Source organism: Pseudoalteromonas sp. ASV78 (assembly GCF_047806705.1).
Taxonomy (GTDB): Bacteria; Pseudomonadota; Gammaproteobacteria; order Enterobacterales; family Alteromonadaceae; genus Pseudoalteromonas; species Pseudoalteromonas prydzensis_A.
In genome coordinates this window covers 3047501-3162843 of sequence record NZ_JBLOPA010000001.1, presented here as the reverse complement: position 1 = coordinate 3162843, position 115343 = coordinate 3047501, and the positions used below count along the sequence as shown (strand labels likewise).

At 41.9% G+C, this 115343-nt stretch carries 96 protein-coding genes, 3 rRNA genes and 1 pseudogene (2 of these 100 running past the window's edge); 49 read left to right on the top strand and 51 right to left on the bottom strand.

The genetic code is table 11. The annotated features are described in order from the left end of the window. Both gspD and gspC read right to left on the bottom strand, forming a co-directional pair. On the bottom strand, nucleotides 1–1686 hold the 5' portion of the coding sequence (gspD, locus tag ACMVDV_RS14245) for a type II secretion system secretin GspD (RefSeq protein ID WP_416158573.1). 378 nt of this gene lie to the left of the window's left edge; the window shows 1686 of its 2064 coding nt (coding positions 1–1686); its start codon is at nucleotides 1684–1686; its stop codon lies beyond the left edge, outside the window. A 23-nt stretch (nucleotides 1687–1709) separates the two neighbouring features. Then, on the bottom strand, nucleotides 1710–2657 hold the full coding sequence (gspC, locus tag ACMVDV_RS14240; RefSeq protein ID WP_416158572.1) for a type II secretion system protein GspC: 948 nt from the start codon (nucleotides 2655–2657) through the stop codon (nucleotides 1710–1712). A gap of 206 nt (nucleotides 2658–2863) precedes the next feature. Between gspC and hslR the strand changes: the two genes are divergently transcribed. The 4 genes from hslR to ACMVDV_RS14220 all read left to right on the top strand — a co-directional run bounded on the left by hslR (nucleotide 2864) and on the right by ACMVDV_RS14220 (nucleotide 9594). Further along, nucleotides 2864–3283, top strand: coding sequence for a ribosome-associated heat shock protein Hsp15 (gene hslR, locus ACMVDV_RS14235; RefSeq protein ID WP_414704834.1), 420 nt, complete (start codon nucleotides 2864–2866; stop codon nucleotides 3281–3283). Nucleotides 3284–3295: 12 nt separating this feature from the next. After that, on the top strand, nucleotides 3296–4141 hold the full coding sequence (gene hslO, locus ACMVDV_RS14230) for an Hsp33 family molecular chaperone HslO (protein WP_416158571.1): 846 nt from the start codon (nucleotides 3296–3298) through the stop codon (nucleotides 4139–4141). A gap of 265 nt (nucleotides 4142–4406) precedes the next feature. Then, nucleotides 4407–5945, top strand: a complete 1539-nt coding sequence (locus tag ACMVDV_RS14225) for a phosphoenolpyruvate carboxykinase (RefSeq protein WP_416158570.1) — start codon at nucleotides 4407–4409, stop codon at nucleotides 5943–5945. A gap of 424 nt (nucleotides 5946–6369) precedes the next feature. Next, nucleotides 6370–9594 (top strand): TonB-dependent receptor, encoded by a 3225-nt coding sequence (locus ACMVDV_RS14220; RefSeq protein WP_416158569.1) that lies wholly within the window; start codon nucleotides 6370–6372, stop codon nucleotides 9592–9594. Nucleotides 9595–9852: 258 nt separating this feature from the next. Here ACMVDV_RS14220 and rrf read toward each other — a convergent pair. From rrf to ACMVDV_RS14205, 3 genes are all read right to left on the bottom strand, one after another. After that, a 5S ribosomal RNA gene (gene rrf, locus ACMVDV_RS14215) occupies nucleotides 9853–9967 on the bottom strand. 136 nt (nucleotides 9968–10103) lie between these two features. After that, nucleotides 10104–12988 (bottom strand): 23S ribosomal RNA (locus tag ACMVDV_RS14210). 440 nt (nucleotides 12989–13428) lie between these two features. After that, a 16S ribosomal RNA gene (locus ACMVDV_RS14205) occupies nucleotides 13429–14970 on the bottom strand. The 16S, 23S and 5S rRNA genes sit together here, the layout of an rRNA operon. 588 nt (nucleotides 14971–15558) lie before the next feature. Here ACMVDV_RS14205 and ACMVDV_RS14200 point away from each other — a divergent pair. Further along, nucleotides 15559–16092 carry a gamma carbonic anhydrase family protein gene (locus tag ACMVDV_RS14200; protein ID WP_416158568.1) on the top strand — a complete coding sequence of 178 codons (534 nt, stop codon included), beginning with the start codon at nucleotides 15559–15561 and terminating at the stop codon, nucleotides 16090–16092. Here ACMVDV_RS14200 and ACMVDV_RS14195 read toward each other — a convergent pair. Together ACMVDV_RS14195 and aroE are read right to left on the bottom strand one after the other, a co-directional pair. Continuing rightward, a complete protein-coding gene (locus ACMVDV_RS14195; protein ID WP_304178281.1) occupies nucleotides 16089–16343 on the bottom strand; it encodes a DUF1488 domain-containing protein in 255 nt (84 codons plus the stop codon). The two genes, ACMVDV_RS14200 and ACMVDV_RS14195, sit on opposite strands and share 4 nt — an antisense overlap. Beyond that, complete coding sequence (gene aroE, locus ACMVDV_RS14190; protein WP_416158567.1) at nucleotides 16340–17164, bottom strand: shikimate dehydrogenase; 825 nt, start codon at nucleotides 17162–17164, stop codon at nucleotides 16340–16342. The genes ACMVDV_RS14195 and aroE overlap by 4 nt, the downstream gene beginning before the upstream one ends. Nucleotides 17165–17230: 66 nt before the next feature. Here aroE and ACMVDV_RS14185 point away from each other — a divergent pair, with 66 nt between their 5' ends. Together ACMVDV_RS14185 and ACMVDV_RS14180 are read left to right on the top strand one after the other, a co-directional pair. Beyond that, on the top strand, nucleotides 17231–17659 hold the full coding sequence (locus tag ACMVDV_RS14185) for a group II truncated hemoglobin (RefSeq protein WP_416158566.1): 429 nt from the start codon (nucleotides 17231–17233) through the stop codon (nucleotides 17657–17659). Between the two features lie 99 nt (nucleotides 17660–17758). Then, a complete protein-coding gene (locus ACMVDV_RS14180) occupies nucleotides 17759–19360 on the top strand; it encodes a methyl-accepting chemotaxis protein (RefSeq protein WP_416158565.1) in 1602 nt (533 codons plus the stop codon). A 50-nt stretch (nucleotides 19361–19410) separates the two neighbouring features. Here ACMVDV_RS14180 and hemF read toward each other — a convergent pair whose 3' ends face one another. The 6 genes from hemF to ACMVDV_RS14150 all read right to left on the bottom strand — a co-directional run bounded on the left by hemF (nucleotide 19411) and on the right by ACMVDV_RS14150 (nucleotide 24315). Continuing rightward, nucleotides 19411–20328, bottom strand: coding sequence for an oxygen-dependent coproporphyrinogen oxidase (gene hemF, locus ACMVDV_RS14175; RefSeq protein ID WP_304178274.1), 918 nt, complete (start codon nucleotides 20326–20328; stop codon nucleotides 19411–19413). Between the two features lie 2 nt (nucleotides 20329–20330). Then, entirely contained in the window at nucleotides 20331–20897 is a 567-nt protein-coding gene (locus ACMVDV_RS14170) for an L-threonylcarbamoyladenylate synthase (RefSeq protein WP_304178272.1), read from the bottom strand. 33 nt (nucleotides 20898–20930) lie between these two features. After that, nucleotides 20931–21503 (bottom strand): type I DNA topoisomerase, encoded by a 573-nt coding sequence (locus tag ACMVDV_RS14165; RefSeq protein WP_304178270.1) that lies wholly within the window; start codon nucleotides 21501–21503, stop codon nucleotides 20931–20933. A 73-nt stretch (nucleotides 21504–21576) separates the two neighbouring features. Beyond that, the gene (locus ACMVDV_RS14160; protein ID WP_304178268.1) at nucleotides 21577–22050 is read right to left on the bottom strand and encodes a DUF494 family protein; all 474 of its coding nucleotides are present in this window, start codon (nucleotides 22048–22050) and stop codon (nucleotides 21577–21579) included. A 31-nt stretch (nucleotides 22051–22081) separates the two neighbouring features. Next, nucleotides 22082–23164, bottom strand: a complete 1083-nt coding sequence (gene dprA, locus ACMVDV_RS14155; protein WP_416158564.1) for a DNA-processing protein DprA — start codon at nucleotides 23162–23164, stop codon at nucleotides 22082–22084. Between the two features lie 29 nt (nucleotides 23165–23193). Then, nucleotides 23194–24315: a LysM peptidoglycan-binding domain-containing protein gene (locus ACMVDV_RS14150; RefSeq protein ID WP_416158563.1), complete on the bottom strand. Its 1122-nt coding sequence runs from the start codon at nucleotides 24313–24315 to the stop codon at nucleotides 23194–23196. 118 nt (nucleotides 24316–24433) lie between these two features. Here ACMVDV_RS14150 and def point away from each other — a divergent pair, with 118 nt between their 5' ends. The 5 genes from def (at nucleotide 24434) to ACMVDV_RS14125 (ending at nucleotide 30947) form a co-directional block, all read left to right on the top strand. Continuing rightward, complete coding sequence (def, locus tag ACMVDV_RS14145) at nucleotides 24434–24940, top strand: peptide deformylase (RefSeq protein ID WP_304178264.1); 507 nt, start codon at nucleotides 24434–24436, stop codon at nucleotides 24938–24940. Nucleotides 24941–24966: 26 nt separating this feature from the next. Continuing rightward, nucleotides 24967–25920 (top strand): methionyl-tRNA formyltransferase, encoded by a 954-nt coding sequence (gene fmt, locus ACMVDV_RS14140; RefSeq protein WP_416158562.1) that lies wholly within the window; start codon nucleotides 24967–24969, stop codon nucleotides 25918–25920. Continuing rightward, entirely contained in the window at nucleotides 25913–27202 is a 1290-nt protein-coding gene (rsmB, locus tag ACMVDV_RS14135; RefSeq protein WP_304178261.1) for a 16S rRNA (cytosine(967)-C(5))-methyltransferase RsmB, read from the top strand. The genes fmt and rsmB overlap by 8 nt, the downstream gene beginning before the upstream one ends. A gap of 17 nt (nucleotides 27203–27219) precedes the next feature. After that, nucleotides 27220–28596 (top strand): Trk system potassium transporter TrkA, encoded by a 1377-nt coding sequence (gene trkA / locus ACMVDV_RS14130; protein ID WP_304178259.1) that lies wholly within the window; start codon nucleotides 27220–27222, stop codon nucleotides 28594–28596. 200 nt (nucleotides 28597–28796) lie between these two features. Continuing rightward, nucleotides 28797–30947: a TonB-dependent siderophore receptor gene (locus tag ACMVDV_RS14125; RefSeq protein ID WP_416158561.1), complete on the top strand. Its 2151-nt coding sequence runs from the start codon at nucleotides 28797–28799 to the stop codon at nucleotides 30945–30947. Nucleotides 30948–31024: 77 nt separating this feature from the next. On the opposite strand, the gene ACMVDV_RS14120 is transcribed toward ACMVDV_RS14125, so the two are convergent. The 14 genes from ACMVDV_RS14120 to ACMVDV_RS14055 all read right to left on the bottom strand — a co-directional run bounded on the left by ACMVDV_RS14120 (nucleotide 31025) and on the right by ACMVDV_RS14055 (nucleotide 41617). Continuing rightward, on the bottom strand, nucleotides 31025–31240 hold the full coding sequence (locus ACMVDV_RS14120) for an EF-hand domain-containing protein (RefSeq protein WP_416158560.1): 216 nt from the start codon (nucleotides 31238–31240) through the stop codon (nucleotides 31025–31027). Between the two features lie 68 nt (nucleotides 31241–31308). Continuing rightward, on the bottom strand, nucleotides 31309–31521 hold the full coding sequence (locus ACMVDV_RS14115) for a calmodulin (protein WP_016710402.1): 213 nt from the start codon (nucleotides 31519–31521) through the stop codon (nucleotides 31309–31311). Nucleotides 31522–32026: 505 nt separating this feature from the next. Further along, complete coding sequence (locus tag ACMVDV_RS14110; RefSeq protein ID WP_416158559.1) at nucleotides 32027–32497, bottom strand: OsmC family protein; 471 nt, start codon at nucleotides 32495–32497, stop codon at nucleotides 32027–32029. 14 nt (nucleotides 32498–32511) lie between these two features. After that, complete coding sequence (locus ACMVDV_RS14105) at nucleotides 32512–32931, bottom strand: GNAT family N-acetyltransferase (RefSeq protein WP_304178251.1); 420 nt, start codon at nucleotides 32929–32931, stop codon at nucleotides 32512–32514. An 88-nt stretch (nucleotides 32932–33019) separates the two neighbouring features. After that, nucleotides 33020–33613: a DUF998 domain-containing protein gene (locus tag ACMVDV_RS14100; RefSeq protein ID WP_416158558.1), complete on the bottom strand. Its 594-nt coding sequence runs from the start codon at nucleotides 33611–33613 to the stop codon at nucleotides 33020–33022. Between the two features lie 176 nt (nucleotides 33614–33789). After that, a complete protein-coding gene (locus tag ACMVDV_RS14095) occupies nucleotides 33790–34002 on the bottom strand; it encodes a calmodulin (RefSeq protein WP_304178247.1) in 213 nt (70 codons plus the stop codon). Between the two features lie 148 nt (nucleotides 34003–34150). Continuing rightward, nucleotides 34151–34369, bottom strand: a complete 219-nt coding sequence (locus tag ACMVDV_RS14090; RefSeq protein ID WP_304178246.1) for a calmodulin — start codon at nucleotides 34367–34369, stop codon at nucleotides 34151–34153. 77 nt (nucleotides 34370–34446) lie between these two features. Then, nucleotides 34447–34659 carry a calmodulin gene (locus ACMVDV_RS14085; protein ID WP_192541292.1) on the bottom strand — a complete coding sequence of 71 codons (213 nt, stop codon included), beginning with the start codon at nucleotides 34657–34659 and terminating at the stop codon, nucleotides 34447–34449. 74 nt (nucleotides 34660–34733) lie between these two features. After that, nucleotides 34734–34946, bottom strand: a complete 213-nt coding sequence (locus tag ACMVDV_RS14080; RefSeq protein WP_416158557.1) for a calmodulin — start codon at nucleotides 34944–34946, stop codon at nucleotides 34734–34736. Nucleotides 34947–35388: 442 nt separating this feature from the next. After that, on the bottom strand, nucleotides 35389–36069 hold the full coding sequence (locus ACMVDV_RS14075) for a flagellar brake protein (RefSeq protein ID WP_304178241.1): 681 nt from the start codon (nucleotides 36067–36069) through the stop codon (nucleotides 35389–35391). 71 nt (nucleotides 36070–36140) lie between these two features. Next, a complete protein-coding gene (locus ACMVDV_RS14070) occupies nucleotides 36141–37592 on the bottom strand; it encodes a TrkH family potassium uptake protein (protein WP_304178240.1) in 1452 nt (483 codons plus the stop codon). Between the two features lie 51 nt (nucleotides 37593–37643). Further along, a complete protein-coding gene (locus tag ACMVDV_RS14065) occupies nucleotides 37644–38258 on the bottom strand; it encodes a YigZ family protein (RefSeq protein WP_416158556.1) in 615 nt (204 codons plus the stop codon). A gap of 61 nt (nucleotides 38259–38319) precedes the next feature. After that, nucleotides 38320–39642, bottom strand: coding sequence for a Xaa-Pro dipeptidase (pepQ, locus tag ACMVDV_RS14060; RefSeq protein WP_416158555.1), 1323 nt, complete (start codon nucleotides 39640–39642; stop codon nucleotides 38320–38322). 88 nt (nucleotides 39643–39730) lie between these two features. After that, complete coding sequence (locus ACMVDV_RS14055; RefSeq protein WP_416158554.1) at nucleotides 39731–41617, bottom strand: transglycosylase SLT domain-containing protein; 1887 nt, start codon at nucleotides 41615–41617, stop codon at nucleotides 39731–39733. A 194-nt stretch (nucleotides 41618–41811) separates the two neighbouring features. On the opposite strand from ACMVDV_RS14055, the gene fadB reads away from it, so the two are divergent. From fadB to tusA, 3 genes are all read left to right on the top strand, one after another. After that, a complete protein-coding gene (gene fadB / locus ACMVDV_RS14050) occupies nucleotides 41812–43971 on the top strand; it encodes a fatty acid oxidation complex subunit alpha FadB (protein WP_416158553.1) in 2160 nt (719 codons plus the stop codon). 4 nt (nucleotides 43972–43975) lie between these two features. Then, nucleotides 43976–45145, top strand: a complete 1170-nt coding sequence (fadA, locus tag ACMVDV_RS14045) for an acetyl-CoA C-acyltransferase FadA (protein WP_149983177.1) — start codon at nucleotides 43976–43978, stop codon at nucleotides 45143–45145. 194 nt (nucleotides 45146–45339) lie between these two features. After that, nucleotides 45340–45579 (top strand): sulfurtransferase TusA, encoded by a 240-nt coding sequence (gene tusA / locus ACMVDV_RS14040; protein ID WP_304178230.1) that lies wholly within the window; start codon nucleotides 45340–45342, stop codon nucleotides 45577–45579. Between the two features lie 9 nt (nucleotides 45580–45588). Here the strand turns inward: tusA and ACMVDV_RS14035 are convergent, their stop codons facing one another. From ACMVDV_RS14035 to dnaA, 8 genes are all read right to left on the bottom strand, one after another. Further along, a complete protein-coding gene (locus ACMVDV_RS14035) occupies nucleotides 45589–46380 on the bottom strand; it encodes a DUF5677 domain-containing protein (protein ID WP_416158552.1) in 792 nt (263 codons plus the stop codon). A gap of 127 nt (nucleotides 46381–46507) precedes the next feature. Then, nucleotides 46508–46957, bottom strand: a complete 450-nt coding sequence (locus tag ACMVDV_RS14030) for a hypothetical protein (RefSeq protein WP_416158551.1) — start codon at nucleotides 46955–46957, stop codon at nucleotides 46508–46510. A 64-nt stretch (nucleotides 46958–47021) separates the two neighbouring features. Then, nucleotides 47022–49091: a glycine--tRNA ligase subunit beta gene (gene glyS, locus ACMVDV_RS14025; protein ID WP_416158550.1), complete on the bottom strand. Its 2070-nt coding sequence runs from the start codon at nucleotides 49089–49091 to the stop codon at nucleotides 47022–47024. 2 nt (nucleotides 49092–49093) lie between these two features. Next, a complete protein-coding gene (glyQ, locus tag ACMVDV_RS14020) occupies nucleotides 49094–49996 on the bottom strand; it encodes a glycine--tRNA ligase subunit alpha (protein WP_416158549.1) in 903 nt (300 codons plus the stop codon). A 142-nt stretch (nucleotides 49997–50138) separates the two neighbouring features. Next, nucleotides 50139–52565, bottom strand: coding sequence for a DNA topoisomerase (ATP-hydrolyzing) subunit B (gene gyrB / locus ACMVDV_RS14015; RefSeq protein ID WP_416158548.1), 2427 nt, complete (start codon nucleotides 52563–52565; stop codon nucleotides 50139–50141). Nucleotides 52566–52577: 12 nt separating this feature from the next. After that, nucleotides 52578–53672, bottom strand: a complete 1095-nt coding sequence (recF, locus tag ACMVDV_RS14010; RefSeq protein WP_416158547.1) for a DNA replication/repair protein RecF — start codon at nucleotides 53670–53672, stop codon at nucleotides 52578–52580. Between the two features lie 6 nt (nucleotides 53673–53678). Next, complete coding sequence (dnaN, locus tag ACMVDV_RS14005; protein ID WP_416158546.1) at nucleotides 53679–54782, bottom strand: DNA polymerase III subunit beta; 1104 nt, start codon at nucleotides 54780–54782, stop codon at nucleotides 53679–53681. Nucleotides 54783–54795: 13 nt separating this feature from the next. Further along, nucleotides 54796–56190 (bottom strand): chromosomal replication initiator protein DnaA, encoded by a 1395-nt coding sequence (dnaA, locus tag ACMVDV_RS14000; RefSeq protein WP_416158545.1) that lies wholly within the window; start codon nucleotides 56188–56190, stop codon nucleotides 54796–54798. Nucleotides 56191–56697: 507 nt separating this feature from the next. On the opposite strand from dnaA, the gene rpmH reads away from it, so the two are divergent. The 6 genes from rpmH to ACMVDV_RS13970 all read left to right on the top strand — a co-directional run bounded on the left by rpmH (nucleotide 56698) and on the right by ACMVDV_RS13970 (nucleotide 62168). Beyond that, nucleotides 56698–56832: a 50S ribosomal protein L34 gene (gene rpmH, locus ACMVDV_RS13995; protein WP_004335215.1), complete on the top strand. Its 135-nt coding sequence runs from the start codon at nucleotides 56698–56700 to the stop codon at nucleotides 56830–56832. A 7-nt stretch (nucleotides 56833–56839) separates the two neighbouring features. Further along, a complete protein-coding gene (gene rnpA, locus ACMVDV_RS13990) occupies nucleotides 56840–57265 on the top strand; it encodes a ribonuclease P protein component (RefSeq protein WP_016710423.1) in 426 nt (141 codons plus the stop codon). Between the two features lie 126 nt (nucleotides 57266–57391). Beyond that, the gene (gene yidD, locus ACMVDV_RS13985; RefSeq protein WP_304184959.1) at nucleotides 57392–57667 is read left to right on the top strand and encodes a membrane protein insertion efficiency factor YidD; all 276 of its coding nucleotides are present in this window, start codon (nucleotides 57392–57394) and stop codon (nucleotides 57665–57667) included. Nucleotides 57668–57675: 8 nt separating this feature from the next. Then, nucleotides 57676–59310: a membrane protein insertase YidC gene (gene yidC / locus ACMVDV_RS13980; RefSeq protein WP_416158544.1), complete on the top strand. Its 1635-nt coding sequence runs from the start codon at nucleotides 57676–57678 to the stop codon at nucleotides 59308–59310. A 138-nt stretch (nucleotides 59311–59448) separates the two neighbouring features. Continuing rightward, complete coding sequence (gene mnmE / locus ACMVDV_RS13975; RefSeq protein WP_416158543.1) at nucleotides 59449–60813, top strand: tRNA uridine-5-carboxymethylaminomethyl(34) synthesis GTPase MnmE; 1365 nt, start codon at nucleotides 59449–59451, stop codon at nucleotides 60811–60813. A 197-nt stretch (nucleotides 60814–61010) separates the two neighbouring features. Next, on the top strand, nucleotides 61011–62168 hold the full coding sequence (locus tag ACMVDV_RS13970) for a site-specific integrase (protein WP_416158542.1): 1158 nt from the start codon (nucleotides 61011–61013) through the stop codon (nucleotides 62166–62168). Between the two features lie 30 nt (nucleotides 62169–62198). Here the strand turns inward: ACMVDV_RS13970 and ACMVDV_RS13965 are convergent, their stop codons facing one another. From ACMVDV_RS13965 to ACMVDV_RS13940, 6 genes and pseudogenes are all read right to left on the bottom strand, one after another. After that, entirely contained in the window at nucleotides 62199–62525 is a 327-nt protein-coding gene (locus tag ACMVDV_RS13965; RefSeq protein WP_416158541.1) for a helix-turn-helix domain-containing protein, read from the bottom strand. Between the two features lie 361 nt (nucleotides 62526–62886). Further along, nucleotides 62887–63840, bottom strand: a complete 954-nt coding sequence (locus ACMVDV_RS13960; RefSeq protein WP_416158540.1) for a replication protein RepA — start codon at nucleotides 63838–63840, stop codon at nucleotides 62887–62889. A gap of 361 nt (nucleotides 63841–64201) precedes the next feature. Next, nucleotides 64202–66900 (bottom strand): annotated as a pseudogene (gene traN, locus ACMVDV_RS13955) (conjugal transfer mating pair stabilization protein TraN). A gap of 96 nt (nucleotides 66901–66996) precedes the next feature. Beyond that, complete coding sequence (locus ACMVDV_RS13950; protein WP_416158539.1) at nucleotides 66997–67530, bottom strand: FlhC family transcriptional regulator; 534 nt, start codon at nucleotides 67528–67530, stop codon at nucleotides 66997–66999. 2 nt (nucleotides 67531–67532) lie between these two features. Then, nucleotides 67533–68144 (bottom strand): hypothetical protein, encoded by a 612-nt coding sequence (locus ACMVDV_RS13945; protein ID WP_416158538.1) that lies wholly within the window; start codon nucleotides 68142–68144, stop codon nucleotides 67533–67535. Next, entirely contained in the window at nucleotides 68144–68353 is a 210-nt protein-coding gene (locus ACMVDV_RS13940; protein ID WP_416158537.1) for a hypothetical protein, read from the bottom strand. The genes ACMVDV_RS13945 and ACMVDV_RS13940 overlap by 1 nt, the downstream gene beginning before the upstream one ends. Nucleotides 68354–68539: 186 nt before the next feature. On the opposite strand from ACMVDV_RS13940, the gene ACMVDV_RS13935 reads away from it, so the two are divergent. The 3 genes from ACMVDV_RS13935 (at nucleotide 68540) to ACMVDV_RS13925 (ending at nucleotide 70360) form a co-directional block, all read left to right on the top strand. Further along, nucleotides 68540–68830, top strand: a complete 291-nt coding sequence (locus ACMVDV_RS13935) for a hypothetical protein (protein WP_416158536.1) — start codon at nucleotides 68540–68542, stop codon at nucleotides 68828–68830. Nucleotides 68831–69065: 235 nt separating this feature from the next. Next, a complete protein-coding gene (locus ACMVDV_RS13930; RefSeq protein ID WP_416158535.1) occupies nucleotides 69066–69770 on the top strand; it encodes an AHH domain-containing protein in 705 nt (234 codons plus the stop codon). Further along, complete coding sequence (locus ACMVDV_RS13925) at nucleotides 69767–70360, top strand: hypothetical protein (protein ID WP_416158534.1); 594 nt, start codon at nucleotides 69767–69769, stop codon at nucleotides 70358–70360. The genes ACMVDV_RS13930 and ACMVDV_RS13925 overlap by 4 nt, the downstream gene beginning before the upstream one ends. Nucleotides 70361–70825: 465 nt before the next feature. Here ACMVDV_RS13925 and ACMVDV_RS13920 read toward each other — a convergent pair whose 3' ends face one another. The 3 genes from ACMVDV_RS13920 to ACMVDV_RS13910 form a co-directional block, all read right to left on the bottom strand. Next, nucleotides 70826–73270, bottom strand: coding sequence for an ATP-binding protein (locus ACMVDV_RS13920; RefSeq protein ID WP_416158533.1), 2445 nt, complete (start codon nucleotides 73268–73270; stop codon nucleotides 70826–70828). Nucleotides 73271–73575: 305 nt separating this feature from the next. Beyond that, complete coding sequence (locus ACMVDV_RS13915) at nucleotides 73576–74163, bottom strand: GNAT family N-acetyltransferase (RefSeq protein WP_416158532.1); 588 nt, start codon at nucleotides 74161–74163, stop codon at nucleotides 73576–73578. Between the two features lie 510 nt (nucleotides 74164–74673). Further along, complete coding sequence (locus ACMVDV_RS13910; RefSeq protein WP_416158531.1) at nucleotides 74674–78078, bottom strand: conjugal transfer protein TraG N-terminal domain-containing protein; 3405 nt, start codon at nucleotides 78076–78078, stop codon at nucleotides 74674–74676. Between the two features lie 318 nt (nucleotides 78079–78396). On the opposite strand from ACMVDV_RS13910, the gene ACMVDV_RS13905 reads away from it, so the two are divergent. The 3 genes from ACMVDV_RS13905 to ACMVDV_RS13895 all read left to right on the top strand — a co-directional run bounded on the left by ACMVDV_RS13905 (nucleotide 78397) and on the right by ACMVDV_RS13895 (nucleotide 80026). Continuing rightward, a complete protein-coding gene (locus ACMVDV_RS13905) occupies nucleotides 78397–79257 on the top strand; it encodes a hypothetical protein (RefSeq protein ID WP_416159099.1) in 861 nt (286 codons plus the stop codon). Next, on the top strand, nucleotides 79254–79649 hold the full coding sequence (locus ACMVDV_RS13900; RefSeq protein WP_416158530.1) for a hypothetical protein: 396 nt from the start codon (nucleotides 79254–79256) through the stop codon (nucleotides 79647–79649). Before ACMVDV_RS13905 ends, ACMVDV_RS13900 begins: the two co-directional genes overlap by 4 nt. 218 nt (nucleotides 79650–79867) lie before the next feature. Next, nucleotides 79868–80026 (top strand): hypothetical protein, encoded by a 159-nt coding sequence (locus ACMVDV_RS13895; RefSeq protein ID WP_416158529.1) that lies wholly within the window; start codon nucleotides 79868–79870, stop codon nucleotides 80024–80026. A 40-nt stretch (nucleotides 80027–80066) separates the two neighbouring features. Here ACMVDV_RS13895 and ACMVDV_RS13890 read toward each other — a convergent pair whose 3' ends face one another. After that, the gene (locus ACMVDV_RS13890) at nucleotides 80067–80336 is read right to left on the bottom strand and encodes a hypothetical protein (RefSeq protein WP_416158528.1); all 270 of its coding nucleotides are present in this window, start codon (nucleotides 80334–80336) and stop codon (nucleotides 80067–80069) included. Between the two features lie 832 nt (nucleotides 80337–81168). Here ACMVDV_RS13890 and ACMVDV_RS13885 point away from each other — a divergent pair. Continuing rightward, nucleotides 81169–81525, top strand: coding sequence for a hypothetical protein (locus ACMVDV_RS13885; RefSeq protein WP_416158527.1), 357 nt, complete (start codon nucleotides 81169–81171; stop codon nucleotides 81523–81525). Between the two features lie 286 nt (nucleotides 81526–81811). On the opposite strand, the gene ACMVDV_RS13880 is transcribed toward ACMVDV_RS13885, so the two are convergent. Beyond that, nucleotides 81812–82777: an integrase domain-containing protein gene (locus tag ACMVDV_RS13880; RefSeq protein ID WP_416158526.1), complete on the bottom strand. Its 966-nt coding sequence runs from the start codon at nucleotides 82775–82777 to the stop codon at nucleotides 81812–81814. Nucleotides 82778–83825: 1048 nt separating this feature from the next. Here ACMVDV_RS13880 and ACMVDV_RS13875 point away from each other — a divergent pair. From ACMVDV_RS13875 to glmU, 17 genes are all read left to right on the top strand, one after another. Further along, nucleotides 83826–87137 (top strand): DEAD/DEAH box helicase, encoded by a 3312-nt coding sequence (locus ACMVDV_RS13875; protein ID WP_416158525.1) that lies wholly within the window; start codon nucleotides 83826–83828, stop codon nucleotides 87135–87137. Between the two features lie 593 nt (nucleotides 87138–87730). Further along, nucleotides 87731–88492 (top strand): isocitrate lyase/PEP mutase family protein, encoded by a 762-nt coding sequence (locus ACMVDV_RS13870; protein WP_416158524.1) that lies wholly within the window; start codon nucleotides 87731–87733, stop codon nucleotides 88490–88492. Between the two features lie 637 nt (nucleotides 88493–89129). Then, nucleotides 89130–89579 (top strand): flavodoxin domain-containing protein, encoded by a 450-nt coding sequence (locus ACMVDV_RS13865; RefSeq protein WP_304184966.1) that lies wholly within the window; start codon nucleotides 89130–89132, stop codon nucleotides 89577–89579. Nucleotides 89580–90008: 429 nt separating this feature from the next. Then, entirely contained in the window at nucleotides 90009–91898 is a 1890-nt protein-coding gene (gene mnmG / locus ACMVDV_RS13860) for a tRNA uridine-5-carboxymethylaminomethyl(34) synthesis enzyme MnmG (RefSeq protein ID WP_416158523.1), read from the top strand. Between the two features lie 15 nt (nucleotides 91899–91913). Beyond that, on the top strand, nucleotides 91914–92534 hold the full coding sequence (gene rsmG / locus ACMVDV_RS13855; protein WP_416158522.1) for a 16S rRNA (guanine(527)-N(7))-methyltransferase RsmG: 621 nt from the start codon (nucleotides 91914–91916) through the stop codon (nucleotides 92532–92534). Between the two features lie 14 nt (nucleotides 92535–92548). Continuing rightward, complete coding sequence (locus ACMVDV_RS13850) at nucleotides 92549–93334, top strand: ParA family protein (RefSeq protein WP_064668243.1); 786 nt, start codon at nucleotides 92549–92551, stop codon at nucleotides 93332–93334. A gap of 17 nt (nucleotides 93335–93351) precedes the next feature. Next, nucleotides 93352–94269 (top strand): ParB/RepB/Spo0J family partition protein, encoded by a 918-nt coding sequence (locus ACMVDV_RS13845; protein WP_416158521.1) that lies wholly within the window; start codon nucleotides 93352–93354, stop codon nucleotides 94267–94269. 142 nt (nucleotides 94270–94411) lie between these two features. After that, complete coding sequence (locus tag ACMVDV_RS13840; protein ID WP_416158520.1) at nucleotides 94412–94792, top strand: ATP synthase subunit I; 381 nt, start codon at nucleotides 94412–94414, stop codon at nucleotides 94790–94792. Between the two features lie 15 nt (nucleotides 94793–94807). Beyond that, nucleotides 94808–95662 carry a F0F1 ATP synthase subunit A gene (gene atpB / locus ACMVDV_RS13835; protein ID WP_416158519.1) on the top strand — a complete coding sequence of 285 codons (855 nt, stop codon included), beginning with the start codon at nucleotides 94808–94810 and terminating at the stop codon, nucleotides 95660–95662. 60 nt (nucleotides 95663–95722) lie between these two features. Beyond that, nucleotides 95723–95956, top strand: a complete 234-nt coding sequence (atpE, locus tag ACMVDV_RS13830; RefSeq protein ID WP_004588071.1) for a F0F1 ATP synthase subunit C — start codon at nucleotides 95723–95725, stop codon at nucleotides 95954–95956. Nucleotides 95957–95997: 41 nt separating this feature from the next. Beyond that, nucleotides 95998–96468, top strand: a complete 471-nt coding sequence (gene atpF / locus ACMVDV_RS13825) for a F0F1 ATP synthase subunit B (RefSeq protein WP_416158518.1) — start codon at nucleotides 95998–96000, stop codon at nucleotides 96466–96468. A gap of 16 nt (nucleotides 96469–96484) precedes the next feature. Continuing rightward, nucleotides 96485–97018, top strand: coding sequence for a F0F1 ATP synthase subunit delta (gene atpH / locus ACMVDV_RS13820; RefSeq protein ID WP_416158517.1), 534 nt, complete (start codon nucleotides 96485–96487; stop codon nucleotides 97016–97018). A gap of 14 nt (nucleotides 97019–97032) precedes the next feature. Next, nucleotides 97033–98574, top strand: coding sequence for a F0F1 ATP synthase subunit alpha (gene atpA / locus ACMVDV_RS13815; RefSeq protein WP_416158516.1), 1542 nt, complete (start codon nucleotides 97033–97035; stop codon nucleotides 98572–98574). Nucleotides 98575–98633: 59 nt separating this feature from the next. Then, a complete protein-coding gene (atpG, locus tag ACMVDV_RS13810) occupies nucleotides 98634–99494 on the top strand; it encodes a F0F1 ATP synthase subunit gamma (RefSeq protein WP_416158515.1) in 861 nt (286 codons plus the stop codon). A 33-nt stretch (nucleotides 99495–99527) separates the two neighbouring features. Beyond that, a complete protein-coding gene (gene atpD, locus ACMVDV_RS13805; RefSeq protein WP_416158514.1) occupies nucleotides 99528–100913 on the top strand; it encodes a F0F1 ATP synthase subunit beta in 1386 nt (461 codons plus the stop codon). A gap of 13 nt (nucleotides 100914–100926) precedes the next feature. Beyond that, on the top strand, nucleotides 100927–101349 hold the full coding sequence (locus tag ACMVDV_RS13800) for a F0F1 ATP synthase subunit epsilon (protein ID WP_283709751.1): 423 nt from the start codon (nucleotides 100927–100929) through the stop codon (nucleotides 101347–101349). A gap of 271 nt (nucleotides 101350–101620) precedes the next feature. After that, nucleotides 101621–102979 (top strand): bifunctional UDP-N-acetylglucosamine diphosphorylase/glucosamine-1-phosphate N-acetyltransferase GlmU, encoded by a 1359-nt coding sequence (gene glmU, locus ACMVDV_RS13795; RefSeq protein ID WP_416158513.1) that lies wholly within the window; start codon nucleotides 101621–101623, stop codon nucleotides 102977–102979. A gap of 60 nt (nucleotides 102980–103039) precedes the next feature. On the opposite strand, the gene fhuB is transcribed toward glmU, so the two are convergent. Genes fhuB through ACMVDV_RS13770 form a run of 5 tightly spaced genes read right to left on the bottom strand, consistent with a single transcriptional unit; the run spans nucleotide 103040 to nucleotide 109530 of the window. Then, nucleotides 103040–105010: a Fe(3+)-hydroxamate ABC transporter permease FhuB gene (gene fhuB / locus ACMVDV_RS13790; protein WP_416158512.1), complete on the bottom strand. Its 1971-nt coding sequence runs from the start codon at nucleotides 105008–105010 to the stop codon at nucleotides 103040–103042. Further along, nucleotides 105007–105912, bottom strand: a complete 906-nt coding sequence (locus ACMVDV_RS13785) for an iron-siderophore ABC transporter substrate-binding protein (protein ID WP_416158511.1) — start codon at nucleotides 105910–105912, stop codon at nucleotides 105007–105009. The genes fhuB and ACMVDV_RS13785 overlap by 4 nt, the downstream gene beginning before the upstream one ends. A 10-nt stretch (nucleotides 105913–105922) precedes the next feature. Then, complete coding sequence (locus ACMVDV_RS13780; protein ID WP_416158510.1) at nucleotides 105923–106690, bottom strand: ABC transporter ATP-binding protein; 768 nt, start codon at nucleotides 106688–106690, stop codon at nucleotides 105923–105925. Next, the gene (locus ACMVDV_RS13775; protein WP_416158509.1) at nucleotides 106678–107427 is read right to left on the bottom strand and encodes a siderophore ferric iron reductase; all 750 of its coding nucleotides are present in this window, start codon (nucleotides 107425–107427) and stop codon (nucleotides 106678–106680) included. Before ACMVDV_RS13775 ends, ACMVDV_RS13780 begins: the two co-directional genes overlap by 13 nt. Nucleotides 107428–107442: 15 nt before the next feature. Continuing rightward, nucleotides 107443–109530 carry a TonB-dependent siderophore receptor gene (locus ACMVDV_RS13770; RefSeq protein ID WP_416159098.1) on the bottom strand — a complete coding sequence of 696 codons (2088 nt, stop codon included), beginning with the start codon at nucleotides 109528–109530 and terminating at the stop codon, nucleotides 107443–107445. A gap of 128 nt (nucleotides 109531–109658) precedes the next feature. On the opposite strand from ACMVDV_RS13770, the gene ACMVDV_RS13765 reads away from it, so the two are divergent. The 4 genes in view from ACMVDV_RS13765 to ACMVDV_RS13750 are tightly spaced (each overlapping or abutting the next) and all read left to right on the top strand, a layout consistent with a single transcriptional unit that may run on beyond the window. Beyond that, nucleotides 109659–111245, top strand: a complete 1587-nt coding sequence (locus tag ACMVDV_RS13765; protein WP_416158508.1) for a pyridoxal phosphate-dependent decarboxylase family protein — start codon at nucleotides 109659–109661, stop codon at nucleotides 111243–111245. Beyond that, nucleotides 111238–112554, top strand: coding sequence for a lysine N(6)-hydroxylase/L-ornithine N(5)-oxygenase family protein (locus ACMVDV_RS13760; RefSeq protein ID WP_416158507.1), 1317 nt, complete (start codon nucleotides 111238–111240; stop codon nucleotides 112552–112554). The genes ACMVDV_RS13765 and ACMVDV_RS13760 overlap by 8 nt, the downstream gene beginning before the upstream one ends. Then, on the top strand, nucleotides 112551–113744 hold the full coding sequence (locus ACMVDV_RS13755; protein ID WP_416158506.1) for an MFS transporter: 1194 nt from the start codon (nucleotides 112551–112553) through the stop codon (nucleotides 113742–113744). Before ACMVDV_RS13760 ends, ACMVDV_RS13755 begins: the two co-directional genes overlap by 4 nt. Beyond that, nucleotides 113744–115343: the 5' portion of a GNAT family N-acetyltransferase gene (locus tag ACMVDV_RS13750; RefSeq protein WP_416158505.1), read on the top strand. Its footprint extends 806 nt past the window's final position; 1600 of the gene's 2406 nt are visible here — the first part of the coding sequence; its start codon is at nucleotides 113744–113746; the stop codon falls past the right edge of the window. The genes ACMVDV_RS13755 and ACMVDV_RS13750 overlap by 1 nt, the downstream gene beginning before the upstream one ends.

Here is a 115343-nt window from a genome sequence, read left to right as displayed (position 1 = left end):
AGCCATAACCGTAGTTTTAATTGCACGTTTATTAATTGAAATATCAACAGAGGTCGCGCCACTAACACCTGACACTTCTTGCTCGATAGTCAACTGCACAGCAGTACCATCATTAATCTGCGGGGTTACTTTCAGTTTGACACCCACTTCTTGGCGTTCAACTGTTTGGAATGGATTTGAATTGTTAGAACCGGTTTGTGAACCGGTGATAATGGGTACTTCTTGACCAACAATTATTGACGCTTCTTCGTTATCCATCGTAGTAACAGAAGGCGTGGCAAGAATATTAGAGTTAGTATCGGTAGAGACCGCTTGGATAATCGCGCCCCAGTCATTTTTGATAACCCCCATGGCTAAACCATTGATGCCGCCAAGGAGTGTAGCAAGAGGTCCTAAGTCTCCTTGGACAGTCTCTTTAGTGGGTGAAGTTACTCCAGTCTCAGTACCTGTAACAGTACCTTCTATTACTTTATCACGGGCTTGCTCAGCAGCCACAGCCAAAGAACCAACCGGCACGGTACTACCGTTGTTAAACTGCATCATACCGCCTTGCTCTGAAATCCACTGCAGACCAAAGTTAATTCCATCGGCTTCCATTACTTCAACAATGATTGCTTCAACAAGTACTTGGGCGCGGCGGATATCCAAACGCTCAATAACAGATTCAAGTGAACGCATAGTGTCAGGCTGGGCAGTAATGACTAATGAGTTAGAATCAGGGTGGGCTTCGATACTGGTTTCATTTTGGCTGCGACTACGAGTTTTAGTCGCTGCACCTTGACCTTCTTCCGCAAGCGTTTTACTAACCCCTTGCAATACTTTAACTAAATCTTCCGAGTTAGCATAGTTTAAGTAGATAACCTTGGTATTACCTTGGCTTTGTAATTCACCATCAAGGCGTTTGATCAATTCGATGGCGCGGGTTCTGGCTTGACCTTCACCACTGACAATCACGCTATTGGTACGGCCATCCGCGACTACTTTAGGGATCAAAAATTCTGGAATGCTGCCTTTACCGCTATCTTTGTAAATATTATCAACCACAGATACCACATCGTCAGCGGTAGCAAACTTTAGCTTTACAATATCAACGCGTTTATCACCCGCTTGGTCTACCGAGCGAATAATTTCTACCAACCGATTTACTGATGCTGCGTGACCGGTCAACATCATTACGTTAGCAGCGTTGAAGTTAGCCACATGGCCACCATCTTTTTGATCGCTAAACTGACGCACTAATGGGCCGAGCTCTTGCACACTGACGTTTTTAACGCGTACCACACGGGTGATCATCATATCACCACGCGCTTGGTCATCTTCAGTGACTAACGGCACGTTTGATTTTTTAGCATCAGAGCTTTTTTCAATCTTTAAAATGCCATTATCCATTTCAACCACTGAATAGCCGTAAACTTCTAAAACATTTAAAAAGAATTGATAATAAAGTGCTTCATCCATCAATTCATAACTGCGCACATTTACTTTGCCACGCACGTTAGGGTCGATAATGACGGTTTTATTCAGATTCTTACCAACGATATTTATAAACTCGTTAATATCGGTCCCTTTAAAGTTTGCAGCATACTCCACGGCAGACACCGATAGAGATAAACTAGCCGCAAAAAAAAGTGTTGCGTACTTAGCTAACCCTTTTCTGATTTTTTTGAGGTGTAGCGCGTGAACCATTATATTAGAACTCCAAAGCTAGGTTATTGCAGGCTAAATTGTACATCGATTTGCTCGCCTTCACGTTCAATCGTGATGTTTGCATCGGTGCTATTACGCAGCTCATTAATAGCTGACATGGCCTGTTGTAAATCAGTTAGTTGATAGCCGTTAATCGAAACAGCTAAATCATTATTTTGTAATCCCATCTTCGTAAATAAAGCAGGGTCTTTGCCTGGGCTTAAGCGGTAACCAATTAGTTCACCGTCCTTCATGGCCTGAGATACTCGAATATAGTCAAATAGTTTACCGGGATCTTTTAATAGCTCTTCGCGGGTTTCTATAATCTCTTCTTTTACATCTTGGTTCGCTGTTACATCAATTTGGCGGTCACTTTCCATTTGCGGGCCCGCGCCAAGTTCTGGCTCATCACTATCGCGTTCAGCGAGCACAGGCATTGATACTTTTTTAGTAAAGTCCATACCATCTAGCATTAATGTTTCAAAACGACCGCTGACATCTAAGATCACCCGATCTGGTAATACTTGCGCAAGTTTTGCGCGAGTCCCCTGCACAACGTCATCAACTAGATAGGTTGTTTGTTGCCCTTGAGATTCAATAATTGCCAAGCCAGTCAGGTCGTTGCCACTGACCGCGACAATACCGGTTAAATTAATACTTAATCGCGTTTCTGGTGCATTGTTAATGACTTGTGCTTGTTTATTTGCTGGTTTTTTAGGCGCAGCATCGGCCTTACCAAACAAGTTTTGCTCTAAAATTGATCGCGTGTTAACACGCTCAGGTTTACCTGTAGCAGTATTAATATAGCTAGGAGAAAGGCTTGAATTTGCAGGCATTGGCCAGAGTAGCCAAAATAATTTCGCAGCTAAAAAGGCAATATAAACAACGGCTAAAAGCGTTACCACCCAACTCAATTTAGCATGGGGTAATTTACTGACTAAGTGTTTTAGCTGTTGTAATTGTTGTTCCATAAATGATGTTCTTATTTTAATTTACTGCTTTATCGCTGGCCTATAGTACCTTTTCATTTTTCATTCAACAAGCACACTAATATTAAACTTTGTAAACAGGGTAAATTAACGCTTACGATGAGTGTGAAAAGCTTCGACTATTTCTTTGTTAGTAAGTTTCATGCTAAATTTTGCCTTACAGAGCCGCGCTTTTAAAGAGTACAATTGTGTCAAAAAGTAACACCCGTAATGCTATGTCAAAAGATGAAACAATGAGTATCCGTTTAGACAAATGGTTGTGGGCTGCACGCTTTTATAAAACCCGCGCCATCGCACGGGACATGGTGCAAGGTGGTAAAGTACATTATAATGGTCAACGCACTAAACCTAGCAAAATAGTCGAACTAGATGCCGTGATTAAACTTGCTCAAGGAGTTGATGAAAAAGTTATCACTGTGCTTAAATTACTTGATAAACGCTTAAGTGCCCCCATTGCTCAAACCTTGTATCAAGAATCCGATGCAAGTATCGAAAAACGCGAAGCCAATAGCATCGCGCGTAAAAACAATAGCTTTTTTGCACCGCATCCGGATCGTAAACCAGATAAAAAGCAAAGACGCGAACTTTTAAAAATGAAATCAAGTTAGGTAAAGCCACTCATGCAACAAGATCTACTTCATCGTTATACATTTGATCAACTAGACGTCCGAGGCGAACTCGTGCAAATAGAGCAAGCTTATAATGAAATGATTGCTAATCATAATTACCCAGCCCCCGTGCAAGCTTTGTTGGGTGAATTACTGGTGGCAACTTGCCTACTTACCGCCACCTTAAAATTTGAAGGTGATATAGCCGTACAACTACAAGGCGATGGCCCTGTGAAGTACGCAGTGATTAATGGTGATCATCAACAAAATATGCGCGGTATTGCCCGCTTGCAAAGTGAAGTAACAGGCTCAACCATTCAAGACTTAATTGGCAATGGCGTTATGGTATTAACCATCACTCCAACAAAGGGAGAGCGCTACCAAGGTATCGTGCCACTTGAGCACAACACCCTAGCTGCATGCCTAGAAGCTTATTTCACCCAATCAGAGCAATTACAAACTCGCTTATGGTTTGCCACAGATACCACCGCAGGCCATGCAAAAGCTGCGGGGCTACTATTGCAGGTGCTTCCAGTTAATAAAGAAAAGTCTGTAGAAGACTTTACCCACTTAGAAGCACTTAGCAATACTATTAAAGATGAAGAGTTATTAGGGCTTGATGCTGCCACTGTGCTAACACGGCTATATCATGAAGATAATCCTCGAGTGTACGAGCCGCAAGCAATCCAGTTTAAATGTGGTTGTAGTAGAGAAAAAACCATCACTGCGCTCGTTAATATAGGTCAACAAGCTTTATTAGATGACGTTATTGAAAATGGTGAAGTAAAAATCAGCTGTCACTATTGCTTAAAAGATTACATTTTTAACGAACAAGATGTGAAGAGTATTTTCAACTAATAGCATCGTTCAAAAAAAACACAAAACTCAAGCCGTATTTATTGCGGCTTTTTTGTGCGCAGAGATGATACCGGTGTCATGAATTTAATGATTTTTATGACACCGGTATCATTGAAATTATTCATGTTTTTTGCCAAATATATGTGTTTTTAGGCCTTTCATAGACTCGAATATCCCTAATCCATCTGTTACTATAATTACAGCTTAAAGGGAAACAAGAACCCCAGAGCTATCCCGTTCAATCTCACACAATTTAGGTATAAACATGACTTCAAGCGCTACTCGTTTTGTCGATCTAACTGCAGCTGAACTTGTCGAACACGCGATCCGTCGTGGCGAAGGGACTTTAGCCGCCAATGGAGCTTTTGTTGCGAACACTGGTCGCCGTACTGGCCGTTCTCCAAAAGACCGTTTTATTGTTCAAGAATCAAGTACTGAAAATGAAATTCAATGGGGTAATGTAAACCGCCCTTTCGATGCAGATAAATTTGACGCTTTATGGGCACGTGTAGAAGCACATGTGCAAAGCAATGACCACTTCATCTCTCACCTTGAAGTTGGCGCTGATCCTGAGCACTATTTACCAGTTGTTGTTACAACTGAAACTGCATGGCACCATATTTTTGCCAAAAACATGTTTATCGAGCCTAAATCTTATAATGCATCTGATTTACCCCAGTGGCAGGTAATGAATGTACCTTCTTTTGTCTGTGATCCAGAACGTGATGGCACAAACAGCGATGGCACAGTAATTATCAACTTTGCACAGCGCAAAGTACTGCTTGCAGGTATGCGTTATGCCGGTGAAATGAAAAAATCGATGTTCTCTGTACAGAACTTCCTCCTTCCAGCTAAAGGTGTATTACCAATGCACTGCTCAGCTAACGTAGGCGAAGCTGGCGATACAGCATTGTTCTTTGGTTTATCGGGCACAGGTAAAACAACTTTATCAGCCGATCCAACTCGCTTTTTAATTGGTGATGATGAGCACGGCTGGGCACCTGGCAGTGTTTTCAACATTGAAGGTGGCTGTTACGCTAAGTGTATCGACCTTTCACAAAAGAATGAGCCTGTTATTTGGAATGCAATCCGCTTTGGTACTATCTTAGAGAATGTCGTACTTGATGAAAAAGGTATCCCTGATTTTCATGATACTAGCCTAACGCAAAATAGCCGCGCAGCTTATCCGCTTGAGCACGTTGAAAAGCGTAAAGTAGAAAACCGCGCAGGCGAGCCAAAAGCAGTGGTATTCTTAACCTGTGATGTAAGTGGCGTATTACCACCAGTATCAATCCTTAGCGAAGAAGCGGCAGCGTTTCATTTCCTAAGCGGTTACACTGCAAAAGTGGGTTCAACTGAAATTGGTTCTACCAGCGATATTGAATCAACATTCTCAACCTGTTTTGGCGCACCTTTCTTCCCACGTCCAGCAGGTGTATACGCAGAGCTTCTTATGAAGCGTGTACGTGAGTTTGGCGCTAAGGTATACCTAGTTAACACTGGTTGGACTGGTGGCCCTTACGGCACTGGTAAACGTTTTGATATTCCAACTACCCGCGCTGTTGTTGATGCAATCGTATCGGGTAAACTTGTCGAGGTAGAAACTCAACATATCGACGTACTTAACCTTGACGTACCAGTTGCAGTGCCTGGCGTTGACAGCGAACTACTTAACCCAATCAACACTTGGGAAGATAAAGCTAAATACGCTGAATATGCAGCTAAGTTAGCCGCTGATTTCACAGAAAACTTCGCAAAATACGATGTTTCAGATGAAATCAAAAATGCCGGACCAAAAGCGTAATAACTCGCTTTAAAACCGAATTTAAACGCCGGCTGCGGCTGCATGCTGGCGTTTTTTTATCTAATTTTATTCATGGACAGAACGACTTAATCAACGCTCTTCTCTATTAACTGCTCTTTTATATCTAAACTTTAGTGCTACTGAAAAGCTCTTTTACCCTGTCAAGCAGCTGCCTTTGCAAAATTGCATTATTAGAAATATTTTAATTGAAACGTTTACTTTATCTTTTTTTGTGTTAAAAAGTAACGGTACATTATTAATAAAATGTTACTTTGTACCGTTTTATGACCACATACTGCATAGCGTATAATTTATTTAATACTTGGCATATTGGGTCGTAATGTCGGTTAAAGGGAATAGCTTTTCTGGCTATTAGTCAGTCAAACTAACACTGGTTATAATAAGAAACAAAAGAGATTAAACCATGTCAAAACTAGCCATCGATAGCAATTATAACAATATAAAACGCACTAAAACTCGGCTTAGCGTAGCGATTTCTTATGCGTTATTGGGTTTATGCCCACTGTTGCTCTCAGCTCAAACTTCGCAACAAAATGACAGCGATGTCATCAATACTAATAAAGATGAAGCAATTGAAGTAATCGAAGTAACAGGGATCCGAGGCAGTATTAATAGCGCGCAAAATCTTAAGCGTTATGCCGACACCGTAAAAGACGTAATTACCGCTTCTGATATTGGCGCCTTGCCCGACAAGTCTGTAACCGAAGCCTTGCAGCGTGTGCCAGGCGTCACCATTGAACGCTTTGCATCATCGAGTGATCCAAAGCATTATGCTGACGAAGGTACTGGCGTTTTAGTACGCGGTTTGGACCGAGTCCGTTCTGAAGTAAATGGGCGTGATGCATTCAGTGCGAATCCATCTGGCGGCTTAAGCTATGAAGATTTTCCTGCCGAATTACTCAGTGCTGTAGAAGTAGTGAAAAATCAAACTGCCGACCTTATTTCAGGTGGTGTTGCCGGTACCGTTAATTTAATTACCCGTAAGCCCTTTGATTCTACAGATCAAATAATTTCTTTTAACGCCAAAGCAAACTACAATGATTTCCGCGATGAAACCACTCCCTCTTTCTCAGCGCTTTTCTCTGATAACTGGGATACGAGTGCTGGTAAGTTTGGCTTTTTAATTGCGGCATCTCAATCTGAATATAAGACCCGTGGCGACGGCGTGGGTTTAGGTAACTTTCATGCTCGTGGCGATTCCTTCATACCTACGCTTGATCAATGGGGTGGTATCACCGGCGTTGATCCAAGCTCACCTGTAGACGGTGCAGCACTTCCAGGTCAACCAGCAAATAGTGTGTGGTATGTACCAGCAGCGATTCATATGAGTACAGCAACTAACGACCGTAAACGAACAGGCTTCACCAGCTCATTACAATGGGCGAGTGACGATGACAAAATAGTCGCGACAGTAGAGCATATCAACTCAAAAGCATCATTAGAGTGGCATGAGCGCCAAATCGGCCAAGCAGCACAAGGCTTTAGAGGCTTTATGGGGTCATCCCAAAATTGGCAAGATGATTCAGCAAATGGTTACCCACTAACTACAGAGAATGGCTTTGTAACATCTGGTATTGCGCTAGGTGTCAGCCCAGAAACGCCTTTTTTCTATCGCAGCCGTTGGAACTATAATGAGAGCACCGTAGAGGACACCTCATTTAACCTTGTTTTAAAACCAGTCGATAGGCTCACGCTAGAGTTTGATTACCAATATGTAGACTCAGAGAAAGTCGTTAATAATTACAGCATGTCAGGTCAAACTCGAGGTAATCATGTTCATGCTGTATCACCGTATTTTCTGGATATGCGAGGCGATAGACCAACTGTTGAGTTTATCAGTGACAACATAATGACCGCGGGCTGGTCACCAAATGAAGACTGGGATGGCCCCGTGCCTAATTTATTTCTAGGTAGTGGCATGGAACAAGAAGAGCATAATACCGCAACCGCAAACAGTTTTAAGTTTGATATAAATTATGAACTTGATGGTAATTTCACAAACATTAAAGCGGGTTTTTATGTCTCAGATAAAGACCTAACCGTGCGCGATACAGCCTATGAAGGCTGGTCTGCAATTGGCACCCCTTGGATACAAGCAGATCGTAATGCTGCAGCAGCGGTCAATCGCCCAGAACTATTTGAACGCGTAGACTTTTCAGACTATTACCATGGTCAAGTGCTACAGGGAAACGTGGATAATTTCCTATTCCCAAGTATGGAGCTAGTTAAAAACTACGCAGACTCATTGCGTCAAGGCTGTCAGGATGGTTGGCATAATGCCACAAATAGCGCAGCAAACAATGGTGCGTGCTCCGGCACTTATGTACCTTATGCAGATAAAGATAATCGTATCGAAGGGCCCTTTGCAGCCCATAACATTAGCTCAACAAATGAAAAGCGTAGTGAATTTTACATTCGCAGCGATTTTGATTTTATAGATTTAGCAATTCCAGTTACAGGTAATATTGGTTTGCGCTATGTTAATTATCAATTGCAATCAACTGGCGCCTTTGTGCAACCACAAGTAATTAAACGCGGTGAACCTGGCACATCATTAAATGAAGTAATGCAACAGGCTGAGTATAAGCGTTACTATGATATTGCCAATGGTGAATCTCAGTTAAGTACTGTTGACGGCACCGACTACAACACTATCTTACCAAGCCTAAATTTAAGCTTTGCCATAAGCGAAGATGTTGTTGTTCGGTTTGGAGCATCAAAAGCATTGTATTACCCAAGCCTAGTTGATGCCCGTAATATCAGTATTCTTAATTTAGATTACACTCGCCGACTCCAAACCCCTGGTGCCGACTATGATGAAGCAAATAACCCGGTTGTTGCACTTGATGATATAGAGCTGACAGCATTATCAGGCAATCCAAACCTGAAACCTGAAGAGTCAATTAATATCGATTTATCAACTGAATGGTACTTCGCCCCCGCAGGCTATGTCACGGTAGGGTTATTTAATAAAGAGTTAAGTAACATAATCCGTAATAGAGCATTTGATTTAGATGTTACCTTCAATGACGAAATTTACGATGTATCTGCTTATGGGCCTGCAAATACGGGTTCAGGCACCATCCGTGGAGCTGAGTTTTCCTACTCTCAATTCTATGACATGTTGCCTGGTGCATTAAGTGGTTTAGGATTACAATTTAACTACACCTATATAGACCAAGACGGTTTAGAGGATCCAAACGAAGTATCTGCAGGTACCCTTGGCTTTGATGAAAACGGTAACCCTATTGCGGATAATCGTAACACCTTCCGCGTATTTAGTGATTTACCACTACAAGGCTATTCAGACCAAAATTTGAATGTGATTGGCATGTATGAGTACGAAAACATTTCATTTCGTCTAGCTTATACTTGGCGCTCTGAATACCTGTTGACCCTACGAGAATCTGAAGAGTACGTACCGGCTTATGCTGAAGCTTCAGGCATGATGGACGCCAGTCTGTACTACACAATCAATGATCATTGGAAAATAGGTTTTGAAGCGAGCAACTTGCTTGATACCGAAACAAAAACCCAGTATCAATTGGACCAAGATGGAACCAAAACTGAAGCACTTAGCTTTACCACTGACCGACGTTACGCCCTCAGCGTTCGCGCAATATTCTAAACATAAAAGCCCGACTATTGCTAGTCGGGCTTTCTCAATTTGGAGCCTGGCGATGACGTAGTGCCCACAGCGGTAGAGAGCCACATAACAAATGCGGCACTCTCATCACGCTGTTTCGTTTCACTACTGAGCTCGATATGCTAGGTGTGTTTTGTCGGACACTTACGTAATGACCGCCTAGCAAACTAGGACCTAGCATCTTTCTTTTAAACAACAAAAAACCCGTTACATCGCTGTAACGGGTTTCTTTAATTTGGAGCCTGGCAATGTCCTACTTTCACATAACAAATGCTACACTATCATCGGCGCTGTTTCGTTTCACTACTGAGTTCGGCATGGGGTCAGGTGGGTCCAAAACGCTATTGTCACCAAGCAAATTTGGTTGTCAGTCCGTATTACTACGCACTAACTAAAATTTGGAATTTCTGATAATAAAGTTTTCAGTAAATCTACTTTAGTTATATTAACTTCTTCGCTTAAACTGTCGCATAAAACGCGTTTGGCGTTGTATGGTTAAGCCTCACGGGTAATTAGTACAAGTTAGCTTAACATATCACTATGCTTCCACATCTTGCCTATCAACGTTGTAGTCTTCAACGGCCCTTCAGAGACTTTAAAAGTCTAGTGAGAACTCATCTCGAGGCCTGCTTCGCGCTTAGATGCTTTCAGCGCTTATCAGTTCCGAACGTAGCTACCGGGCAATGCCATTGGCATGACAACCCGAACACCAGCGGTTCGTTCACTCCGGTCCTCTCGTACTAGGAGCAACCCCTCTCAATTCTCAAACGCCCACGGCAGATAGGGACCGAACTGTCTCACGACGTTCTAAACCCAGCTCGCGTACCACTTTAAATGGCGAACAGCCATACCCTTGGGACCGACTTCAGCCCCAGGATGTGATGAGCCGACATCGAGGTGCCAAACACCGCCGTCGATATGAACTCTTGGGCGGTATCAGCCTGTTATCCCCGGAGTACCTTTTATCCGTTGAGCGATGGCCCTTCCATTCAGAACCACCGGATCACTATGACCTACTTTCGTACCTGCTCGACGTGTCTGTCTCGCAGTTAAGCTGGCTTCTACCATTACACTAACCGTACGATGTCCGACCGTACTTAGCCAACCTTCGTGCTCCTCCGTTACTCTTTGGGAGGAGACCGCCCCAGTCAAACTACCCACCAGGCACTGTCCGTAACCCCGATCCAGGGGCCAACGTTAGAACATCAAAACTACAAGGGTGGTATTTCAAGGACGACTCCAACAAAACTAGCGTCTCATCTTCTAAGTCTCCCACCTATCCTACACATGTAGGTTCAATGTTCAGTGCCAAGCTGTAGTAAAGGTTCACGGGGTCTTTCCGTCTAGCCGCGGGTACACAGCATCTTCACTGCGATTTCAATTTCACTGAGTCTCGGGTGGAGACAGCGTGGCCATGGTTACACCATTCGTGCAGGTCGGAACTTACCCGACAAGGAATTTCGCTACCTTAGGACCGTTATAGTTACGGCCGCCGTTTACCGGGGCTTCGATCAAGAGCTTCTCCGAAGATAACCCCATCAATTAACCTTCCGGCACCGGGCAGGTGTCACACCGTATACGTCATCTTGCGATTTTGCACAGTGCTGTGTTTTTAATAAACAGTCCCAGCCACCTGGTCACTGCGGCTCCAATCAGCTTAGAGAGCAAGTCTCATCACCAATCGGAGCGTACCTTCTCCCGAAGTTACGGTACGATTTTGCCTAGTTCCTTCACCCGAGTTCTCTCAAGCGCCTTAGTATTCTCTACCTGACCACCTGTGTCGGTTTGGGGTACGATTCGGTATAATCTGAAGCTTAGAGGCTTTTCCTGGAAGTATGGCATCAGCAACTTCATCACCTTAGTGACTCGTCTCGTGTCTCAGCCTAACAGCAACCCGGATTTACCTAAGTCACTAGCCTACTCACTTTCACATGGACTACCAACGCCATGCTTGCTTAGCCTGCTCCGTCCCCCCATCGCAATTATACCAAGTACGGAAATATTAATCCGTTTCCCATCGACTACGCCTTTCGGCCTCGCCTTAGGGGTCGACTTACCCTACCCTGATTAACATGGGATAGGAACCCTTGGTCTTCCGGCGTGCGGGTTTTTCACCCGCATTATCGTTACTCATGTCAGCATTCGCACTTCTGATACGTCCAGCATACCTCCCGGTACACCTTCAACCGCTTACAGAACGCTCCCCTACCACTCATCCTAAGATGAATCCGCAGCTTCGGTGCATAGTTTAGCCCCGTTACATCTTCCGCGCAGACCGACTCGACCAGTGAGCTATTACGCTTTCTTTAAAGGATGGCTGCTTCTAAGCCAACCTCCTGGCTGTCTGGGCCTTTCCACATCGTTTCCCACTTAACTATGACTTTGGGACCTTAGCTGGCGGTCTGGGTTGTTTCCCTCTTCACGACGGACGTTAGCACCCGCCGTGTGTCTCCCGGATAGTACTTTACGGTATTCGGAGTTTGCAAAGGGTTGGTAAGTCGGGATGACCCCCTAGCCTTAACAGTGCTCTACCCCCGTAAGTATTCGTCCGAGGCTCTACCTAAATAGATTTCGGGGAGAACCAGCTATCTCCCGGTTTGATTAGCCTTTCACTCCTAGCCACAGGTCATCCCCTAACTTTTCAACGTTAGTGGGTTCGGTCCTCCAGTTGATGTTACTCAACCTTCAACCTGCCCATGGCTAGATCACCGGGTTTCGGGTCTATACCTTGCAACTATTCGCCCAGTTAAGACTCGGTTTCCCTACGGCTACCCTAATCGGTTAACCTCGCTACAAAATATAAGTCGCTGACCCATTATACAAAAGGTACGCAGTCACAGAACAAGTCTGCTCCTACTGCTTGTACGTACACGGTTTCAGGTTCTATTTCACTCCCCTCACAGGGGTTCTTTTCGCCTTTCCCTCACGGTACTGGTTCACTATCGGTCAGTTGGGAGTATTTAGCCTTAGATGATGGTCCACCTATATTCAGTCAAAGTTTCACGTGCTCCGACCTACTCGATTTCACTTAAAATGCCTTTTCATGTACGGGACTATCACCCTGTATCGTGGCGCTTTCCAGCGCCTTCCATTAACACATAATAAGCTTAAGGGCTGTTCCGGTTTCGCTCGCCGCTACTTCCGGAATCTCGGTTGATTTCTTTTCCTACGGGTACTTAGATGTTTCAGTTCTCCGCGTTCGCCTCGTTAACCTATGTATTCAGTTAACGATACCTGCAAGCAGGTGGGTTTCCCCATTCGGAAATCCTAGTCTCAAGTGCTTTTTACTAGCTTGACTAGGCTTATCGCAAGTTAATACGTCCTTCATCGCCTCCAACTGCCAAGGCATCCACCGTGTACGCTTAGTCACTTAACCATACAACCCAAACGGGTCTTGCTTGGTCTTTGTTACTTATGCTGCCTTGCTTTCTATTTTTGCTTGGTTACATAACACGTTATGCGCCCAGCGACAAAAATATCAGCGGCGTTGCCTAAGCATCAAATCCACGTCGCAATACTAAACCCTAAAGTTTAGTTATACGTTAGTGACAGTTTAACTTCGCCAGAAGTTAATATTGAATACTAAAGTAGATACCAATCAACAAACGTAAAACGTTCATTAAATGGCACTGAATGATACTGCTATCATTCTTTTTTACTTTTGAAAACTCTGTATAAATACAAATGTATTCATACGAATTTTATTATCAGCTTTTCCAAATTTTTAAAGAGCATATTAATTAGTTAAACCCACTGGGCAAAACTAATTAACAATCATCTGTGTGGACACTACGAACAAATAAGTTCTAAATCGTATAAGGAGGTGATCCAGCCCCAGGTTCCCCTAGGGCTACCTTGTTACGACTTCACCCCAGTCATGAATCACTCCGTGGTAAACGTCCTCCCTAAGGTTAGACTATCTACTTCTGGAGCAACCCACTCCCATGGTGTGACGGGCGGTGTGTACAAGGCCCGGGAACGTATTCACCGCGTCATTCTGATACGCGATTACTAGCGATTCCGACTTCATGGAGTCGAGTTGCAGACTCCAATCCGGACTACGACGCACTTTAAGTGATTCGCTTACTCTCGCGAGTTCGCAGCACTCTGTATGCGCCATTGTAGCACGTGTGTAGCCCTACACGTAAGGGCCATGATGACTTGACGTCGTCCCCACCTTCCTCCGGTTTATCACCGGCAGTCTCCTTAGAGTTCTCAGCATTACCTGCTAGCAACTAAGGATAGGGGTTGCGCTCGTTGCGGGACTTAACCCAACATCTCACAACACGAGCTGACGACAGCCATGCAGCACCTGTATCTGAGTTCCCGAAGGCACCAAACTATCTCTAGTAAGTTCTCAGTATGTCAAGTGTAGGTAAGGTTCTTCGCGTTGCATCGAATTAAACCACATGCTCCACCGCTTGTGCGGGCCCCCGTCAATTCATTTGAGTTTTAACCTTGCGGCCGTACTCCCCAGGCGGTCTACTTAATGCGTTAGCTTTGAAAAACAAGTCCGAGGACCCGAGCTTCTAGTAGACATCGTTTACGGCGTGGACTACCAGGGTATCTAATCCTGTTTGCTCCCCACGCTTTCGTACATGAGCGTCAGTGTTGACCCAGGTGGCTGCCTTCGCCATCGGTATTCCTTCAGATCTCTACGCATTTCACCGCTACACCTGAAATTCTACCACCCTCTATCACACTCTAGTTTGCCAGTTCGAAATGCAGTTCCCAGGTTGAGCCCAGGGCTTTCACATCTCGCTTAACAAACCGCCTGCGTACGCTTTACGCCCAGTAATTCCGATTAACGCTCGCACCCTCCGTATTACCGCGGCTGCTGGCACGGAGTTAGCCGGTGCTTCTTCTGTAAGTAACGTCACAGATGTGCTCTATTAAAACACACCCTTTCCTCCTTACTGAAAGTGCTTTACAACCCGAAGGCCTTCTTCACACACGCGGCATGGCTGCATCAGGCTTGCGCCCATTGTGCAATATTCCCCACTGCTGCCTCCCGTAGGAGTCTGGGCCGTGTCTCAGTCCCAGTGTGGCTGATCATCCTCTCAAACCAGCTAGGGATCGTCGCCTTGGTAAGCCATTACCTTACCAACTAGCTAATCCCACTTGGGCTAATCTCTTGGCGTGAGGCCCGAAGGTCCCCCACTTTGGTCCGTAGACATCATGCGGTATTAGCAGTCGTTTCCAACTGTTGTCCCCCACCAAAAGGCATATTCCCAAGCATTACTCACCCGTCCGCCGCTCGTCAGCAAAGGTGCAAGCACCTCTCTGTTACCGCTCGACTTGCATGTGTTAGGCCTGCCGCCAGCGTTCAATCTGAGCCATGATCAAACTCTTCAATTAAAAGTTTTTTCTGTCCCGAAGGACATGCTCAATGAATTCTGAATTATTTGTTTTTGTTGCCAAAAACGAATTGACTGTGCTGCAATAAATAAATTTATTGCTGTTGGTCACTCAGTTTCAATTGAGACTCTAAATTTGTTTGCATCCCTACCTAAGTAGTTTTGCTGTTAGAACTCAATCTGTACGAGTGCCCACACAGATGATTGCTTTATATTGTTAAAGAACGTTGCGGTTAAAGTTAAACTTTATCTCGCTAGGGCTGCGCATAATACGCTTTCCTATTTTTTTGTCAACACTTAAATTTAAACTTTCTAAAAATCTGAACTCAAGTTTTACTCGACTTACTAAGTAGCTCATGCCCCGCTATGCGTTGCGCTCTGCCGTCTCAGTGGGGTCGCATTATAGGGCGCGGCGGATTTTACGCAAGCGTTTTTTGAAGAAAACTTCAAATAAAGTGCTGTTCGTCTGTTTTACGAGCTAAAGGCATCAAAAGCGATAGTTTTCTGAACAAAGCAGCTCCCCTCTGGCCATTTTATAGGCTCTGCTGGTACACTCGTATTACTTACTCCAATATTTTTAGGTGCTCGAATGACAATCCGCTCTTATAAAGGAATGACTCCTACCTTTAATCAATCAGTCTATGTTGATGAGTCTGCCGTTTTAGTCGGTAATATTACTTTGGGAGACAACAGTAGTATATGGCCTCTAGTTGCTGCCCGTGGTGATGTTAACTATATACGAATTGGAGAGCGTACAAATATACAAGATGGCAGCGTATTGCATCTAACTCGTGCCAGTAAAAGTAATCCCGATGGCTATCCATTAATTATTGGTGACGATGTAACCGTAGGGCATAAAGTGATGCTACATGGTTGTCGCTTAGGGAACCGTATATTAGTAGGTATGGGTGCCATAGTGATGGATAACGCTATTGTAGAAGATGATGTGATCATCGGTGGAGGTTCTCTTGTGCCACCTAATAAACGTTTAGAATCTGGTTTTTTATACGTTGGCAGCCCAGTAAAACAAGCTAGACCCTTAACAGAGCAAGAGCTTAGCTTTTTAAAAATATCAGCAACTAATTATGTTGAGCTTAAAGATGAATATTTAGCTGAGGATTAACTCAGCACTGAAACAATGATTTGTCCTGCCGAGTTATACGCTTCATCTTCGATTTGTTGCTCGGCAAGTTCTTCATAATCAAAGCGCAGCATGTCAAAATGCTGCTTTGCTGATTCAATATCTGAAATAGCTAAGCTTTGCGTATCAATAATGCATTCCACCATTAAACCGTTCACTTGCGCGTAAAAGGTTAAAAGCTGAGCTTGCGCATTAAACTCCATGCGATCTATAAATTGAATCGCTTGGTTCATTTCAGCTCTCCTGATTTTAATGCTTTAACCACGGGCAGAATTTCAGGCATTTTGTTGCGCCATACAAAATAGGCTTGTGCTGCTTGGCCAACTAGCATACCGCTACCATCTAATACTTTAATATCCGCTTTATAATCCTGCGCCCATTGCATAAACAGTGTGTTTTGCTGTGAGTAAAACATATCATAAACGTAATTACAGCTATCTAAGTGCTGTTGTTTTAATGCCGGTAACTCTCCGAGCATGCTGCTAGATGTTGAATTAACAATCAGTGAGTAATCACTTACGGGTAAATCATCAAATCCGAAGCCTGTCACTTCGCCATATTGTGCAAACAGCTGAGCTAATGCTTTTGCTTTTGCCGCTGTGCGGTTAACTATAATTATTTCAAGGGGTTGTTGCGCCAACAAAGGGAGTACAACACCACGCGCAGCACCACCAGCACCGATAAGTAAAATTCGCTTATCTTTTATAGTCACGTTATTTGCAAGTAAATCATTCACAAAGCCAATACCATCGGTGTTATCACCCAATAAACGGCCATCGTCTAATAACTTTATTGTATTCACAGCCCCTGCAATGGTTGCCAATTCGGTGCGCTCAGCAACGAGATCAAATGCTTGCTCTTTAAATGGCACAGTAACATTAGCCCCTTTCCCGCCGTTGGCAAAAAACTCAGTCAGCGCTTTTTTAAAGTCATCAATCGGTGCTAATATTGCGCTGTATTCAATTTGTTCACCTAGTGAGGTTGCAAATTGCGTATGTATCGCGGGTGATTTTGAGTGTTTGATGGGATTTCCAAAAACCGCATATTTGTCCATATTCGAGCAACCTCTTTGTGCAGTAATCTACCTCGTACATTACTGCTTATTAACGATGATAACTTTATGATTAAACGACTTTTCTCAAAATCGAAGCAACCAGAAGCACCAACACCAGAAAAAACCCCATACCAAATTATGGGTGGCGAACAAGGCGCGCGCGCCCTAGCCAATAGATTCTACGACATAATGGCAAGCGATGAATACGCCAAACCGTTATATGATATGCATCCTCAACCATTGGATCGTATTCGCCAAGTGTTTTTTGAGTTTTTATCTGGCTGGTTAGGTGGTCCAGACTTGTTTGTTGAAAAACATGGTCACCCTATGCTGCGTAAACGCCATATGCCATTTCCGATCGATCAGGACTTACGTGATCAATGGATGTACTGCATGAATAAAGCGTTAGACGCGGAAATTGATAATCCCTTATTACGAGAAGGGTTACGTAAATCTTTGGCGCAACTTGCCAGTCATATGATCAATCAGTCCTAGCACGGCTCTTTAACTGCACGCTATTTGCGCTAAGTCAAAACGACCTTTTTTTAAATATAGATAATACGTGATCAAATATTTAGAAAAAGCGTCGTGCGTGTGAAATCAATCCAACATAAAATTTATGCCCTATTAGCCCTAACAGGCATTATTGTGTTAATTGCCAGTATCCTTAGTAGCTCAAGCCAACAACGAACGCTTGCGCAAGACACAGTTGCAGAAAATATTAAGCTTCTTGCTGATAACTACTTTGACTCTATTAACACTTTAATGCTCACAGGCACCATGGCAAATAGAGAGCTATTAAGCCAAAAGCTACGCAAACACCCAAATATTGAAGATGCGCATATTATTCGCTCCCCACTTGTTAATAAACTTTATGGGCCTGGCAATAAAAATCAAGCACCCAACAACGATATCGAACGCGAGGCCTTAAAAGGCAAGGAAACATTGCTAATTGATCAGCAAAATAACAGCCGCAGCATGACTTACCTACGCCCGATGTTTGCCAGTAGCGATTATAAAGGCACTAATTGCCTTGGCTGTCATCAAGTACAAGAAGGTGATGTACTCGGCGTAGTTAAAATTAGTTACTCATTAGCTGATATTGATAACACTGTGACTTACAACACCCTAGTAAATACCGCATTACTCTCTATTATTTTTATTATTGCTTTTGTATTACTGGGCATTATGTTTAGACAAATTTTTATTGTCCGCCTTAAAAAGCTTGGTCATGCTATGCATTTAGCTACAACCAACAAAGATTTGAGCCTGCGAATTGACGATAGCGCGGAAGATGAACTGGGTTGGCTCGCCACCAGCTTTAATAAGATGATCGCCACCTTTAAAGATAATATTGCTCAAGTATCCCATTCATCAAAAGTATTGATCCACTCCGCAGAAAAAATTTATACCTCAGCGGATACTACTGAGCGCGCTATTTTAGAGCAAAAGAAAAATACAGACTCCGTAGCTGCAGCTATAAATGAACTAGAGAGCTCCTCTAATGAAGTAAAAAACACCACCCACTTTGCCTCTGAAAAATCAGAAAACAGTAATGAACTGGCACAACAAAGTATGCATGTTGCTGAACAAACCGAACTCAGTATTAATCAATTGGCAGACGATGTTCGCCAAGCTGCAGCGCAAGTAAGTCAACTACAAGTACAAACACTTGAGGTAGGAAAAGTACTCGAAGTGATTAGCAGTATTGCTGAACAGACCAATTTGTTAGCTCTTAATGCTGCGATTGAAGCCGCACGCGCAGGTGAAGCTGGGCGGGGCTTTGCTGTGGTGGCTGATGAAGTACGTACGTTGGCAACTCGTACCCATGCATCCACTGATGAAATTCGTCGCACAATCGACAAGCTACAATCCGAAGCAGCGCAAACGGTTAAAACCATGGGTGAATCGTGTGAGGAAGCTGATGCTAGAGCGCAACAAGTAAAAAATGTTGCTCAAGCTTTAAAAGATATTTCTATGCAGATGAATGAAATAAATCAACTTAATATTCAAATAGCCGACGCAACAGAACAGCAAAACTTAGCCGCAGAGGAAATAAATAGGAGTGTTATTGGTATTAGTGATAACGCTGAGCGGTCATTAGTGGATGCTAACGATAACCAAAAAGTAAGTGAGGAGCTGTTAAATCTAGCGCGTTCACTGGATGAGCAAGTAAGAAGCTTTAAATTGATGTAATACTTAAAGTTGCCAGTCAATAAAGCAGATATTGACTGGCACACTGCTTTCTATGCTAGCCCTAACCAGTCTCTTGGTTTTAAAAAGTCAGCGTATAGCTTATTTTCAGCACTGCCTTCTTCGGGTGTATAGTTATATTCCCAACGCGCTAGCGGCGGCATCGACATTAATATTGATTCTGTACGTCCGCCACTTTGCAAGCCAAATAAAGTGCCACGATCCCACACTAAGTTAAACTCAACATAACGGCCACGACGATAAAGTTGGAAGTCTCGTTGCTGCTCAGTAAATGGGGTTGCTTTTCTACGTTCAATAATAGGTAAATAAGCACCTAAAAAGCCATTACCTACTGCTTGCATAAAGGCAAAGCTTTGCTCAAACCCGGCTTCATTCAAATCATCAAAGAACAAACCGCCGACACCGCGCGTTTCATCGCGATGTTTAAGGTAAAAATACTCGTCACACCATTTTTTATATTTAGGGTAAACCTCGTCGCCAAACGGCGCGCATAGCTCATGTGCGACTTGATGCCAATGTTGAACATCTTCAAGCACTGGATAAAATGGCGTTAAGTCAAAACCACCACCAAACCACCAAATCGGTTCTTCGCCTGCTTTTTCTGCAATGAAGAAGCGTACATTGGCATGGCTGGTCGGAATATGTGGGTTTTTTGGATGGATCACCAAAGATACGCCGCAAGCATGAAAACTACGACCGGCAAGTTCAGGACGATGCGCTGTTGCCGACGCTGGCATTGAGGCACCAAAGACATGAGAATAATTTACCCCACCTTGCTCTATTACATTGCCATCACGGATCACTCGAGTACGACCGCCACCGCCCTCTGCACGTTGCCAATTGTCTTCTACAAATTGCGCTTGACCGTCGGCTTGTTCTAAACCTTGGCAAATTGTATCTTGCAGGGCCATAAGGTAGGTTTTTACTTGCTCTAGTAAATTACTGTGCATGTTTATCCTCTAAATACTTTGCCTGTCATGGCATCTTTAATGGTGCTTGGCTGAGTGTTACCACCGAGTGCTGCATCAACATAAAACGCCACTTGTTGGCCAAACTCTGTTTTCGCCATTGTAATACTGGTCACGGTGTCTTGCCCTGATAAATTCGCACTGGTAGATACTAGCGGTTTACCAAACTGTTGGCATAACTGCTTTACCGTTGGATGGTTTGTGACTCGTACGGCAATTGTATCAAACTGGCCTGTTAGCCATTTTGGCGTGTTTTTAGCGGCAGGCATCACCCATGTTATAGCGCCAGGCCACTGCGAAAAAATATCGGCACGCTTATCCATGGGAATTTTTGCGTCATCAACGTACTTTAATAATTGCCCGTAGTTATCAGCAATTAAAATCAGGCCTTTTTCTACTGGGCGCTGTTTTATTGCCAACAAGCGCTCGACCGCGTGTTGATTATCAGGGTCGCAACCTAAACCATAAACGGCTTCTGTAGGATAAACAATAACGCCACCTTGCTCTAACGCAGCAACGGCAGTCACAGGAACTGAGGTTGAATCAGTCACAAAAAATCTCCAATACTAATAATAAGCGGGTAATTATTGATCGACAGTGAGTTTATGCGAACAACTTTTCTGCGGGCATTGTAACACAACACGATTGGTCATTTGCTTTTGCATCATCACCGGCCACTGACATGCTGGGCAAGTATGTGCAATGGGTTTAAAGTTCAACGTATATTTGCAACTTGGGTAGCTGTTGCATGAATAAAAGGTTTTACCAAATTTATTACTACGCGCGACCAACTGGCCTTTTTTACATTTAGGGCAAGCAGGCAGGACTTCTTCATTAGGCTCGGGCTCATCATGCGCAATATAGTGACAATTGGGATAATCCGTACAGCCGATAAACATGCCATAACGACCACTTTTAACCACTAATGGATTGCCGCACTCTGGGCATGGGCTATCCTCTAGCACTTTAATTTGGTGATTATCATGCTGGGCAAGCGAGCGAATAAAGTCACATTTAGGGTAACTTGCACAACCAAGGAAAGGACCTGACTTACTATTACGAATTACAAGCTCTGATCCACATTGCGGGCAGACTTCGTATTCTTTTTCTAAGGCATGTTGGTTTGCAGAGAAAAGCGATTGGTCGATTTTACTCATGTGTTTCCTAAGCAGCTGGCTAATTTTCGCCTAATATACCCAAACTAATTAAAGATACAAGCGCAGCAGAGGCTTAATGTAGCACCTCTGCTGGCTCATCAAAAATAAGCTCTTCCATTTGCGCGTAAGCCTGCTCCGATCCTGGCACATTAAACAATACCATTAGCACGACCCATTTAAGATCATCAAGTGATATATAAGGCTTGTCTAACGCGGATAAACGGTCCATCACCATCTCACGGGTGGCGCTATTGATCACTCCAACTTGCTCAACAAACATTAAAAAACCGCGACACTCAGTACTGAGCATCTGGCATTCGCTGTCAGTAAAAATACGTACTGCATGCTGTGGATGGGCATTTAAGTAAGGAAATTCATCACTGTGCTGTAAGTCAGCAAGCTGCTCAAGCCAATCAAGCGCTTTATATATTTCGGGCTTATTAAAGCCAGCCCGTAATAACTCGTCAGTCAGTTCATTGTGCTCAACAAAGATTTCTGCTTCGCTGTGAATATAGTTTTCAAACAAATACATGAGGATATCGAACATATTACTTTCCTCCAAACTAGTACACTAAAGCTTATCGAATTCTAATATAGCCATCTAATACACGTTCTACCCGATCTTCTAGCTCAAGATCAAGCAAACGAGCTTGTACTTTATCTATTGACCACTGACTACGTTGAGCAATTAAATCGACTGCTGTCACTTCATAACCAACACTGTTGAGTACTTGGCAGTCAACTTCATCAACTGTTAGCTCTTCTATATTATATAGACTGTTTTCACAAAAAAAGCTCACTTCATCGAGAATATCACTGACATTTTCCACCAACTTTGCTCCTTGTTTAATTAAAAAGTGACTGGCTTCGGAGAGTGGGTTTTTTATTGAGCCAGGTACGGCAAACACTTCTTTATTTTGCTCCAACGCATAGCGCACAGTGATAAGCGATCCACTTTTGATTTGCGCCTCAACAATTAATACCCCAAGCGATAAACCAGATATTATACGGTTGCGCCGTGGAAAGTTATTAGCATTTGCGGCCGTGCCGGGCAAAAACTCACTCACCAATAACCCCCGCTCACAAACTTGCTCGGTGAGTAATTTATGCCGTTTAGGATAATCAACATCCACACCGGTCCCTAACACAGCAATGGTATTGCCACTGCCTGCCAACGCCCCCTTGTGAGCGGCACCATCGATACCAAGTGCCATTCCTGAAGTAACCGTGAGCCCTGCTAGAGTCAGTTGATGAGCGAATTCAGCTGCAATTTCCAGCCCGATGGGCGTCGCATTGCGACTGCCAACAATCGCAATTTGCGGGCAATGTAGTAACTCCACATTGCCACGGCAGAACAATAATAAGGGCGCGGCGGCAATTTCTTTCAGTAAAGGCGGATACAGTGGATCAAAATAATCAATTGCGGTTATCTGAGATTGGTTAATTAGCGTTTGGTAATAGTCAACCTGCCGCCAATCTGTGGCGAGTAAATTACTGGCTACCTGCGGACTTAAACCACATTCGATAAGTTGCTTATGAGACAACTTAAATAGAGTATCAAGTGGTTGCTTTTGCGCTAATGCAAGTAGGGTTTTCACCCCTAAACCTTTGCATAAATAAAAGGCAAGCCAATGGCTTAGCTTGCCCGATGAATCTTTCATGCTCCCTCCTTAGAGCACTCAAACCTGAATTAATTTATAACTGCAAAATCACCGACTCGGATTGGGTGCTGGTTTTTTACGATTAAAGCGTAGCTAACGTTGTTATAAACTTTAAATACCATTAACTCACCGACCTTTTCTTTTGGCATATGCCACACTTGCGTGTCTTCATCTGCTTCAACGCCAAAAAATTCGTTGGCGTTTGTTACTAACTTTTCAAGGCTATTTGAATCTTCTTTATAACGCGGACCATTACGACCATCAAAAACCGTCGGTGATTGACGCTCAATATCTAAAATATGGCCTTCTTTAATTGCCTGCTCTGACCCTAAGTTTAGCACTACAATGTCCATTGTGCTGAATTCTCGCAAACCACTTACTGATGCTATGATTGTTCCGTTTACTCGTTGCTCAGGACGATGGATATTAAAATAGGCTGGTAATAACTGCCCATCCATTGCGGGCATTAAAAAATCGGCCGGTTTAATTTCTTGCTTAACCTGTTCAAGTTTAACTGAAGCAGGCACACCATTAGCTACGTCACCCTTTCTAAATACGCGACCCACAGCCACCAACTGCGTATTATTGGCGAGCACTGCATTCGTTTTTGGATCAATAAACTCTTGGCCCTTACGATAAATTGCGTATGCCTCGTGAAGTTCTAAATCACCTTTAACGTAAACAATATGCCCTTCAGTGTTCATTTTAGTATTAACATTGGCACCTAGAATATACGGTTTCTCTGCAATTTCTTTTGCATCAATTGCCTGCTCGTAGGTCAGGTAAGGGCGCAATAATTCAAGTGGTAACGTAGGGATCGCATTTTTACCTTTTGGTGTAATACGACCATGTGGAGAAAGCTTTTTATAGCCAGAATTAACCACCAAACGCGGATTGCCATGCTCATCATAGATCAAAGATAGCGCATCCCCCGGATAAATCAGGTGCGGGTTGTTAATTTGTGGGTTCATTTGCCAAAGTTCAGGCCATTGCCACGGCTCTTGCAAATAAATTCCTGAAATATCCCATAATGTATCGCCTTTTTTTACAACGTATTGTTTAGGCGCATCTTTTTTTATTGTTAATACATCAGCTAACGATGGAAAAGTTACACTTAATGCCAACATTGTCGCAAATAATGGGTATTTCATTGAGCTTCCTTGTGGTGTTTTTTCATTATTATCAACCAAAACCTGTTAAAGGTGAACGCGAATGGCTAAAATAAGAGCATACAATACCCTAAATTAAGCACAAGTGAAAAAGGTTACTATGGCTAGGTTAGAAGTTTTAAGATTTCCAGATGAGCGTTTACGCACTATAGCAAAAGAAGTCACTCAAGTTGACGATCAAGTTCGCCAAATTGTTAAAGACATGCTGGAAACTATGTATGATGAAAACGGCATTGGGTTAGCTGCCACACAAGTCGATATTCATCAACGAATTGTGGTTATTGATGTCTCTGAAGAACGTAATGAGCCATTAGTACTGATCAATCCTACTATCACTAAACAAGATGGTAACACCGTAAGTGAAGAAGGCTGTTTATCGGTACCTCACTCTTATGCAAAAGTTGACCGTGCAGAAACCGTCACTGTGACCGCACTGAACGAACAGGGCGAAGAGTTCAGCTTAGATGCCGATGAGTTATTAGCGATTTGTATTCAACACGAATTAGATCACTTAAAAGGCACATTATTTATCGATTATTTATCGCCACTAAAGCGCCAACGTATCCGTAAAAAGCTTGAAAAAGAAGCTAAGTTAGCAGCGCAATAATACCTTAGTAATAATTAGGAATTTCAGTGACACAACCATTACGCATTATTTTTGCCGGTACGCCCGATTTTGCTGCCCGCCATTTACAGGCTCTAATTGATTCAGAGCATCAAATAGTTGGTGTTTACAGCCAACCAGATCGTCCCGCTGGGCGCGGTAAAAAACTCAAAGCCAGTGAAGTAAAAGAACTTGCTTTACAGCACGATTTACCCGTTTTCCAACCCGCATCATTAAAAAGCGACGACGCACTTAGCGAATTGAGCAGCTTAAATGCCGACATCATGATTGTGGTCGCCTATGGCCTGTTACTGCCTAAAGCTATTTTAGATGCGCCACGGCTTGGTTGTTTAAATGTACATGGCTCAATTTTACCACGCTGGCGTGGCGCTGCACCGATTCAACGCGCAATTTGGGCGGGCGATGAAGAGACCGGCGTCACTATCATGCAAATGGATGAAGGCTTAGATACTGGCGATATGTTACACATCAGCCGCTGCCCTATTGATGCCGCTGAGACCAGCGCTAGTTTATACACTAAGCTTGCCGATTTAGGCCCGGGTGCATTAATCGACACCATTGCTAAACTAGCCAATGGCGAAATTACCCCGCAAGTACAAAATGACGAACTTGCCAATTACGCTAAAAAACTATCGAAAGACGAAGCAAATATTGATTGGTCGATGGACGCGGCGCAAATAGAGCGTAATATCCGCTCATTCAATCCTTGGCCAGTGTGCTTTACACAAATGGGCGACAACACGGTTAAAATCTATCAAGCCAATGTTGTTGAACAACAAGGTAATGCCGGTACTGTGCTACAAAGTGATAAACACGGTATTGTGATTGCCTGCGGGACTAATGCACTGAATATCACTCAACTACAGCCACAAGGCAAAAAGCCAATGGCCATTACTGACTTTTTAAATGGTCGAGCAGACTGGGTAACCCCTGGCACACTAATAGGCGAACACAATGAGTAATGTCAGGGCGCTGGCCGCCGAAACTTTATATAACGTAGTTGATAAAGGCGCGTCACTCAATCAAGAGCTACCGTTTGCAAGCCAAGGTTTATCGCCTAAAGATAAAGCCCTTTTGCAACAAATTTGCTATGGCGTATTGCGTTATTTACCAAGTTTAGATAACTATTGCCAACACTTAGTTGAACAACCGCTTAAAGGCAAGCGCCGTATTTTCCAGTTTTTGCTATATGTTGGTATTTACCAACTACAACATATGCGGGTTCCACCGCATGCTGCCATTAGCGAAACCGTTAATGCCTTAGAACAATTGCGTGCGTTGGGTTTAAAAGGTTTGATCAACGCTATTTTACGTAGTTTTCAACGCCAACAAGCAGAGCTAGAAGAACAAGCCAAGCAAATACCGGTGTGTTTATACAACCACCCAAACTGGTTTATCAAACAAGTAACAGACGCTTATCCTGACTCTTGGCAAGCACTGCTAGAAGCCAATCAGCAACAAGCACCCATGTGGTTGCGAGTTAATCAGGCGCAATATAGCACCGCTGAATATAGCGAAATGCTCACGGCTAATGACATTGAACATACACTAAACCCTGATTTTCCAGATGGTATTAAATTAGATAAGCCACGTGATGTATTCTCGTTGCCAGAATTCGACAGCGGCGCATGTTCAGTACAAGATGCCGCAGCGCAACTTGCAGCACGCTTTTTAGAGCCAAAAGCCGACGAGCATATTTTAGATGCCTGCGCAGCGCCTGGCGGTAAAACGTGTCATATTTTAGAGCTCGCAGATGCCGATGTACTGGCATTGGATAGTGATGCCACTCGCCTTGAACGCGTTAAGCAAAACTTGGTACGTATTGGTTTAGGTGCCGATTTACAATGTGCCGATGCGTCACAGCCACATAAATGGTGGGATGAGCGTCAGTTTGACCGTATATTACTAGATGTGCCCTGCTCGGCAACGGGTGTAATTCGTCGTCATCCAGATATAAAATGGTTACGTCGTGCGTCTGATATTAATGATCTGGCAACATTACAAGGCGATATTTTAAATAGCATTTGGCCTTTATTAAAACCAGGCGGCACGCTAATTTATGCAACCTGCTCAGTATTACCGCAAGAAAACCAGCTGCAAGTAGCTAAGTTTTTAGCAAATAATAACGATGTTGAACATATTCCGCTTCATGATAACGATACCCCAAGCAACCCTGGGCTGCAGTTGCTGCCAGGCGAGAGTGACGGATTTTATTATGCCAAGCTTGTAAAAACACACTCATAAGAAGCTTTTAGTAAACCATGAAAATAATCATACTCGGTGCAGGGCAAGTAGGCGGTACACTCGCTGAAAACCTGGTAGGTGAACAAAACGAAATCACAGTTGTAGATATTGATGGCAACCGATTACGTGAGTTACAAGATAAATACGATCTACAGGGGGTCACAGGCCACAGTGCTCACCCTGATGTATTACGCCGCGCCGGTGCGGAAGACGCCGATATGATCATCGCAGTGACCAGTTCAGATGAAGTGAACATGGTCGCTTGCCAAGTCGCTTATAGTATTTTTAATACACCAACTAAAATTGCCCGAATTCGCTCAGAGCAATACTTAAAGTACCGCGAAAAGCTCTTTCAAAACGATGATTTACCTGTTGATCACTACATTGCACCAGAGCAATTAGTGACTAAGTATATTCGTCGTTTGATTGATTACCCCGGCGCATTACAAGTATTGGAATTCGGTGATGGTATGCTCTCGCTTGTAGCCGTTAAAGCCTACTACGGCGGCTTACTGGTAGGTTATGCACTATCCGCATTAAAAGAGCATATCCCCAACGTTGAAACCCGCGTTGCTGCGATTTATCGCCAAGGTAAAGCCATCAAGCCGCTAGGTACCACAGTCATTGAAGCAGATGATGAAGTATTTTTCCTTGCGGCCACCAAACATATTCGCGCTGTAATGAACGAACTACAAAAACTAGAACGTTCATACAAAAAAATTATGATTGCAGGTGGCGGTAACATCGGTGCTGGGCTTGCTCGCTCCCTTGAGAGAAACCACAGTGTAAAATTACTTGAACGTAATAAAGAACGTGCCGAACAATTATCAGAAGTACTTGATAACACAGTAGTATTTTGTGGTGATGCGTCAGATCAGGAGTTGTTATCAGAAGAACACATCGAGCAAGTTGATGTATTCATCGCGGTAACCAATGACGATGAAGCTAATATTATGTCAGCCATGCTTGCTAAACGCATGGGTGCGCAAAAAACCATGGTACTTATTCAGCGCGGTGCGTACGTAGATTTAGTGCAAGGTGGCGAAATTGATATTGCGATTTCACCACAACAAGCGACCATTTCAGCCTTGTTAACACATGTTCGCCGTGGCGATATTGTTAATGTGTATTCATTGCGTAAAGGCGCAGCAGAAGCCATTGAAGCGGTGGCCCATGGCGACGAACACACCTCTAAAGTTGTCGGCCGGGCAATTGCTGATATTAAGCTGCCTGCAGGTACCACGATTGGCGCGATTGTTCGTAACGATGATGTACTCATTGCTCACGATGATACGGTTATTCACTCGGGCGACCACGTTATTATGTTTTTGATCGATAAAAAACATATTAATGTCGTTGAAAAACTATTCCAAGTTAGCGCTATCTTTTTATAAAAGTCACTACTCACCTTTCGGAACAAGGTTAAAGTATCGAAAGGTGAATTCCCACCCCAAACATGCAAATGAAAATCAATCTCAAAAGCATTTACTTCCGTACCCAAATCCATTACCCTGCTGCTGTTTGATAATCAAGCAGCAACTCTTTCTGTGAAAAGTTAATTTCACCTTATTTAACATTAAATGGATTTCCTCAGATGATGCACCCAGCTTTAAACACGCCTCTTTCTGCTACATATTGCAGCGTTATTAGTATTCTTTTATGTGGACTCTCGGCTAATGCACATGCCGAAGCAAAAACGGACATTGAAAAACTCACCATTGTTGGCGAGCAAAATAGCGGCTATAAGGTCAGCTCAATGAGCTCAGCTACGGGACTAGATTTGTCTCACCTACAAACTCCGCAATCGGTTATCGCGATCACCAGTGAATTTATGGCCGATCAACAATTAAATAGCGCTATTGAAGCCATCACCAGCGTAACGGGCATCAACGCTCGAGAAGCCGACAACGGTAAATATTCAATTTCAGCCCGGGGGATTAGCGTTACCAGTATTTTATATGATGGCATAGCAACAACCTATGATACCCGATTTAATTACGGCGATAACTTAACAGATACCGCGATTTATGAGCGGATTGAAATTGTTCGTGGTGCCACAGGGTTAATGCTTGGTGCAGGTAACCCCTCCGCGGCAATTAATTTAATACGCAAGCGCCCAACCGTACAAAACCAAGTGAAATTCAGTGCATCAGTGGGATCTTGGCAAAATTATCGCGGCGTAATTGATGTATCCGGCAGCTTAAATAACAGCGAAAGTGTGCGTGGTCGTGCCGTGGCCGCCTACCAAGATCAACAGTCATACCAAGATCGTTTCTCGCAAAGTCGCAGTACTTTATATGGCATTATTGAAGCAGATTTAACCGATAATACCCTATTTACTTTCGCCCTTGATACGCAAACAACCACTCCAAAAGGCACTATGTCTGGCGGATTACCTATTTTTTATAGTGATGGCAGCCGCACCAACTACGCCAGAGAGGCATCTACCGCGCCAAGTTGGTCATCATCCAAAACTAAAGCATTAAATAGCTTTATGAAGATTGAGCACTACTTCAATCCTAATTGGCAGCTAAGTGCAAGCTACATCTATGGTAATAACGACTTAGATTACGATGTATTTTGGGCTACTGGTAACCCTGACTCACAAACAAATATCGGCATGGTGCCTGGCTCGTTAAACTATATTGACGCTAAACGCATACAACGCACCTATGAAATAGAGTTAACAGGCCAATTTAATTGGTTTGGGCAAAACCACCAAGTGCTTTTTGGATACAATGATCAACAGCAAGATTTCTCAACGCCCTATTTTGCTGCGCAACAACAAGCCACTGTTATTGGTGACTTTAGCGCAGCAAATTACGACTATCCAAAACCTAACTGGCAAGCCACGCCAGCCTTTGGCTCATATGGTACCACGCAGCAAAGTGCCCTTTACTTTGCCACTCAGCTTAACTTAACCAATGATTTATCGGTTATTTTAGGTAGCCGCTTAAACCAATGGCAAACGGCGCAAGATAACTTTGGTAGCGTGCATGATTATGAATTAGATAATGAACTGACTAATTACTTCGGCACCACGTATGCGATTAATCAGAGTTGGGCGCTGTACGGCAATTACACTGATATATTCACACCACAAAGCCGTGTTGACGAAAATGGCAATTACTTAGCGCCAATTCAAGGTAAAAATTATGAAGTGGGGATCAAGGCTTCACTGCTAAATGAGCGCTTAGAGCTGTCATTGTCTGGTTTTGAAATCCATCAAGATAACTGGGGGGAATATACTGGTGAAACCATTGCAGATACTTTACAGGCAATTTACCAACCGATTGACGGCACGGTTACTGAAGGCTTTGAGTTCGAGCTCAATGGCGCATTAAGCGATGCTTGGAATGCTTATTTCGGTTATACCCACAGTGAAGGTGAGCAACCCGATGGCACACCTTTAAATACCACCAATCCAAAAGATCAGTTTAAATTATTCACCAGTTATCAATTAAGCGATAGCTTACAGGGAGTAACAATCGGCGGTGGTTATCGCTGGCAAAGTCGCAGCTACGATGAGGTAAAAAACCCCGTATTTGGCACGGTTGAAGTTGCACAAAAAGCTTATGGTGTAGCCAGTTTAATGGCAAGCTATCAGATTAATCAGCAAATGGCCGTGAGCTTAAATGTCGATAACTTATTTGATAAAACGTATTACAGCCAAATCGGTTTTTACAACCAGTATCGCTACGGCAGCCCGCGAAAATTGTCACTGCAGTTTGACTACAGTTTATAACCAGCCACAGTCAAGTTAACCAAAAAAAGCAGCTTAATTAAGCTGCTTTTTTGTGGAGGAGTATTATTGCTATCCGTTTATTGTACTTTGGCAAACTCTTCTTTTGATAATTCACCGTTGCTATCCGTATCTAAATCAGCAAATATTTCAACTAGCTGTGCATTCACTGATGCTTCTTTTTGGCTGATCACGCCATCGCCATTGGTATCAAAAGTATCAAAACTAACTGCTGCAAACGCAGTTGATGAAGCCGCAAGGGCAAAAATTGCAAGTGCTGTATTAATATGTTTCATAGTGTTATTCCTAATAATTTAAAATGAGAGAAATCCTTTTCAGAGATCCCTGTTTGTGGAAACTGAAATTACGCTTTTGAAAATTCTTCTTTTGATAACTCACCATTTTGGTCAGTATCAAGTTCAGTAAATTTAGCCGAAAGAGCTGCATCAACAGATGCTTCTTGCTGGCTAATTGCGCCATTGCCATCAACATCTAATGTATCAAAGTCAGTACCAGCAAATGCTGCAGAAGAAGATGCCAATGCGATAAGTGCTAATGTTTTATTTAATGTGTTCATAATAAATATTCCTTCAAAGTTTATGGTGGTGAACTTAAGTGATAATCACCGTTTCGTTCAAGACAACTAGAGTATTACAACTTCGATGCCAACAATTTATTACCATTAAAAATCATACTGTTACATTATATTTTGATGTTTTCGAGGAATTTAGAAGGAATATTCTGTTGCAGTTTAACAACACACTTTACGCGTTAATTTATAAGCTCATATAAATCAAATGGTTAAGAATTATAAAAATGACACAACTCAAGAAATAATGCTGATAATAGCGGCTTTTTCAAAGACGACCTCCCTAACCGCAACTGAACAGATATTTTAACTGATAAAAGCTAAATATTTTTCATAGATTAACAATCTGAATTGTAAGGGAAAATTAAATTTATTTTGGTAAGTAAAAAATAAAAACGCAGTTAGTTTGTGAAAATTCGTGTTTTGTTGCCATTGTGCGAAACAATAGCAACGACATTGCAGTTTTAACGCTCTGGGTATGCTTACAATTTAATTAAGCACCAACAATCTCAATCACAATCTCTGTTTTCACCGAATTGGCGATAAAACATAACTCATGAGCCTGATGGTGCATTTCTTCTAATTGCTCTGCACTCGGTTGCTCATTACTAGCAAACTTCACACAGGGCTTTAAAGTTACTTGAGTCATCGACATACGCCCATCACTTGCGCGCTGCATCAAACCAATCGCGTCATCTTGATAGCTATCAACCGTAAATTTATTTTTTGCCGCAATAGATAAAAAGAACAGCATATGACAGCTAGATAGCGAAGCAATAAACGCTTCTTCTGGATCAACATTTGCGGCAACCGAATACGGTAATGGCACTATATCGGGAGAAGAAGATGCAGCAACCCTTGCCCCGCCATCAAATTGCCACTGGTGAGCTCGGCTATATTTATTATCAATAAACAACTCTTCTGCTTGGCGAGACCAGACAACACTTGCTACATATTCAGACATTGAAATTTTTCATCCTAAGTAAATTTACACATCCCACAGCCCAACATTTTATCCGGCCTACTAAAATATCCGTAACGAGCATAAAAAGATTCTTTACCTTTAGCTGAGAGTAGTCCGATGGTTGCACCTTTTTTTGCTGCCCCAGCCAAATACATTTCTATATTATCCATAATCAACGCACCAATACCTTGCCTTTGAAAGTCAGGATCGACAACAACATCTTGGATATAAAAAAATAAACCACCATCACCTATTACACGACCCATACCAACAAGTAGCCCCTCCTGTCGGATCACTACATGAAATAACGAGTTGTTTAAACTAGTATTTGCCAGATCAGCGTTGACTTTACCCCAACCGACCTTCTCTCTTAATAAACAAAATTCTTCTAAAGATGGACATCTCAGTTCCACGTTATAGCTAACACTTTTCACTAAGCCTAATCTCCGTCATTCAATATTTGATTCACCTTTGCTTAAGCGTTTTACAAAGCAACACTTACTGTTGAAATCTAACATTAAATTAAAGCACCAACGAAAATGCACTCAACCACAACAACTGAACACCATAAGATAATCGTTGATAAGTGCCTACACTGCCTTTTTGCTTAAATGCTTGCGTCAACAAAACTAAAAAGTAACAGGTAATACACACACACAAAATTGAAAAAAGCCGAAATGAAATACTGGTATATGAACTTACAGCAACAAGAATTGGCGCAATCAGCAAAGACATCAGCATTACCAAGCCAGCCCAAGAGTGAATTCGACAACTCAAAGTCGGTGTTTTTGTTTGAGGATCGCCATCCATTGGGAAGTACCCAGCAAACCAAGTAGCGACACCGTGGCTTATAGTTAACCAACCGACTAACGCAATTAATAGAGGGGCATTTTCCAGCTGCAATACATACCAGCCAAATAAACAAAACAATAAACCAAGTGGGTAGTTATTAATAATAGGAGAGAGTTTTTCTGTGGGACTGCCAGCAGCGCCGAGCTCGCTGCAAAATTGCTTGGTATGGCTATAGTTTGGATAACACCTACCAGCGATATACACCCCAACAACAATCCAGATACTGGCAATTAATGCAGAGTATAAGCCAAGGTAACTTAACATAATCAACGTCCATGCTTGAATTAAGAGCTTGATAATAAGCTGATTTAGTTAAACTGTAAACTAGATGCCTTGTTATGCGTAATACCCAGACAGAAAAAAGCAGCCCGGGGGTATTGGCTGCTTTTGAACGTAATCAATGTAAAATCCTTTTAGATTCCTTGTGCGCGAAGCTTTAATTACGCGTTTGCGAACTCTTCTTTTGAAAGCTCACCGTTGCCGTCAGTATCAAGCTCAGCAAATTTACTCATAAGCTCTGCATCTACTGATGCTTCGCTTTGGCTGATTGCGCCGTTACCATCAACATCTAGCGTATCAAAATCGGTAGCAGCAAACGCCGCTGATGAAGATGCTAGTGCAATTAGTGCTAATGTTTTATTTAATTTGTTCATAATTAATATTCCTTCAATGTACTATCAAAAAATTGGTTTCAATACTGACTTTCAACGCGAGCAAAGCCTTCCTTGTTATCCTCTATCATAGGTTCCTTTCCTACTTAGGTTGTCTTTGGCAACTCAGGATAAACTCAGTATTAGGTTATTAAGCTTTTGAAAACTCTTCTTTTGATAACTCACCGTTTTGGTCAGTATCACGTTCTGCAAAGCTATTTAAAAGCTCAGCATCTTCTGATGCTTCAACTTGACTGATCACACCATTTTCATCAACATCAAGCGTATCGAAGTCTAACGCTTCAAAAGCAAATGCTGCTGATGAAGAGGTTAATGCAATGAGCACTACCGCTTTACTTAGTGCGTTCATAATTTTTCTCCTTGTACCTGAGATGATGAATGTGGTGCTATGAAATCCCTTTCACGGTTCCCTGTCACAAAGCAGTATTAAGCTTTTGAAAACTCTTCTTTTGAAAGCTCACCGTTGCCGTCAGTATCAAGCTCTGCAAATTTGCTCATTAGCTCTGCATCTACTGATGCTTCGCTTTGGCTGATTGCGCCGTTGCCATCAACATCTAATGTGTCAAAGTCAGTACCAGCAAATGCCGCTGATGAAGATGCTAGTGCGATAAGTGCTAATGTTTTATTTAATGTGTTCATAATTATATTCCTTACAAATCAATTAAGAGTGGAAGTCCTTTTCAGGGATCCCTGTTGTGAAACTGCTGCCTAAATTACGCTTTAGAGAACTCTTCTCTTGAAAGCTCACCGTTGCCGTCAGTATCAAGCTCTGCAAATTTGCTCATTAGCTCTGCATCTACTGACGCTTCGCTTTGGCTGATAGTGCCGCTGCCATCAACATCTAATGTGTCAAAGTCAGTACCAGCAAATGCCGCTGATGAAGATGCTAGTGCGATAAGTGCTAATGTTTTATTTAATGTGTTCATAATTAATATTCCTTCAATGTTTATGGTTTCGAACGTTAGTGATAATCACCTTTTCGTTCAGTACAACTAGACTGTTACAACTTCAGTGCCACATTTTAAAAATGATTTAAAATCAGCAAGTTAAAATTAAAACTTGCTTCTTATAAGGGTTTTTCACGGTTTTTTGTTGCTATTTAGCAACACAGAATATGAGTTAAAAGTTTTCACATTAAAAATCAATGAATTAAAAACAATAAAAAAGACGCAAATTAAGTAAAGTGCATTTTATTGCACGCAAACAAAGCAACAAGTAGCGGAATTAACACGCCAAAAAGTAACAATAGAAACAAGTAAATAAAGTTAAGTAATTGATAAGAAATGACAATAAAAATAGATTAGCGGGAATTAAGTTGAAGTGCGCGATATTCGCTATTTTGTTGCAAAATAGCGAATATCAGCAGATTTAGACTAGTGGCGCGAGCACTGAGAGGTCAATCAAGTGATCTTTCATAAAGGCTTTCATTTCGTCTTCACTTGCAGTTAATTGAATTCCAAACTGCGCGCCCGCAGCTCGACTTTTAATACTGCATATTTGCCCGCTAAACTCAGTAATGCCTTTATTTTTTTCATCGAGCACAATATTACACTGGGTATTTTTTAATTCACTAAGATCATCCAGGCCTTTTACATCAAACATCACCCCAGTTACGGAGATATCTTTAATTACGCCATGTAGCTCGCGTTCATCACAGAGCTTTATTTTGGCAGCTAACAAAGTGGGAATGCGGGTTTCTGACCGTAAACTAAATAATTGCACTTGAGTTGGGAAGTTTAAATAAATAAGTCGAGCTGGGTGAGATGATACCGACATAATTTGCTGACGAAATGCGATAACTTGCCCGCCACCACTTTCAAGCACTGCTCTGACAATTACCACCACACCATCTTTAAGGTACTCAATAGCATTACTTAAACGCTTTGCAGTTGGGTAATTTAAAATCACAAAACGGTCATGCAGTAAGCCAACAAACTCCGTTTTAATACGTTTACTGGTTGTTGGTGTTAATATTTCAACATCAACAATACTACCGGCAGTGATCAGCGCGAGATTTTCTAAATTTAATTGTTGTCTTGTTTTTGGCATTTACTTTCCAACTACAAATAATTAATTAAGAACAAATAACAACCTGTACAGTGTTTAAACCTAACGACTGACTAACCGCGCCAGAATGTCGGTGTAAACAACACTAATAACGTAAATATCTCTAATCGCCCAAATACCATAGCAATGGCTAATAACCATTTAGCACCATCACTAATTGCACCATAGTGTGCAGCAACGTCGCCTAAGCCTGGGCCTAAATTATTTAAACAGGCTGCGGTGGCAGAAAATGCCGTTATGTTATCCATCCCCGTGCCCATTAATGCCAACATGATGATCACAAACACCAACGCGTAGGCAGAGAAAAACCCCCAAACAGCTTCAACTACTTTATCTGGTAACGCCTTACGTCCCAGTTTTATTGAGTAAATAGCACGAGGATGCACAAGCCGGTTAAGCTCACGCACCCCTTGTAGATAAAGTAAAAATACCCGTACTACTTTCATCCCACCACCAGTGGAGCTCGCACAGCCGCCTATAAAGCTAGAAAATATCAACAGTATTGGCAGGAACAGCGGCCAAGCTGAAAAGTTATCCGTAGCAAAGCCTGCGGTTGTGCTAATTGATACAGCCTGAAACAGTGCCTGATCAAGTGTTTCATCGCCATTAGCATAAATGTTATTCGATGACAGCACAGCAAAGCACACCACAACTAGCACCAGTTGAATAAACAAAAACACTTTAAACTCAGGATCGCGTATGTACACTCTGAGATTTCGACTAGAAACGGCCGCATAATGCAAGGTGAAATTAGCGGCAGCGATAAGTAAAAATATCACGCAAATAAAGTTAATTAGTGGACTGTCAAAGTGCCCCATAGAAGCATCGTATGTAGAGAATCCACCGATCGCAACAGTAGAAAATGAATGGCAAATTGCATCAAACCAGTTCATTCCAGCAGCCCAATATGCCAACGCACAAGCAATGGTGAGCGACACATAAATATACCAAAGATGTTTAGCGGTATCGGCAATACGTGGTGTCATTTTCGAGTCTTTTACCGGACCTGGAATTTCAGCTCGGTATAGCTGCATACCACCAACACCCAGCATTGGCAGTACTGCCACGGCAAGTACGATGATCCCCATACCGCCAAACCATTGCAGTTGCTGGCGATAAAACAGCACAGATTTTGGTAAATATTCAATACCGGTAAGTACTGTGGCACCCGTTGTGGTTAAGCCAGAGAAGGCTTCAAAGACCGCATCGGCTAAGGATAAGTTAGGCTCTTGTAGGAAAATAAGTGGCAGTGATGCGAACGCTCCCAGAACTAGCCAAAATAACACCACGATTAAAAAGCCTTCTTGCGCTTTTAAATTACCGTGTTCTTGACGATTAGGGTAATAAGCAGCTAAGCCAATAATCACACTAAAGATAAACGCCAATACAAAAGGTACACCGCCACCATCTTTATAAATTAGCGATACAATTGCCGGCGGCACCATAGTAATACTAAATAGAACAACCAGTTGGCCGAGAATTTTAATGATGGTACGAAATTGCATGTAGCTATCGCTTTTATTATTAGTTAATCGTTCTGATGGATTGTTATTGTCTTACTGTTTAATACTTAACTCAACCGCGCCATGGCTCAAATCATAAATATCTTTAATCGCTTGCACAGCTTGACGGCTATCAATCGTGATAACCCATTCAATATTAGCAGTAAATTGCTTTTCTATAGTAAGAACTTGGTATTGTGTCTTTAATAACTGCTCGATTGCGCCTTGGATACTGTAATCACTATAGCCAATCAGCTCAACACTCGGTACCTTTACTGTCGTTGTTAAATGCGTCAAAGCATTATTCAACGATCCGCCATATGCTCTAACTAGGCCACCAGTGCCCAGTTTTATACCGCCAAAGTAACGAGTTACCACTGCAGTAATTTCCCCAAGCCCAGAACCAACTAACACGTTGAGCATAGGTTTGCCTGCGGTACCGTTCGGTTCGCCATCATCAGAAAAGCCATAAACATGACTGCCACCAGGATTACCGGCAACATGTGCCCAGCAATTATGACGCGCATCACTGTATTTATTTTCAACTTCGCGAATAAACGCTTTTGCTGATGCTAAATCTGGCGTATGTGCAATGTGTACTATAAAAGTGCTTTTTTTTATCTCTTCTTGATAAAAAACGGGCGCTGCGGGGTAATTATATTCAGACATTATTTTATGTACTTATACAAAAATGGGGCCGACAGGCCCCAATTCTAACCCTGACAAACGATCAATCTAATGCTAGATCGCGAGTCATATTTTCAAGGTTGTCTTCATGAACGATGATGTTATCTTCGATCCGAATTCCACCAAATGGCTTAAACGCTGCAACTTTATCCCAGTTAATAAACTGCTTGTTGTCGCTTTGCGCTAAATCACCCAACAGTGAGTCGATGAAGTATAAACCAGGTTCAATCGTAAACACTTGGTTTTTTTCAATTAAGCGTGTGCAACGTAAGAAAGGATGCCCTTCAGGTGGCGCTTGATGGGTGCCCATCTCGTCAGCCATAAAACCGCCCATGTCATGTACTTGTAAGCCAAGATGATGGCCAAGCCCATGTGGGAAGAAGGTCGACGTAATACCGCGTTCAACAATTTCAGCAGCTGGTAGCTTAACAATATTAAAATCGCTGAGTACTTGCGCAACACGTTGGTGGCAATCTAAATGCAATTCACCATATAACATGCCTGGCTTTAATGCTTTACCCAAGGCAATTTGATGTTGCGTCATTGCAGCAATTAATTCAGCAAACTCACCGGACTTTTTAAAATCATAAGTACGAGTAATATCAGCAGCGTAACCATTAAAATTAGCACCTGCATCAATTAAAAATGAATGATGTGTTTGCGGAGCTTGCGGCTCAAAATGGGTGTAATGTAAAATAGCGCAGTTTTCGTTCAGTGCGACGATATTACCATACGGCATTTCATTTTCACTTTGACGTGTTGCTATTAAGTAGGCTTGCTGAATATCAAACTCAGAACCACCATTAAAAAACGTATCGCGAGCCGCTTTATGGCCATCTACGGCAATACGGTTGGCTTGGCGTAAACATTCAAGCTCGTATTGCGTTTTATAAGCACGGTGGTAATTAAAAAAGTTTAATACCGGCTCTGGGTTCATCACACTAAAACCGAGTGCTTGCGCTACTTCTAAATATTCACCGATATATGCATAATTTGCTTTGTCGTAAGGTAACCATTTTTCGACTTGATCAGGTTGCAGCAACAGCTCTATATCAAAATAATCAGCCCAAAAATCACGCGGCTCATCAGGTACTTTATGCCAAAAATCAACCGGACGATAAAAAATAAGTTTTGGTTTATCACTGCCATTTATAACAATCCAGCAATGTGGATTATCGATGACCGGTAACCAAGCTTTAAAATGCGGGTTAACTTTAAACGGATAGTACATATCGTCTAAAAACTGGCGTTTAGCTTGTCCTGAATGGATCACTAAACCTTCTAATCCTTCACGCTCAATAATAGTACGAGTACGCTGCTGCAGTGTTGCAATATGTTCGGCGTATAAAACGGCTAATTTATCCATAGAAAACCCATCTGTTAAATTTAACTTATTTCAAGTCTAACATAGACCCTGTTTAACCCCAATGCAGATGCGCTAAAGCACTTGCGCCTTAGCCACCCATTTTCATATCCAATATTGGTGCCAATATATTACCCTCACGACCCAGCCGCGTGTGGTAAACCTGCCGATAAGCATAGACATTTTTTACGTATTCTCGCGTTTCACGGTACGGGATCAGTTCTATCCATAACTCAGCGGGCATGGCTTGATCAGGTAACCATTTTTTTATGCGATGGTAACCCGCGTTATACGACGCGGTTGCAAGGACCTCATTACCCCGATTTTTCTTTTTCAAATACTCTAAATACTCAGTGCCTAAGCGAATATTCGTGTTCGCTTGATTTAAACGCGCCCCAGAAACAGTGCCTTTATTTACATATTTTGCTGTACTTGGCAGCAACTGCATTAAACCACGCGCATTGGCATGAGAGCGCGCATCGGGTGCAAAAGAACTTTCACGGCGCGAAATAGCAATACTCCACGTTACGTCAATATGATTGCGTTTACTGTAGCGCTCAAATAAATCTTGAAAAGCAAATGGAAATCGCAATTCCACATAGTCCCATGCTTTAATTTGCGCCAAGGTATAAATTGTACTGTCGTACCAATCTAATTCTGCCGCTAGTTTTGATGCGGCTAACTTTTCTTCATCACTCGAGGTACCCGTTAAGTAGTTCCACTCTCTGCGCGCTGAAGTAAAACGCTCAAGTTCATAAAAAGCTTTTGCTCGTTTAAAACCGGGTGCCTGCGCTACGTCTGCCACTAACTTATCACTAACAAGTAATGGTTGGTTATTAAGCTCAACCGGTAAACCCAACCGTGCAGCGGCTAAAAAGCCATAATAATCACGCTCTTTCGCGACGGTTTGCCAAATTACTTTAGCGCGCTCGTTGTCACCGCGTTGCGCTAAACTATACGCCAACCAATATTGTTGACCCAGACTGAGGTTTTCTTTACCGGTAAAAAATGCCACGATGCCTGACCAATCTTGGGTTTTCAGCATATTACCCAATTGCCACTGCATAAGTTTACGGTCTTGGCGATCTTTCGGTACTTTACTCAACCAAAAACGCGCCTCGGGGTGGCCACTTGATGCCAGCGCTAAAGCAAAACTATAATAAACATCAGCCTTTTGCTCGTCAGAATAGTTAAACATCTTATCTAACTTTTCCCATGCCTTGAGTGCCAAGGTCTTATCTCGCCAAATTAGCCGTTTAATGCCGTAATGAGCAATTTCACTTTCTTTAACTGTTTTATTTTTATAGCGATACATTCCCGCAGCGGCACTTGGATCGCTGCGAACTTTTCGGTAAAAGTCAGCCAAGTATTGCTCATTTTTCGGTAATAAGGTTTTTAAGTATGGCAGTAAGCTTTGTGATCCCCCTTGTGCCGATAACGTAATGCGTTGCCATATTTGCTCTTGGCTCATATAACCTTTTTTACGCCAAGTATTGAACAGTGAGTCGCATTCTTCTGGCTGTGATTTCCCGACAGTCCATAAATTTGTTACTTGACTCATTATCGCTTGTTCCGGCGCTCCTAAATCAAGCTGATACTGCAGGTAAGTGCAAGTCAGCTCACTATTTGTAGTCTCGCGATAATTATTAATAAAAGCAGCCTTACGGTTTTGCTTTTGCAAACGTTGTAACCATGCTTTACGCACTGGCCACTCTAAAGGCGTATTTTCATAAATAGTTAAATAGCGCTCAATTTCAGATTGGTGCTCAATATCAGGATGGCGCTGCCAATAGACTTGTTCCACATAAGGCTTTAATGGATGGTCTAGCTGTGCCGTAATTTCTTTAAACTTTTGATAACTAGCATATTTAACTTTTTTTTCAGCATCTAAAAATGCGTCATGTTCCGTATTAGCGTAGGCAGAAAATAAAGGAAATAATAATGCTGCTGCCGTTACACTTAAAAATTGTTTTTTCATGATGACCTTAAATATTCAAAGGTAAATAAAAGACAAACACTTCGCCTACACCTTAGCACCAAACAAGCTATATTTTAACCAGTAGTAAGACACCACAGTAAATTTTTCGTTGCATTTTTAATTTAAAGCAAGCACACTGATTGAAATGCAAACTCATCGTACCAGTCTTAGTTCACTAACTAGGGAGAATAATAATGTTATATAAAAGCGATTCCTTTGAAGTTGCTTTCATCAAGGATAATATCGCCGAGTTCAAATTTTGTGTTGCAGGTTCTGTAAACACTTTGTCTCAGCAAACCTTGAAAGATTGCGCCAGCGCATTACAAGAATTAGCCGCAAACAGCGATATCAAAGGCATGATTTTTACCAGTGATAAAGACCACTTTATTATTGGTGCCGATATTTTCGAGTTTTTACCAACTTTTACGAAACCAGAAGCTGAATTAGTTACCTGGATCAAAGATGCCACTGATGTTTTTGATGCATTAGAAGATCTACCTTTCCCAACCCTAAGCGCTATAAATGGCTTAGCACTTGGTGGAGGATGTGAGTGGGTACTTGCTACCGATTATCGTGTTGCAAGCTCTACTGCAAAAATTGGCCTACCAGAAGTAAAACTTGGCATTATGCCTGGATTTGGTGGCACAGTACGCTTACCACGCATCGTTGGTGCCGATAATGCCATGCTTTGGATCACCTCTGGCGCTGAAAACCGCGCTGCTGATGCCCTTAAAGTAGGCGCTATTGACGCAGTAGTTAGTGCTGACAAACTTATAGAATCAGGTATTTCAACACTTGAATTAGCAATTGCTGGCAAGCTGGATTGGCAAGCTAAACGTAACGTTAAGCTGCAACCACTTAAATTAAACCGCGTTGAGCAAGGTATGAGCTTTGCAATGGCTGAAGGTATGGTAATGGGTAAAACCAAAGGCCATTACCCAGCCCCGATTATGGCAGTTCGCACTATTAAAGCAGCAGCTAACTGTGAACGCGCCGAAGCAATGGCAATCGAAAATGCCAACTTTGCTAAACTTGCTCGTACACCAGAAGCAGCCGCGCAAACAGGTATATTCCTAGCCGATCAATTCATCAAAGGTAAAGCACGTAAGCAAGCAAAAGCCAGTGATGTAACAATTAATCAAGCCGCTGTACTAGGCGCAGGTATTATGGGTGGCGGTATCGCTTACCAATCTGCGTATAAAGGGACACCTATTATAATGAAAGACATCCAACAGGATGCCCTTGATTTAGGTATGGGTGAAGCATCTAAGCTATTAGCTCAAAAAGTGCAACGCGGCCATATGGCGATGGACAAGATGGTTGCAACGTTAGGTAAAATCAAACCAACCCTTAACGATAGCGACTTACAAAGTGCTGATATCATCGTTGAAGCAGTTGTAGAAAACCCTAAAGTTAAACAAGCAGTTTTAGCCGGTCTTGAAAAGGACATGCCTGCAGGCACTATTTTAACCTCTAATACCTCAACTATTCGTATTGATGAATTAGCCACTGCACTTGAAAAACCTGAAAATTTCTGTGGTATGCACTTCTTTAATCCAGTGCCAAAAATGCCATTAGTTGAAATTATCCGCGGTGAGAAAACCTCAGAGCAAACGATTAACGCCGTTGTTGATTACGCTTTAAAGCTAGGCAAATCACCTATCGTTGTTAATGATTGCCCAGGATTCTTTGTAAACCGTGTATTATTCCCATACTTTGCCGGCTTTAGTAAATTAGTTGTTGAAGGCGCTGATTTTGCCAAAGTAGATAAAGTAATGGAAAACGTCTTTGGCTGGCCAATGGGTCCTGCATACTTACTTGATGTTGTTGGTATTGATACGGCTTACCACTGTACTGGCGTGATGGCAGATGGCTTCCCTGAGCGCATGTCACGTGCCGAAAAAGATCCGGTAACAATATTCGCTAACGAAAAGCGTTTTGGTCAAAAGAACAAAGCGGGTTTCTACCAGTATGCTCCGGATCGCCGCGGTCGCTTGAAAAAAGCTCAAGATCCACAAGCAGTTGAGCTACTTAGTGGAATCACTGATGCACCAAAAGAGTTTGATAAACAAGAAATTATCGACCGTTGTATGGTACCAATGATCAATGAAGTGCTACTGTGTTTACAAGAAAACATTGTTGCTTCTCCACAAGAAGCTGATATGGCACTTATTTACGGTATTGGTTTCCCTCCATTTAGAGGCGGCGCGTTCCGTTACTTAGATCAAACTGGGCTAGCTAACTTTGTTGCAACAGCAGACAAATACGCTCATCTAGGTGCGATTTACCAAGTATCTGAACAAACTCGTAAATGGGCTGAAGAAGGCCGTATTTTCTATAAGGTGGAAGGATAAGACCATGAATACTCCAGTAATTGTAGATTGTATCCGCACGCCAATGGGCCGTTCAAAAAACGGTGTATTTAAACATAAGCGTGCCGAAGATTTAAGCGCCCACTTAATGAAGGGCTTACTTGATCGCAACCCAGCCGTTGATCCAGCATCGATTGACGACATCTATTGGGGTTGTGTACAACAGACTTTAGAGCAAGGTTTTAACGTTGCTCGTAATGCCGCATTACTTGCCGGCATTCCACACACAGTGCCTGCGGTAACAGTAAACCGCTTATGTGGCTCATCAATGCAAGCATTACACGATGCTGCACGCGCAATTATGACTGGCGCTGGTGATACTTACATCATTGGTGGTGTTGAACACATGGGCCATGTGCCAATGACCCACGGTAATGATTTTCACCCAGGCTTAGCAACTTCTATTGCACAAGCATCTGGCTCAATGGGCTTAACCGCAGAGTACCTTGCAACTATTCACGGTATTACCCGTGAGCAGCAAGATCAATTTGCCTATCGCTCACATCAACGAGCTCATGCAGCCACGGTTGAAGGACGTTTCCGCCGCGAAATCCTTGCAATGGAAGGTCATGACGCAGATGGTTCACTGATTTTAGTTGAAGATGACGAAGTAATTCGCCCAGAAACAACGGTAGAAGGCTTATCACAGCTTCGCCCAGTGTTTAACCCGGCATCAGGCTCAGTCACTGCGGGTACTTCTTCTGCGCTTTCTGACGGTGCATCAGCGATGCTAGTAATGAGCGAAGAAAAAGCCAAAGCATTAGGCTTACCAATTCGTGCTCGCGTTAAAGCCATGGCGGTTGCTGGTTGCGATCCATCAATCATGGGTTACGGCCCAGTACCGGCGAGTAAAAAAGCATTAGCACAAGCCGGTATCACTATTGATGATATCGATGTTGCAGAGCTTAACGAAGCATTCGCAGCACAATCACTACCAGTATTAAAAGATTTAGGTCTTGCTGATGTGGTTGACGAAAAAGTGAATTTAAACGGCGGCGCTATTGCCCTTGGTCACCCACTGGGTTGTTCAGGCTCACGTATTAGCACCTCGTTAATCCACTTGATGGAAGATAAAAATGCACGCTATGGTTTAGCAACTATGTGTATTGGTCTAGGCCAAGGCATCGCGACGGTATTTGAACGAGTTCAAGATTAATAGAAACGCAATTAAAACCTCGGTGATAAAAGCCGCGTTGATTAAATCAACGCGGCTTTTTTATGATTAATTTTTGCCGTTAAGCTTTGCCGCTTTATACGCACAAATGAAGTGACTTTATTTATCAGGCCGAGGTCGTTAAACTAGCAGCCTTAAATTAATCGTTAAACGCTAATAACAGTAAAGGTTACGCCATGAGTTTTGAGAACCCCGATCACCAATTAGACGCCATCGGCCTACGCTGCCCGGAGCCTGTAATGATGATCCGAAGCGCGGTACGCAAAATGGAAAATGGCGAAACTTTATTAATTATTGCCGACGACCCCTCCACCACCCGCGACATCCCCAGCTTCTGCCGGTTTATGGATCACACATTAGTCGCCAAAGAAGTCGATGCAGTACCGTATCGGTACTTGGTGAAGAAAGGGCTTTGAAACTAGGTTCTAGGTGCTTTCCGAATCATGTATATCATATTTATTTAATAGCTTATAAGTTTCATTTACATCTGTTTTGACTTCTACAATTTCAGCTAAATTAAACAGTAAGGTCTGATTTAACTTTGCCAGCAGAAATGACGTTAAGAAGTAGAGCATTTCTTTACTAGCTTTTTTGCTGGTATCACTAACTTCATCTTCAGCTAATTGCATGTATGAATCAAAACCAGAGTGTGAATAACCACATAAATATGAATATTGTATTTTAATAAACTTAGGTAATGTTGTCTCTTCTAACCTACTGCGTAAGGGTTTTGCTTGCCAAGCGTTCTTTAAGATATTGTTTAAGTGGAGCTTGTCTTTACCTAGCTCTAAGCCTTTACGTTCTATCATTTTCCTTAAGCTTTGAACTTCACGTGCCTCGTTGCTAGCTTTTTCTCTTAACCTATAACTAGTTATTGCATCATGATTTAGTTTTTGTCTGCTTTTCAAGCCTTCGTACTTATAAACTAAAAATCTGAACTCCTTTTCGCTTAAGTCCTCTTTCCCTTCAAACCAAAATAATGATGTAAGAGTTGTATATATTTCAATTACACTTCTCAGTAATACTTTTGCTGAAGCCTGATCAATTTGGTCGCTATTTTCAATGGCTTCAAATGATGTACCATCTAGAATTATTGAAATACTCTGGCAATGATTAATTAGTTTTTTTATCGAAAGGTATTGCAGTCTTCCCTCTTCCCTCTTCCGACTTTTGATAATATGAGTTAAATGTCTCTTGAAATAATAAAACAGACTCATTGAGAACTCTTTGAAATTCACTTCTGGTTATATATTCAAGTTGTTTATTACTCATTATAACGTCCTTGTCACTCATCTATAAATTCACTCGGGCAACTGAAAGCTGACGGCTTATAGCTTACAGCTCTTACTTCTTAGTTATCGTCACTTTCGGTTGATCATAGTCACTATAATCAATGCTAACTATGTAGCTGCCTTTTATTGCCGGGGTGAAGCTAAAGTAATTATAAGTAGTGTCACAATCGGCAGTAACGCTTTGTCCTAACGTCAGTGCTTGGCCAGTTGGGTCTTGTTCACTGAATCCGCAGTTATAACCTGCGCTCCAATCCATATCAGCTATTTTAAATTCGTACACTTTACCCGGTGTTGAAAACTTTACCTGTGCCTGGTATAGCTCAGGAGCAACTTGAGCAAATTCGTATTGTGTTTCAGCATCCCATAAATTGAAATCACCACGTAAGTACATGCTGCGGTCAAGCTCTTGGTTTGGTAGTACGTCGCTAATATCAGGCAATTGTATTTGGCTCGAACAAGCACTTAATAATGCAACCATAGCCACTGTTAATATACGTTTCATCGGTTATCCCTTGTACAAAAAAGCCAGCGTAACTGCTGGCTTTTTAAGCTAAGCTGAATTGATTTTATTTCTGTAGTACAGAAATATCAGCAATATCTAAAAATAGGCCACTAAGCTGGCTTAGTAATGCTAAACGGTTTTGCTTCACAGCTTCATCGTCAGCCATTACCATCACGTTGTCGAAGAAGTTATCAACACTTTCACGAATACCCGCTAATTGGGCAAGCGCTTCTTGATAGTCGCCAGCCACGTATAACGGCGCTAATTCAGTGGCAAACTTAGCAACTTGTGCCGCTAATACCTTTTCGGCATCATCGCTTAACAAGCTCTCGTCAACAGTGCTTTGCGTTGTAATGTCATTTTTAGCCAGAATATTACTTACCCGTTTATTAGCTGCTGCAAGCGCTTCTGCAGCATCTAATGTACGGAAGTGACTTACCGCTTTAACACGACGGTCAAAATCAACAGGTTTCGTTGGACGACGTGCAAGTACCGCTTGAATAACGTCTACTTCAATACCTTCGTCTTGATACCAAGCGCGGAAGCGACCGAGCATGAATTCAAATACATCTGCTGATACATTTAAGTTAGTTAGCTTATCAGCAAACAGTGTTTGTGCTTTAGCAACGAGATCTAAAATATCCAGTGGCAGCTCTTTTTCAACCATGATACGCAATGCACCAATGGCAGCACGTCGAAGTGCAAATGGGTCTTTATCACCTTTTGGTGCTTGGCCAATACCAAAAATACCAACCAGTGTGTCAAACTTATCGGCAATCGCTACTGCGCAGCTGATCAGGTTTGTTGGTAAGCTGTCGCCAGCAAAGCGTGGCATGTATTGCTCGTTTTGGGCAATGGCAACATCTTCGGCTTCACCGTCATGGCGAGCGTAATGCATCCCCATCACACCTTGTACGTCGGTAAACTCCATCACCATTTCGGTCATTAAGTCGGTTTTGCTTAACAAGCCAGCTCGCTCAGCCAGAGCTTTATCGGCACCTAATTGCTCGGCAATGTAACCTGCCAGTTCACTGATACGCTCAGACTTATCTTTTAGGGTACCCAATTGCTGTTGGAACAATACGCTATTCAGTGATTCTAAACGGCTTTCTAGGGTTTTCTTTTTATCTGTTTCAAAGAAGAACTGTGCATCCGCTAAACGTGGGCGTACAACTTTCTCGTTACCAGCAATTACCACACTTGGGTTTTTGCTTTCGATGTTTGAAACAAACAAAAACTTGTTAAGTAGCTTGCCGTCTTGATCAAGTAACGGGAAGTATTTTTGATCGTCTTTCATAGTGTAGATCAGCGCTTCAGCTGGTACATCTAAAAACGCTTCTTCAAATGTTGCAGTTAGCGTTACTGGCCATTCAACCAGCGAGGTTACTTCTTCAAGTAAATCTTCATCCATCGCAACTACGGCATTAACGGCTGTTGCTGCGGCTTCAATTTGACTACGAATTTGTGCTTTACGCTGCTCGTAATCAGCAACAACATGTGCAGATTTAAGCACCTCAAAAACATCATCAGCATGTTTGATGGTGATTTTTTCTGGATGATGAAAACGGTGACCTTGCAGTTGGTTACTCACTGCTTTACCAAGGACTTCGCCTTCAATTAGCTGATCGCCAAACAAAATAGTTGCGGTATGAACAGGACGAATAAATTGTGTTTTATTCGCGCCCCAACGCATTGGTTTAGGAATAGGAAGTTTAGCTAACGCTTTATTTACCGCATCAGTCATTAAGGCGGTAGTCTGTTGCCCTGCGACTTTAGCTATGTGTAACAACCATGCGCCTTTGTCGGTTTCAAGTATTTGCGCTTCACTGACTTCAATACCACAACCACGTGCCCAACCCATAGCAGCTTTAGTTGGCTTGCCGTCAGCATCAAATGCGGCTTTGGTTGCTGGGCCACGTTTTTCAACTTCTTTGTCTTGTTGCTGAGCTTCAAGTGCTGTTACTTGTAAACCTAAACGACGAGGAGATGCATACCAGCTTACGCCTTGATGATTAAGTTCTAAACTCTCAAGCTCTGCAGTTAAGTTTGCAGCAAAAGCCTCAGCAAGTTTGCGCAATGATTTTGGTGGCAACTCTTCGGTGCCAATTTCTACTAATAAATTTTCTGCTGACATGCTTACTTATCCTTACACAGCGGGAAACCAAGCGCTTCACGTTTATCATAATAACTTTGTGCACACGCTTTAGATAGCGCACGAACGCGCAAGATATAACGTTGGCGCTCTGTCACTGAAATCGCGTGACGTGCATCTAATAAGTTAAATGCGTGTGATGCTTTCATCACTTGCTCATAGGCTGGTAATGGTAGGCTTGCTGCAATTAGCTTTTCGCTCTCGGCTTCGCATTTATCAAACTGGGCGAATAAGTCTTCAACATTTGCATGTTCAAAGTTATAAGTTGATTGCTCAACTTCGTTCTGATGGAATACGTCACCGTAAGTAACACGGCCCATTGGGCCATCAGCCCAGACTAGATCATAGATGCTATCTACGCCTTGAATATACATAGCTAAACGCTCAAGACCGTAAGTGATTTCGCCAGTAACTGGTGAGCATTCTAAGCCACCTACTTGTTGGAAGTAGGTAAACTGGGTTACTTCCATACCGTTTAACCAGATCTCCCAACCAAGACCCCAGGCACCTAGCGTAGGTGATTCCCAGTTGTCTTCTACAAAGCGCACTTCGTCAGTCAGGGTATCAATGCCAACAGCCGCTAACGAGCCTAAATAGAGCTCCTGAATGTTATCTGGCGATGGTTTTAATACTACTTGGAATTGGTAGTAATGTTGTAAGCGATTTGGATTTTCACCATAACGGCCATCGGTAGGACGACGACATGGTTGCACATACGCGCTCGACATCGGCTCTGGGCCAATCGACTTTAAAAATGTTTGTGGGTGGAATGTACCCGCGCCAACTTCCATATCAAGTGGCTGAATAATGACACAACCTTGCTGTGCCCAGTAATCCTGTAAAGCCAGGATCAAACCTTGAAAGGTTTTAACGTCATATTTTTGCATATTTGGCTTTTAGTATCTGCTGTGATGTAGCGTGAAAATTACCCTCAGTATACCTTGTGCGTAGTCATGTTTTAAGCAGTTTGTGCAATTACAACCAATAAAAAAGGAGCCCTTGGGCTCCTTTTTTGATTCTCAATAAGAATTAAACATCGAGATTAACTACACGCAGTGCGTTAGTTTCGATAAACTCACGACGCGGCTCAACTTGGTCACCCATTAAGGTTGCGAATAATTGGTCTGCACCAACTGCATCTTCAATGGTTACTTGTAACATGCGACGCGCTGACGGGTCCATGGTAGTTTCCCACAACTGGCTTGGGTTCATCTCACCTAGCCCTTTATAGCGCTGGATATAAAGCCCACGCTTAGATTCTGCGATCAACCATTCCAATGCATCCACAAAGTTATCAACAGCTAGTGTCTTTTCACCACGTTGAATATAAGCACCTTCACTTAAGATATTGGCAATGTTAGTACCCGTTACTGCGATGCGTTTATAATCACGTGAAGTGATAAAATCATGGCTAAGTACGTGCGCCTTATCAACACCGTGTTGGCGAATATTGATAACTGGGTAATATAAGTTACGCTCAGTATCATGCTCTGTTGCAGCAGCAAAGATAGTGGCATCTTCATCACGTGCGACTAAGTCATCGACTAACGTTTTGGTCCATGCAATTACTTTAGCTTCATCTGCTAAATCGGCTTCGTTTAGCTCTGTTTGATAGATCAAACGTTCCATAACCGTATTCGGATATTTACGTTTTAAGCGCTCAATAACTTTAACGGTGTTTTGGTAATCATGAACGATAGCCTCTAAAGCTTCGCCTTCAAGTGCAGATGCATCAGCACCGGTATAAAGAGCAGCACCATTTAGTGCTAATGAAGTTAGGTATTCAACAAGTGCTGGATCATCTTTAATATAGCGCTCTTGTTTACCTTTTTTCACTTTATAAAGTGGTGGTTGTGCAATATAAATATAACCACGTTCAACGATTTCAGGCATTTGACGGTAGAAGAAGGTCAATAGTAACGTACGAATGTGCGAACCATCGACGTCAGCATCGGTCATGATAATGATGCGATGATAACGTAATTTTTCAGGGTTATACTCATCACGGCCAATACCACAACCAAGGGCTGTAATTAACGTGGCAACTTCTTGTGAAGATAACATCTTATCAAAACGCGCTTTTTCTACGTTTAGTATTTTACCTTTAAGCGGAAGAATCGCTTGATTCTTACGGTTACGACCCTGCTTGGCTGATCCGCCAGCAGAGTCCCCTTCCACTATATATAGTTCAGACAGGGCTGGATCTTTTTCTTGGCAATCCGCTAACTTACCTGGTAAACCAGCTAAGTCCATTGCGCCTTTACGACGCGTCATTTCACGGGCTTTACGCGCCGCTTCACGCGCACGAGAAGCATCAATGATTTTACCAACAACTATTTTTGCATCCACTGGATTTTCTAATAAGAATTCAGTGAATTTCTCAGCCATTGCTTGTTCTACAGCTGATTTAACTTCGCTTGAAACTAGCTTATCTTTGGTTTGTGATGAGAACTTAGGATCAGGCACTTTAACACTAACAACGGCAGTCAAGCCTTCACGGGCATCATCGCCTGTTGCATTACTGGTTGTTTTAGCTTTTTTATTAAAGCCTTCTTTTTCCATATAGTTGTTAAGCGTACGAGTTAGCGCAGATCTAAAACCGGCTAAGTGAGTACCACCATCACGTTGTGGAATATTATTTGTGAAACAGTAGATGTTTTCTTGGTAAGCATCATTCCACTGCATTGATACTTCAACGCTAATACCATCTTCTTCACGTTCGTGAGTAAAGTGGAATACACCTTTATGAATGGGTGTTTTGTTACGGTTTAAATACTCAACGAAGGCACGAATACCCCCTTCATATTTGAAGTGGTCAGTTTTATTTTCTTCGCGCTCATCATTTAAAATAATGCTCACACCTGAATTCAGGAATGATAACTCGCGTAAGCGCTTAGCTAAAATATCGTAATGAAAATCGAGGTTTGTGAATGTTTCACCACTTGGCCAAAAACGTAGTTCGGTACCCGTAGTTTCCGATTCACCAATTACAGCTAATGGCGCGTCAGGAACACCCATAGTGTAGAATTGCTCATGCAGTTTGCCTTCACGACGTACCGTAAGCTTTAACTTTTCTGAAAGCGCGTTTACTACTGAAACACCAACACCGTGTAAGCCACCTGATACTTTATAAGAGTTATCATCAAACTTACCACCGGCATGCAGTACAGTCATGATTACTTCAGCAGCTGACACACCTTCTTCTTCATGAATTGAAGTTGGAATACCACGGCCGTTATCTCTTACAGAGACTGAACCATCTAAATGAATAGTAACGTAGATGTCATCACAATGACCTGCTAAAGCTTCATCGATAGAGTTATCAACGACCTCAAACACCATGTGGTGCAAGCCTGTGCCATCATCGGTGTCCCCTATATACATTCCAGGACGCTTTCTTACTGCGTCTAATCCTTTTAGTACTTTAATACTCGACGAATCGTAATTCTCAGACATGGTTAATCCCACTTATCTTGTTATTAGGTTGCCATGTTTCACGTGGAACATTTGTAGTTCTCGTTGCATGGGTTCCACCACAGCAGAAATACTTTCAGATTGAATTGTAGAGATAAATATTTGAGAGCTACAGTGCGACAATAATTGTCCTACTTTCTCTTTCGTATCTTCCCCTAACTCTGAAGGTAGATCATCTATTAGCAATATTGATTGCTTTTCTGTCTCTGACTCAATCAAACTATTTTGCGTTACTTTTAACGCATAAAGCAATAGTTTCAATTGACCGCGTGAAAAGGTGTTTTCCACACTGTTGCCAGCGACACTAAAACTGAAATCCGCTTTATGTGGGCCTTTATTGGTAAAGCCTTGGCGACTATCGCGCTCGAAGCTTTGCTCAAGAGCCTCAGCAAGAGATTCACTCTCTTTCCAACCCGCATAAAAACTTATTTCTAAATCACGTATAAGCGTTAATTCTGCACACATTTTATCAAAAAACTGCTGCTTAAACCTACTTATATACGCAATTCGTAAATTATTTATTTGTTCTGCCAGTCTAACAAATTCTTTATCCCAAAACTTGATTTGGTCAAAATAATTCTTAGGCTTACTTTTCAGCAACGCATTACGCTGTTTTAAAACTTTATTAAAAGATTGCCATAGATAAAAAAAGTCTTGTTCCACGTGGAACAATCCTAAATCTAAAAACTTACGGCGCTCTTTTGGACCACCAAAAAATAATGAATAGCTTTCAGGGGTGATCACTTGTACTGGCATTAACTGGGCAAGTTCAGATACTCGACGACTAGACTTGCCCTGTATTTTTAATTCAGTCTCACCATTTAATGTCTTACTGATACCAATCGGTATCGATAAGTTATAAAGTGACTTGCGACCATGAATGGTAAACTTTTCTTTCTGATGTTGAATGATACTTTTGTGCTTTGGCGTACGAAAAGACTTGCCATGAGAAAGGTAATAAATAGCCTCTAAAAGGCTGGTTTTGCCACTGCCATTTTCACCATAAATTACATTTATACCATTCACTGGCTCTACAGTGATCGCCTCAATATTACGAAAATTATTGAGGCTCAAATGACTTAAACTCATAGTGCCTTATAAGCGCATTGGCATAACAACATACATGGCTTCTTCATCGCCGGCACCTTCAATCAACGCACTACTATTTGAATCAGCAAGTGTAAATAAAACGTCTTCTGTTTTTAATGTATTTAATACATCTAAAACATAGGATACGTTAAAGCCAATTTCTAAATCATCGCCTTGGTAACTTACTTCAACCATTTCTTCCGCTTGCTCTTGCTCTGGGTTGTTGGCGGTAATTTTTAATAGTCCGTTCGATAAGTTTAAGCGTACGCCTCTAAACTTCTCGTTTGATAAAATAGATACCCGTTGAAATGCACTGCGTAACCATTCGCGATTAGCAGTAATCACTTTATCACCACCACGGGGTAAAACGCGACGGTAATCAGGGAAACGGCCATCCACTAATTTACTGGTAAAAGTAAATTCAGTATCTAAAATACGAATATGATTAGCACCAAATTGAATTGTCACTAACTCATCATCAGCAACCATTAGGCGCATAATTTCTTGTACGCCTTTACGCGGAATAATTAGCTGGCGTTGCGTATTTAATGATTGTGGTAATTGCTTTTGCGCAATCGCTAAACGGTGACCATCAGTTGCCACTGTTTTAATATCTGCATTATCAACTTCAAACGACATACCATTTAAATAATAACGTACGTCTTGATTTGCCATTGAGAAATGAGTGCTTTCTAATAACTTACGTAACTCTAAGCGCGTAAGCTGAAATTCAACTTCACCATCCCATTGCTCAAGATTAGGAAAATCTTCTGCAGCAAGTGTTGTTAATGAAAAACGACTTTTACCACTGGTCAATAGTAATTGGTGATCTTGACTGCTCAACGTTAAATCTGAACCGTCTGGCAGGCTTTTACAAATATCGAGTAATTTTTTAGCTGGCAAAGTCAATTTAGCATCGGCGGTATCATCGCCAACAAAAACCTTTGCGACAAGTTCAATTTCAAGGTCTGTGCCTGTCATTGAAAGTTCACCATTTTCAACCTCTAACAAAACGTTAGATAAAATAGGCAAGGTGTGTTTGCGTTCAATAGCACCCGACACTTGCATCAAAGGTTTTAAAAATTGTTCTCTTGATATAGTTATTTGCATAATAAAGTCAGCCCTAAGATGACAATGTTCTTATTAGGTTTTGGTAATCTTCTTTTACTTCGTGACTTTCATCACGCAGTGATTTTATTTTTCTACACGCGTGCAATACCGTAGTATGGTCGCGCCCGCCAAAGGCATCTCCAATCTCAGGTAAGCTGTGATTAGTGAGTTCTTTAGACAATGCCATAGCTACTTGGCGCGGCCTTGCGATAGAGCGGCTACGGCGCTTTGATAGCAGATCAGACACACGAATACGGTAATACTCTGCCACAGTACGCTGAATGTTGTCGATGGTGACCAGCTTATCTTGCAGAGCAAGTAAGTCTCGCAATGCTTCTTTTACAAAGTCGATCGAAATTGGTCGACCAGTAAAGTTCGCATTGGCAATAACACGGTTAAGTGCGCCCTCTAACTCACGTACATTTGAGCGTAATTTTTTGGCGATAAAAAAGGCCACTTCATGGGGTAAATTAATTTTACTCTGCTGGGCTTTTTTCATCAAAATAGCCACTCGCGTTTCAAGCTCTGGCGGCTCAATAGCGATGGTTAAACCCCAACCAAAACGTGATTTAAGGCGATCTTCTACCCCTTCAATCTCTTTTGGATAACGATCTGAGGTTAAAATAATCTGTTGGTTACCTTCAAGTAACGCATTGAAAGTATGGAAGAATTCTTCTTGAGAACGTTCTTTGTTAGCAAAAAACTGGATGTCATCGATCATTAATGCATCAACACTGCGGTAATAGCGCTTAAATTCTTCAATCGCATTATTTTGCAGTGCTTTAACCATGTCTTGCACAAAACGTTCTGAATGCATGTAAACAATTTTAGCATCTGGCTTGTTTGCCATAATACCATTGCCAACTGCATGTAATAAATGCGTTTTACCTAAACCAGTGCCACCGTATATAAATACCGGATTAAAGGCTGCACCTGGATTATCAGCCACTTGTGTTGCCGCGGCTTTAGCTAACTGGTTAGACTTACCCTCAACAAAGCTATCAAAGGTATAGTTTTCTTTAATGTTTGATTTGTAACCAGACTTAGGCGCTGGCTCAACCACAACTTTAGCTGCTTTTGGTTGCTGTTTATTAGTCGCTGACTGATTTGTTGGTGTTGATACACTGGCCCCAGATGGCGCTGCCACTTGTGTATTCAAGATTGGTTTACTACCAACATCAAATCTTAACTCTGGTGCTTCATCTTTACATATTTCGACGAGTAACTCATTAATGCGGTTTAAGTACTTTTCTCTCACCCAATCGAGTACAAAACGATTAGGTGCGTAAATCGTCAGGGTATCTTCGGTACTTTCTGCTTGTAGTGGTCTTACCCACATACTGAACTGCTGCGAAGGCAGTTCATCTTGCAATACATATAAACAACTTTGCCAAACCGACAGATACACAGTTAAACTCCCAAAGACTTAGTATTTCTTCCCGCTCATCTTTAATGATGGAAAATCATACATTTATTACTATTATTTAGGCAATTTATTAACCCAAGACCGAGTATTATGAATGTACTTTATCCACAAGTACAAGATTGATTTTTTTGAAAAATATGATCTCGCCACAAAAAACAACCAAAACACTGATTTTAAACAATTATTATTTTTAACTCGAAAGCATGATCATAGCAAAAAAGGGCTTAGATCGCGATCAAATTATGTGATCTATTTTAGTTACCCCAAGCTTTTATGCACTTTTTATACAGACCCTGTGGAAAACTTCTTAAATATAAGGATCCTAGCAGATCCCGCAAAACTATCTATTACCGCCACTCTATTATAAGTGCGATTATGGTTGACTTTAAGGCACTTCATCGATAATATCTCGCGCTCGCAATGGCACCTGTGCCAGGATCGCGACCTGCATAGGATGTTTTAACCTTTAACCGATCGGATGGAATTGTTATGAAAAGAACTTTTCAACCTAGCGTTTTAAAACGCAAACGTGCACACGGTTTCCGTGCTCGCATGGCAACTGTAAATGGCCGTAAAGTATTAGCTCGTCGCCGCGCTAAAGGCCGCAAAGTTCTTTCTGCTTAATATATAAGTGGAAGACTTTAACTTTGGCAGGGAGTTACGTCTGTTAACTCCCTCGCATTACTCTCGCATCTTTAATGAACCCGCTCGGGCCGCAACTCCTTTCTTTACCTTATTAGCAAAACCCAATGACCAAGCAAAACCTCGCTTAGGACTCACTGTCGCTAAAAAACGGGTTAAAAAAGCTTGCCAACGAAACCGTATTAAACGTCTTGCTCGCGAAAGTTTTCGTTTAAACCAACACACTATTGATAATATCGATATTGTGCTGATGGTTAAAAGTGGTATCGATGAACAGTCAAATGAAGAGCTAACCAAACAACTCACTAAATTGTGGCGTAAAATTAACGAACGCTGTAAACCTGGTGCACCAAAACCACCGCCGTTTAAAAAACGTCCCAACAAATCGGCTAAATCCAATAAACAGAGCCAATAGCAATAGAATTATAGGGTTAATTAAGGTATCTTTAGCTCACCTTTTAATCATGCATTTAAAATTCCATTTTGGGCGTTTAAATTCATGGTACCCATTCACTAAATATTACGCAGAGGCTTGAACACCATGAGGTTACTTAGACCACTTGTTGCTTTTCCTAAGCGTTGTTTAGTGTTATTAATTCGTGGTTATCAAAAGTGGCTTAGTCCACTGTTAGGTCCGCATTGTCGCTTTAATCCAACCTGCTCCAGTTATGCTATTCAAGCAATTAATTTGCATGGATCTGTAAAAGGGAGTTGGTTAGCGGTTAAACGCATATTAAAATGCCATCCTTTACATTCAGGTGGGGATGACCCCGTACCTGAAAAATTAACCCATATTAACCACCAACACGAGAAATAAGAGCTGTTATGGAATCGCAACGCACGTTTTTATTCATCGGCTTGATGCTTGTATCGTTTTTATTGTTCCAAGAGTGGAATAGTGACTACAACGCACCAAAAGTCGATCCTAGTGCCAACACACAAACACTACAAACTAATTCCCCTGACTCTGATGATTATGTTCCATCATCAACTGACGGTGAGTTACCAACTGCAGCAACAACCGCGAAACGTTCGGTTATTGAAATTACCACTGACGTATTCAAAGTTAAAATTGATACCCGTGGTGGTGATATTGTTGAAACCGACTTACTGCAATACGAAGATAAAAAAGATAGTGGCATACCTTATATGTTATTGGGTGAGTTTAATGGTAACCAATACTTCTCTCAAAGTGGCTTGATTGGTTTAAACGGCCCAGATGCATCAACTGAAGGTCGCCCTGTTTACAGCACTGAACAAAAAAGCTTTACTTTAAATGGTGATGAGCTGCGTGTGCCTTTAACGTTTACTGATAGCAAAGGTGTAACCTTTACTAAAACGTATGTATTCAAAAAAGGTCTATACGATGTGGCTTTAGAATACACAGTAAACAACACCACAGCCGAGCCAATTCAAGTACAACTTTACACTCAAGTAAAACGCACAGTACAAGATAAAGGCAGCTTAGTTGATCAAACTTACTTAGGTGCGGCTTACGGCTCAAGCGATGAAAAGTACGAAAAATACAGCTTTTCTGACATGGCTGACAAAAACCTCAGTATTAATACCCAAGGTGGTTATGTTGCCTTTATTCAACACTACTTTGTAAGTGCTTGGGTACCTGTACAGGAACAGCAAAACACCCTTTACAGCTTAATTGCTAAAGGCAATGCTGCAATCATAGGTGCTAAGGGTGAGCCGGTAAATATTCAAGCTAACCAACAAGCAACGATTGGTGCTACTTATTACATGGGCCCGAAAGAGTCTGATAAACTAGCCGCTATTCACCCGAACTTAGACTTAACAGTTGACTATGGTTGGTTATTTTTTATCTCGCAGCCTTTATTTGTATTATTGAAATGGTTGTACGGTATTTTAGGTAACTGGGGCCTAGCGATTATTGCCATTACCGTTATTATTAAATCATTAATGTACCCACTAACTAAAGCACAATATACGTCAATGGCGAAGATGCGTACTTTACAACCTAAAATGGCTGCATTAAAAGAAAAGTTTGGTGATGACCGCCAAAAGTTCGGCCAAGCAACCATGGAAATGTACCGCAAAGAGAAAGTAAACCCTATGGGTGGCTGTTTCCCTATTCTGTTGCAAATGCCAATCTTCTTAGCCTTGTTCTATGTATTCTTAGAATCAACAGAGCTGCGCCATGCAGAGTTTTTCTTATGGTTAACTGACTTATCTGCGAAAGACCCATACTACGTACTACCCATCTTATTTGGTGCCAGTATGTTTGTGACGCAAAAGCTACAACCAATGACGGTAACCGATCCTATGCAACAAAAGATGATGACCTTTATGCCGGTTATCTTCTCAGTGTTCTTCTTATGGTTCCCATCTGGCCTAGTACTTTACTGGCTAGTATCAAACCTTATCTCTATCGCACAGATGCTGATCATCTATCGCGGTATGGAAAAGAAAGGAATAAAAGTAAGGGGCTAATTTGCTCAATTACTTCAATTAAGGCGACTTCGGTCGCCTTTTTTATTGGCTGTTTTTAGCCACAGCTATTCGCTACAAATAACGGCATAGGTTACAATACGCACATATCGTTATTCATAAAGTTGGTAAATTACTAGCATGATCAATCAAGACACAATTGCAGCACAAGCAACCGCCCCTGGTCGTGGTGGCGTTGGTATTATTCGCGTTTCTGGCAGTTTAGTAAAAACCGTTGCCGAGCAGATTATTGGTCGCTGCCCTAAGGTGCGTTACGCCGATTATGTGCCATTTAACAGTCTTGCTGGCGAGCAACTTGATCAAGGTATTGCTATTTATTTTGCTGGGCCAAACTCCTTCACTGGCGAAGATGTACTTGAACTACAAGGCCACGGCGGTCCTGTGGTACTGGATATGCTACTTAAAGAAATTAGCCAAATTGACGGTGTGCGCTTAGCCAAACCTGGCGAGTTTTCTGAGCGCGCCTTTATGAACGACAAAATGGACTTAACCCAAGCAGAGGCCATTGCTGACTTAATTAATGCTACCAGTGAGCAAGCCGCTAAAAGCGCCTTACAATCACTGCAGGGCGAGTTTTCTAAGCACATTGATACCTTAGTTGAAAAAGTCATTCACTTACGTATGTACGTTGAAGCCGCGATTGATTTTCCCGATGAAGAAATCGACTTTTTATCTGACGGTAAAGTCGCCGGTGACTTAAATGCCATTATCACCCAGCTAAGCAATGTGACCAATCAAGCTAAGCAAGGCAGCATTATGCGTGAAGGTATGCGCGTGGTGATTGCAGGTCGCCCTAATGCCGGTAAATCAAGTTTACTTAACGCGCTAGCAGGTAGAGAAGCCGCCATTGTTACTGAAATTGCCGGCACCACCCGTGACGTACTACGAGAACACATTCACATTGATGGCATGCCGCTACATATTATCGATACCGCAGGTCTACGGGAAAGCCCAGACCGCGTTGAGCAAATAGGCATTGAACGCGCCTGGGATGAAATAAATCAAGCCGATCGCGTACTCTTTATGCTTGATGGTACTGATACCAAAGACACCGACCCGCATGCTATTTGGCCAGAGTTTATGGCCAAGCTGCCGCAAGGTATGGGCGTAACTGTGATCAGAAATAAAGCCGATTTATCGGGTGATGAAGTCGGTATGAGTGAAAACCAGCAATATCCAGTGATCAGCTTAAGCGCTAAAAATGCTGATGGTATAGAGTTAGTTCGTACTCACTTAAAGGCATGTATAGGTTTTCAAGGGGCAACCGAGGGCGGCTTTATGGCCCGTCGTCGTCACCTAGATGCACTAGATAGCGCAGCCCATCATTTACAAACTGGCAAAGACCAATTAGAGATGCATGTTGCCGGTGAGATCCTCGCTGAAGAACTACGTTTAACACAAAACTACTTAAACGAGATCACCGGTGAATTTACCTCTGACGATCTACTAGGCAAAATCTTCAGCTCATTTTGTATCGGGAAATGAAGTCATAGACTTGAAAGGAACAGAAGTCAAAAGACACCAAAAGAAATCAAATTAACCAATTGATCCTAAATGAAAAATAAGGAAAGCAACGGTATTGTTTTGGTTTTCTTTTTACTTCTCCTATGTTCTTTTGGTCATATATTGCCCTGCTTGTTCCCCAGCTATATAATCGTGGGGAACATGGGGGAAAACCATCAATGAAAGTATCTATCGAAAAGCGACAGCCAGATCGCGAAGGAAAACGCTCTTTGCGCTTGGTGTATTACTATGGTTCCAGCGTTGAAGACGGGCAACGTAAACTGAAGCGCTCACACGAGCCATTAGACATCTTCATCTATGACAAACCACGATCTCCAGCAGAGCGAGAGCACAATAAAGAAGCATTAAGGATCGCTGAAGCTGTGCGATCTAAGAGGCTGCTTGAAAGCGAGACATCAAGGCATAAGCTGGAGGATCGAACTAAACTCTCTGCCAGTTTCTTCGATTATTACGATTCAGTTACTGATAGCAAAGCTTCTGGCAGTAAATCCAATTATTCAATTTGGGTCTCCGCCGGACATCATCTAAGACGTTACCATGCGCGAGCAGAACTAACATTCGAAGATATTGATAGAGCCTTTCTTGAAGGTTTTAAAACTTATCTTTTGAAAAGTGCCACTACGAAATCTGATCAACTGCTGTCAAGAAATACAGTAAGCAGTTACTTCAATAAAATAAGGGCTGCCCTGAACCAAGCATATCAAGAGGGGATTATTAGAGATAACCCTGTTCGAACTGTGAAAAGCGTTAAACCAGAAACAAACCAAAGGGTTTATCTGACTCTGGAAGAGATAAAGGCTATGGCAAAAGCAGAATGTCGCTATGATGTCCTCAAACGAGCCTTTCTGTTTAGCTGCACAACAGGTCTGCGCTGGTCTGACATACAGAAGCTAGTTTGGTCAGAAGTGGAAGAATTTGAGCCAGGCCATTTGCGGATCATTTTTAAACAGAAAAAAATCCAGAATAGAGGAACGGCACTGCAATACCTCGACTTACCAGATTCAGCAATAAGGTTGATGGGAGAACGCAAGGATAACAACGAGCGTGTGTTTAAAGCACTACGATACAGCAGCTATACCAATGTAGCGTTACTTCATTGGGCCATGCTTGCTGGAGTAACCAAACATGTAACTTTCCATGCTGGTCGTCACTCGTTTGCAGTTAACCAGCTTGCGCGGGGCTTAGATATTTATTCATTATCACGCTTACTGGGTCACAGTGAACTGAGAACAACAGAGATTTATGCTGATATCTTGGATCAAAGAAGAAGGGACGCAATGCGAAGCTTTCCTGATATTTTTGCAGACAGTCTTTAAAACAGAACTAGGCCTAGGGCCAAAAATTAATTAGTATCTTTGGCCCCTGATCATTCTAGAACTCACTTCCTTCGAAATTTCTGTGTTTGTCTTTACCCGGTTGGACTGCAACCACTCGATCACTTCTTCCCGCTTAAAATAAATCCGACAGCCGTTTGGTTTGTAAAACGGAATAATATTTTGACTGGTTAACTTGTATAAATGACCTTTTGACAACCCTGTCAGCTCAGCACAATCATCAATGTTCAGCATTACCTTTTCCAAATTAACTTTGTCTGATCCTGACGATCTAGCGAGCATGTTCTTTATCTCAGCCAGTTCTTTCAAAACACTATTTAACAACTCTGTCTCTTGCATAATCATATCTACTGAAACCCATAAATAATCGACTGGTTTAGTCTACTAACACAGATTTCAGATCCTCTGCTCTGGATCTGCCCTTTTAGGGCGCGAACAAAGTTATTAACATCTGAACATGGTTCAACTATAGGTATCTTTATAGGATTTTTTTAAAGGCAATACCTATAGGTTTAGGGGGGGGGGAAATTATGCGTGGCAAGGGGGGGTGATTATGCGCAGATCGTCAGTAGTCAGGGGGGGTAATTATGCGTAAAAAGGGGGGGGCGATTATGCGTGCATAAAATCCAAAACCAACAGGGTTTTCCACAACTTTGCAAAGCAATAACATAAAAAACCGGCACATGGGCCGGTTATTAATTCAATTACGGTATGGAATCGGTGGGGGGCTGGACATCATCAAAATTCCGCCAGTCACTCTCTTAACTTTTGCATCCGGATAAACAGAAAGAACTCTCTTTAAAGCAGGAAGGAATACCTTTTTAAAATTCCTGTCAGCGTCGTCTCCGGTGTATTCTTGACCAAACTGCTCACGTAAATTACGCCAGTACAATACAACAGGCCTACCACTAATTCGATGTAAACGATCCGCAAGCATGGCATAAATATCCATTGCCAGAGCACTGCTATTAAGCTGATTTAAAGCCCTTAAATCAAGCGGCACTGCATGTTCGCTTAGCGTCGCGAAGTACTCGTGAGAAAATGTAATAACACCGGGCCATAAAGCACCTTGATTATCATTGTTACCAATCCAAGCCTCAAATTTTTGGATTGGCTTACCATCGTAAGTGATCGCTTTGTCAGCGGTACTAAAACCAAGCGTAATACTACAAGCAGACAACGCCATAACCTGTTTACGGAAGTTTGTATAGCTCCCGTTTTTCCCTCCTGATGAATCCTTACCCAGTTGTTTAAGGAAGCCTCTGGCGCTATTGCCGACATCAATCTCCGGTGACTTAGAGCGTAAGGCCTGAGTGTTCAGATATGCCATTACCAAACGGGGCATTGGCCCATAGGGAACCGGCTGCTGAACAAACTGTTTTCCATCCCATATTTTACCCGCTCGAATGTATAGACCAGCAGCACCGCAGCGCCTTTCAAACTCAACTCCATTTACTCTTGAACGAGGTAAACCGATTTGGCACATAATTGAGTGCATAAAAGTGAAATCATTGGGTGAGGGTGGATCTGATTTAATCCTTACAGAGGCGTCTATTAATTCAGACTCAGCCCGGCTCAAGCCTTGTGGTCTACTATTATTTTTTACTTCAATATCTGCCTGATACTGTGTAAAAAGTTGGCTAAATGACTTCATTACTGATCCTCCGTGAATCAAGCCATGCTTCCAACTGATCTAATCGGTATCTGAGTGTTTTATCACCACTAATCTTATATGGTTTAGGGAATGAGGGGTCATTTGTGCGAATTCGTTGAAGCGTTGGCGCAGATATTTTAAGAAGGGCAGTCACCTCGTAAACAGAGACCATCTGCAGGTGACTGTAATCTTTTTCATTTAATTGCTGCATAAATATCTCCAGCATCATCATTGATTTACTGGAGATATTTTGAGAGTGAAACCCCGTAAACATGGCCTCTGGAATTGTCCTATTTGGGCACATAGGCGATTTATTCCGACACAAAAACTTTCACATGTGAAAGTTGCTAATTGATAAGCATCAACCACCATTGCCATCCAAGTCAGGAAAGATTTCACGAGCTTTGTCGTTTCTAATTTTGTCCACATTAATCCCTTTCAGCCGCTCCATGATACGTTCTGAGGCGTCTTGTCGAGTACCATCAATATTAAAATCACTTCCAGCTCCCGTTAAAGCATCCAAGTTTAACGATGCGGGATCAGGAAGTTTTCCATTTTGCTGAAGTATCCCCAACCACTCGTCCAAGTTGACCTTACTCCAATCAATATCCGCGATTCGATCCAAAGGTATTCCACCACATTGTGGCGTACGAGCATCACCGAAATTGAAGCCCAGTTGTGGCCGCACTTGCTCCTGGATAATTCGAGATAGTGGAGAATTGAAGCAGCAATATGACTCTCGCTCCTCAACACATGCTCCCAATACTTTAGACTTGCAGTAAGATCCAACGTATGTGCAGCTATTCAGTGCTCTTTTAGCATTCATGGTGAATTCCTTTTCCTCGCACTTCCAAATCATTTGGATCATGACCATCGACACGACATAGACTGTGTAAACAGTCATGACAGTGCTTAGCATGGCGGCACCTTGTTGGCCGAGGATTTGCTCAGTCATTGACTCCGGAGCGCCAGCAGGTACGCCTGCGGCCCCCGTCGCAGAAGCATTCCCTAGAGCTTCAGAAGTCAGCTTGGTAATTTGCTCCTTTAATGCGCCAATAGTATTTTGGGCAAACTGTTGAACAGGCTGGAGAAAACTATCAACCGCTCCACTAATATTTTCTATATAACTTGCAAAAGGCTGTGTTATTTCGGTCCAGCCAGACATTACGGGGTCTCTTAATACTTGGTATGCTCCTTTCACGGCACTGCCATCAGAGAGTCCCATAACGGCACCGTCTAGCTTAGGCACGGCCATAATCAAATTGAGATAATCAGCAAACGAAATATTCGTCGGTTTCTCACAACAATCTGAAACACCACCGACAGCAATTTTGCATTCTCCAGACTCCCCTCCAAATACGGCGCATCCCTGGTCTATATTTTGATCCCCTCCTTCTTCTGTTGCACTATCAGTGCAACTCATGTCCTGAGTCATGAATTGAGCCGCATTAAGCAGAGCTGTTGCCCTTGCAAAATCTGCACTTTGAGTTTTTGTCACATCAAGACAATCATCCCCCATGCAACGTATAGGTCCGCCACATTGATACTCAGTATTTTTCTCTAATGTAGGAACATCAACATTGGTACCGCAATCATAGGTGTCTTTAAATACATAACATTGCCCCGAAGAACCTGCGGCACCATCAACACATTCAGGGCTGATGAAACCACACTGAGGGTTACTTTCTAGTGCAGCGCAAGAGTTTAAGTTAGAGCCATCATTACTTGGACAGTGTTCGACACCCTGAGGGTCTGTCCAACATTCCATCTGGCCGACGTTAAAATCGCACTGCAATTTAGACAGACGAACTTTTTGGGCTAGCCTCGGAACACCAGGAAGTGGCGAGGGTTTTAACGTGTTGTAAAAGGAATCTTCAGGACATATCGTTGCACCATTAACAACAATACAATCAACATCATTCTGAGCACCTTCAACCACATTCAGTGAGCCGGTGCAAAAACCGTCTTGTAGTTTTTGAGCGTCGTCAATGCAAGATTGCGGTATCCATTTATCCTCTTCTTGCTTTGTGAATCTAAATGAAAATCGCCCCCCAAGAACCCAATCAAGGTCATCAGAGGCCGTCGTGTCTTGTATTTGAACGATGCCGACCAACCCATTATCACAAGTGGGATACTGATTTACCCTATAAATAACAGTGGAATCGATCTTTCCGGGTATGCCGTGCTCAGGCCAGTCCCAGGAACCAATGAGATCTGTTTTGAAATTTACAGCTCCGCTGCACATAGCGTTGTAATCAACAGTAGGTATCTGGGCAACCTTATGTTCCCCATCTGATGGTGATATAGCCTTCCATGACCCATCTTTTAGATCAAATTGCACCGTGTACCATGTTCTACCTTGTGAGGCGACGTAAACATTTTCAACTGCGCTACTGATCCCAAGAGAGTGAATTATATCGCAGTCCCTGTTGGTTTAATTACTCGCTGGCATCGCTCATAATCAGGAATATGAGCTTTTATATTCCCTTTGCTGATAGTTGTTTCGGCAGAACAATCCCCAAAGCCATCTGCGATGAGGTCCATATCCTCATAGGTTTTTTTGCTTAAATTTAGTACTGGGTCATTACTGAAATCAGGGCGCGAGCGATTGGCCGCATCCATGAGAACTTGATATGCAGAACCTGATATTGAGGGATTGGAGCTGTTGGCGTCTTGGAATAAATTGGCTTTTGCCTCATTACCAAACTGATCCATAGCATCAGCATCACTGAATATCTGTTCTAGCTCCTCTGGAGATGCTGCATCAGGGAAATACTCTGCGGTATTTTGCCCAGGTTGAACTCCAGGAAACAGTTCATTTATGTTTATGGATGTTGATTGGCCATTACCGACTGGTAGAGAAATTTTACCATCTTGAATCTGAGCAGAGTTTTGCTTAACTCCGTTCGCAATAGATAAACCAAATTGTTTGGCATCACGACCAACAGCTCCGATGTTAGGTTCCTGATTACCAGCATAAGAATGTATCGGAAGAACTGAGATGGTTAAACATAGGAGCGAGGCAACAAACCTCGTCATGATGGGCGGCATAGTGGACATAGCATTTCTCCAGCTTTTTAGTTTGGATAATGCTATGTCGCTCTCTCATAAAAATTAGCATCGCTATTTGCCCTTTTGCGGCATACGCGGATGTATTCAGGCAGCTTTTGAGACCCGGCAGAATGGGCATTCAACACATGTTCGCTGATTAATTGACGTAAAAAAAGTGCATTTGCATTGCTCGCAATGCTCTATCATTGCCTCTTCACTGCGCAGTTCAGAGGCAAGACACCAAGCATCTGTAATGTCGAAGGGCTCCCATTTCCCTCCCTTCATACCTGGAACTTCTTTACGGATAGCGTGATACATCCTAAACGCCTTATTCAGAGCGCCAATATCTACAGAACGCTTAACCTCTTCCCCTCCAATATTTGAATAGAGCTGCATTAAAAGCGATGCTTGAATTTTAGATGTTTGACTGTGGATCAGCGTTGCTCCACCACGGAATGTCCTGGATTTCTTATCCTTCACATCATATCCGCAATATTCAAGCTCAGCGTATAACCTACGAACTTGCTTATAAGTCAAACCAGTCTCTAGGATAATTATCTTTGTGATATAACCTGCCAATGCCATGTGCCTTGCTTTTACCCAACGTGATAATGAACCAGATGTAAAACATTCACTCATGATTATCTCCACACCAAAGATTGCTGAATTTTTTTTAATATAATCGCCGTTGTATCGACAAGAGCTGCTGATAGGAATTGATCGAGTACGTCAATATCGAATCTCAGTGAAAATCGAATAACGACCCTATGCGATAACGACCTTAACTGGCTGTTTGAAGACGCAGCGACTGAAGATGCAAGACCAGAAGAGACACCAAAATTTTGCATCGCCATACCCAGGTTTCTACTAGCTAACTTATTAAGTAATAGCCAGTAGGCTGCGTCGAAGTCATCCACAATATTTTTAAGGCATATGACAGAATCGTAGCTACCAGTAAGTGTGTCGATCACTTCCATTTGATCTGTTTCAAGTTTAAAACTTAATAGAACTCCACTCGCTAATTGTGAAAGACAACTGTCAGGAGCCGAGGCCAATTTTTTAACAAGATCTTCTGGAATAGAAAAATGATTGCTTACCTCGGATGGCGCATTGGCTGATAAAAGCTTCAGCAGTGTCCATAGAGTCAAATCGAACTCAAAAATATCTTGGTCTGGCTTCTCTTCACTCAATTGAACAGCAAACCTGTCAAAACTACCAATAACATCACGCTCTAACGGCTCTAACGCATACATCAGCAGTCCTCCCTACCTTTTTTGCTGCGGCCCTGATTGATTGAAACTAACGCTACTCCGCCAATCAACGCTAGTAAGGTAAATCCATACTGGTCATCTACCCACGACGATATAGCTAAATGAGCAAGAAAACTTAGGATAAACAACGTTCCGATTACCTTCGCGACCATGTTTAATCGCTTCTTAGTTTCACTATCTAAATACTTCATATATCTCTCCATAACACATCTGATTTATTCATTGATTAACTTTGTCATCAATCATAAATACCATGGCTTTTTGATAATGCAACGCCAAACACTGTTTTTTTTTACAGTATCATTTTATGGTGCTATGAAGATTTGTATTTCTGATCAATAATCTATAATCGGTCATATATTAATCAGGAGGCGTAAATGAAAACGGTGCTGTTCTCTTTGTTTTTAATAGTAAGTTTGTTCTATTTGTACAAACTTCTTGGCCTATGGTCGCTCATATTTTTTGTAATCGGTGTTGCTCTGCTGGCATCTTTAAAAATTGGTAAACGAGCCTCTCTAATCAGTAGTTCCGGGAATAGAACGAGTACATTACCTGAGCAAGATCTATTTGCAGACGTCACATACAACCCTGCCACAGGATCTCCAATGGTGAATGACGTAGATGTATCCGGAAATTTCTATGGCCTGAATAAAAACAAAGGCTCCTGAGAGCCTTTGTTTTTATTATTTATAGAATTATAGGATAATTATACTAATTATTTCTACCAAGTCTGAATCGAGCTAGAACTGAGTATTAAAGTATCATAATGGTTGTGAATGCGTGCTTTGTGCCACATATAGCAGACGGTGGCACGATAGTAACTTATTAGCAGCTAACAGTATTTTTGACTTTTGCTTGCCAAAAGTCTAATTTACACACTCGAATATAATTATGGACGATATTATGCGACAACATGCCAATTACCCTCAACCTAGCCGACCTTCTGATCCATCGCCTCTTGAGCTTGCTATTTATAATTTTGAATTAAAGGCAAAATCTTATTATGACGCCCAGCAAAAATCTGATGACTCAGAACAGTTAAAGAAAAGACTAAATCAAGATTATAATCATCTTCAACGTGAAAAAAGACGTATAGAGTCCGTAGCGATTGCTCAAAATTATTTACAGCAGTACAGAAGTGATAATGAAAAATTAGATGTAGAACAGTTACTGCAAGAGCCTCATCATCCTACGGCTAAACTTGCTAAATTTCTTTTTGCAACAGGTGAACCTCAACCAACTATTCATCATGAAGCCCACCATATTATCGCTGGTAAAGGACGCTACCTTCAACCAAAGATGTTAGCAGCCAGATTAAATATGCACCTAGTCGGCTTAGGCATTAATGACCCTTTTAACGGAACGTGGTTAATTAATTTTGAACGCAATAAAGAGATCGACTGGGCTACTCAAAATGCTCCCGCTCATAGAAAATTGCATCGGAAAAATTATGAAACGTGGATCAGCAATAATCTTGGCGCAGCACAGGGATATAGTAAGGCACAATTTATAACAAAAATTCGCTCGGTTAAGCAGCATATTAAAACAGGCACAATACCTAGTTCTATTTTTTCAACTAAAAATACTGAGTTATGGAAGGGACTATGAACTCGTACCGTTTAGAATTACCAAAAGAAAGTACGACAGCTTTAATTTTTGATTCATACATACTAGCGAAGCAAATGTCTCAACAATCGAAGTTAGGTATCAATGAATTACTAGTTAAGCTTCAAAGATTACCATATGAAAATCTATCGCTTTATTCTTTGTGGGATGGCGAACATTTGAATTTCACATTCAATCCTGAATCAAATGATGACTTTGATGTAAATATGGTAGGTACATATATTGTGTTGAAAATGTCGGCATACTCTGTTTTAAACAATCTCATGGCTGACTTTGGCGAGTTTATAAAGGTTAATACAGATCGTGGTGAAATGATGTTATTCAATCTACTTACCTTCGCTCAAGAAGATTTGAGCCTGACAGAAAGAGCTTACTTGGATGGCTTTGAAGATGGTTTAAAATCCCTTGTCTTTGATGAAAATGACATCCAAAAGAAGAGCCTGTACAAATCAAAACTTGAAGGTGGAAATTTTGTATATTGCAATGAGCTATTTTTTAATGCGGTGAAAAAGAATAACCTCACAGGGGTTACTTTTTATAAAGATCTATTAAGCACATTCCCTGAAAATTGATTTAGCTCAATAACCCCAAAGTTATAAAAACTACGAATACACGGTTTTAGTGTATACGCTACATGTAAAGTTTTTTAACATTGAAATAAAGTATGGTGACATATATTTGTTTGTATAACAGAGAAACGCATGAAGCAATAGAATGAGTTATGCGCTCCATTGATGGAAAGCTTGAACCTCTTGGAACATTGGATGCCTTGATTGCTTTCTTACGCTATCACGAAAAAATGAGCTCTAAATATACAACTGGACAATAGTGAATTAGCTCCAATGTCGGATCCGTGCCAGAAGCGGTCATTCAAAAAAATGGCAAAAGGCAAAACGCTACCCCAACTTCCTCCTATTGGTGGTACAGTAAGTAGCAACCTAAAAATCAAATCTAAACTGGCAGTCACCGATTAAAAAAAGAGGGGACTGTCAGCTTAAGTCTGGGCTAGTACAAGTAGAGGCATGTAAGGAAAAATATCAAGCAGTTTGTTGTAAGTATTTTATCTTTTGAGTTCTTACTTTAAAAAATAAATCCCGTATTTCTTCTTCTACTTTCGCCGAGTAACGGTCTTTGTGTGAATTATTTCTAGTAGCTGTCGTAAGTAAAGAAAATGAGTCATTAAGAAGATCTATATCAGCTTGTTTATCAGAGCTTCTTATCCATGAATAATATCTAGCTTTAGCTTTGTTATAATTACAAAAAGCAAATGTACGGCCTAACTTACGTGCTTCCTCGATCAATAAATCCCCTTTATCAATTTGATTTGATCTGTATTTACACAGAGCCATATTAACTACTGCATCGCAGTTGTTGGGATTTAACTCTATCGATTTTTTCCATAACTCTTCCGCTCTATCTGAGTCATTCATTTTATGGAATAAAAACCATGCATAGCGATCATGCAATGCGGAGTTGAAAGGTTCATCACAAATTGCCAATTCATAGTTTTCTTCCGCATTTTCTATATTACCTTTTTCGGCAGCTATTTTTGCTGCTTTTGCAAATGGGCTACGAAACGCTTCTGCAACTCTGTCTTGTTTATACTCAGCTTCAATAGTGTTTATCTTTTCGAATTCTTTGTCCACCTCATCAGCATATTCCCTAATGTTTTTTTGCTCTGCTAGTTGCAGATTTGATATTTGCTTTTCGAAAAATTGTTCTGCTAAATTTACTAATTCAATTTTAAATTGCTCACCATAAGAATTCGTTGTGCCAAAGTTTGTTTCGTCAAAAGCTTTGTGAAACTCTTCTAATGGTATTTCGGTAAGCTGACAAGCTTTACGAACAGTAGTTTGATCGATGGGGCTTGCGGCAGCAACCAAAGTCATGCAAACGGACTTTTGAGATTGATTCATTCTAGCCCAAGCATCTTCATATAAAAACTCTAGAAGTTCCTGGTTAGATCTTTTGAATATATTTTGTTTAGCTTCTTCTATTGAAGTTTTGGTTGTTCCTATATACTTAACAAGCGCGCTTATTAGTAAAGGTTTATATGTCAGTTGTTTGCAAATGCTTCTCAATCGAGCATCACCTGCTTTTTGAATCGCTATAGCATTACAATCTTCAGCTAATCTCTTTATTAAATTTAAGCATTCTCCTTCCTCTAGTTCCCTTACAGGTATCGGAGTTGCGTATACAAACTCCCTTCTGCGTGAGGTAATAATTAATCTACCTATTTTTTTACTAACAGCTACCAAAAACTCACCTAATGATTCTACTTCGTGAGTATCAGTAGCGAGTGTTTCTGTATTATCAAAGATCAGTAAAATATCATCTCGCGTGTATTTTTCTTGTTTTAGGTAGCCTATCGCTTTTTGAATCAATGCATTTCCATCTACTTGATACCAATCTTTGGGGAGATTGGGCATAAACAGTCTCATAAGCTCTCTTACACACTCATCCATGACATTTGCAACGCCTTGAAGGTTTTCTAAGCCTTTCTCTGTCCATCGTGTTAGCTTTGCGCTGTGAAAGCTCAAAACTTCCGGTATAGGCAAACTTAATTCTAATTTATCTTCAACGTAACGATTTAAAAACTCTAGAACTAAGGTTGTTTTACCATATCCTCCGTCGCCGTAGATTAAACACATTCTGGAGTCTTCATCGTTTAACCACTCATTAAGTTTTTCTAACTCTTTTTTCCTTCCTTCGAATGTTTCAGTTTCTCTATTAGGTATATTATGATAAAAACTCAAGTCTTCATTTTCGACAATCACTTCTGCGAGAGTGTATCTCTCCGGATTTCGGGCTTCCCGTAAAGAGAATATGTTATCTTCCTTCAACGTAACTACAAACTGTTCAGCGTTTTTGTTTGATAATACTTGTCCTTTGAGTTTCCAGATACCTTTCTTACATTCCACTTTTGAAATTACTATTGGAGAGCTCCGATATATTATGGGCATATCAACAGTGTAGTTAGAGAGTTTAGGCGATAGTAAGAGTATTCCATCCTTTGATGTGTTTGGGATAAAATCTTTGAATGTTTTTAGCGTTTGTCTGATTAAATGTGTGGTTTTCGGTAGCCATGTTTCAGCTATTTTTTCATCTATCACTCCATGACCAGCTCTAGAATTTCTAAATGCGACCCAATCAGATAATTGCATGGATAAATTTGGTTTTATGTTATTTGAATCCTTGAACCAACCCCATCCCAAAGAAGGATCTTGATAAGAGCGTAATGAAGGTAAAATTGTATTAATTATCTCAATGGGTAACCCATCAGTTGGGTTACAAAGTCTTTCAACTAATCCTGATAATTTATTGAGTTCTCCCTCAGGTAATGTTTCTCTTGAAAACTCAATCATAGAAACTGCAATAAGCTGTAATAGAGAGCGAAGAGTTGAAGTTTGAGAGAGAAGCTTAGCTTTGGTGTTCTCTTGCTCTAGATCTTCCGCTATGATTTTGTTATAAAAATTATTCAATTTATTTTCCTTATGGGCCTTATCATTAAGTATATCTATGACTCTTGATTATATCAGCAACCAATGTGCCATTTTTGCACTTTGGTCAATGCCTCAAATACCGTTTTAGATGAAACATGACCAAAATTAAAGGTTCATACTAATTGCTACTACGAAGTCCGAATCGAGCTTCAACCGAGTAATAAAGTATCATACTCGCTGCAGCTCACTTCGGGACAAAAATGGGTTATGCGGCGCGAGTAGCTAACGCCGCAATACTCAACTAAATGGCACAGCCTGCCAAGCATCAAGTGCTAAGAAAGTGATTATGAAATGCTGCCAATAGCCCTTAAGTCGGCATCATTTAAAAAGAACACAGGGCAGCCATCAACTTTTTGAGAGTTTGACATCAAGTAGAGACCTGTATACATATGTTTGGACATTTTAAAATCGTCACTGTCTGGCACTTTACAATCGCCAACGCACTTAAACCCGTTACGTTCATAAAATTTGATTTTATCGTGATTACAGATTAGCCCCAAATCGCTAAATAATTGACTAAGCGACTGCAACATTTCAGTCCCTAGCCCACGCCCTCTAAACTGCTCAACAATCTGTATTTTATGGAGATATGCCGATTGATGATGTGGATGAACAAAAATCATTGCATACCCACAAAGCGTCTGTTCGGAGCTTGATGTGGCAACTTTAAGATGACCGAACTTGTAGCACTCATTAAATATTCCAACAATGTATTCAATGGCCTTCTGTACTTGTTCTTCCTCTTCCTCAAATGCAAACATAAGAGATACTAAGGAAGTCGATAACATAATATCGCTTAGTAACGCTTTCGCTTCATTTTCAAAAATCTCACCTAAGAAATCTTCTTGCTTGAATCCTTGAGCTTCATTCATATTTCACCTTCGCCAATTCCGATATGCTGCACAAAACTTAGCATTTAATGAGCTGATTGATTGAATCGCCACCATTACACTAGTCACTCTGTAGCGTTACTAAAATTTTGTCAACATGTTCGAACTAGATCGCTTGGGCAAGTTTGGTTGTAACTCGCTTTGGGGCATAAAGGGTTTAGAAATGGCAGCGTACGGATGTGATCGCAGCCATTCTAGTATGAATATTTATTACTTAGTATGAGATTTTATTCTTCTCCTATAATAGACTTAACGTTAGTTGCCCATCTTTATATCTTAATAACGGATACCGTTGAGGCGACGAAAAAAAACCTATCAAAATGTATTTATTAAGTTCCGGATGCTCTTTGATTACATTATCCAACACCGAACCATCAACAATAAATTTCTTATCTCCACAACTAGGTTTTTCGTTTAACCATCTCCCTTCGCCGAGTAATATCATCATTTTAAGCTCTTTAATGGCGCGTCTATATTCAGCTCGTCTAATCATTAACGGCCTCCCTTAGCTACAGATAAGTATCTTGATACAGGTGCTAGATATCCACCTGCTTGGTCTTTACCAGCCCCCGCAGAACTTTCAATAATCGCAGCCATTTTATCTGCCAATGCATTATCACCAACTTCTTCTCTGAGACTTTTTCTTAGTTCTCCGGAGCGAGATGAATCGCCTCCCATCAACGATGTAGCAAACAATTCTGCTCCCGCCTGGCTATTCAAACCATAGTTATATCTTGCAGTATCCATTGCTATCTGCCTAAATTCATCACCATATTGCTGAACAAACTCAGCCGCCTTTTCAGCTCCAGCCTCGTTTGCACTTGCTAGCGCAGAAGCAAAAAACATCCCTCTTTCTCTAACAGACATTCCCTGTGCTGCCTCTGAGAGCTCCGACTTACCGGTTAACCATTCTTTACCGGCTTCAAATCCACTGACCCCAACACCAATAATATCCCTCCCTAGATTTGCAGCACCTACTGTCAAGAAACCCCCAAGACCATACTCTTGCTTGACGTAATCATCCCCTTTCTTTGTGTCCTCAATAAACTGATCTCGTTGTTCCGGGGTCATCTGGGCTAACTCAGACATAGATTGACCGAAATTCTGTGCGAACCCTTCTTTTGCGACTCCTGCGCCACCTACAACTTGCTGTACAAAACGACCTGCGCCTTCAGCACCTGCAAACAAAGCGCTGGATGTTGAAGGCGCTAAATCGGATGCCATGATCTGTGATTTTAAAGCAGGCAAGCGGTCATTAAGATATTCATTTCTGCTTGACCCATAACTCTGCTCAAGTTGTTGGATACCCTTTTCATGAGCGTCACGAACAGAATTTTCAGATCCAATACTGCCCGATTCAGCTAAAAGTCTTTGTTCATTGCTCATTCCTTCCGGTGCCGAAAGTGAGCTCGAATTTTCAACCGGTGAAACATAGCGCGGAGTGTCCTTTACCAACATTGCACTTTGGCCTGATTGATTAAAATCGATACCACTGTTGCCACCTGTCGCCTTTGTTATAACACTGGCTGCAATTGCTTGTTCAGATGGAGAGTTTGAATTGAGCATAGCAAACAACTGCCCTCCAACTATTGCCCTCTGGGAATCTATGCCTAAATCTTGGTAATGCTTGGCTTTCCTTTGCGCAAAATCTCTTGTCTCTGGTGATGACTGTCTAACACCATCTGACAATGACTTACCAGCTGACCAATTGCTCAGAACTTTGTCAGCTAACGCGCTAATATTATTGTTGCTAGTAGTCCCGATAGTCTGCTGAGCCTGAGACAACTCTTGGTAGGTTTGTTGCGAAGACAAAAGATCAGAACTGGATTGCATGAGCTGCTTTCTCTGCTCTTCACCTAAGCTCTGGGTAAAACGTTGACCTTTATCAGTGGAAACTTGCCGAGCCAAATCACTCGTTAATGCTGAACTGTCATCTTTTGTAAAACTAAGTCCGCGAGATAAAGAGTCAATATCAGAACTAAGCTGCTGCCTACTATCCTGACTCTGCGATTGCGCAGATACATCTAAACTACCGTTCATAGATACCGGATTAGCGGCATTTACAGCGGCACCAACCGGTCCTGTAAAAGCAGCAGCAAGTTTTCCGGCATCCACACCAGCGCTGGCCCGCATAGCAATAGCTCCAGCCACAGCATCCGTGTGAGAGGAATTTAATCCATGATCACGAGCGTAGTTCTGGGCGGCGGAAAAAATACTTTTAGCCTGAGTTGAATCAGACGCTCTCAGCGTTTGTCCTAATGATTGTAGTTGGGAATAAGTCTGTTCTGAACCATGCCCAGAAAACACGCTATTACTTAATTGGCTAGTGAAGCCTTTCTGGGCCTGTGCAGTAGTAGCAGAACTACTGCTAAGCGCATTACTTACGGTACTTCCTAAGTTAATACTATCAACTAAGGACTCACCTCCAGAGGTCATTGTTCCAGCAATTCGGGATTGATTAAATTGTGGTTGTTGGCTCATAACGGAACCACGGTCCACTAAGTCTGGAGACATTAGTTTTTCATTGACTGTATCACTTGCCCCCACTCGTTGAGCAAGACTATTGAAGGCATATACTGAGCCAGTTACTAACATCAACGATAGGACTGGCGTTGCTGCGGCCATCATTCCACCTATCCCTATCCAACGCTCAATTTCGGCCCCAGCATATGCAACACCTTCAAATGAGGATAAGTTCCCTGTGGTATATTTTGCGAGCGCCTGCTGCCCCATTATGTAAATGAATAGATTGATTACCGACATAATTGGCAACCAAAGTTGTACCCATATAAGCATCTGAAGATACTTACCGACCAATAGCAAACCTTTAGACCCTAGCACCATAACAAAAGCGGCTATAGGCGTAATCGCATAGGCAAACCCCTCTACCAAGGTCATAAGAGGTTGAATCGATTTTACAAACAAAGACTGTTCGGCTGCATATTGCGTATTTCGCTGAGACTCAGCTTGAGTGAGCATGATTTGTGCGTACGGATCATTCATATCACTGTAGTACTGAGCAAAGCCACGCTGTACGATAGGTTGCAGAAAATTAGCTTTTATAAAATCACCTGCGGCCACATTAGTAACCTGCAGGCGATATAAAGCGTCAGATGTAGCATTCAAAGCATCAGTGGTAGACAACAAATAACCAAGAGCTTGTTGCGAAAGGCCAGAATTGAACGCCGCATCAAAGGATTGGCTCAACTGAATCCAACCATCTGTGCAACTGGGATCTGTCGGGCCAGATGGAGACAGAAACAATCTGGTCCCATATATTTGTGAATCAAATCTAAGAGCTGCACGCCAATGCTCAGTGTTGATTTGATCCTCATTTGACTCACCTAATGAAAATTTAATTGCTGTGCATTCTGATATGTAGTTAGTAAGACTTTTCTTCATATCAACAGCACCGCCTCCTAGGGAATCATTCCAGACAGTCCATAGTGCTGACTCCATTTCGTGATTTCTGAGCTTTGATAATAACTCTAAAGAATCCATGAACTTTGATTCAGTCACACTCGCGACGGGGCTATATGCAACCTCAAAGAGTTTTGTGAGGCCAAATCCAATGCTTGAGATTATAGAACCAGCGGCGGCTGGACCAACAGGTACGTTATCCACTACCCGGACTTGTCCGTTGTACGCATCCTCAATAGTGACAGTAACGCCAGCTCCAAAGGAAATGGCATACACGAGCCAACAAGCAAAAACCTGATGTAAATCCCAGGATTTGGCTCCCTGGAATAACGACTGAAATGAGATGATAAGAGCGCCAATTAAAAGGCCAATACTTACCATGCGTTCAAAATCACCAGTGCCTGTAGCCATAGCCAAAGCAATCATTATTTGCTCTAAAAATGCGGCATCGCCGACGGAATAGATACTAAAATCCATTAGTTACTCCTTTTTCCCTGATGCTTGGCTCGCAAGCAAAAGCCGCTTCTCTAAAGTAAAGGGGAGAGACTCTCATACTGTTGCTCCAATAGATTTCGTGACACCCGAAAGACTACCGAGCAAATGAGTACAAACCGAACTCCCAAACTGTCCAATTTGGGCAGTCAAAATAAAACTTTCACATGTGAAAGTTAATCATTGAACAATATCGGTAACTTTGTTTCGTCCGTACAAACTTATGATTTTAAAATATTTTCCTTAATCCTTGTTGCATTTTCACAAAGCAATGGCACTCTATTTCTAAAAGAGGATCCTTCAATGAAAATGAATATGTCTACTACCGCCGTAAGTTCAGCTGCAGCCTTGTTCGCCGCCATTATGCTTATTGGCTGTGCTATAACCCCAAAATCCTATAATCCAGAGATGTCCAGAGCGCTAAACTTGGCAAGAGCTGGGGGTATTTATGACCAAGACTTGAGAGACTCAGAAGATGGTCGGAACTCATATAGTCAGTCCCTACTGATGAAAGCGCTAAATGTCACAAGCCTGGCCTCATCGCTTGATGCTCCATTAAGAGGATTGAACGGTCAGCAAACTCTCATGTTTAACGCAGCAAGCATTCTTACATCATCGGATAACCCATCTGCTAGGCCAAGCTTGATGGCATGGATGCCTGCATCAATGGCTGAATCTTCAGAAGATGCTTATAGCAACTATATAAACCTAATTGATAATGCCATTGCGGTAGCCGCGAAATCTATAAACATGGATTTAACTAAAATAGCGGAAAGTACAGCACCTAAGATTGATGGAAATCCACTAATTATGTGGGCAGTAACAGCTCCACAATTTGGCTGTGATGGCTCAAACTGCGTAATTGCATACAACGTTACAGTGCCGAATCCTTGGAAATCACCTGCTTTTGTGGGCACTGGTAATATTGATAGCTTTAATCTGGCCGCTAATAACACGACCAAATATTCTCGATTGATTTTCACCCAGGTTAGCGACGTGAAATCATTTCCAATGGACGATTTTTACAAAAGTACAAGCCGAGCTCTGCCGGAGTGGGCCGTCATGTATTTCCCGCCCAATAGTGTGTTCCAGGATGGCGAATCTTTACCATATCCAGTTATATATGAGAAAGGCCAGCAACTGCTATTCAGGAAGGCACAATGAGTCTGTGGCATGAAGAACTGGAGCTGGCTTTGCTAAATCTGGAGGATTCAAAAGCCAGTTGTGATGTGATGACTTATGTGATCAGCTACATCCTAACAAAATCAGACATTTCACATCAATGCAGAGTAGGGTTTGTTGAAGCAGTGCATAGCAAGACACAAATCAATCCGCATTGCTGGATAGAGTTAAAGGATGGATGGGGTATAGACCTGACTTTGCGCCGGTGGTTGGGTGACGAGGACCGATGGCCGCATGGAATATTTAGGCTTTCAGACTATCCACAGGTTCAATTCTGGGGAACGCCTTTGTTTGCCCCGAAGCTAAAGGATGAAGAAATTAACGCCATGTCCGATCATCTAATTAAGACAGTGAAAATACCGGTCTTTTGCTGAATTATTCAGCATTGATAACATGGCCGTTTAATACACATATAATTAATGATCAGAGCGGTTTTGATGATGTTTGTTATATAAATATAAGCTTCCGAACGTCACCACGGTAAAAAATGCGAGCAAACTTAGCATTGCAACAGTAAAGGCATCCACGGAACTGAACCTCTCTTTTAAAACGTTATATACTTAAAGTCTAACCAAACTAGCGAGATTTACCAGTGGCAAAAACACTAGACCAGATATTGGAGCAGGAGAAGCCAGAAATTGTGGCCGAGGCCAGACGCAAGACATCAGAGATGCTCCGCATCTTGGATGAGCAAACAACGGCCAAACAAGATAATGAAGCCGATTCTGTAGATTCCTATTCCCAGAAATAACAAAGGGCCAGACAAGCTGGCCCTTTAATTTTCTCAGTAATTACATCACTAAGTACAGTTCATCGTTGTCACTTTCAGCTATCGTCAAGTCAATAGTGAAAGTAATATCGATGCGCTCAACAGTCCGATTACACTCACGAGCGTACTCATCCTGCCGGCTTTTAAACATCGCTTCAGCTTCATCATGAGAAGAGGCTTCTACGGTTTCAACAGCCAATTCCCCCTCTTTTTCGGTGCAATTAACCCCACGATAATACACGCGGCCACACACATCGAATTGATGGATATCTGTTTGAGTTTGTCCTAACATTTTAATTCTCCAAGAGTTTAATAGCCGGGACTTAGCCCAACCGGGCGAAGTACTCGGTTGGGTTATTTAATTAGGGATTAGGCTTCGGGCATATTATGTATAGTGAAGGACTCACAAACACCATGCCTGTAGAGCACTACATTACCCTGGGAAGTTTGTTCCAAAAACTTGTGCGTGGCTTTGAGAGCTGCTCTATAACCTGCCTCAGAGGGCTGATACTCTCGCGTTCGCTTTTTTGGTTTGTTAGAATCAGTCGATACATTAAATCTCCCTCATCTTTGAGCTGACAATAATTTCCTGTTGGAACCTATTACAGCGCGTTCTGCAACCAGCTCCCCATCAAGCGGAGCGCATTCGACAGCATCGGAGACTCCAGGTTGATTGCTACCGGAGGTAGCTTTCAACCATTCACCACACAATGAACTGCTATTAGTTACCAATGGACTGACGACCCGTACGGGCCGCGTTTTTCTCAATGATCGATATGCAAGAATCGAAGCCTTATTTAGTAATTTGGCGACAATGTTAGCCCCGAAAGCAATGACGCCCACAGTAACAATCATGATCAAAACGAACGTAGAAAAGTACATAAACACCTCCAATTAGATGGAATTGAAGGGGTTACACCGCAGAACCGGTGAACCCCGGTTGCGGGATAAATTGATAAAATGCTGTTTGTTTTTGGCGACCAGCTATCGCACTTACTTAGCACAAGGCTAAAGTTGAACTAACAATACCAACAAACATAGCTAATAAAAACGCGCTGTATTGGCCCTTTTTGGGCACTTATAAGCCATAATAGGTAAATGGAATTTATGAAAAGGATTTTTACATGCGAAGTATCGTAAATGTATGTCTGCTGTGCCTGTTCCTATTTGGATTAGTGGTAGCAACCGATACCCCGTGGGGATTTGCTATCGCAGCAATCCCATTACTTGTTTGGGGTAATGCAGTTCTAAATATCATCCATAAAAACATCTGGCTTGGGCTGCTGTTTTGGTGTGTTGTCTCGTTCTTGGCATGGCAAGTGACAGTCGTAGCACTGCTTGCTCTCTTACTGAGCCAACTGGTATCCAATATCAAAACAAATAGATCAAACAAACAACACAGGTCACGGAAAAAAGTCAGTGATTTCGATGGCTCGTATAGCTTTGATTATAAAAACAACATTGATATCAATGATGATTAACCAATATTTGTTGGCCGAGGTGGATCACCTGGTCGTTCGAGCAATTCCCAAAGCAAGCGAAAGGCATAGAAATGATCGCGTAATGTGATTTGACTTAGGCTTTGATGCCGAATGTAGTACCTATGAATGTGTGCTCTTCCTACCTGGGATGGGGATTTAACACCTTTTTCGTTGGCTTCAATGTCTGCCAAGGCAGAAATCAGCCGTTTTACCATAGCCCTCCTGGCTGTTTTTCCACCGTGACGTACATATACATGCGACCGCTCTTTAACCCATCTTTCCATTTTTACCCCAAATAACTATTTGTTATATCAATACGACCATGGCCCAATTCCAAAGCCACTTCTGATCTGATTTCTTTATCCAGCATTTTGGCATGAGCTACTGATACTCCAAATTCCTTGGCTAAGTATTCATAATGTTCACGACCATGTTTAACACCTGCTTTTACTGGGCAATCAGCACCCAGCAAAGCTCTATAGCGTGTTTGAGCGTAATGATGCCGTTCGCCATGGAAATTAACTGGCTGACGGCCAATCTCTCGGTAGGCTTCTTGCCGGAACTCGCGATAACTCTGTTCGGCAGGGATCATGCTGCGGCCATCTTGTATGGCGGCGGCTCGCTGGAGCACCGAGAATTGAGCATCATTGGTGATCGGAACGATGCGCGCCCGGCCGCCCTTGGTGCCATCCTTTATGCTCACGGAACCGGTTTTCTCAGCCTCTCTTAGTGCCTTAGCTGCATCCAATTTGGCCGACTCCTCAAACCGCAGACCAAAATTACGCTGCAGTTCCAGTAAAGCCCCAAGGCGCTCAGAGACAGCCCCCATTGCGACATTATGGGACTCTTCCGAAACACTCCGCTCGCCAATGGCGATGCCGGAACGCTTTGGAAGCCCCCCCTCGGCGACGGGCTCTACACGCACCTGACGGTCGCCTCTCGCAATTTCTATCACCCGATTCACTGCGCTCAGGTAGTTCTGCGCTGTGGATGGCGCGATTTCTCCCCGCTCGTAGCGATCATTAAGGTGAGCCGCGTAGGCGACCAAGTGAATTTTCTCGACGTCGCGCATATCCTTAATACCCTGCTCGGACTTAATCCAGGTGCAGAACACGTTCCATCGGTCGTGGATAGTGGCTATTGATTGGAAACTCTCCATTCCTTCCTTCAGCGCATTCAGGCCTGCCTTGCCCATATCTCGGCTTTGAAGGCCGAAATTACGCGCATCTGGATTAGTCCGCTCTGAACGCATATTTACCCCTAATAACTCTGTTAATCAAAATTGTTGCTTTGTTGGCCCGTCCGTATCCGGTGGTAAGTGAAACGCAGTTTTTTAATTAGCTCTGCATGCTAAGGCCAACGCTGGGATCTTGCCCAGGCACAGGACAGTTAAACCGATGTCCACGGTCATTAATTACAAACTGTACGGCTATGGAGCGAACAACTCATTCCATTGGCTGGTCTGTTCCGGCGGAACAAACTGCCAGCAGATCCGGCTGGTACTGTCGTGTCATTCTTTGGAAAGGAAAGCGCGAAGCGCGCCAACCGCCGAAGGCGGTATTATTCGCGCACATTCGTGCGCGGTGCGAAAGCCTAGAGCCCTTGAGGCTCAAGGCTTCCGTCGGGAGTTCTACCCCCGTCTCTGTTTACGCCTACGGCGACAGAGACGGGGGTAGAACATCGAGTAAGTTGGGTATTCCAACACTCGTCCTGATGTTGAGGGTGGTCCTCTTTGGTTTGGCCGCTCAGAATCGAGTACCAGGGACACGGCATTGCATTCAGCAAAATCGCGGTATAGAAGCCAGCTAACTTGTACAATACACAAGCGCAGGCAGCAGCATAACGCTGCAAGCATAATGATGATAAACATCGAGTTTTCCTCCAGGAAGATTGATATAGACGGAGGAATGCCCATAGGGGACAGTCCCCCTGAGGGTTACGAAATGAGGCAATCGCCTTATTTTTGTGGAATGCTGTTTGAAGGCCAGCTACCGAAAACACTTTATATATTAATCAAACATATAGAGTAGTCAAGTATATCGTAAAGTTGCTTTTTGATAGTTTTTCAGTACTTTTGAATGGGTACTATTTTCGGATTTAACCCAAAGGTTGCCTTTTGGTGGGTTTTGAGTTGCAGCAACTCCCTCCTCTCTCACTTTTGAATCAAAAAGCAACCGTAACATTGCTTTTTGATCTTTCCTCCTAAACATTACACAATAAAGTCCTTTATAATGGACACTCGGTTCAAAAATAGTAACCATTATTTGCGTAAATTTGATGGATGTAATTAAAGGATTTATATGAATGAACAATCACAGCAACTCTCGCGAATACTGAGAAGCTGGCACATAGTAGAGTTTTTCCAGCCCTATACGATTGAAGATAACGATAAGATTGTTCGTATTACAAAAGATGAACTCTATCGCTGTGAAAACACCCTGCTACCATGGCTCGCCCCCCAAGCAAAAGAGCAACTTAATATTCCTCACGGAAAACTACGCTACACAATATATCTAGGCGTTTTTGATAAGTCAGAAGTAACCCAAATAAGTGAACAAGTATTCGGTCACGAAACAGACCCCATAAGGTTACATGAACAAGAACAACGACTCGATGATGAAGGTGCCACCTGTTTTGCAAAGCTTCATTTAGATCAGTATGGTTCACCAAATTTCGAAAACATGTCGGTAAGCACCTTACCTTGGGCCTTAGGGCACTTGCGAAATGGAACTACTGATAAATTAACGTACGAAGCCTATTCAAAACACTGCGATTTATTAAAAGAGCAATTGGAGAGAATTTCAAAACAACTGGCTAACCACCCTCTTCAAGAGCAAACCTCTACTCTATGTGCAAAAGCCATAGCCGAATTACTTAGCTCGCTCAAAGATTGGGCAAATTTCGAACCAGAGTCCGACTTTTGCTTCTATTTGGAATGGACTCAGCTCACAACAAACTCTAAAGCCATTAAAAATAACTCCTCCGAGCTTGTAAGCATATATGATATAGACAAAGACATATCTTCCGAAGTTGACAAGGACGAAGAAAGTACTGATGACGACAGCGTCCTGCCAATACTGAATAGCTTTTATATCGAAGATATAGAGAAAGCTCTCATCGCCGTGGCAGAAGGACGAGGAGGAAAAGCCTTAGAGGACTACTTAACGACAAATCAATACAAGCACTCAGATCTCTATACGCAAGAGGGACTAAAACTAATTATTGAACACCTTCACCCGACTTTACTTCCTTTAGCACGATGGCCCTCATCACCTCAATACAATATGTCGCTGATGCAACAATTTTCGATCAATACCGCGATAAAAGAGCTGAGCCATGGAGGTCTCTTATCTGTAAATGGTCCACCAGGAACAGGTAAGACAACTTTATTGAGGGATTTAGTTGCTCACAACTTAGTTGAGAGAGCTAATATATTATCAAGCTTTTCCAACGTTGCAGAAACCATAGACAAAGACGGCTTTCCCGTTGAAGCGCTAGGCGGGTTTGAAATGGTCGTAGCTTCTTCGAATAATGCTGCCGTTGAGAATATTTCTCGAGAATTACCCCAGTTGAAATCATTAGGAGATGAATTTAAAGACTTCAACTACCTAAAGCCCGTAGCGAATCAATTAGCGGCAAAAAGAAAGTTTAAAAAGAAGTTTGGGAAAAAAGAGCATAATTGCTACTCCCCTCTAAAAGCTGAAGAGCAATGCTGGGGGATGGTTGCCGCAACCTTGGGTAAAATGAAAAATAGGGATGATTTCGGTCAACGCTTATTCTTTGACGAGCATTTCCCTCGGAATAGCCGAGAAGAAGCCTGTCGAACACCAGAATATGACTTCCTCAATTTTTGGCAATGGAAGTCACTTACTTCACACCAGTCATTTTCAAATTCCTCAAAAAAATTTAAACAAGCCTTGAATAAGGTGAAAACAGTTCAAGATGAACTCGTCAAACTAGCTGATTTAATCACGTTTCGTGCACAAAACTCTGAGCAGGACTTTGTCGCAGATCACCACCATAAGCTAATCCAGATTACAGAGCAGTACAAATCAAGCGCTACCGAATTGAAGGAAATGGAACAGGAGCGTCAATTAACCAAAGAAAGTTTGGAAGTTGAATTGATTCAGTCTAAGCAGCTCAATTTAAAAAAATGGGGGCTCATCGCACGTATATTTCAGCGAAAGCGATATCTTAGCCATAAGAAGCTAGTCGAGGAAAACCTATCTTCTCAACTTGCTCTCAAAAAGAAAAGTACTTCCTTGACTTGTACTATCTTTCAGAAAAGTAGACAACTGACAGAAATTAAGCAGCAACAAGAAACAGCAATTCACAACTTAGAAAGAGCAAAGCACCAATATCAGATTAAAATAATCGAGCTGAATAAGCTTTTAAACGCATATCCAAGCATATCTATTCCTGATCTTAATACACCGATTAATTCTCATGAATTACAACGTAATGCATTTTGGCAGAATCCCCATATAAACCAAGCAAGATCAGAACTGTTTGCCGAGGCAATGAATCTTCACCAGTCTTGGTTAAACGAAGCAATATCAAATGATGCGTTTAGAGGCATTTTATTTAACATGAGCAAGTTCCTCAAACGACCAGTAGAGTTCACTAATCCGATGAAATATTGGCGGACGCTCTTTATGATGGTTCCTGTCGTATCAACCACTTTTGCTTCTTTAGGAAGAATGTTCAGCGGTGTTTCCACTTCTGAGTTAGGGTGGTTGATGATCGATGAAGCTGGACAAGCGCTCCCTCAAGCAGCCGTTGGAGGGCTGTTAAGAGCAAAACGAGTACTCGCTGTTGGAGATCCCTTACAGATAGAACCAGTATTTACGACACCTCCTCGTCTAGTCAAATACATTTGCGATACACTTCTTGGTTCAGATGGAGATGACTGGAATCCCAATATTTGCTCGGTACAACAAATTGCCGACCAGGCAAACTCCTACGGATGCTCACTAGAAATCATGAATAAGCCGACCTGGGTAGGTATTCCCCTATGGGTTCATCGTCGCTGTATCGAGCCCATGTTTAGTTTAGCGAATAAGATTGCTTACGATAACCGTATGATCCATGGAGATGATTCAGACAAAATTAAGAGCCGTATTTTATCCGAAAATTTAGAGAACCATTGGCGAATTTCTGGCGGGCTATGTACCGTCAAACAACATAAGGCAGAACTGGAAAAAGACACTATTGAGCTAATAGCAAAGTTACTAGACGAAGGCCATGAACTTTCCTCCATCTACGTTATTTCCCCCTTTAAGATCGTTAAAACTGAGCTAAGCCAAGCTATTAGCTTATTACTGGAACGTCAATCTAAAAAAGTAACTGATCTCAATAACTGGAGAAAAAAGAATATAGGTACAATCCACACCTTTCAAGGAAAAGAAAACGATATTGTAATATTGGTGTTAGGATGCGATCCATCTAACAAAGGAGGAGCAACTTGGGCGTCAAGTAAACCTAACTTACTCAATGTTGCAGTGACCCGAGCCAAAAGAACATTTTCGTCGTCGGGGATCTACAGGTTTGGCAATCATTGCCTTATTTCCGTGATTTGGCGAGTACACTCCAAAAGACTAACTTGGACATGAGCTGATACACAATTTGAATCAATTGCGGGCGTTTGCTTGAACCCGCATTTTATCAATGTACACAGCCAGAAGCTAAAATAAGCTGAAAGCAAGAAAGGAGTGGTTCAATGAAAGAACCTCAAGGAATTGGCTGTTCAATTCAAAAGGTGATCATGTGAGAATATTGCATGACGTAGTAGTTAGAGCCAGGTATAACAAAGCTGTGGCATGTTCTTTCAAAACAAAACCTTGCAAAGCTACGATGAATTCAAAAATAAATTTTCCCCACTTGCACCCCAATAGAAACATAAAAATTTGTATTGTTTCATAATTTCACATTCTGTATCGGGAAATAATTAAAAAACTAAGAGTGCTTATATAAGCACTCTTAATCCCTTTCAAAAACCAGCATGTTCTTAGCTCTATTCAATAAAAAATATATATACACCGTTATTTAATAGCCAGCCTTGACCAACCGCTCTAAATTATCCACAGCTATCACTGTCTTTTTGGTTTTTACAACGAGCTTAAAATTTACGTTCAGTGCCGAATTTGGCCAGCGTAGTCACCGTAATTTTTTTATCGTCATAATGAAATTCACTTTAGAGATCATTATGAATAAATACCAAACCTTTCATCAATTACATACGCAAGATCAACCGTTTATACTCCCAAATGCGTGGGATCCACTTAGTGCTCGATTATTAGCACAAGCAGGCTTTTGTGCTATCGCAACAACCAGCTGGGGAATGGCGCAAGCACGGGGGCAAGAAGATGGCGAACAATGCTCATTTGAGGAGTTTCTAAACCAGCTAGAACCAATCATAAATGCCGTTAATATTGCTATTTCGATCGACATTGAATCTGGCTACAGTAATGACGTAAACGCCATTTGTCAGCATGTTTTAGCTTTGGCTGAATTAGGTATTGTCGGTATTAATATTGAAGATTCAGATAAAGTAACAGGAAGATTACGACCTCAAGAACAGCAAGTAGCGATCCTAACAGCCATTAAAAACACATTAAACAGGCATGGTTTTTCGCAATTATTTATTAATGCGCGAACAGATTGCTTCCTGCAAACAGCTCAAATTGGCCCGACAATAACCAGAGCTTTGGCTTACCAAACAGCTGGCGTTGATGGTATTTTCATTCCTGGATTAACGGATCTAGCTGCGATCCAGCAAATAACAACTTCACTTAATGTGCCACTTAATATAATGGCTGACGACTCTGTAAGCAATTCTCGCATGTTATTTGCGCAAGGTGTACAGCGATTTTCGCTTGGTAATGCCCTGTTTGATGCTACAAAAAGCTTTATTTTAACGGCTGGCTGTACCTTTAAATGCACAAAAAATTGCGATCATTTATTCTAACAATGGTTTTTCAAAGCTAATTAAACAAAATTAAAATCGAAATTAGTGGCATAAATAACAGCATATTTGAAAATTGATCTATGCGAGCCCAAATTGTTATCCACAATTTGGGCTTTTTTGCTCATTATTCACAAAACGATCGATAAAAAACACGTTATTTGTAGATCAAACTAGCTAATCAGTACAATAAACCCGCTAAATCGTCGTTTATTGCTGTTTATTTTCCAATCTGCACCCTTTTTAAAATAATTTTTAACTTTCTGAAAATTAATTTACAGCAAAAAAGATCGTTATCAACAGGCGATCTATCCACATTCTGATCAGCCGTTTTAAAACTCTTAATAAAACGAAACTTCACCGCTCATAAAACATAAAATCAATAACTTAGTATAACAAAAATAAGATCTTATACTTTTACTACCCAGCTTTCCCACTTTTTATCAACAGCTTGATCAGAAGATTACATATTGGAATACTTTATTTTATTTTTATACATCAATGACTTACATCATTAAAATAAAAAACATCAAAAATTGTACCTTAAATACTTATACAAACTTCCATTCAAGGCTTTACTGCAGAGTAAACTCAGTTATCATAAGCCCATAAGTAAGCAGTGGTGTGATCAAATAGAATTATGAACTCCGTTAATATCATTATAGGTAGCCAAATGGGATCTGCTGAGTATGTGGGTGAGCAACTTGCAGAGCAGCTAGTTACTCAAGGGATCACTGCCGAAGTTCATGATCAACCTAACTTTTCACAGATTGACCAAGAAAATACTATCTGGTTATTGTGTACTTCTACTTATGGTGCTGGCGATTACCCTGAAAACCTTTTATCCTTCATTGAAGATCTTAATCAAGTTAATGATTTAAAAGGATTAAAGTTTAGTGTTATTGGTTTGGGTGACACCAGTTATGATACCTATAATCTAGCTGGCCGTAATCTAGAACAACTATTAGTAAGTAAAGGCGCGCACTGTATAGCAGATCGCTTAGAGTTGAATATTCTTGATGAAGAATTGCCTGAAGAAACCGCATTAGCCTGGTTACCAAGCTGGATCGAGCAAATAAAGCGCATTTAATTAAGATCACAAATTAGATCCAAATTAAAAGTTACCCACAATTTACTGAGTATTTAGTTCGAATTGTGGATAACCTATGATCTAACTGCGTTTTAAAGGTATCTTATCCATTGGATAAGATCTGATCCAACACCCCCTGTGTATAAAGAGCCTTTTTGATCAGAGCTTATAATCAGTTAGATCCGATCATATTAACACCTTTAGATCCGATCTAACTTTATGTTTTAATAAGTGAATTAAACCTTATCAACAGAAATGCTGCTCAGTAGTAGTAACAGTAATAAAAGATCTCTTTAAAAGATCCTTTATATTATTAGAGATCATTTACTTAGATCTTGCCGATAGTTTAATCATTTATCTTCTGACAATTTATAGGTAGAATACGCTCCCCCTTGGAAGTTTGCTGGTTGATTTAAGTAGGATCCCGAAATGATTTTTCACGAAAATTTTGATGTTATTGTTGTTGGTGGTGGACATGCAGGTACAGAAGCTGCGTTAGCTGCTGCACGTATGGGTATGAATACGCTACTGCTGACTCATAATATGGATACCCTTGGTCAAATGTCATGTAATCCAGCAATTGGTGGGATTGGCAAAGGTCATTTAGTCAAAGAAATTGATGCGCTTGGTGGTGCAATGGCTCAAGCGATCGATAAAGGTGGTATCCAGTTCCGTACTTTAAATTCTTCAAAAGGCCCAGCTGTACGAGCAACTCGTGCGCAAGCTGATCGCGCATTATATAAAGCGGCTATTCAAGATATTTTACAACATCAAGAAAACTTAAAGATCTTTCAACAATCGTGTGATGATCTGATTGTAGAAAATAATAAAGTAACCGGTGTTGTAACCCAAATGGGACTGCGTTTTAGCGCACCTTCTGTGGTATTAACCGTAGGCACTTTCCTTGGTGGACAGATCCATATTGGTTTAGAAAATTTTAAAGGCGGTCGTGCTGGTGATCCACCTTCAATTGCTTTAGCAAATCGTTTACGTGAATTACCATTTCGCGTTGATCGCTTAAAAACGGGCACCCCACCACGTATTGATGCACGCACTGTTGATTTTAGTAAAATGCAAGAACAGCCAGGTGATGCACCAACACCGGTATTTTCATTTATGGGTAAACAAGCCGATCATCCACAACAAATTGCTTGTTACATCACTTATACCAATGAAAAAACCCATGAAGTGATCCGTAACAATTTACACCGCTCTCCTATGTACTCTGGTGTAATTGAAGGTATTGGCCCGCGTTATTGCCCTTCAATTGAAGATAAAATTGTTCGCTTTGCCGATAAAGACAAGCATCAAATTTTTGTTGAGCCTGAAGGTTTAACTTCTTATGAACTCTACCCTAATGGTATATCAACGAGCTTACCGTTTGATGTGCAATTAGAGATAGTGCAATCGATCACTGGTTTTGAAAATGCACATATTTGTCGTCCAGGCTACGCTATCGAGTATGATTTCTTTGATCCACGCGATCTTAAAAAGTCGTTAGAAACCAAGTTTATCGATGGCTTATTCTTTGCAGGCCAAATAAATGGTACTACTGGCTATGAAGAAGCCGGTGCGCAAGGTCTTATTGCTGGTATGAATGCGGCGTTGCAAGTACAAGGTAAAGAAGCTTGGACACCACGTCGTGATGAAGCTTATGTAGGTGTGTTAATTGATGATCTTACAACGCTAGGTACTAAAGAACCATACCGTATGTTCACTAGCCGTGCTGAATATCGCTTATTATTACGTGAAGACAATGCTGATATCCGTTTAACAGCCAAAGGCCGTGAATTAGGTTTAGTAAATGATGAGCGTTGGCAGGCATTTAATGACAAAATGGACATTATAGCCAAAGAATCACAACGTATTAAAGACGTTTGGATCCATAAAGATCATGCTGTTATTGAGCAAGTGAATAGCTTACTTAAAACACCATTAACGCGTGAAGCTAGTTTAGAAGAATTATTACGTCGTCCTGAGATCCGTTATAACGATCTAATGGCGATCGATGGCTTAGGATCAGAATTTGATCACGCTGCTGCATTAGAGCAGGTTGAGATCCATACTAAGTACGCCGGTTACATTGCTCGTCAACAAGATGAGATCAATAAACAGCTTCGTCATGAGTTGACTATTCTACCGAAAGACTATGATTATTCGATTGTTTCAGGTTTATCAAATGAAGTAGTCGCAAAACTAACTGAGGCGCGTCCTGATACGATAGGCCAAGCATCGCGTATTTCAGGTATCACGCCTGCGGCGATTTCGCTATTATTAGTGTATCTGAAGAAGCAAGGCTTGCTGCGCAAAATTGCGTAGTCATTAAGGAATACTGTGTTACAGCAACAATTAACCACTTTGTTAGCGCAAACTGATATTGCGCTAACCGAAAAACAACAGCAACAACTCGTTCAATATGTTGAATTACTTAATAAATGGAACAAAGCTTATAATTTAACCTCAGTGCGTTTACCTGAGGATATGATGATTAAGCATATTATGGATAGCCTAGTGGTTGCCCCTCACCTACCCGGTCATCATTATATTGATGTTGGAACAGGTCCAGGGCTGCCTGGTATTGTGTTAGCTATTGCATTACCAGACACACAATTTGTTTTACTAGATAGCTTAGGCAAGCGAGTGCGTTTTTTAATGCAAGTAAAACATGAGCTAGGCCTTAAAAATGTAACCCCAGTGCAGTCTAGAGTTGAAGATTATCAACCAAGTGTTAAATTAGATGGTGTATTAAGTCGCGCATTTGCATCTTTACAAGATATGGTTGACTGGTGTTCGCACTTGATTGATCATTCAGGTAAATTTATTGCTTTAAAAGGCGTGTTTCCAAGCGAGGAGCTAGAATCATTACCTGCGGGTATTAAATTCGAGCAAAAAATCTCCTTGGAAGTGCCTAAGTTAGATGCTCAAAGGCATTTAATTATTTTATCTAAAGACTAGGGATCAGAGACACTGTGGCAAAAGTCATCGCATTAGCAAATCAAAAAGGTGGTGTGGGTAAAACTACCACCGCTGTAAATCTCGCTGCGTCTATGGCTGCAACCAAACGCAAAGTGCTGTTAATTGATCTTGATCCGCAAGGTAATGCGACTATGGGCAGTGGCGTAGATAAGTATGGTGACGTGCCAACTATTTACGACTTACTCATTGAAGATAAACCTATAGATGACGTTATCATCAAAGAAACGTCAGGCGAATACCATATGATTGCTGCCAACGGTGATGTAACCGCAGCAGAAGTCAAACTCATGGAATTATATGCCCGTGAAGTGCGGTTACGTAACGCGCTTGAAAAAATTCAGGACCAGTACGAATTTATTTTTATCGACTGCCCTCCTTCACTGAATATGTTAACAGTGAACGCCATGGCAGCCGCCGACTCTATTTTAGTGCCTATGCAATGCGAGTATTATGCTCTAGAAGGCTTGACCGCATTAATGGACACCATTACCCAATTAGCCAAGTTAGTTAATCCAAAACTACAGATTGAAGGGATTTTACGTACTATGTACGATCCGCGTAATCGTTTGGCCAATGATGTATCTGAGCAGCTTAAACAGCATTTTGGCGATAAAGTATACCGCACCGTGATCCCACGTAATGTACGTTTAGCAGAAGCGCCCAGTTTTGGTGCACCAGCTATGTATTATGACCGGGCATCAAGTGGTGCTAAAGCGTATTTAGCACTTGCCGGTGAAATGTTACGCAGAAAAGAAAAAATATCCCCAATCGTCGCCTAACTTGAGGTAAAAAGAACATGTCTGCTAAAAAACGTGGCTTAGGCCGAGGGCTCGATGCTTTATTAAGTTCGTCAAAACCAGCACCGAGTATCGACAAAGAACAACTCAATACGAGTGAGCAGGATGTTGTTGTTCAGCCAACCAGTAGTGAGTTGCAAAAGCTACCCATTGAATTCTTACATTCAGGTAAATATCAGCCACGTAAAGACATGTCAGAAGAAGCGCTTGAAGAACTGGCCAGTTCAATTCGCTCGCAAGGCATTATTCAACCTATCGTAGTGCGTCCGGTTGCACAGGACAGCTATGAAATTATCGCCGGTGAACGCCGCTGGCGCGCCGCACAACTAGCTAAGCTTGATGTAGTGCCATGCATTATTAAAGACGTGCCTGATGAAGCGGCTGTGGCTATCGCACTGATTGAGAATATTCAGCGCGAAGATTTAAATGCCATGGAAGAAGCGGTTGCCTTACACCGTTTGCTAACTGAGTTTGAATTAACTCATCAACAAGTGGCAGATGCGGTTGGTAAATCTCGCACTACCGTCACCAACTTATTACGACTAAATAATCTTAATGATGATGTTAAAATATTGTTGGAACATGGTGACATTGAAATGGGCCATGCGCGCTGTTTATTAGCCCTTGAAGGTGAAGCACAATCTGATGCCGCTCGACTCGCTGTTGCTAAAGCCCTCACAGTGCGTGAAACGGAAAAACTTGTTCGTGCAATTTTAGAGCCTGCACCTAAGAAAGAGACTCTTGAAAAAGATCCAGATGTCATACAGTTAGAGCAAAAATTGGCTGAAAATCTCGGTGCAAAAGTAGAAATTAACTACAATAAAAAAGGCAAAGGGAATTTGGTTATTTCGTACACTAGCTTAGCTGAGTTGGACGGAATTTTAAGCCGTATAAACACTGAGAATTCCGAGCATTAATAAATATCATGTCCAAAAAGAGACATTAGTCGCAAATTTGCACCACAATACACCGACTCAAGTTGCAAAACTGGCAGGAATCAGTATAATTTCGCCAGTTTTCATGCCCTGACAAATAGAATGCCAATAAGGTTAACTAAACGTGACAAATAAGTTAGCAGCACCTTATCGATTGGCTGCATTAAAATTAATCTATTTGCAAGGCTGTGTAGCTCTAGTTGCTGCCATAATCGTATTTTTAGGTTGGGGAGTCAGTGCCGGTCTCTCAGCATTAGCTGGAGGCGCTGTAGCCGTACTTCCTCACTGTGTATTTGCCATCTATGCATTCAGATATATGGGTGCAAGCAGAGCAGATCAAGCGTATGCCTCGTTAAAACGCGGTAACGGACTAAAATTTATGCTGACAATCATCTTGTTTGCGCTAGTACTAAAGCATTTTCCGGTAGTTTTATTACCTTTCTTTAGTTGTTATGTACTGGCGTTATTTACTGGATTGTTTGCACCCGTTTTTTTTAAACATTAACTTTTGGGATATAACATGGCTGAAGAAGTGACTATATCAAGCCATATCCAGCACCACTTAACCAATGCTAAGATGTGCTCGACCGATACCGGTCTAGCCTTCAATAAAGCATGTGCGGACAGTGGTTTCTGGACATGGCATATAGATACCCTCGCATGGTCTATCGGACTAGGTCTAATATTTTTATGGATCTTCCGTAGTGCCGCTAAAAAATCAACAATTGGTGTACCAGGAAAATTTCAATGTTTTATTGAAATGATCGTTGAATTCGTTGGTGACAACGTACGCGATACCTTTCATGGTAAGAGCAAGCTTATTGCACCATTAGCATTAACAATATTCGTTTGGATATTCTTAATGAACTTAATGGATTTAATACCAGTTGACTTCTTACCTGCATTTGCCGGCTTTGTTGGCGAAAACGCATTTGGTATGGACCCTCATGACGTGTACATGAAAATTGTACCAACAACTGACATCAACTTAACTGCTGCTTTAGCGTTAGGCGTGTTTATTCTGATGATCGGTTACTCAATTAAAATCAAGGGCATTACCGGTTTTATTGCCGAGCTTACACTTCATCCGTTTAGCTCAAACAATAAGCTTGCAATGATTTTCTTAATCCCTTGTAACTTATTACTAGAACTTATTGCACTAGTGTCTAAGCCTTTCTCGTTAGCACTACGTTTGTTCGGTAACTTGTATGCTGGTGAGTTGATATTCATCTTGATCGGCGCAGTAGGTTTAATGCAACTACCGTTGCACTTTGTTTGGGCCGTATTCCACATCTTAGTAATCGTATTGCAAGCATTCGTGTTTATGATGCTTACAGTTGTATACCTAAGCATGGCAAGCTCAGATAATCACTAATTTTTATATTTACAATTTAACTTTTAACTTTAATTTACAATTGAAACTTTGGAGAAAAAAATGGAACTAGTATTAGGTCTTAAGTACATCGCAGTTGCTTTACTTATCGGTTTTGGTGCTATCGGTACTGCAATCGGCTTCGGTAACATGGGTGGTAAATTCCTTGAAGCATGTGCGCGTCAACCTGAGCTTGCACCTTCACTACAAGTTAAGATGTTCATCCTTGCTGGTCTAATCGATGCTGTTGCTATGATCGGTGTTGGTATCGCGATGGTAATCTTGTTCGTACTTTAATTTTATTTTTTGAACAGCTTACTATTTAAGGAGGAGCGGTCGTGAACTTAAACGCCACTCTTATCGGTGAACTAATTGCATTTACGGTGTTCGTACTTTTTTGTATGAAATTCGTATGGCCACCACTAAACGGTGCAATTGAAGCTCGCCAGAAGAAAATCGAAGATGGTTTAGCTGCCTCTGATAGAGCCGAAAAAGACTTAGAACTTGCGCAAAAGAAAGCTGCTGAACAGCTTAAAGATGCAAAAGCTCAAGCGGCTGATATCATTGAACAAGCTAAAAAGCGTGCCGTGCTAATTGTTGACGAAGAAACAGTTCGTGGTCAGCAAGAGCGTGAAAAAATTATTGCTCAAGGGCATTCTGAAATCGAATCAGAACGCAACCGTGTAACAGAAGAGCTACGTAAAAAAGTAGCTACTCTTGCAGTGGTTGGTGCTGAACGTATTTTAGAGCGCGAAATCAATCAAGCCGCACATAGTGACATCGTTGAAAAACTTGTCGCTGAGCTGTAATTAGGAGGGTATGAGCATGTCTGAATTGACTACTATCGCTCGCCCATACGCTAAAGCGGCTTTTGAACTTGCCGTTGAAAAAGGCACCATTGAAAGCTGGAACGATATGTTGTTTTTTGCAGGCCAAGTAGCCAGCAATGAACAAGCATCAAGCGTTTTAGCGGGAATGCCTACTGCTACTGCACAAGCTGAGTTATTTAACAAAATTTGTGCTGAGCAGCTCAACGAACAAGGTCAGAACCTAGTTAAGGTGATGGCTGAAAATGGACGTTTGATTGCGCTACCAGCGGTTGCAGAGTTATTTGCTAAGTTTAAAGCAGAATACGATAAAGAAATCGAAGTAGAAGTGATTTCGGCAACTCCTCTAGCTGCAGCGCAGCTAGAGTCATTGGTAGCGGCACTTGAAAAACGTTTCGCACGCAAAGTTAAGCTGAATTGTAGTGAAGACGCAACAGTGGTTGGCGGACTTATTATTAAGTCTGGCGACACTGTTATCGACGGCTCTATACGCGGTAAATTAAACCGCCTAGCCACAACACTACAATCGTAATTGGGAAAAAGAGCATGCAACTTAATTCCACTGAAATTTCAGATCTGATCAAACAACGTATTGAGCAGTTCGAAGTTGTAAGTGAAGCTCGTAACGAAGGTACTATCGTATCTGTTACTGACGGTATCATCCGCATTCACGGTCTAGCTGACTGTATGCAAGGTGAGATGATTGAGCTTCCTGGCAACCGTTTTGCTATCGCACTAAACCTTGAGCGTGACTCAATTGGTGCAGTAGTAATGGGTCCTTACGCTGACCTTACAGAAGGCGTAAAAGTTTATACCACTGGTCGTATCCTAGAGGTTCCTGTTGGTCGTGGTCTACTTGGTCGTGTTGTAAACACATTAGGTGCACCTATCGATGGTAAAGGCGCTTTAGATAACGACGGTTTTGAACCGGTAGAAAAAATTGCACCAGGTGTAATCGAGCGTAAATCAGTAGATGAGCCAGTGCAAACTGGTTATAAATCTATCGACGCTATGATCCCAGTGGGTCGTGGTCAACGTGAGCTTGTCATTGGTGACCGCCAAACAGGTAAAACTGCACTAGCAATCGATGCAATCATCAATCAAAAAGACACAGGCGTTAAGTGTGTGTATGTAGCGATTGGTCAAAAAGCATCTACTATTGCTAACGTAGTACGTAAATTAGAAGAGCACGGTGCATTAGCAAATACTATCGTAGTTGTTGCATCTGCTTCTGAGTCTGCGGCACTTCAGTACTTAGCACCGTTCGCGGGCTGTACTATGGGTGAATACTTCCGTGACCGTGGTGAAAACGCTTTAATCGTATATGATGATTTATCTAAGCAAGCTGTTGCTTATCGTCAAATCTCATTGCTACTTAAGCGTCCACCAGGTCGTGAAGCATACCCAGGTGACGTATTCTATCTTCACTCTCGTCTGCTTGAGCGTGCATCGCGTGTAAACGCTGAGTACGTTGAAAAGTTCACCAATGGTGAAGTGAAAGGTAAAACTGGTTCATTGACGGCATTGCCAATCATTGAAACTCAAGGCGGCGACGTTTCTGCGTTCGTACCGACTAACGTTATCTCTATCACCGATGGTCAGATCTTCCTAGAAACTGACTTATTCAACTCAGGTATCCGTCCGGCAGTAAATGCTGGTATCTCGGTATCGCGTGTTGGTGGTGCTGCACAAACTAAAATCGTTAAGAAACTAGGTGGCGGTATCCGTCTAGCCCTAGCTCAGTACCGTGAATTAGCTGCGTTCTCGCAGTTCGCGTCTGACCTTGATGATGCAACACGTGCTCAACTTGAGCATGGTGAGCGTGTAACAGAGCTAATGAAGCAGAAACAGTACGCGCCAATGTCTGTTGCTGAAATGTCTTTGTCGTTATTTGCAGCTGAGAAAGGCTATCTGAAAGATATCGAAATCCCTAAAATCATGGATTTTGAAGCAGCTTTACTTTCTTATGCAAACAGCACATACGCAGAGCTTGTGGCTCAAATCAATGAAACTGGTAACTACAACGCCGAGATCGAAGCGCAACTTAAAGAACTTCTAGAGAAGTTTAAGTCTACGCAAACTTGGTAATTTAGTTATTAATGGTGCGCTTTATATCCTAAAGCACACCTTGATTCGGAGAGAGAGTCATGGCCAGCGGAAAAGAGATTAAAAGCAAGATCGGGAGTATTAAAAATACTCAAAAGATCACTAGCGCAATGGAAATGGTTGCCGCGTCGAAAATGAAAAAGGCGCAAGATCGAGTGGCTGCAAGCCGTCCATACGCTGAAAAATTACGCAAAGTGATTGGTCGTGTTGCTCAAGCAAATCTTGATTTTACTCACCCGTTCTTAGCAGAACGTGAAGTAAAACGAGTTGGTTATATTGTTATCTCTACTGACCGTGGTCTGTGTGGCGGTTTAAACTCTAACGAGTTTAAAAAAGTTGCACTAGATGTTAAAGCGTGGAAAGAACAAGGTGTAAACGCAGAGTTTGCAACCTTAGGCAGTAAAGCTGCTGGTTTCTTCCAACGTTTTGGTGGTCAACTACTCGCTAAAAAAGCGGGCTTAGGAGATAAACCTTCAGTACAAGACATTATTGGTCCTGTAAAAATAATGCTAGATGCATTCTCTGAAGGCAAAATTGACCGTTTATTCTTGGTATATAACAACTTCGTTAATACCATGAAGCAAGAGCCAATGATAGATCAGTTACTGCCTTTGCCAAAAGCTGAAAAAGAAGTATCTGCTTACACATGGGATTACTTATATGAGCCAAACCCAGAGGCTATTTTAGAGTCTTTGTTAGTACGTTTCATTGAGTCTCAAGTATACCAAGGTGTAGTTGAAAACGCTGCCTCTGAACAGGCCGCCCGTATGGTTGCAATGAAAGCTGCAACTGATAACGCTGGTGACCTTATGGATGAGTTACAGCTTGTTTATAACAAGGCCCGTCAAGCGGCAATCACACAAGAAATTAGTGAGATTGTTTCTGGCTCAGCCGCAGTTTAATGCTTCTGGCAAAGATTAACGAGAGGAATAGACATGAGTTTAGGTAAGGTCGTCCAAATTATCGGTGCCGTTGTGGATATTGAATTTTCACAAGACAACGTGCCAGCCGTATATGACGCGCTAAAAGTAACAGATGGCGATTTAGTTGGTTTGACTCTAGAAGTTCAACAACAGCTAGGTGGCGGTGTGGTACGTACTATCGCACTAGGTACTACAGACGGTTTGCGTCGTGGTGCTTTAGTTTCAAACACAGGTGAAGCGATTCAAGTTCCTGTTGGTAAAGCAACACTTGGTCGTATCATGAACGTACTTGGTGAGCCAATCGATGAAGCAGGCCCAATCGGCGAAGAAGACCGTATGTCTATTCACCGTGCAGCGCCTACTTACGAAGAGCAATCAAGTTCAGTAGAACTTTTAGAAACTGGTATCAAGGTAATCGACCTTGTATGTCCATTTGCTAAAGGTGGTAAAGTTGGTTTATTCGGTGGTGCCGGTGTTGGTAAAACCGTAAACATGATGGAACTTATCCGTAACATCGCAATCGAGCACAGCGGCTACTCAGTATTCGCAGGTGTTGGTGAGCGTACTCGTGAGGGTAACGATTTCTACCATGAAATGAACGATTCAAACGTACTTGATAAAGTATCGCTTGTATACGGTCAGATGAACGAGCCTCCAGGTAACCGTTTACGCGTAGCATTAACCGGTCTTACTATGGCTGAAAAGTTCCGTGATGAAGGTCGCGACGTACTTTTCTTCGTAGATAACATCTACCGTTACACGCTTGCTGGTACAGAAGTATCTGCACTACTTGGTCGTATGCCATCAGCGGTAGGTTACCAACCTACACTAGCTGAAGAAATGGGTGTGCTACAAGAGCGTATCGCTTCAACTAAGACGGGTTCAATTACGTCAATCCAAGCGGTATACGTACCTGCGGATGATTTAACCGATCCATCGCCAGCAACTACCTTTGCTCACTTAGATGCAACAGTAGTACTTTCACGTGATATCGCATCACTTGGTATCTACCCAGCGGTAGACCCACTTGATTCATCTTCACGTCAACTTGATCCATTAGTAATTGGTCAAGAGCACTACGATACAGCACGTGGCGTTCAAACAGTTCTTCAGCGTTATAAAGAACTTAAAGACATCATCGCAATCCTAGGTATGGACGAGCTTTCTGACGAAGATAAGCAACTTGTATCTCGTGCACGTAAAATCCAACGTTTCCTATCTCAGCCATTCTTCGTGGCAGAGGTTTTCACAGGATCACCGGGTAAATACGTGTCACTTAAAGACACAATTGCTGGCTTCAAAGGCATCTTAAACGGTGAATTTGATGATATGCCAGAGCAAGCGTTCTACATGGTTGGCTCTATCGAAGAAGCTCAAGAAAAAGCCAAAAGCATGTAATTAGGAGGGTAGTATGGCAGCTATGACTGTACATCTTGACGTAGTAAGTGCTGAGCAGAGTTTATTTTCTGGTTTAGTTGAATCTATTCAAGTAAGTGGTAGTGAAGGTGAGCTAGGTGTTAATGCTGGTCACGCTCCACTACTAACTGCCCTTAAACCTGGTATGGTACGTTTAGTTAAGCAATTTGGTGAAGAAGAATTCATCTATATTGCTGGCGGTACACTAGAAGTTCAACCGAACATAGTGACCGTACTTGCTGATACAGCAGTTCGTGGTGAAGACCTAGACGAACAAGCTGCAGAGCAGGCTAAACGTGACGCTGAAGCCCAAATGGCTAAAGGCGGTTCTGCTGAGTTTGATTATAATCAAGCCGCAGTGCAACTTGCAGAAGCAATTGCACAACTGCGCGTTATTCAGCAATTACGTAAAAAGTAAGCCTATCTGGTTTTTAAAAAGCCCACTTTATGTGGGCTTTTTTGTGGCTGAGTATAAATAAAACATACATATAACTTTGTTGTACTTATATCCTTCATCGATCCCCGCTACAATATGAGGCAAATAAAGCAAGTTGTGATTTCAGCTTAGATTCAGTGGCTACTGTTAGATTGCCATTGTGTAGGTGCACATGATGTGACTTACATAATCTTGTTGAATTTACACGCGCTTACTCATTTCAATAAAACAAAGAAAGAAGGATATTGTTTTAATGTCTCTGACTACAGTGATTCTTGCTGCGGGTAAAGGTACTCGTATGCGTTCAGCTCTACCTAAGGTATTGCATAAAGTTGCCGGTAAACCTATGGTGCAACACGTTATCGATAACGCCAAAGCACTCGGTGCTACATCGACTAACTTAGTTTATGGTCATGGCGGCGAATTATTACAACAACAACTTGCTGATAATAACGTGAACTGGGTACTTCAAGCTGAGCAACTAGGCACCGGCCATGCAGTGGCACAAGCTAATCCACATATCAATGATGAAGACACTGTTTTGGTTTTATACGGTGACGTACCACTGACTAAACAATCAACCCTTGAGCGTTTATTAGCAGCGACACCTAAAAATGGCTTAGCCGTGCTTACTGTTAATTTAGCAAACCCAAATGGTTACGGGCGCATGCTACGTGTTGATGGTAAGTTAGTGGGGATTGTTGAGCAAAAAGATGCCAATGCTGAGCAGTTACTTATTAACGAAGTAAACACCGGCATTATGGCGGTAAATGGTAAGCTTTTAAAAACATGGTTAGGTAATTTGTCTAACAATAATGCCCAAGGCGAATACTACCTAACAGATATAGTCGCTATGGCGCACAGTGAAGGTGTAGAAATTACATCAGCACAACCAGATCACCCAATGGAAGTTGAAGGTGCAAATAACCGCGTACAACTTGCCGCTCTTGAGCGTGCTTATCAAGCATGGCAAGCAGAACAGTTAATGCTTAATGGTGCAACGCTTGCCGACCCTGCCCGCATTGATGTTCGTGGTGACGTTAAAACAGGTGAAGATGTGCTAATCGATATCAACGTTATTTTTGAAGGTAAAGTTACTCTCGGTAATAACGTTGAAATTGGCCCTAACTGCGTACTTAAAAATTGTACTATTGGCGATAACGTGATTATTAAAGCCAATACCTTAATTGAGGATGCTAGCGTAGCCGATAAATGTACTTTGGGTCCTTATGCTCGCTTGCGCCCAGGTGCGATTATGGAAGAAGACTCGCACATTGGTAACTTTGTTGAGATGAAAAAAACCCGTTTAGGCAAAGGCTCTAAAGCAAACCATCTTTCGTATTTAGGCGATGCGGAAATTGGCGAAAAAGTTAATATTGGTGCGGGTACTATTACCTGTAACTACGATGGCGTGAATAAGTCTAAAACCATCATTGGTGATAATGCGTTTATTGGCTCTAACTCATCACTGGTTGCCCCTGTTAATATCGGCGCAACAGCCACCATAGGTGCCGGTTCTGTGATCACCAGCACCGTTGAAGATGAACAACTTGCCATCGCACGTTCCAAACAGCGCAACTTAACTGGTTGGAAGCGCCCAGTTAAAAAGTAAGCTGAGCAATGTTCAGATTAGCTAGAAAAAGCGAGTTTATACTCGCTTTTTGCTTTTTAGTTAGCGTGTTTTATGACTTTGTTTAAAGAGTAACAAGATAAAGTAGCTGCCACCAATGATAGAGATTAATGTTCCTACGGGGATTTGTTGTGGATACAGCGCGTTATTAGCAAACCACTCAGAAAACAACATTAATAGCATGCCTATCAGAATCGCGAAGTGGATTTGCTGAATCGCTTTATGGGCGCCAATCAATGATGCTATATGTGGTGCAAGTAGACCCACAAAAGCAATGGGGCCCATTAATGCGGTCGTGCTTGCACACAATAAAGCGACTAACAAAAGCAATGTTAATCTTACTTTGGTTAAATTAACGCCGCGGCCAGCTGCTATTTCATCTGAGCTTGCAATCAGTGTTAGCCAACGGGTGGTAAACATAGTGATGACCAATAAAGTAGCCACTATTGAAAATAGCAACATAGCCTGCTTATCATTTACGTAGTAGCTTGAACCTGCTAACCAATGAATAGTTTGATAAACATCAGACGTGCCTTTTGCCAGCGCAAAGTGAATCACCCCTTCAATTAAAGCACTGAGTGCTATGCCAATTAAAATGATTACATTAGCGGCGTACTGATTGGCACGGCCGAGGCAAATAAGCAGAAGTAGCACAGCTAAGCTACCAACCAAGGCTGCAACTAAGGTGGAGTTAATGATTGTGTCTGTAACTAATAACGTGCTAAATACCACAGCTAGCTTTGCGCCACCGGTGATCCCTAGTATATCTGGGCTGGCCAGCGGATTGCGTACTAAGCGTTGTAATATAACACCCGCTACGGCAATGCCTGCACCTACAGATATAACCGCTAATACTTTTGGCCAGCGTAATGAAAACGTTAAACTATCAGGCAATGCAAATAACCAAAACTGTTGGCTGTTCGGTTGATGAAAAAATATTAACGCTAATAGCAATACCATCAGCACTGATAACAATATGCCATAGCGTAATAATGGCGCGGTTACAGCAAAATGGGATTGATTTTGTGTTACAGGATGGCGAGTTAATTGGCGTTTAGCAAAGTAAATTAATAAAGGTGCGCCTAGCAGCGCAGTCATTGTGCCAGTAGGTACGAAACCTTCACTTAACTGGCTCATGTAAAGGGCGATGCAATCACTGCTAATCAGCAAAATCACCCCGAGTAGCAAACTAGATGCAAGTTCATCTCGGGGCTTTTTAGCCCCTATTAAACGGGCAATATTAGGGGCAATTAAGCCAATAAATGCAATCACCCCCACTGCGGTGATCGAACTTGCCACCAGCCAAAGCGCAATCAGTGCAATAGAGCTTATAAACGATTTGATATGTAAGCCGCGAGCGCGAGCATTATCATGACCTAAGCGCAGTAATAGTAACGGCCTTTGGCTAAATATAAAAACCACTAAACACAATACTAGTTTTGGCCATAACCATTCAACCCATTGCCAGTCAGTTTGACTGAGATCGCCGGCACCCCATATAAATAAATTTTGAGTCGGTTGTTCATTTAACAGCACGATTACCGTGGCTACCGCGCCAAGTAGAATGTGAATAGCCATACCGGCTAATATCAGGTGAAGGTTATTGGTTCCTGAGCGACCAGCAATATAAATAGCCGTGCCAGTGGCAAGCAATGCACCTACTAATGCAAACCAGACACTATAACTTGCTGCTAAAGTAGGAAACCATACAGCACTGCAGATTAATCCGAGCCATGCTCCCGAAGATGCACCTAAGGTCAGTGGTGAAACTAAACTATTTTGACTGAGTTGCTGAAATAAGCTCCCCGCTAGCGCCAGTGCCGCCCCAATCAGTGTGGCCAAAACTAGGCGAGGTAACGCAGCATATAAAAACTGAAAATCAGCAAAGGTTTGCGCTTGGAAACTGCTAATTACTTGCCATTTAGCTGCAAAACTCATCTCTATGCTACTAATATGCAAGTGTAAAATTACTGCACTACATAAAGCGAGTAGCAATAATCCATAGCGCGTCATGGCTCAACCATCAATAAAGCATCCGTGAGAGATTGCGCTAGGTATTCGATAGAGATGTAACCGCCATTACTCCAAGTTGATGCCGCCGCAGCAAAGTGACCAGTTTGTACAAACGGCATCGCTTTCCAAAGCGGTGAATTAAATAAACTGTTTTGCGCAGTGAAAGGTTTGAAGTAAATAACAATACCTTGCTTGATTTTACCGAGCTGAATAATTTTTTGCTGGGTCACTCCCCAGCGAGAAGTTGGCTGAGCTAACGCATTGTTAAAGCCGAGTTGATGAAGGGCATATTGCGGCATTGAATTATCGCCAAATACTAAAGCTACCGCCTTTGATTGAAAGCGGATCGCCGTAGCAGGCGGGCGGTTTTTAGTAAAATGCTGATCAAGCTGTAAGTTTAACTCCGCAATACGCGTATACATTTGTTTTATACGCTGCTCGGCTTGTGCTGTTTTGCCAAATAAGCTGGCTAATGTCATAAAAATTTGTTTGCTGGTAGCTACGTTGTTGTGATTTTTATCAAAACCCTGAAAATAAAGTACCGGCGCAATACTGTTTAACTTGTCGATCAAATGGGCTTGTTCATCACCCACTAAAATAACATCGGGTTTGAGCTTAGCTATCAGTTCTATATTAGGCGCTTGACGTGTGCCTGCATTAATTACCTCATCTGGCAGCTGAGGGGTTACCACCCAGGTTTTGTAATCATCTGGATCGGCTATTGCTAGTGGTGTAATACCTAGTTCAAGTAAGTTTTCTGCCAACGGCCAGCGAAGTGCGATCACACGTTTTGGTATTTGCGCAAAGCTATGTTCACAGATGTTGTCGTTTATGGTGATGGGAGGTTGAGCATAGTTGCTAAAGCAAGTGAACAGCGTGCACAAGTAAATAAGGTACTTCATAAGTTAATCCTTAACTGACAATCGCTACTTTTTGTTGGTTTTGTGGATTAGCGACGATATTAATTTTTATGCCATATAACATACTGAGGGTGTCTTGATGTAATAATTGCTCAGGGCTGCCATCAAAACAGATACGGCCTTTTTTTAAGGCGATAATACGGTCGGCTACCCGACATGCTAAATTGACATCATGTAAAATAACCACAATGCTCTTTTTTTGCTGCTGATTAAGCTGTTTTAACAAAGTCATTAACGCATACTGGTGCGCTAAATCGAGGGCTGAGGTTGGCTCATCAAGTAGTAGCATTGGAGTATCTTGGGCTAACAGCATGGCAAGCCAAGCTCGTTGTCGCTCACCGCCTGATAAGTGATCAACAAAATGCTGGTGGTATTGGCTTACATCGCATTGTTGCATGGCTTGCATAACCAAGTGATGGTCGTGTTTAGTAAAGCGGCCTAAATTTCCTCGCCATGGGTAGCGGCCCAATTGCACTATCTCTGTGACCGACAGCCCAGCCGCATCAGGTAGCTTTTGTGGCAAAAATGCAATTTGCTGTGCCAGTTGCCGTTGCTTAAATTGTGAAATAGGCCGTTGGTTTAATAATATGTTGCCTTTCGAGGGCTGTAACTGACGCGCAAGTAGATTCATCAATGTTGATTTACCAGAACCATTGTGGCCTAAAATAACATTAAACTGACCTTCTTTAATGAGCAGCTCATCAACCTCTAAAATAGTGCGTTGCGCTTTAAAGACGGTTATTTTATTTAACTGCAGCATGTTGTAATTAACTCCTGTTGCATACGCTGAACTTTTATTTGCTGAGGTTGCTTTGGGCAGTTAGCGCACTTTGCAACATCACCTATTTGATAGTGCAAACAGCATGTTTTTCGTGTCAGCGCTAAACAGGGCGCTTTTGAACAACAAGCAAATACCGTAAATTCACCCGCCTCAGTGATCTCCAATGCATTCAACCAATAAGCCGCCATTGCTTGAATATCAAAGTTCGATCTTCGCTTTGCATGAAGAAGTAATATTGCTAATAGCGTGTCAGCTAATAAGGACATCGCCAAACGCTCATTAAGCCGTGCAACGAGGTTTAAATCTGTCAGTAACTTAACAACATAGCGTTTTAAGTGGGCAGCCATATTTGTTATTGCCTGTTGCTGGCTGTGATGGTGCTGCGCTTTTATAGTGGGTAGTTGTAACCCTGCGATAACGCCTTGTTGGTAGTGTTGTTGCATAGGCTGTAAAGAAAAGCTCATAGTGAGTTCATGCACGCTTATGACCGCTAAATAGAGCGGTTGCCAATACAGCATACCCCAACTTTTTATTGCCCAATAGCTACGCCCAGCTTCGGGGTATTGCTGCTGCCAATGTTGGTGTAACTGCTTGATCAGCGCGGCACTCGATTCTATATCGAGCCAATCTGTTGCTTGTTCTGGTACTCTTAAAGCACTGTGGTAGCCCTTAGCAAGCTTTAACAGCTTACTAAGGGCGAGTTGTTCACCGTTCATAACGAGTTTAAATACTTAAAATGCGGCATTTAAACTAAGCTCAACACTGCGCTCAGCGCCCATCCAACAGCCATTAACATCAAAACAAGCACCCACATAACGTTTGTCTGTTAAGTTACTCACGGCTAAACCGATTTTATAGCTGTCGTTAAAGCGATAGCTAGCAGCAGCATCAAACAAGGTATAACCCGGTACTGTATCGGAATTTAAGGCATCTAACTGACTTTCACCGACATAACGTACACCACCGTTAAATTCTAGCGCGTCGCTAAAGAAGTAATTTAACCACATTGAGGCTTGTTGCTCTGCTACCCAAATCGGTGTTTTACCTTCCAATGCGGGGTTTTGTGGGTTATCTGTTACCTCAACATCCATATCAGTCAGATTTACAGTAACATCGAGAGTATCAGTGAGTTGCTGATAAACACTGACTTCAACCCCTTTTGAACGAACTTCGCCATTTTGGGTGTACTTCATAAAGTCAGGGGTATTTACCACTACATCTTGTTTGCGCAAATCAAAAAAGGCCGCAGTTATTTTAGTGGTTGCATCATTGTTGTGATATTTCACTCCGGCTTCAATTTGCTCCGCGGTCGTTGGTTTGAACGCTTGGCCGGTTAAGGTATCGACTCCAGAAGTCGGCTCGAATGACTCAGAGTAACTCGCGTAAGGGGCAATGTTATTATCAAGGGTATAGATTGCAGCCATACGAAAAGTGGTATCGCTTTGATCGATCTCTTGATTGCTGGTGGCGCCACTTATCAAAGAGTCAGTTAAGCTATAGTAATTATCATAGCGCAGCCCAGCGATGACAGTAAGCGCATCGATTTTTATTTCATCTTGCAGATAAAAACCGCGTTGTGATTGCTCTAAACGACTAAATTGACGATAAGTATCTAAAGCTGCAGTGGTATCGTCATTAAACTGAGTGTGATCAGGGTTTGATAGATCAAGTGTTGGCGTATTTGCGCCAAAAGTATCGGCATAATCAAATGTTGAATCAAGGGTTTGGTATTCAAAACCAAATAATAGCTGGTGCGTCGTATTCGCTAAACCAAATTGCACAGCGAGTTGGTTATCAACTACAAAGCCTTCAGCGTCCTCAATGGTTTTATACGCAGTACGCGTTAATATTTTATCTGCGTCCGCTAAACCGAAGTCATAACTATTTTGCTGCGTGGCATCGGCATTGGTATAGCGAAAGTTTTGTAAAAACGACATTGCATCTGAAAATTCATGATTTAATTTATACCCGATCATAGTGACTTCTCGGGCAAACTCGGCCCAGTTTTCATCACCAGCATACGCATCAGCGGCTAACTTACCGTAACTGGCTTCGTAAAGCGTGCCTTTTGCTGGTAAGGGGGTTGATGGCACCATTTTAGGATCGTCTTGATAATATAAATTAAGATTTAAGCTAGTTTGTTCACTGATCTCAAAGGTTACTGAGGGCGCAATGGTGAGCCGTTCTTCTTCAGTGGTTTGCTGTTGGCCATCACGGCTACGGGCAAGGGCTATAAAGCGATAATTAACGCCGTCGGTGATAGCGCCAGTGCTATCTACAGCCAGCTCCGCCAAACTATTAGTACCAATACGTGCTCTAAAGTTATGCTCGGAAATGGCTTGCGGGGTTTTAGCTGTTTGGTTAACCATGCCGCCAGGAGGTGCAGAACCATATAAAACCGATGCTGGGCCTTTTAAAATTTCGACACTTTGTGTGGCAAATGCATCTACTTGTGGAGCTAAGTTATAAACCAGATTGTATTGCAGTGGTAAACCATCGTAAAAATTACGGTAACTTTCAAAGCCACGAATTGTATATTGGTCAAAAATGGTCACTGTAGCGCGGTTTTCCGGCGTGATCCCTGATACATAGCGCAGTGCTTCATTCACTGTATCTACTTGGCGTAATTCTAGTAATTTACTGTCGTACACTTCAAAGCTCATCGGCGATGCAATCGGCGTTAGGCTCGATTTAGTACCTGTAGAACGGTAGCTTTTGCCGTACACGGCGATACTTTCTATGTCATCGTCTATCGCTACTTCTGCAGCCACGCCATAGTTGCTGATCACACATAATGAAATGGCTGATAGCCCAAACATTGATTTTTTTAACACAATCACTCCTTAATTTTTACGGAATTTAAACATTGACTCTCGAATGGAAACGCGATTAGTATACATTCTCATTTAGATTTATCAATTGTTTTCAACTAAAGGTGATCGTGCTCATGGTTCAGTTAAATGTGTTGCTCGCAGATGCACAGCAACAAGCTTCTAATCACGAAGCTAACTCAATGCTTAATTCAATGTTTAATAAAGAAAATCTAGATAAGTTTAAAATAGGTGTTGATCAAGTCGTACAATTATTGGCGCAAACTCTCGATGTACAACAAAAGCCATTTAGCGGGATTTTCCCACACGAATTGGCCAAACAATTTGCTGATATTGATCTAAACCAGCCCTTATTTGATATACAAGAAGCGCTTACAGAGGTGACTCAGCTGTACCTCAAGGATGCTGTTTATTTCAATAATCCTCGTTACCTCGCACATTTAAATTGTCCTATTGTTTATCAAAGTATTCTTGCTGAACTAATGGCTACAGCGATAAATACAGCTGTAGAGACCTGGGATCAAAGTGGTGGCGCGACCTTTATCGAGCAAAGCATAGTCGATTGGACGTTATCAAAACTGGCCCTTGGTAAGCAGGCTGATGGCGTATTTACCAGTGGTGGTACGCAATCTAACTTAATGGCAATGTTGTTAGCACGTGATTTTCAGTGTCAGCAGCACACCGGTCATATAAATAAACAGCAAGGGCTACCACAGGACTTTAAGCGGTTAAAAATTTTTACCTCGCAGGTGAGTCATTTTAGCATTCAAAAAGCCGCCGCTATTTTAGGGCTTGGCTACGATAGTGTGGTAAGCGTCCCCTGTGATGAATACTTTAGAATGGATGTTAACGCGTTAAATCAGGCCATTGAGCAATGTCAGCAACAAGGCGATATTGTTATGGCCATAGTTGCAACCGCGGGCACAACAGATTTTGGCAGTATTGACCCATTAGCCCAAATAGCCGCTATAGCTAAACAAAGCGGCGCTTGGTTTCATGTTGATGCGGCCTATGGCGGTGGTTTATTAATAACGCCCAATAACAAGCATAAGTTAGCGGGAATTGCATGTGCGGATTCGGTGACGATTGATTACCATAAATCATTTTTTCAACCGGTTAGTTGCAGTGCTTTTTTTGTTAAAGATAAACAGCACTTGTCGGTTGTCACTTATCATGCTGAATATTTAAACCCACTGAGTCAGCAGCAAGCAGGCACGCCAGATCTATGTAATAAGAGCATTCAAACCACACGACGTTTTGATGCGTTAAAGTTATGGTTTTCATTGCGTACTGTGGGGGCAAAAAACCTCGGCTTAGCATTTGAGCAAGTGATGCATTTAGCTCGACAAGCCTATCTATTATTAGCCTCTGAAGCGCATATTGAAATTATTCATCAGCCGCAGTTAAGTACCTTGGTATTTCGTTTTATTGGTGATGGCAGCACCTGCAACCAAGATTTAGACGAGCTTAATAAATTCATTCGTAAGCAGTTATCCCGTCAAGGCGATGCCTTAATTGCGGCAACTAAGGTTGCAGATAAGCAATACTTAAAGTTCACCTTACTAAACTGTGCAACCACGATTAGTGATATCCAACACGTTGTTAGGCTTATAAAACAATACGGGTATCAATATTTAGCGAGTGATTTAGCCAATCAACAAACGCCTTTAAATACCCCAGTAAAGGAAGTTAGCTATGGATAAGCCTATTTATGATGTGATTGGTATTGGCTTAGGGCCATTTAATTTAAGTCTTGCGTGTTTAACGGCACCGCTTGAAGGAGTCAGCAGTCTGTTCTTAGATAAAAATGCAGAATTTAATTGGCACCCAGGCATGATGCTCCCTGAGGTCAGTTTGCAAACGCCGTTTATGTCTGATTTGGTAACGCTTGCCGATCCAACCAGTCCTTATAGTTTTTTAAACTATATAAAACAGCAAGGTCGCTTGTATTCTTTTTATATTAGGGAAAACTTTTTCTTACTGCGCCAAGAATATAATCAGTATTGCCAATGGGCAACTCAGCAGTTGCCTAATCTACGTTTTAATTCAGAGGTGCAGCATGTTGAGTACAGCCAAGATAGTGATATCTATATAGTACAAACATGCGATCAAGTTTATTTGGCCAAACACTTAGTGTTAGGCACTGGCCCAGTGCCACGTCACCCGCAGTGCGCGCAGCAGTTTATACAGCAAGAGGGGGTTATTCATTCCAGTCATTACCTTGCTAATAAAAGCCAATTACAGCAACAACAATCGATTAGCATTATTGGTAGCGGGCAAAGTGCCGCTGAAATTTTTTATGATTTGTTGCAAGATATTGATCAACATAATTATCAGCTTAATTGGCTTACTCGCTCCTCGCGATTTTACCCACTTGAATACACTAAGCTAACGCTAGAAATGACCTCGCCAGAGTATGTCGATTATTTTTATCAATTGCCCGAGCAAAAACGCCAGCAGTTAAATCGTCGCCAGCATAATCTTTACAAGGGGATTAATAGCGAGCTGATCAACAATATTTTTGATTTACTGTATAGCAAACGGCTGACGGCTAAATTACCTGTTAGCTTGCACACAAATTCTGCGCTTATCGATATGACGTACCATAGCCATGAAGGTGGTTATAAGTTGAATTTAGAGCAAACAGAGCAACAGCAACTTTATGCAATAAATACGCAAAGTATTATTTTTGCCACAGGTTATCAGCCTTACCAGCCAAGCTTTTTAGCTGGGATTAGCCATTGTATTGATAGTGATGATGCGGGGCTGTACCAAGTTGGCCGTAATTACTCTATAGATAAACAGCATCAACGTATCTTTGTACAAAACGCAGAACAACATACCCATGGTTTTGTCACACCCGATTTAGGTATGGCATGCTACCGAAACTCTTGTATTATTCGTGCGATCACAGGGCATGAACATTACCCAATCGAGCGCAAAATCGCTTTTCAGGAATTTGCTGCCCCCAATTCTGAGTTTTGCGATGAAGTAGAGCAGTTTCGCGCATGAGTAAGCAATTTAAAGTCTTGTTGATTGCGATAACGGTATTTGCAGTGATCAGTGACTCAATGCTGTTACCGTTTTATCCTACTTTCTTTAGTGCGGTATTTAATATAAGCGACCCTGCCTATGTGGGTACTTACCTTGCTGCTAGCTGTTTTGTAGTGATGGTGTGCTTTCCTATTTGGGCTTGCATTAGCAAATATATGCATGTGTTACCGCTGTTGGTATACAGTCAAATCGCAGCGGGTATATTCAGCTTAAGTAGTTTTTTTGCAAATGACTTAAGCTGGTTTTGGTTTACCTCAATGGCAATGTTTGCTTTTAAAGCCAGTTACTTATTGGTTTATCCATATTTAATGAGCTTAGAAGCGAAAGCGAATCACGTTACCACGATTGCAACGCTCAGTGTGGTGGTGCACTTTGGCGCTATATTAGGCGCTGTTGCTGGTGGTGTGGTGTTATCAGCATTGCCAGCTAAAGCGGCATTTTTAATTATGACGCTGAGTGATTTTACTCAGGTTTTAGTGTGCGCTTACCTGATAAAGTTAGCACCGAGTAAACAACAGTCTGAGCCAGTAGTTGCATCGGCTAGGTTAGCAACTCGTTGGCCTATTTATCAGCTTGGCATTGTTATGCTGTGTTTTTACTTCAGTGCTTTTTTGATCAGACCATTTTTTGCTGCGTATTGGCAAAGTATGAGCGACAACGCAAATATCGTTCTCGCTAGTATGGTGTTTTCTATCCCTGCCTTTATGGCACTGTTTGCACTTTGCTTTGATCAGTTGCGACAGAGAAAAAATACCAAACCCATCAATTTACTAATTGTCTTTGTATTGATCATCACCGGCGTTGCATTACAAGCAAGTCCAGCCTATTTGGTAGTGATAGCTGGGCGCTGTCTGTTCGGTTTGTCATTATTTATTATTATTGTGCGTCTTGACCTGCTGCTTTACCAAGTGAGTACCCCAGACAAATATGCCCAAGATTTTAGCAAAGTCAGCTTTTGTCAAAGTTTAGGTGTGCTGTTAGCGTCCTATGGTGCGGGCCTGTTGGTGAGAGATTATGGCTTAGTGATGCCATTTTGGGTTGCCGCTGCTGGGCTTACTCTATCTGCGTTGTGCTTATGGTTGCTTAGTAAGCAAACTAAACGGCATGTCTATTCAGCCTATCAAGGCGCAACTTCGAGGGCTCAGTAATGCCTAATACAACCCCCGTTTTTTGTCAGCAATTTACTGATATTGCCATGCTTAGCTTAAGGCCATTTAACCTAGCGCAAGACTTAGCATTGCTCCACCAATGGGTTACTCAGCCTCATGCCCAGTTTTGGGGTATGCAAGGTTTCTCGCTTAAGCAGTTACAGCAAGAATATCAAAGCTTGTTAGCGCGCAGCGATATTTATATCGGCTACGCAAACAATACCGCGTGTTTTTTAGTTGAGCTATATGAGCCTCAATTAGATGAAATAGGTAATCATTACCCCGTCAAAAGGGGCGATATTGGCATGCATATTCTCATTGCCCAAAGCAATAACAAGGTACATGGCTTTACCTGGTCGGTGTTTCAATTGGTGATGAATTTCATTTTTGCTAATGACAAAAATCAGCGCGTTATTGTTGAACCCGATATTCGCAATAACAAAATCCACTCTTTAAATACTAAAGCCGGCTTTCGTTATCAATCAGCGGTTAGGTTAACCCATAAAACCGCTCATCTCGCATTTTGTACTCGTGATGACTTTTATCACGCATTAAATAAGGATAATACTACTATGAAGCACATTCCCTTGAGCCCAGAGCAAGCCGTTAGTCATTTAACCCCAGAGCTATGGCGACATGTAAATAGGTTACACGTTCGCAAAGCCTTAAGTGAGTTTGCTCATGAGCGGCTGATAAAACCGCAACTGACCAATGAAGATGCAGATTGGCAATATTTTGAGCTAAGTACAGATAAAGAAACTATTGTTTATCGCTTTAAAGCCAAGCTGGGTAGTTTGAATCATTGGCATATAGCCGCAGACTCAATTGAAAAGCAAATCGATAATCAAGTAGCCGAGCTTGATTCAATCGCCTTTATCTGTGAGTTACAACATAGTTTAGGTATTAGCCAAGCTATGCTACCTACCTATCTGGAAGAAATCGCCAGTACCTTATATGGCAGCGCCTATAAGCATCAGCTGCCAGCGTTAACTGCAGAGCAACTCACCACCGCTGATTTTCAACAAGTAGAGAGTGCGATGACGGAAGGCCATCCATGTTTTATCGCAAACAATGGTCGGATCGGTTTTGATAGCAATGATTATCGCCAATATGCACCTGAGACTGGCGCGCACTTACAGTTAGTTTGGCTCGCTGCACATAAAGATCGAATCGTATTTTCGACCACCGATGATTTAGATTATCAAACACTCATAACGCAAGAGCTCTCAACGCACACTATAGAGTCATTTAAACAAAAGCTATTAGAGCGCGGAGTAAATAGTGATGATTACTTCTTTTTCCCCGTTCACCCTTGGCAGTGGTTTAATAAGCTTGCGTCATTATTCTCTAACGATATTGCTGCTCAGTATTTGCTTTGCTTAGGATACAGTGAAGATGAATATCAGCCGCAACAGTCTATTCGTACTTTCTTTAATAAAACACACCCACATAAACGTTATGTTAAGACTGCACTGTCAATTCTAAATATGGGATTCATGCGTGGTTTATCTCCTTATTATATGAGTGCAACTCCGGCTATTAATGATTGGGTGGCGCAGGTTGTATCACAGGATCCATATTTAGCAGACTCAGGATTTA

Excerpts from the sequence above, each read along its gene's own strand:
- gspC (WP_416158572.1), bottom strand. The coding sequence starts at position 2,657 with ATGGAACAACAATTACAACAGCTAAAACACTTAGTCAGTAAATTACCC.
- hslO (WP_416158571.1), top strand. The coding sequence starts at position 3,296 with ATGCAACAAGATCTACTTCATCGTTATACATTTGATCAACTAGACGTC.
- ACMVDV_RS14225 (WP_416158570.1), top strand. The coding sequence starts at position 4,407 with ATGACTTCAAGCGCTACTCGTTTTGTCGATCTAACTGCAGCTGAACTT.
- ACMVDV_RS14220 (WP_416158569.1), top strand. The coding sequence starts at position 6,370 with ATGTCAAAACTAGCCATCGATAGCAATTATAACAATATAAAACGCACT.
- ACMVDV_RS14200 (WP_416158568.1), top strand. The coding sequence starts at position 15,559 with ATGACAATCCGCTCTTATAAAGGAATGACTCCTACCTTTAATCAATCA.
- ACMVDV_RS14195 (WP_304178281.1), bottom strand. The coding sequence starts at position 16,343 with ATGAACCAAGCGATTCAATTTATAGATCGCATGGAGTTTAATGCGCAA.
- aroE (WP_416158567.1), bottom strand. The coding sequence starts at position 17,164 with ATGGACAAATATGCGGTTTTTGGAAATCCCATCAAACACTCAAAATCA.
- ACMVDV_RS14185 (WP_416158566.1), top strand. The coding sequence starts at position 17,231 with ATGATTAAACGACTTTTCTCAAAATCGAAGCAACCAGAAGCACCAACA.
- hemF (WP_304178274.1), bottom strand. The coding sequence starts at position 20,328 with ATGCACAGTAATTTACTAGAGCAAGTAAAAACCTACCTTATGGCCCTG.
- ACMVDV_RS14165 (WP_304178270.1), bottom strand. The coding sequence starts at position 21,503 with ATGAGTAAAATCGACCAATCGCTTTTCTCTGCAAACCAACATGCCTTA.
- ACMVDV_RS14160 (WP_304178268.1), bottom strand. The coding sequence starts at position 22,050 with ATGTTCGATATCCTCATGTATTTGTTTGAAAACTATATTCACAGCGAA.
- dprA (WP_416158564.1), bottom strand. The coding sequence starts at position 23,164 with ATGAAAGATTCATCGGGCAAGCTAAGCCATTGGCTTGCCTTTTATTTA.
- ACMVDV_RS14150 (WP_416158563.1), bottom strand. The coding sequence starts at position 24,315 with ATGAAATACCCATTATTTGCGACAATGTTGGCATTAAGTGTAACTTTT.
- def (WP_304178264.1), top strand. The coding sequence starts at position 24,434 with ATGGCTAGGTTAGAAGTTTTAAGATTTCCAGATGAGCGTTTACGCACT.
- rsmB (WP_304178261.1), top strand. The coding sequence starts at position 25,913 with ATGAGTAATGTCAGGGCGCTGGCCGCCGAAACTTTATATAACGTAGTT.
- trkA (WP_304178259.1), top strand. The coding sequence starts at position 27,220 with ATGAAAATAATCATACTCGGTGCAGGGCAAGTAGGCGGTACACTCGCT.
- ACMVDV_RS14125 (WP_416158561.1), top strand. The coding sequence starts at position 28,797 with ATGATGCACCCAGCTTTAAACACGCCTCTTTCTGCTACATATTGCAGC.
- ACMVDV_RS14120 (WP_416158560.1), bottom strand. The coding sequence starts at position 31,240 with ATGAAACATATTAATACAGCACTTGCAATTTTTGCCCTTGCGGCTTCA.
- ACMVDV_RS14115 (WP_016710402.1), bottom strand. The coding sequence starts at position 31,521 with ATGAACACATTAAATAAAACATTAGCACTTATCGCATTGGCATCTTCT.
- ACMVDV_RS14110 (WP_416158559.1), bottom strand. The coding sequence starts at position 32,497 with ATGTCTGAATATGTAGCAAGTGTTGTCTGGTCTCGCCAAGCAGAAGAG.
- ACMVDV_RS14100 (WP_416158558.1), bottom strand. The coding sequence starts at position 33,613 with ATGTTAAGTTACCTTGGCTTATACTCTGCATTAATTGCCAGTATCTGG.
- ACMVDV_RS14095 (WP_304178247.1), bottom strand. The coding sequence starts at position 34,002 with ATGAACAAATTAAATAAAACATTAGCACTAATTGCACTAGCATCTTCA.
- ACMVDV_RS14090 (WP_304178246.1), bottom strand. The coding sequence starts at position 34,369 with ATGAACGCACTAAGTAAAGCGGTAGTGCTCATTGCATTAACCTCTTCA.
- ACMVDV_RS14085 (WP_192541292.1), bottom strand. The coding sequence starts at position 34,659 with ATGAACACATTAAATAAAACATTAGCACTTATCGCACTAGCATCTTCA.
- ACMVDV_RS14080 (WP_416158557.1), bottom strand. The coding sequence starts at position 34,946 with ATGAACACATTAAATAAAACATTAGCACTTATCGCACTAGCATCTTCA.
- ACMVDV_RS14075 (WP_304178241.1), bottom strand. The coding sequence starts at position 36,069 with ATGCCAAAAACAAGACAACAATTAAATTTAGAAAATCTCGCGCTGATC.
- ACMVDV_RS14070 (WP_304178240.1), bottom strand. The coding sequence starts at position 37,592 with ATGCAATTTCGTACCATCATTAAAATTCTCGGCCAACTGGTTGTTCTA.
- ACMVDV_RS14065 (WP_416158556.1), bottom strand. The coding sequence starts at position 38,258 with ATGTCTGAATATAATTACCCCGCAGCGCCCGTTTTTTATCAAGAAGAG.
- pepQ (WP_416158555.1), bottom strand. The coding sequence starts at position 39,642 with ATGGATAAATTAGCCGTTTTATACGCCGAACATATTGCAACACTGCAG.
- ACMVDV_RS14055 (WP_416158554.1), bottom strand. The coding sequence starts at position 41,617 with ATGAAAAAACAATTTTTAAGTGTAACGGCAGCAGCATTATTATTTCCT.
- fadB (WP_416158553.1), top strand. The coding sequence starts at position 41,812 with ATGTTATATAAAAGCGATTCCTTTGAAGTTGCTTTCATCAAGGATAAT.
- fadA (WP_149983177.1), top strand. The coding sequence starts at position 43,976 with ATGAATACTCCAGTAATTGTAGATTGTATCCGCACGCCAATGGGCCGT.
- tusA (WP_304178230.1), top strand. The coding sequence starts at position 45,340 with ATGAGTTTTGAGAACCCCGATCACCAATTAGACGCCATCGGCCTACGC.
- ACMVDV_RS14035 (WP_416158552.1), bottom strand. The coding sequence starts at position 46,380 with ATGAGTCTGTTTTATTATTTCAAGAGACATTTAACTCATATTATCAAA.
- ACMVDV_RS14030 (WP_416158551.1), bottom strand. The coding sequence starts at position 46,957 with ATGAAACGTATATTAACAGTGGCTATGGTTGCATTATTAAGTGCTTGT.
- glyS (WP_416158550.1), bottom strand. The coding sequence starts at position 49,091 with ATGTCAGCAGAAAATTTATTAGTAGAAATTGGCACCGAAGAGTTGCCA.
- glyQ (WP_416158549.1), bottom strand. The coding sequence starts at position 49,996 with ATGCAAAAATATGACGTTAAAACCTTTCAAGGTTTGATCCTGGCTTTA.
- gyrB (WP_416158548.1), bottom strand. The coding sequence starts at position 52,565 with ATGTCTGAGAATTACGATTCGTCGAGTATTAAAGTACTAAAAGGATTA.
- recF (WP_416158547.1), bottom strand. The coding sequence starts at position 53,672 with ATGAGTTTAAGTCATTTGAGCCTCAATAATTTTCGTAATATTGAGGCG.
- dnaN (WP_416158546.1), bottom strand. The coding sequence starts at position 54,782 with ATGCAAATAACTATATCAAGAGAACAATTTTTAAAACCTTTGATGCAA.
- rpmH (WP_004335215.1), top strand. The coding sequence starts at position 56,698 with ATGAAAAGAACTTTTCAACCTAGCGTTTTAAAACGCAAACGTGCACAC.
- yidD (WP_304184959.1), top strand. The coding sequence starts at position 57,392 with ATGAGGTTACTTAGACCACTTGTTGCTTTTCCTAAGCGTTGTTTAGTG.
- yidC (WP_416158544.1), top strand. The coding sequence starts at position 57,676 with ATGGAATCGCAACGCACGTTTTTATTCATCGGCTTGATGCTTGTATCG.
- mnmE (WP_416158543.1), top strand. The coding sequence starts at position 59,449 with ATGATCAATCAAGACACAATTGCAGCACAAGCAACCGCCCCTGGTCGT.
- ACMVDV_RS13970 (WP_416158542.1), top strand. The coding sequence starts at position 61,011 with ATGAAAGTATCTATCGAAAAGCGACAGCCAGATCGCGAAGGAAAACGC.
- ACMVDV_RS13965 (WP_416158541.1), bottom strand. The coding sequence starts at position 62,525 with ATGCAAGAGACAGAGTTGTTAAATAGTGTTTTGAAAGAACTGGCTGAG.
- ACMVDV_RS13960 (WP_416158540.1), bottom strand. The coding sequence starts at position 63,840 with ATGAAGTCATTTAGCCAACTTTTTACACAGTATCAGGCAGATATTGAA.
- ACMVDV_RS13950 (WP_416158539.1), bottom strand. The coding sequence starts at position 67,530 with ATGAGTGAATGTTTTACATCTGGTTCATTATCACGTTGGGTAAAAGCA.
- ACMVDV_RS13945 (WP_416158538.1), bottom strand. The coding sequence starts at position 68,144 with ATGTATGCGTTAGAGCCGTTAGAGCGTGATGTTATTGGTAGTTTTGAC.
- ACMVDV_RS13940 (WP_416158537.1), bottom strand. The coding sequence starts at position 68,353 with ATGAAGTATTTAGATAGTGAAACTAAGAAGCGATTAAACATGGTCGCG.
- ACMVDV_RS13935 (WP_416158536.1), top strand. The coding sequence starts at position 68,540 with ATGAAAACGGTGCTGTTCTCTTTGTTTTTAATAGTAAGTTTGTTCTAT.
- ACMVDV_RS13930 (WP_416158535.1), top strand. The coding sequence starts at position 69,066 with ATGCGACAACATGCCAATTACCCTCAACCTAGCCGACCTTCTGATCCA.
- ACMVDV_RS13925 (WP_416158534.1), top strand. The coding sequence starts at position 69,767 with ATGAACTCGTACCGTTTAGAATTACCAAAAGAAAGTACGACAGCTTTA.
- ACMVDV_RS13915 (WP_416158532.1), bottom strand. The coding sequence starts at position 74,163 with ATGAATGAAGCTCAAGGATTCAAGCAAGAAGATTTCTTAGGTGAGATT.
- ACMVDV_RS13910 (WP_416158531.1), bottom strand. The coding sequence starts at position 78,078 with ATGGATTTTAGTATCTATTCCGTCGGCGATGCCGCATTTTTAGAGCAA.
- ACMVDV_RS13905 (WP_416159099.1), top strand. The coding sequence starts at position 78,397 with ATGAAAATGAATATGTCTACTACCGCCGTAAGTTCAGCTGCAGCCTTG.
- ACMVDV_RS13900 (WP_416158530.1), top strand. The coding sequence starts at position 79,254 with ATGAGTCTGTGGCATGAAGAACTGGAGCTGGCTTTGCTAAATCTGGAG.
- ACMVDV_RS13890 (WP_416158528.1), bottom strand. The coding sequence starts at position 80,336 with ATGTTAGGACAAACTCAAACAGATATCCATCAATTCGATGTGTGTGGC.
- ACMVDV_RS13885 (WP_416158527.1), top strand. The coding sequence starts at position 81,169 with ATGCGAAGTATCGTAAATGTATGTCTGCTGTGCCTGTTCCTATTTGGA.
- ACMVDV_RS13880 (WP_416158526.1), bottom strand. The coding sequence starts at position 82,777 with ATGCGTTCAGAGCGGACTAATCCAGATGCGCGTAATTTCGGCCTTCAA.
- ACMVDV_RS13875 (WP_416158525.1), top strand. The coding sequence starts at position 83,826 with ATGAATGAACAATCACAGCAACTCTCGCGAATACTGAGAAGCTGGCAC.
- ACMVDV_RS13870 (WP_416158524.1), top strand. The coding sequence starts at position 87,731 with ATGAATAAATACCAAACCTTTCATCAATTACATACGCAAGATCAACCG.
- ACMVDV_RS13865 (WP_304184966.1), top strand. The coding sequence starts at position 89,130 with ATGAACTCCGTTAATATCATTATAGGTAGCCAAATGGGATCTGCTGAG.
- mnmG (WP_416158523.1), top strand. The coding sequence starts at position 90,009 with ATGATTTTTCACGAAAATTTTGATGTTATTGTTGTTGGTGGTGGACAT.
- ACMVDV_RS13845 (WP_416158521.1), top strand. The coding sequence starts at position 93,352 with ATGTCTGCTAAAAAACGTGGCTTAGGCCGAGGGCTCGATGCTTTATTA.
- atpB (WP_416158519.1), top strand. The coding sequence starts at position 94,808 with ATGGCTGAAGAAGTGACTATATCAAGCCATATCCAGCACCACTTAACC.
- atpE (WP_004588071.1), top strand. The coding sequence starts at position 95,723 with ATGGAACTAGTATTAGGTCTTAAGTACATCGCAGTTGCTTTACTTATC.
- atpH (WP_416158517.1), top strand. The coding sequence starts at position 96,485 with ATGTCTGAATTGACTACTATCGCTCGCCCATACGCTAAAGCGGCTTTT.
- atpA (WP_416158516.1), top strand. The coding sequence starts at position 97,033 with ATGCAACTTAATTCCACTGAAATTTCAGATCTGATCAAACAACGTATT.
- atpG (WP_416158515.1), top strand. The coding sequence starts at position 98,634 with ATGGCCAGCGGAAAAGAGATTAAAAGCAAGATCGGGAGTATTAAAAAT.
- atpD (WP_416158514.1), top strand. The coding sequence starts at position 99,528 with ATGAGTTTAGGTAAGGTCGTCCAAATTATCGGTGCCGTTGTGGATATT.
- ACMVDV_RS13800 (WP_283709751.1), top strand. The coding sequence starts at position 100,927 with ATGGCAGCTATGACTGTACATCTTGACGTAGTAAGTGCTGAGCAGAGT.
- glmU (WP_416158513.1), top strand. The coding sequence starts at position 101,621 with ATGTCTCTGACTACAGTGATTCTTGCTGCGGGTAAAGGTACTCGTATG.
- fhuB (WP_416158512.1), bottom strand. The coding sequence starts at position 105,010 with ATGACGCGCTATGGATTATTGCTACTCGCTTTATGTAGTGCAGTAATT.
- ACMVDV_RS13785 (WP_416158511.1), bottom strand. The coding sequence starts at position 105,912 with ATGAAGTACCTTATTTACTTGTGCACGCTGTTCACTTGCTTTAGCAAC.
- ACMVDV_RS13780 (WP_416158510.1), bottom strand. The coding sequence starts at position 106,690 with ATGCTGCAGTTAAATAAAATAACCGTCTTTAAAGCGCAACGCACTATT.
- ACMVDV_RS13775 (WP_416158509.1), bottom strand. The coding sequence starts at position 107,427 with ATGAACGGTGAACAACTCGCCCTTAGTAAGCTGTTAAAGCTTGCTAAG.
- ACMVDV_RS13770 (WP_416159098.1), bottom strand. The coding sequence starts at position 109,530 with ATGTTTGGGCTATCAGCCATTTCATTATGTGTGATCAGCAACTATGGC.
- ACMVDV_RS13765 (WP_416158508.1), top strand. The coding sequence starts at position 109,659 with ATGGTTCAGTTAAATGTGTTGCTCGCAGATGCACAGCAACAAGCTTCT.
- ACMVDV_RS13760 (WP_416158507.1), top strand. The coding sequence starts at position 111,238 with ATGGATAAGCCTATTTATGATGTGATTGGTATTGGCTTAGGGCCATTT.
- ACMVDV_RS13755 (WP_416158506.1), top strand. The coding sequence starts at position 112,551 with ATGAGTAAGCAATTTAAAGTCTTGTTGATTGCGATAACGGTATTTGCA.